We start from the raw sequence: 112,978 nt of genomic DNA, 5'->3' as shown, positions 1-112,978 counted from the left end.
CGAGGACGTGGCCAAGCTCGTCACCAAGCACAAGCCGGGCGAGCCGGTCGAGTTCACGATCGTGCCCGCCGCGGAGGCGGCCGAGGCGGCGAAGGCGAACCACGAGCCCGCCGGTTCCTCGAAGGTGACGATCAACGCGGGCAAGGCGGAGGGCGACGGTCACGCGATCGTCGGCATCCGGGCCGGATCGGACCACACCTTCCCGTTCACGATCGACATCAAGCTCGCGGACGTCGGCGGCCCGAGCGCCGGCCTGATGTTCGCCCTCGGCATCGTCGACAAGCTGACCCCGGAGGACCTGACCGGCGGCAAGTTCATCGCGGGCACCGGCACCATCGACGACGCGGGCAAGGTCGGCCCGATCGGCGGCATCCAGATGAAGACCATCGGCGCCCGCCAGGCCGGCGCCGAGTACTTCCTGACGCCCGCCGAGAACTGCGCCTCCGCGGCCACGAACGTGCCCGACGGCCTGACCCTGGTGAAGGTCTCCATGATCGGCGACGCCACCAAGGCACTGGAGAAGATCAGCAAGGGGGACACGGCCGGGCTGCCGCAGTGCAGCGCCAAGCCCTGACCGGTCCTCCCCCCTCCGGGGTCCTACGAGAAGGTCGCCGCCAGGGCCTCCGCCAGCCCGGGCACCAGGCCCCCGCCGGTGAGCACCTCGGTCGAGGAGTCCTTCTCGCGCAGCCGTACGGCCGACTCGCGCGAGCCGTCGCGCAGCACGGCCACGGTGAGGCGGACCTCCTGCCGCTCCGGGTGACCGGCGACCCACTTCGACAGCTGCTTGTCGCTCAGCCCCTCCGGTACGGAGGCCTCCGCGGACGGCGGCAGCATCAGCCGCTCCACCGTCAGCGCACAGCCGACGACGGCGTCGGGCCAGGCGATGGTGCCCAGGAACTTGTCGAGCGGGGTCCCGGCCGGGACCTCGTCCTGCTCGATCGGGGTGAGGGAGGCCTTGCCGGCGTCGTCCTGGTCGAGGCCGAGCTGGCTCGCGAGCCGCGGCTCCTGCTTCTTGAGCCGGGCGGTGTCGACGAGGGCGAACAGCCGGGCCGGCTGGTCCCAGCCGAGGCCGGCCGCGTACTCGTCGATCTCGAGGCAGGCACGGGTCAGCGGCGAGGCCGCCATGGGGGTGCCGGGGGAAGGCGAAACGTTGGACATGGGCAACATCCTGCCTCCTTTCCACCGGATACCGGGAACTGACCAAAGCCTCAGTAAGTTGCATGAGTGGGCTCTACGATCGGGGGCCCGTTCATCAGCAGACCCAGCGACTTTCGAGGTGCGCACCTTGGCTTTCCAGATGCCGGACCGCGGCGGAGGCCCGTCCGGGCCACGGATGAGAGTCGGCCGCCCCTCCCGGCGGGCCCGCACTCTCCTCATGACCCTGGGCGTGCTGGCCGTCCTGGCCATGCTCTTCATCATGTTCGCGGGCTTCTGGACGGACTGGCTCTGGTTCCGCTCCGTGAAGTACTCCTCCGTCTTCACCACCACGCTGTGGACCAAGATCGGGCTCTTCGCCGTCTTCGGTCTGCTGATGGCCGGTGCCGTCGGGTTCAACATCTGGCTGGCCCACCGGCTGCGGCCGCCGCTCAGCGCGATGTCGATGGAGCAGCAGAGCCTCGACCGTTACCGGATGAGCGTCGCCCCTTACAAGAAGTGGCTGCTGCTGGGCATCGCGGTGCTCGTCGGCCTGATCGCGGGCGCTTCGGCGGCCGGCCAGTGGAAGACCTGGCTCATGTACGTGAACGGGGTGACCTTCGGTACGAAGGACCCGCAGTTCCACATGGACGTGTCCTTCTACACCTTCGACCTGCCCTGGTACCGCTTCCTGCTCGGCTTCGGCTTCGCCGCGGTCGTGCTGTCGGTGATCGCTGCGGCCGTCGTGCACTACCTGTACGGCGGACTGCGCGTGACCAGCCCGGGCGCCCGGGCCACCGCCGCCGCGACCGGGCACCTGTCGGTGCTGCTCGGCCTCTTCGTCACGCTCAAGGCGGTCGCGTACTGGCTCGACCGGTACGGGCTCGCTGTGAAGTCCAGCGACTTCAAGGCCGCGGACAACTGGACGGGCCTGCGGTACGTCGACGCCAACGCCTACCTGCCGGCGAAGACGATCCTCGTCGCCATCGCCGCGATCTGCGCCGTGCTGTTCTTCGCGACGCTGTGGCGCCGCACCTGGCAGCTGCCCGTGATCGGCTTCGGCCTGATGGTGCTCTCGGCGATCCTGATCGGCGGGCTGTACCCGGCGATCGTGCAGAAGTTCCAGGTCCAGCCGAACGAGCAGGCCAAGGAATCCCCGTACGTCCAGAAGAACATCAAGGCCACGCGCGACGCCTACGGGATCGCGGGCTCCGAGGTCACGGACTATCCGGGCTCCCCGCAGACGGCGGACCGGGGCAAGCTGCGGCCGCAGGCCGACACCACGGCCAGCATCCGGATCCTGGACCCGAACATCGTCTCGCCGGCCTTCCAGCAGCTCCAGCAGGTCAAGGGCTACTACGCCTTCCCGTCCACGCTCGCCGTGGACCGGTACAGCGGCCAGGACACGGTCATCGGGCTGCGCGAGCTGAACATCGGCGGCATCCCGAAGAACAACTGGATCAACGACCACTTCAAGTACACGCACGGCTACGGCGTGGTCGCGGCCAAGGGCACCACCGTCGGTGACCAGGGGGCCCCGGACTTCACCCAGTCCGACCTGCCCTCCAAGGGGATGTTCGGCACGGACTTCGAGCAGCGCATCTACTACGGCGAGCAGACGAAGCAGTACTCGATCGTCGGCGGGCCGCAGAAGGAGCTCGACTACTCGGACGACAAGGGCGAGAAGGAGACGAGCTACAAGGGCGGTTCCGGCGTCAGCCTCGACAACCCGGTCAACCGGGCCGCCTACGCGCTCTCCTTCAGCGAGCCGCAGATCCTCTACTCGGGCGCCATCGGCGAGGGCTCGCGGATCCTCTACAACCGCACGCCCAAGCAGCGCGTCGAAGCGGTCGCCCCGTGGCTGACCATCGACGGCGCGCCCTACCCGGCCGTGATCGACGGCCGGATCAAGTGGATCGTCGACGCCTACACGACGACCAACGGGTACCCGTACGCCTCGCGCACCACGCTGGGCCAGAGCACCGCGGACTCGCTGACCAACAGCCAGCGCGCGGTGGTGGCCCAGGAGAACCAGGTCAACTACATCCGCAACTCGGTGAAGGCCACCGTCGACGCGTACGACGGCTCGGTCAACCTGTACCAGTGGGACACCGAGGACCCGGTCCTCAAGACCTGGATGAAGGCGTTCCCCGGCACGGTGAAGCCCAAGAGCGACATCTCCAAGCCGCTCATGGACCACCTCCGGTACCCGCAGGACCTCTTCAAGGTCCAGCGCGAGCTGCTGACCCGGTACCACGTCACGGACCCGCAGACCTTCCTCAGCGGCAGTGAGGCCTGGGCGGTCCCGGACGACCCGACGACCAAGGCCGGCACGGCGGTTCCGCCGTACTACCTGTCGATGAAGATGCCGGGCCAGAAGGAGAAGGACCAGGTCTTCTCGCTCACCACGACGTTCACGCCGAACGAACGGCCCAACCTGAGCGCCTTCATGGCGGTCAACGCCGATCCGGGCACCCCGGACTACGGCAAGATCAGAATCCTGAAGATGCCGACCAGCAAGCCGCCGGACGGCCCCGGTCAGGTGCAGAGCAAGTTCCAGTCCGAGCCGAAGATCGCCGAGTCGATCCGCCTGCTGCGCGGTGGTGACTCGGAAATCGAGTACGGCAACCTGCTCGCGGTGCCGCTCGACGGCGGGATGCTCTACGTGGAGCCGGTGTACGTCCGCAGCTCCGGGCTGAAGTACCCGCTGCTGCGCAAGGTGCTGGTGACCTACGGCGGCCAGACGGCCTTCGAGGACACGCTGGAGAAGGCGCTGAACGTGGTCTTCGGGGCCGAGGCCCCGACCACGCCGGTGCCCCCGGTCCAGCCGCCGGGCGAGGGCACCGTCACGCCCCCGGTCAATCAGGACCCGACGGTCAAGGCCGCCCTCGCCGACGCGCAGAAGGCCGTCGAGGACGCCGAGAAGGCCCGTCAGGCCGGTGACTGGGCGGCCTTCGGCAAGGCCCAGGAGGAGATCAAGGCGGCGCTGAAGCGGGCGATCGACGCGGAGGCGAAGCAGCCGGCGCCCAGTCCGAGCGGCTGATGATCAATGGGTAATGGCTCCGTCCCGCGTCGTGATACTGTGGTTTCACCGACGCGGGGTGGAGCAGCTCGGTAGCTCGCTGGGCTCATAACCCAGAGGTCGCAGGTTCAAATCCTGTCCCCGCTACTGAAGATGAAGGCCCGGATCCATGGGATCCGGGCCTTCGTCGTGCCCGGGGCGGACACGCGTTAGCTGGCGCGGGTGAGTTGGGGTAGGAGCGTGTTTGACTTACCCCACTGTGGGCATGTCGACAAAACGCTGTAGTGACCTCACTGGCTGCGACATACCAGGTGTACGCGGGTAGCAGGTGATGCGACGATGGGATTTATGGGGGAGAGGTCAACTCTGCTGGAGACAGGGCGGTTTGTGAGGGCGGAGACCGAATCGGGCGCAGAGGCCCAGGGGGCGGTTCCGGTAGCCGACGCGCAGACCGCGCTGACCGATGCGGATTTCGCGCAGGAGCTGTTCGCCGAGACCGACGCGGCGAGCGACGCCGAGCTGGAGGCCCGGCACCGGGTGGCCGCCGACAAGGGCGACCCCGGTGCCATGAGCGTGCTCGGCGCGCTGCTGCTGCGCCGTGGTGACCTCGACGGGGCCGAGCCGTACCTCCGGGGCGCCACCGGCGAAGGGGACCGGGCCGCCGCGAACAACCTCGGCGTCCTGCTGCACCAGCGCGGCTACCCCGAAGAGGCGGCCGGCTGGTGGCGGGTCGCCGCCGTGGCCGGATCCGCGCCGGCCGCGCACGCCCTGGGCCGCCACTTCCGCGAGCGCGGCGACGAGCCCGCGGCCGAGTACTGGATGCGGCAGGCGGCGGAATCCGGCCATGCGCTGGGCGCGTACGGGCTGGCCGACCTGCTGGAACACCGCGGCGACAAGGGCGTCGAGCGGTGGTTCCGCGCTGCCGCCGAACAGGGGCACCGCGAAGCCGCGTACCGGCTGGCCAGGCACCTGCGCAAGGGCGACCCCGCCGAGGCCGAGCAGTGGTACCGGCAGGCCGCCGCGCGCGGACACCGGCGCGCGGCCCTGCACCTGGGCGCGCTGCTGGAGGCGCGCGGGGAGCTCAAGGAGGCCGGGCGCTGGTACCTGACCTCCGCCAAGCAGGGGGAGGCCCGCGCCGCGTGCGCGCTCGGCTTCCTGCTGCGCGACGCCGGCGACGAGGAGAGCGCGGCCACCTGGTGGCGCCGGGCCGCCCAGGACGGCGACGGCAACGCCGCGAACGCGCTGGGCGCCCTGCACGCCGCGCGCGGGGAGACCCAGACCGCGGAGCGCTGGTACCGGACCGCCATGGACGCGGGCGACCAGAACGGGGCGTACAACCTCGCCCTGCTGTGCGCCGCGCAGGACCGCACCGCGCAGGCCGAGCAGTGGTACCGGCGGGCGGCCTACGCGGGGCACCGCGAGGCGGCCAACGCGCTGGCCATCATGCTGCTGCAGGTCGGGGACGCGGCGGGCGCGGAGCCGTGGTTCTCGAAGGCGGCCGAGGCGGGCAGCGTCGACGCCGCGTTCAACCTCGGCATCCTCTTCGCCAGCCGCGACGAGGACCGCACGGCGCTGAAGTGGTACGAGCGGGCCGCGTCGGCCGGGCACACCGACGCGGCGCTCCAGGTCGGCATCGCGCTGGTCCGCGACGGGGAGGAGCGCGCCGCCGAGCGGCACCTGCGGTGCGCGGCGGGCGGCGGCAGCGCGGAGGCTGCCTTCCGGCTGGCCGCGCTGCTGGAGTCGCTGGCCCCGCCGCCGGAGCCGGTCGCGCTGGGCGAGCCGGTGGGCGGCGCCCCGAAGACGGAGAGCGAGGAGTGGTACGAGCGGGCCGCCGAGCTGGGGCACCGCCGCGCCCAGGTGCGGGTCGGCATGCTGGCCGCCGCCCGCGGCGACCTGGCCGTCGCCGCGCGCTGGTACCGGGAGGCGGCCGAGGCCGGGTCCCGCAACGGGGCGTTCAACCTGGGGCTGCTGCTCGCCCGCGAGGGGAGCGAGCCGGAGGCCGCGCTGTGGTGGACGCGGGCCGCGGTGGCGGGCCACGGCCGCGCGGCGCTGCGGCTGGGGCTGCTGGCGGCCCGGCACGGGGACCTCGCGGAGGGGCAGAAGTGGTGCGTTCGCGCCATGGAGCTGGGGCCGGCGGAGGTCTCGGAGCGGGCGGCGCGGCTGCGGGACGCGCTCGCGGAGGAGCTGTCCGCCTGAGCGTGGTGCCGCGAGGCCGGAAGTCCCTGAGCGTGGTGCCGCGAGGCCGGGAGTCAAGGCCGGGTCAAGGCAGGAAGTTAAGCGATTTGCATCTGTTGGAAGGCTTCACGTACAGTCGTGTTTACCGACGCGGGGTGGAGCAGCTCGGTAGCTCGCTGGGCTCATAACCCAGAGGTCGCAGGTTCAAATCCTGTCCCCGCTACTGAAGGCCCAGGGCCCGGATCCAATGGATCCGGGCCCTGAGTCGTTTCCGGTGGCGAATCGGAAAGCAGAAGGGCCCGGACCCCCGTGGGGTCCGGGCCCTTCTCGTGGTCCAGGGTCAGGCGGCGGCGCAGTTCGGGCAGACCCCGCGGTAGGTGACCTCGACCGCGGACACGACGAAGCCGAAGCGCTCGGTGTCCGGCAGGTCGGCCAGCGGGTTGCCCGCCGGGTGGACGTCGCGGATCGCGCCGCACTGGGCGCAGACCAGGTGCTGGTGGGGCTTGTGGGCGTTCGGGTCGTACCGCTTGGCGCGCCGGTCCGTGGAGACCTCCAGGACCTCGCCGAGGGTGACGAGCTCGCCCAGCGTGTTGTAGACGGTCGCCCGGGAGATCTCGGGCAGTTTGGCCACAGCGCGCGCGTGCACCTCGTCGGCCGTCAGGTGCACGTGGTCACCGTCGAGCACCTCGGCCACGACACGCCGCTGCGCCGTCATGCGCCAGCCGCGTCCGCGGAGTCGTTCCAGCAGGTCACTCATAGACATCAGCCTAACAGTGAGGGGATTCGGTGTAACTCCCGAACCGGTGCGGACTTGGATACTTACTTGACTTAGACAAAGTCCATTGTAGGATCGGGTACCGCATACGCCAAGGACAGGACATGCAGGAATGACGCAGGAGGCGCACGTGACGCAGGGACCGCTCACCACGGAGGCCGGGGCTCCGGTCGCCGACAACCAGAACAGCGAGACCGCCGGCGTCGGAGGTCCCGTCCTGGTCCAGGACCAGCTGCTGCTGGAGAAGCTCGCGCACTTCAACCGCGAGCGCATCCCGGAGCGCGTGGTGCACGCCCGCGGCGCCGGTGCCTACGGCACCTTCACGCTGACCCGCGACGTCTCCCAGTGGACCCGTGCCAAGTTCCTGTCCGAGGTCGGCAAGGAGACCGAGACCTTCCTGCGCTTCTCCACCGTCGCGGGCAACCTCGGCAGCGCGGACGCGGTGCGCGACCCCCGCGGCTGGGCGCTGAAGTTCTACACCGAAGAGGGCAACTACGACCTCGTCGGCAACAACACCCCGGTGTTCTTCATCAAGGACGCCATCAAGTTCCCCGACTTCATCCACACCCAGAAGCGCGACCCGTACACGGGCTCGCAGGAGGCGGACAACGTCTGGGACTTCTGGGGTCTGTCGCCCGAGTCGACCCATCAGGTGACCTGGCTGTTCGGTGACCGCGGCATCCCGGCGTCCTACCGCCACATGAACGGCTACGGCTCGCACACGTTCCAGTGGAACAACGAGGCCGGCGAGGTCTTCTGGGTCAAGTACCACTTCAAGACCGACCAGGGCATCAAGAACCTCACCCAGGCCGAGGCCAACAAGCTCGCCGGTGAGGACCCCGACTCGCACCAGCGCGACCTGCGCGAGGCCATCGAGCGCGGCGACTTCCCGAGCTGGACCGTGCAGGTCCAGATCATGCCGGCGGCCGAGGCGGCGACCTACCGCTTCAACCCGTTCGACCTCACCAAGGTGTGGCCGCACGCGGACTACCCGCCGATCGAGATCGGCAAGCTGGAGCTCAACCGCAACCCGGAGAACGTCTTCGCCGAGGTCGAGCAGTCGATCTTCTCCCCGGCGCACTTCGTCCCCGGCATCGGTCCCTCCCCGGACAAGATGCTCCAGGGCCGCCTCTTCGGCTACGGCGACGCCCACCGCTACCGCGTCGGCATCAACGCCGACCACCTGCCGGTGAACCGCCCGCACGCCACCGAGGCGCGCACCAACTCCCGAGACGGCTACCTGTACGACGGCCGCCACAAGGGTGCGAAGAACTACGAGCCGAACTCCTTCGGCGGCCCGCACCAGACCGACCGCCCGCTGTGGCAGCCCATCGGCGTGACGGGCGGCACGGGCAACCACGCCGCCGCCGTGCACAGCGAGGACACCGACTTCGTCCAGGCCGGCGACCTCTACCGCCTCTACTCGGAGGACGAGAAGGCCCGTCTGATCGAGAACCTGTCCGGCTTCATCGCCAAGGTCTCGCGCGACGACATCGTCGAGCGCGCGATCGACAACTTCCGCCAGGCGGACGGCGACTTCGGCAAGCGGCTCGAAGCCGCGGTCCAGGCCCTCCGCGCTTGATCCGGGACCGCTTGTCGTAGCAGGACGCCGGGCCGCGGCCCTCTTCGGAGGGCCGTGGCCCGGCGTCGTGCGTGGAGACGCGCCTACGCGGGGACCGTGCGCCGCGCCGGAGCCCAGCAGCGGATGACGTCCCGTACGGACACGATGCCCACCGGGCCGCCGTTCTCCAGCACGATCAGGTGCCGGAAGCCGCCGTGCGCCATCGCCTCGGCGGCCTCCTGCACGGTGGCGTCCGGAGTGCAGAAGACGACGTTGTTGGTGGTGTGCGCACCCACGGACTCCCGGTCGGGATCGTGGCCCGCGCCGATCGAGTTGAGGATGTCGCGCTCGGTCAGGATGCCGATTCCGCTGTGCTCGGGGTCGAGGACGACGGCCGCGCCGACGCGTCGGCCGGACATCAGGCAGGCCGCCTGCCGGAGGGTGTGCGCGGGTCCGAGGGTGAGGATCACGGTGCTCATTGCGTCACGGACGAGCATGAAGAGAGCCACCTCCTGGGGTGAGCCCCCCGCTTGGGTGGGTGTGCCCGTGGAGCCGCCTTTAGAGAAAGGCTTCACAAGCGCACAAGCGTGGGGAGTATCAGATTCCCACGGACCCGGAGGGCCGACAAGAAGGCGCGCGACGGAGCGCGAGCAGCGCGCGCCGACCTCAGCCGCGCGGGCGCAGCAGGCCGAGCATCTCCTCGTGCAGCAGCCCGTTCGAGGCCGCGGCGTTCCCGCCGTGCACGCCGTCCACCCCGTCCAGGCTGGTGAAGCGGCCGCCCGCCTCCTGGACCACGACCGCGATGGCCGCCATGTCCCAGAGGTTCAACTCGGGCTCGGCGCACAGGTCCAGCGAGCCCTCCGCGACCATCATGTACGGCCAGAAGTCGCCGTAGCCGCGGGTACGCCAGCACGCGCGCGTCAGGTCCAGGAACCCGGCGAGCCGGCCCTGCTCCTCCCACCCGCTCAGCGACGAGTACGCGAACGAGGCGTCACCCAGCCCGGCCACCTTCGACACGCCGATCGCGCTGGTCTCGCCGAGCGTGCCGCCCGCGTGCGCCCCCTGCCCCTCGGCCGCCCACCAACGGCGGCCCAGCGCCGGCGCGGACACCACGCCGACCACCGGCCGGAAGACGCCGTCGGCGCCCTCGGCCATCAGGGAGATCAGCGTCGCCCAGACGGGCACGCCGCGCACGTAGTTCTTCGTGCCGTCGATCGGGTCCACGACCCAGCGGCGCGGGCCGCCGCCCTGCAGGCCGTACTCCTCGCCCAGGATCGCGTCGCCGGGCCGCGCGGCCGCGATGCCGGCCCGGACGATCTCCTCGGCGGCCTGGTCGGCCTCGCTCACCGGGGTCATGTCCGGCTTCGTCTCGACCTTCAGGTCGAGGGCGCGGAACCGCTGCATCGTGGCGGCGTCCGCCGCGTCGGCGAGTTCGAGGGCAAGGCGCAGGTCATCGTCATACTCGGGCATGCCCGAACAGTATCGAGACTCCCGGACCCGGGCGAACGACGTCCACAGTGCGGCCCCGACGCGCCCTTGACAGGATCTGTCGACCCGTCAAATCTTGCCGGAGAGCCGATCGGGGAGGCGCGGATGCCGACAGCCCGGGAGTCCTTACTGGAAGCGGCGGGAGCGGCGCTCTCGGCGCGCCCCTGGCCGGCCGTGCGGATGGTCGACGTGGCCGCGGCCGCCGGGGTATCCCGGCAGACCCTCTACAACGAGTTCGGCGGCAAGGCGGGCCTGGGCAGCGCCCTGGTCCGGCGCGAGGCCGACCGCTACCTCGACGGCGTGGACCGGGCCCTGTCCGCCCCGGCCCAGGCCGCCGAACGGCTCGCCTCCGTCGCCGAGTGGACCGTACGGGCGGCCCGCGCCCATCCCCTCGTACGGGCCCTGCTCACCGGCAGCTGGGACGCGGGCCTGCCGGCCGCGGGACGCCGGGCGCCCGGGCCCGGTGAGCTGGCCCGGACCGTCCGCGACAGGGCGGCCGCCGCGCTCATGCCGGGGGAGGGGCCGCAGCGGTGCGAGCTCGCCGTGCGCCTCGCCCTCTCCTACGTGATCGCCCCGGGGGAGGAGCCGGGGGCGGCCGGGCTGCTCGGGCTGCTCCGGCAGCTCAGTGCGCCGACCCGGACAGCTGGAGCCCGATGACGCCCAGGATGACCAGCGAGATCGAGACGAGCTTGAGGGTGGAGACCAGGTCGCCGAGGAAGACCATGCCGTAGATCGCCGTCCCGGCCGCGCCGATGCCCGTCCACACCGCGTACGCCGGTCCCACGTCCAGCTTCTTGAGGGCCAGCGTCAGCAGACCGAAGCTGCCGAGCGCGAAGCACGCGAAGGCGACGGTCGGCCACAGTCGGGTGAATCCGTGGGAGAGCTTGAGGCAGACCGCGAAACCGGTCTCCAGAAGTCCCGCGACCACGACCAGCAGCCACGCCATGTCGAATGCCTCTCCGCGTCACATGACATCACGTCACTTGGTGGGATTATGCATTTGTCCAGACAGGGCCCCCGACAAACCCGGCACGCCCCGCCGGACGGTCAGTCGCCTTCGCGGCGCTCCCGCGTCTCCAGCAGCCGCCGCAGCGAATACAGCCGCGCAGGGTCCGCGTGGCCGTCCTCCACCCACTTGTCGAGCGCGCAGTCCGGCTCGTCGTGGCTGCACGCGCGCGGGCACTCCTCCGTCCCCGGGACCAGCTCCGGGAAGGCCAGGATCACCCGGGACGGGTCCACGTGGTGCAGGCCGAAGGAGCGCACGCCCGGGGTGTCGATGACCCAACCGTCCATCCCGGGCAGCGGCAGCGCCAGGGCCGAGGTGGTGGTGTGCCGACCGCGGCCGGTGACCGCGTTGACCACGCCGGTGGCCCGCTTGCGGTCCGGCGCGACCAGGGAGTTGACCAGGGTGGTCTTGCCGACGCCCGAGTGGCCGACGAAGGCGGTGATCCGGCCTTCCAGGCGCTCGCGCACCTTGTCGGCCGCGTCGCCCGTCGCGAGCTCCTCGCGGTTGGTGACCACGTAGTTCAGGCCGAAGGTCGAGTAGATCTCCAGGATCTTGTCCGCGGAGGTCAGATCGGACTTGGTGAGCACCAGCAGCGGCTCCAGCCCGGCGTCGTACGCCGCGACCAGGCAGCGGTCGATCATCCGGGGCCGCGGCTCCGGATCGGCCAGGGCCGTGACGATGGCCAGCTGGTCGGCATTGGCGACGACCACCCGCTCGTACGGGTCGTCGTCGTCGGCGGTGCGCCGCAGGACGGACTTGCGCTCCTCGATCCGCACGATGCGGGCCAGGGTGTCCTTCTTGCCGGACAGGTCACCGACGATCCAGACCCGGTCCCCGACCACCGCCGCCTTGCGGCCGAGCTCGCGCGCCTTCATCGCGTGCACGGAGCGGCCCTCGACCAGGCAGGTCAGCCGACCGCGGTCGACGGTCAGGACGAAGCCCTCGGCCGCGTCCTCGTGCTTGGGCCGGATGCTCGTCCGCGGCCGGTTGCCCTTGGGGTTGGGGCGCTGGCGGATATCGTCCTCGTCGGTGTGCTTGCCGTACCTGCGCATGACGGGCCCTACGCTCCCGCACCCGCTCCGGGCGTCCCGGAACCACCGGCGTCCCCGGCGAGCATGTCCGTCCACATCTTCGGGAAGTCCGGCAGGGTCTTCGCGGTCGTCGCCACGTTCTCGATCCGTACGCCCTCCACCGCCAGGCCGATCACCGCGCCCGCGGTGGCCATCCGGTGGTCGTCGTACGTGTGGAACACGCCGCCGTGCATCCGGCGCGGCCGGATGCGCAGGCCGTCCGCGGTCTCGGTGACGTCGCCGCCGAGCGCGTTGATCTCCTTGGTCAGCGCCGCCAGCCGGTCCGTCTCGTGCAGCCGCAGGTGCGCGACCCCGCGCAGCACCGACTCGGAGTCGGCCAGGGCCGCCACCGCCGCGATGCCCGGGGTGAGCTCGCCGACCTCGCTCAGGTCCACGTCGATGCCGTGGATCTTGCCGGTGCCGGTGAAGACCAGGCCCGCGTCGGTCAGCTCGCAGGAGCCGCCCATCTCGGTGAAGATCCGGCGCAGCGCGTCACCGGGCTGGGTGGTGCGGCGCGGCCAGTCCGGGACGGTGACCGTGCCGCCGGTGATCAGGGCCGCGGCCAGGAAGGGCTGGGCGTTGGACAGGTCCGGCTCCACGACCATGTCGCGGCCGAGCAGCGCGCCGGGGGAGACCCGCCACACGTTCTTCTCACCGCCGGCCTCGGGGGTGTCGACCTGGGCGCCCGCCGCGCGCAGCATCTCCACGGTCATCCGGATGTGCGGCATCGACGGCAGGGTGGCGCCCACGTGCCGGACCTCGACGCCCTGGTTGAAGCGCGGGGCGGAGAGCAGCAGCGCGGAGACGAACTGCGAGGAGTTGCTGGCGTCGATCTCGACCGTGCCGCCCTCCAGCGCCCCGCCGCCCTGGACGGTCATCGGCAGCGCGCCCCGGCCGTCGTCGTCGATCCGGGCGCCGAGCGTGCGCAGGGCGCTGATGACCTGGCCGAGGGGGCGCTCGTAGGAGCGCGGGTCGCCGTCGAAGCGGATGTCCCCGTCGGCGAGGGTGGCGACGGGCGGCAGGAAGCGCATGACGGTGCCGGCGTTACCGACGTCCACGGTCGTCGGGCCGTGCAGGGCCGCCGGGATGATCCGCCAGGCCTCGCCGCCCACTGCGCCGTTGGTGGAACCGGCGGAGCTGGAGGAGACCGTCTCCTCGATGCCGACGCCCAGCGCGCGCAGGGCGTCGGACATCAGCTGGGAGTCGCGCGAGCGCAGCGGGCGGCGGACCCAGCCGGGTTCGGCGGCGAGCGCGGCGAGCACGAGGGCCCGGTTGGTGACCGATTTGGACCCCGGCACCGTGACGGTGGCGTGGACGGTCCCATCGGCGAGCGGAGCGGGCCAGAGGGCAGGGAGCGCGGGGGTCTCGGTCATGGCCCCCACTTTAGTGGCTTCCTCCGGCACCAGATCTTGATCGCGGTCCGGTCTCAGGGGGTGGTCACAGGGCGAGCAGCCACCGGCCGCCGCCGATCAGCGAGCACAGGGCGACGACGTGGAAGAACAGCAGCCACACCACCGGATGCAGGTGGGTGAGCCGGCCCAGCTGATCGGCATCGGAATCCGGGGCTCCGCCGTTCCTGCGCTTGGCCCCCAGCTCGAAGACCGGACGCACCCCGCCGAGCAGCAGGAACCACACCACCAGATAGGCGAAGCCGGCTTGCACTTCGGCCGGGGTCAGCCAGGACACCAGGAGGAAGGCCCCGCCGGTCAGCACCACGGTCAGCGCCCCGTACGCGTTCCGGATCATCATCAGCATCGCCACCAGCAGGACGGTGGCCGCCCACAGCAGCAGCGTGATCCGGTGCGCGGAGAGGAGTGCCGCCCCGCCGAGCCCGAGCAGCGAGGGTGCCGTGTACCCGCCGGCGGCGGTCAGGATCATTCCGAGCCCGGTCGGCTTGCCCCGGCTGACGGTGACCCCGCTCGTGTCGGAGTGCAGCCGTATCCCGCTCAGGCGCCGCCCGGTCAGCAGCGCCAGCAGACCGTGCCCGCCCTCGTGCGCGATCGTGATGGCGTTGCGCGAGAGCCGCCACAACGGGCGGGGACCGACGGCGGCCAGCGCGACCAGGCCGGTCACGATCACCAGCCACCGGTCGGGCGGGGTCTGTATGCCCGTGAGCCGGTCCCACAGGCCGGCCGTCGTGCTGCTGTCCATGAGGTGGCGGACTCCTTGCGGTGGTGTCTGGGTGACATGGCAGTGTGGCAGCCATGTGCGGACGGTATGCGGCGAGTCGTAAGCCCGAGGACCTCGTGGAGGCCTTCGGCATCGAGAAGTGGGAGCCGGAGGAGGCACTGGCCCCCGACTGGAACGTGGCGCCGACGAAAGAGGTCCACGTCGTCCTCGACCGCCCACTGAAGGACGCTTCGCACCCGCGTCCGGTTCGCCAGCTGCGCACCCTGAAATGGGGCCTGGTCCCCTCCTGGGCGCAGAACCCCGACGGCGCCGCCCGGATGATCAACGCCCGGTCCGAGACCCTGCACGAGAAGCCGTCCTTCCGGCGGCCCTTCGCGCAGCGCCGCTGCATCGTCCCCGCCGACGGCTACTACGAGTGGGTCACGGCCCACGACGAGCGGCAGCTGGAGGTGGAGGGGAAGAAGAAGCGGGCCCGCAAGCAGCCCTACTTCGTGCTCCCCTCCGACGGCTCCGTCTTCGCCATGGCCGGGATATACGAGTTCTGGCGCGACCGGACCCTGCCCGACGAGCACCCGCTCGCCTGGTGGGTCACCTGCTCGGTGATCACCACCGAGGCCGAGACCACCCTCCTGGGCGTGGCCCCGGCCGATGGGCCGCGCTCGCTCTCCGAGATCCACCCGCGGATGCCGCTGATGCTCACCCCGGACCGCTGGGACGCCTGGCTGGACCCCGCGAACACCGACACCGAGGGCTCCCTGCGGGAACTGCTGGCGCCGCCGCCGGGCGGTCTGATGCGGGCCTACCCGGTGTCCACCGCCGTCAGCAACGTCCGCAACAACGGGCCGGAGCTGCTCGACGAGCTGGCCGCCCCCGAAGAGGCAACCCTGTTCTAGGGCCGGGCCCGGGCAGGATGGGTGCATGACCACGCGTACCGAGAGCGTCGACACCCCGGCGGGCGGGGCCCGCATCACCTGGCACCCCGCCCGCGCGGCGAAGCTCGTGCTCGCCGTCAGCCACGGCGCCGGCGGCGGCATCGAGGCCCGCGACCTCCAGGCCCTGGCCGCCGCCCTGCCCGCCCGCGGGATCACGGTCGCGCTGGTCGAACAGCCATGGCGGGTCGCCGGGAAGAAGGTCGCCGCCGCGCCCAAGGTGCTGGACGAGGGGTGGCGCGCGCTGTGGCCCGCGCTCGCGAAGCCCGGGCTGCCGGTGGTCGCGGGCGGGCGCAGCGCCGGGGCCCGGGTGGCCTGCCGGACCGCCGTCGAGCTGGGCGCCGCCGGGGTGCTGGCGCTGGCGTTCCCGCTGCACCCGCCGGGCCGGCCGGAGAAGTCCCGCGCCGAGGAGCTCACCGGGGCCGGCCGGCCGACCCTGGTGGTCCAGGGCGGCCGGGACCCCTTCGGGCGGCCCGAGGAGTTCCCCGCGGGGGAGCACGAGCTGGTGGAGATCCCGTACGGCGATCACGCTTTCGCCGTGCCGAAGAAGGCGGACCTGACCCAGGACGAGGCCCTCGGGAAGATCACCGAGGCGGTCGGGCGATGGCTCCTGGCGCTCCCGGCCGGCGGCTAGCCCGGAGCGGCCCGCGGGAGCGGAAGGCCGAAAACCCTTCCGGTACGCGGGAATGCGCCGCCGGGCCCTTCTGTTGTCTCGGATGTCGGTACGTACGGGAACTTGTCGGAGGAGAGGGAGCGCATGACCCAGGTCATCAGTCAGAACCGTCGGCAGGCCGCTGACCTGGACTGGACGGTTCTTCCTGCCCCCAAGCGCAGTGCGCTTCGGGCGGCGGAGGGCCGGGATGGTCGACTATTCTCCGATTCGAGCGGGTCCGCTTTCGGAGCCGCCACGCAGTCGGAGGAGGTGGGTCCTGTCGCTGGGACCGACGAAGGCCACGCGGAGGAGACGACCCCGGAGCGCAACGCGCGCTTCGAGCGGGACGCCCTCGGCTACCTCGACCAGATGTACTCGGCCGCGCTGCGCATGACGCGCAACCCGGCCGACGCTGAGGACCTGGTCCAGGAGACGTACGCGAAGGCATACGCGTCCTTCCACCAGTTCCGCGAGGGCACCAACCTGAAGGCGTGGCTGTACCGCATCCTGACCAACACGTTCATCAACTCCTACCGCAAGAAGCAGCGCGAGCCCCAGCGCAGCGCCGCGGAGGAGATCGAGGACTGGCAGCTGGCGCGCGCCGAGTCGCACATGTCGACCGGACTGCGCTCCGCCGAGTCGCAGGCGCTCGACCACCTGCCCGACTCGGACGTGAAGGAAGCCCTGCAGGCCATTCCGGAGGAGTTCCGCATCGCGGTCTACCTTGCCGACGTAGAGGGCTTTGCGTACAAGGAGATCGCGGACATCATGGGTACACCCATCGGTACGGTCATGTCGCGACTGCACCGTGGCCGCCGTCAACTCCGCGGAATGCTGGAGGACTATGCCCGTGAGCGCGGGCTGGTTCCCGCGGGCGCGGGGGAGTCGAACGACCGGAAAGGCTCGGGCTCATGAGTTGCGGAGAGCCGCACGAGACAGAGTGCTCTGAGGTCCTGGACCACCTGTACGAGTTCCTTGATCAGGAAATGCCCGACAGTGACTGCACGAAGTTCGAGACCCACTTCGGCGAGTGCAATCCCTGTCTGGAGAAGTACGGCCTGGAACAGGCCGTGAAGAAGCTGGTGAAGCGCTGCTGCGGGTCGGACGACGTGCCGACCGACCTGCGGTCGAAGGTCATGGGCCGGATCGAGCTGATCCGCTCGGGGCAGGCGGTGCCCGATCACGACGTCACCGCCGACAATCCGACTACCGGCTGACCGGATCGGCAGCGCATTGAACAGCCGCCCCCGGAAGGGCACTTCGTTCACCCGAATGTGCTAATCCGGGGGCGTCCGCATGGCGCAATACGAAAATGTGGCCCCCGTCGCTCGGGGCCCCACTTATTCTCCCCATTCGGTACCGGTCCGCATCGGTACCCGGCCGGAACGGCCCAGGGGAGGAGAGCGCCATGCGGGTACTTCCGCCGGCGGCGCGCGGATACATCCTGTGCGTCGTCCTCGCGGCTGCGGCGTGCGTCACCCCGGCCCTCACGGATTCCGGTACGCCCTGGGCGGCCGCCGCCCTCCTCGCCGTGCTCTACCTCGGCTGCGAACTCGTCAAGACCTGCCCGCTGCGGGGCAACCGGGTGCCCGAGGGCATCGGCTCCTTCTTCCCCGTGGTGCTCGCCGCCGTCTTCCTGCTGCCGCCCGCCGCCGCCGCGCTCGTGGCGCTGCCCGGCGGATGCGCGGGGACCGTGACCGAGCGGCCCGCCCTGGTGCGCCGGATGTGGCACGGCGCGCAGCAGGCCATGGCCGCCTGGGCCGCCGGCCGGGCGTACGGGCTGCTGCGCGGTCCGGACTCCCTCGGCGGAGGGCCTTCCGTCGGGTCCGGGCCTCCCGGGTGGGTGGCCGACTTCCCCTACGCGATGCTCCCCGCGGCCGCCGCGGCCGTCGTCTTCTGCCTGGTGCTCACCGCCCTCGACGGCGGCGTCCTGGCCACCGCCGAACGCCGGCCCGCCGCCACCGCCTGGCGCGGACTGCTCACCCTCTCCCTCGCCCCGCACTGCGTCCACGGCCTTGCCGGACTGATGATGGCCGTCATGTGGCGCAGCCCGTACGGGCTCCCGGCCGCCCTCCTCGTCCTGCTGCCGATGTACATCTCCTGCTGGGTCTTCGCCCAGTACCACCGCGAGCGCTCCGCCCACCGGGCCACCATCCGCGCCCTCGTCCAGGCCGTCGACATCAAGGACCGCTACACGCGCGGGCACAGCGAGCGGGTCGGCCAGGCCTCCGCGATGATCGCCCGGGAGCTGGGCATGGCCGACGACAGGATGGAGGTCGTGCGGATCGCCGGGATCCTCCACGACGTCGGCAAACTGGGCGTCCCCACCCGGCTGCTGCGCAAGGACGGGCCGCTCACCCCGGAGGAACGCCGGATCATCGAGCTGCACCCCGAGTACGGGCACGAGATGGTGCGCGGCATCGGCTTCCTCGGCGAGGCCCGGTCCGCGATCCTGCACCACCACGAGCGGGTCGACGGCTCCGGCTACCCGTACGGGCTGACCGGCGAGCAGATCCCGGTACTGGCCCGCGTGGTGGCGGTGGCCGACGCCTTCGACGCGATGACCTCGACCCGCTCCTACAGCCGGGCCCGGCCGGTACCGGTGGCCCTGGCCGAGCTGGACCGGTGCGCGGGCGCCCAGTTCGACCCGGCGATGGTGCGGGCCCTGACGGGCGCCATCGGCCGGCACGGCTGGCACCCCGTGGTCACCTCCGACGATGACCTCCAGGTGATCAGCGGAAACGCTCCCGCCGGGGTTGCGGGTACCGGGGTGCCCGGGCCGGGGCCGTCCGTACCGCCCGGCCAGGGCCCGGGCCCGGCCGGGCCGGCTCCGCCTGCCGACCGGGTCCGGGCGGCGCCGGGCCCGCCCGGCAGGAACGGCGGCCCGCTTCCCGCGGGTGCCCGCACGGCCCGATCGGCCGCGCGGACGGCGCTGCCCGCCCTGCCCGCGCAGGACGCGCCGCTCGCCGGGGCCGACGGCCGGGGGAGCGACGCGCCGCCCACCGGTGGACGGCGCGGCCGCGATGCGGACGGCGCCGGGGCGGGCGGATGAGGACCGCTGCCGCGTGGACGGTGCGGGGGGCCGCGGCCGTGCTCACCGTCGTCGCCCTCGCGCACACCCTGTGGAACGGCGTCGTCGAGCCCGGCGCCGCACTCGCCTTCGGCGCGCTGATCGCCGTCGGCGAGCTCGCCCGCCGGGACCGGCAGGACGGCTCCGTCGACCGCCTGCCCGCGCCGCTCGGCTCCGCCGGCGCCCTCGCCTACGCCCTGCTCGGTGAGAACGCCGGCGAGCCCACCCGGCACGGGGTGCTCCAGATCGTCGCCGTCGTCGTCGCGGCGGCCCTCGCCGGGATCGTCCCGCACATCGCGCGGGGCCGCTGCCCGGCCCTCGACCACCTGTCCCGCCGGGTGCTCACCGTCACCTTCGCCGCCGTGTGTTTCCAGCCGCTCTACAACTCCGGCCGGCTGGAGGAACGGGTCGGCCAAGGCCCGTGGCTCGTCCTCTTCCTGCTCTGCCTGCTCGGCCTCACCGCCCTGTGCGAGGCCGTGCTCGCCGCAGCGCTGGCCGGGGCCCGCACCGGCTGGCCGTACGGTCCCCTGCTGCGCGACGAACTGCGCGCCCAGCTCGGCATCGGCGCGGCGATCTGTGCCGCCGGGGTCGTGATGGCGCTCGGCGCGGCCGTGGCCGGCCTGTGGGCCATACCCGTCTTCAGCGTGCCCCTGCTGCTGACCCAGCTGTCCTTCCACCGGATCACCGCGATCCGCACCACCTACCGCCAGACCATCACCTCCCTGGCCCGCGCCACCGAGATCGCCGGCTACACCCGGCCGGGCCACTCCCGCCGGGTCGCCGCCCTGAGCTGCGCCGTGGGCCGGGAGCTGGGCCTGTCGGAGCGGGAGCTCACGGTGCTGGAGTACGCCGCCCTGATGCACGACATCGGCCAGCTGTCCCTCGTCGACCCGGTTCCGGACGGGGCCACCGCCGAGCTGCCCGCCGCCGAGGCCCGCCGGATCGCCGGGCTGGGCGGGGAGGTGGCCCGGCAGACCGGGGTGCCCGCGGAGGTCGCCGTGGTGGTGGAGCGGCAGGCGGACCCGTACCGGGAGCAGCCCGTCCTGGCCCGCATCGTGCGTACGGTGAACGCGTACGACGACCTGGCCGGCGGGAGGCGTCACCCGGGCGGCTCACTGGCCGCCCTGGAACAGCTCCGGCTGGGCACCGGGCACGATTACCAGCCGGAGGTCGTGGAGTGCTTGGCGAGGGTTCTGGCCAGGGGTGGACGTGACAGAGTTGTTCCCGTCCGACCTGGGTAACCCATGGGTAATGAGCGGCCGTCCGAGCGGGCATGGTTGGATGCCAGTAAGAGTGTCCGCAAGGCTGCACCGTTGACCCCCGGCTACCGCCGGGAGGGTGCCCCCAGGCAGGCGGGAATCGTGAGGATCTTCGGGAAGGTACGGCATCGGCCCTCCGCCTCGTGGCGGCAGGCCACCGACCGCGCGTTCACGCTGATCGGCGACGGGCGGTACGAGGACGCGGGCGCGCTCCTGACCAGAGCGGCGGACCTGGAGCCCTGGCTGTCCGAGTCCTGGTTCAATCTGGCCCTGCTGCACAAGTTCCGGCACGACTGGGAGCAGGCACGGGCCGCGGGACTGCGCGCCGTGGCGCTGCTGGACCGCGAGACCGGCGCCCCGGACTGGTGGAACGTGGGCATCGCCGCGACCGCGCTCCAGGACTGGCCGCTGGCCCGCAGGGCCTGGCAGGCGTACGGGCTGAAGGTGCCCGGCGACGCGCACGGCGCGGGCGCCAAGGGCAGCGGCGAACCGGTCGGCATGGAGCTCGGCAGCGCGGCCGTACGGCTCTCGCCCGAGGGCGAGGCCGAGGTGGTCTGGGGCCGCCGGCTGGACCCGGCCCGGCTGGAGGTCCTGTCGATCCCGCTGCCCTCCTCGGGGCGGCGCTGGGGCGAGGTCGTGCTCCACGACGGGGTCCCGCACGGCGAGCGCGTCACGGCGGCCGGTCCCTCGTACCCCGTCTTCGACGAGATCGAGCTGTGGGCGCCGTCGCCGGTGCCGACGTGGGTGGTGCTGCTGGAGGCGGCCACCGAGGCGGACCGTGACGCGCTGGAGCAGCTGGCCTCGGACGCGGGCTTCGCCGCGGAGGACTGGTCCTCGTCGGTGCGGCTGCTGTGCCGGACCTGCTCGGAGAGCGAGATGCCCAGCGACGAGGGCGACGGCGAGCACCTGGACCCGCACGACCACAGCGAGCCGGGGCATCCCGGACCGCTGGGGCACCGCACCGCCGGCTCCCTGTGGGTGCCCGAGCGCGAATGCGGGATCGCGGCGCCGCCCGGGCTGGTGCGCGGACTGCTCGACGGCTGGGTCGCGGACAGCCCGGGCACCCGCGAGTGGCGGGATCTCGAAGAAGTCTGCTGAGCAGGGCCGTAGGCTGTACGGGCACATCGGTGGCCATTGGCGACCACCGGTGACTTGGACTTACGGAAGGCGTACGGCGGACATGTCGCAGCAGGAGAACGAGGTAGTCGGCGTCGAGGTCGTGAACGACGGGTACGTCGTGGACACGGAGGACTGTGCCGAGCGCGAGCTCGCCCACCGTGAGCGCGGCACCGCCCGCCCGATCACCGTCGTCGGCAACCCGGTCCTGCACCGCGAGTGCAAGGACGTCACCGAGTTCGGCGAAGAGCTGGCGCAGCTGATCGACGACATGTTCGCCAGCCAGAAGGCCGCCGAGGGCGTGGGCCTGGCCGCGAACCAGATCGGTGTGGACGCCAAGGTCTTCGTCTACGACTGCCCGGACGACGACGGTGTGCGGCACACCGGTGTCGTGGTCAACCCGAAGCTCGTCGAGCTGCCCGCCGACACCCGGGTGCTGGACGACTCGAACGAGGGCTGCCTGTCGGTCCCGACCGCCTACGCCTCGCTGGCCCGCCCGGACTACGCCGAGGTGGAGGGCCAGGACGCCCAGGGCAACCCGATCAAGGTGCGCGGCACCGGCTACTTCGCCCGCTGCCTCCAGCACGAGACCGATCACCTGTACGGCTACCTCTACATCGACCGCCTCTCGAAGCGGGACCGCAAGGACGCCCTGCGGCAGATGGAAGAGGGCACCCCGCGCTACGAGACCGTCCCGAACGCGTAGCCCCTACGGCCCGCTAGGCCGCCTGCGGGCCCCGGAAGGCGCGCCGGAAGGAATTCGGCGTGGTGCCCAGGGTCCGCAGGAAGTGGTGGCGCAGCGCGGCCGCGTTGCCGAAGCCGCAGCGGCCGGCGATCGCGTCCACCGTCTCGTCGGTCGCCTCCAGCAGCTCCTGCGCGAGCAGGACCCGCTGGCGAAGCACCCACTTGTACGGGGTGGTGCCGGTCTCCTGGAGGAAGCGGCGGGCGAAGGTGCGCGGTGACATGTGCGCGCGCGCCGCGAGCTGCTCGACGGTGATCTCCTCGTCCAGGTGGCGGGCCATCCACTCGATCACCTCGCCGACGGTGTCGCAGGAGGTGCGCGGCAGCGGCCGCTCGATGTACTGGGCCTGCCCGCCGTCCCGGTGGGGAGGTACGACCATCCGCCGCGCGATGGTGTTGGCCACCTCCGCCCCGTGCTCCTGGCGGACGAGGTGCAGGCAGGCGTCGATGCCGGAGGCGGTGCCGGCGGAGGTGATCACCGGGCCCGCGTCGACGTAGAGCACGTCCGGGTCGACCAGGGCCCGCGGGAAGCGCCGGGCCAGCGTCGCGGCGTGCATCCAGTGCGTGGTGCAGTGCCGGCCGTCCAGCAGCCCCGCCGCCCCGAGCACGTACGCCCCGCTGCACACGCTGAGCACCCGCGCTCCCCGGTCCACCCCGCGGCGCAGCGCCTCCATGAGCGCTTCCGGGTACACGCGGGTGCCCGCGTCCCGGAAGGCGGGCACGCAGATCAGGTCGGCGCTCTCCAGCCGCTCCAGCCCGTGTTCCGGGGAGACCGTGAAACCGGTACCGGACATGGTCAGGGGGCCTTCCTCCGCCGCGCAGACGGCGAAGTCGTACACCGGCAGCCCGTGGTCGCTGCGGTCGATTCCGAAGACTTCGCAGAAGATCCCGAACTCGAAGGCGGCGATCTCGTCGAGGAGGGCCACGGCCACGTTGGTCAGCATGCCTCCAGTGTGGCAGTAATTCGTTCTTTCATGACAGTCCTGCCACTGTGCGAGTTTTCCCAGCGGGAGGAAAGTAGAGACATGAACACGTTCCTGAGCTACCTCACCGTCCTCGCCGTCGCCGCCCTGGTGCTCGCCCCCAGCCTGTACGGGGTCCTGCGCGACCGGCGGATCGACCGCCAGCTACGGGCCGTCGAGAGCCGGCTCGTGTGGCTGCCCCGCCAGAAGGCGGGCGGCATGCCGCCGACCGTCCGCCGGCCCCGCGCCCGGCACGCCGGAATGCACTGGGGCCCCGTCGCCCACTGAGCGGGGGCGACCGCGCACACGGGAAGCCGGACGATCGGGCGCCGGAAACGCGAGAAGCCGGGACGCGGTGGTGAACCGCATCCCGGCTTCGCGGCGTTCACCGCGTCCCGGCCCGTGGGGCCGCAGGACCCTCAGAAGTCCTCTGGAAGTCCTCTAGAAGTCCTCGTCCAGGTCGACCGTGCCCTCGACCGCGACCTGGTAGGCCGACGGACGACGCTCGAAGAAGTTCGTCAGCTCCTGGACACCCTGGAGCTCCATGAAGGAGAACGGGTTCTGCGAGCCGTACACCGGCGCGAAGCCGAGGCGGACCAGACGCTGGTCCGCGACGCACTCCAGGTACTCGCGCATCGACTCGGTGTTCATGCCCGGCAGGCCGTCGCCGCACAGGTCGCGGCCGAACTGCAGCTCCGCCTCCACGGCCTCCTTGAGCATGTCGGTGACCTGCTGCTGGAGGGCGTCGTCGAAAAGCTCCGGCTCCTCCTTGCGGACCGTGTCCACGACCTCGAAGGCGAAGTTCATGTGCATGGTCTCGTCACGGAACACCCAGTTGGTGCCGGTGGCCAGGCCGTGCAGCAGGCCGCGCGAGCGGAACCAGTACACGTACGCGAAGGCGCCGTAGAAGAACAGGCCCTCGATGCACGCGGCGAAGCAGATCAGGTTCAGCAGGAAGCGGCGGCGGTCGGCCTGCGTCTCCAGCCGGTCGATCTTCTCGACCGAGTCCATCCACTTGAAGCAGAACTGCGCCTTCTCGCGGATGGAGGGGATCTCCTCGACCGCGTCGAACGCGGCCGCCCGGTCGTCCGGGTCGGGCAGGTAGGTGTCGAGCAGCGTCAGGTAGAACTGGACGTGCACGGCCTCCTCGAACAGCTGGCGCGACAGGTACAGGCGCGCCTCCGGGGAGTTGATGTGCTTGTAGAGCGTCAGCACCAGGTTGTTCGAGACGATCGAGTCGCCCGTCGCGAAGAACGCGACCAGACGGCCGATCATGTGCTGCTCGGCCGGCGTCAGCTTCGCGAGGTCCGCGACGTCCGAGTGGAGGTCGACCTCCTCCACCGTCCACGTGTTCTTGATCGCGTCCCGGTAGCGCTCGTAGAAGTCGGGGTAGCGCATCGGGCGGAGCGTGAGCTCGAAGCCCGGGTCCAGGAGGTTCTTGTCGTCGTTGGAGCTCATTACTGGCAGGCCTCGCAGGACTCGGGGTTCTCAAGGGAGCAGGCCAGAGCGTCGGCGTCGACGGCCTGCGGGAGCGGGGTGGCGGCCGCCGGGACGGCGGACGCGGACGCGGCACGGGCGATCTTCGTCGCGGGGCGCGAGCGCAGGTAGTAGGTGGTCTTCAGGCCCTGCTTCCAGGCGTACGCGTACATCGAGCTGAGCTTGCCGATGGTGGGCGTCTCCAGGAACAGGTTCAGCGACTGCGACTGGTCCAGGAACGGCGTACGGGCCGCCGCCATGTCGATCAGACCGCGCTGCGGGATCTCCCACGCCGTGCGGTACAGCTCGCGGACCTCCGCCGGGATCCAGCCGAAGCCCTGGACCGAGCCGGAGGACTCGCGCAGCGCCTCGCGGGTCTGGGCGTCCCACACGCCGAGCGCCTTCAGCTCCTCCACCAGGTAGCCGTTCACCTGGAGGAACTCACCGCTGAGCGTCTCGCGCTTGAAGAGGTTGGAGACCTGCGGCTCGATGCACTCGTACACGCCGGCGATCGAGGCGATCGTGGCCGTCGGGGCGATGGCGAGGAGCAGCGAGTTGCGCATGCCGGACTTCGCGACGCGGGCGCGCAGCGCCTCCCAGCGCTCCGGCCAGTTCAGCTCGGTCTCGTAGTGGTCCGGGTGCAGGACGCCGCGCGCGGTGCGGGTCTGCTCCCAGGCCGGCAGCGGGCCACTGCGCTCGGCCAGGTCGCACGAGGCCTCGTACGCCGCGAGCATGATGCGCTCGGAGAGCTTGGTGGAGAGGGCCTTCGCCTCGGGGGAGTCGAAGGGCAGCCTCAGCTTGAAGAAGACGTCCTGGAGGCCCATGGCGCCCAGGCCCACCGGGCGCCAGCGGGCGTTGGAGCGGCCGGCCTGCTCGGTCGGGTAGAAGTTGATGTCCACCACGCGGTCGAGGAAGGTCACGGCGGTGCGGACGGTCTCGTCCAGCCGCTCCCAGTCGATCTCGCCCGTCTCCGTCAGCACGAACGCGCCGAGGTTGACCGAGCCGAGGTTGCAGACGGCCGTCTCGCCGTCGTTGGTGACCTCGATGATCTCGGTGCAGAGGTTGGAGGAGTGGACGACCGTGCCCGGCTCGGCGGTCTGGTTCGCCGTGCGGTTGGAGGCGTCCTTGAACGTCATCCAGCCCTGGCCGGTCTGCGCGAGGGTGCGCATCATCCGGCCGTACAGGTCGCGGGCGGGCATGGTCTTGCGGGCCAGTCCCTCGGCCTCGGCCTTGCGGTAGGCGGCGTCGAACTCGTCGCCCCACAGGTCGACCAGCTCGGGCACGTCGGCCGGGGAGAACAGCGACCACTCGGCGTCCGCGTTCACGCGCCGCATGAACTCGTCCGGGACCCAGTGGGCGAGGTTCAGGTTGTGCGTACGGCGCTGGTCCTCACCGGTGTTGTCGCGGAGCTCCAGGAACTCCTCGATGTCCGCGTGCCAGGTCTCCAGGTAGACGGCGGCGGCGCCCTTGCGCCGGCCGCCCTGGTTCACGGCGGCGACGGAGGCGTCGAGGGTCTTCAGGAACGGCACGATGCCGTTGGAGTGGCCGTTGGTGCCGCGGATCAGGGAACCGCGGGCGCGGATGCGGGAGTACGACAGGCCGATGCCGCCCGCGTGCTTCGACAGGCGCGCCACCTGGTGGTAGCGGTCGTAGATCGAGTCGAGCTCGTCCAGCGGGGAGTCCAGCAGGTAGCAGGAGGACATCTGCGGGTGCCGGGTGCCGGAGTTGAAGAGGGTGGGGGAGGAGGGCAGGTAGTCGAGGCGGCTCATCAGCCGGTACAGCGAGGCCACTTCCTCGACGGCCTGGACGCTCTCGTCCGCGGCGAGGCCACAGGCCACGCGGAGCATGAAGTACTGCGGGGTCTCGATGACCTGACGGGTGATCGGGTGGCGCAGCAGGTAGCGGCTGTGCAGGGTGCGCAGGCCGAAGAAGCCGAAGCGGTCGTCGGCGCCCTCGGCGAGGGTGTGCTCGACCAGCGCGTCCAGGCGGTTGGCGTGGGTCCGCACGAACTCGGCCGTGCGGTCGGCGATGAGGCCCTCGCGGTGGCCGACCTCGACGGAGGCGGAGAAGGAGGTGGAGCCCTGGCCCGCGGCCTCGTCGCGCACGGCCAGCGTCAGCAGCCGGGCGGCGAGCTTCGAGTACGCGGGGTCCTCGGAGATCAGACCGGCGGCGGCCTCGGTGGCGAGCCCCCGCAGTTCGGCCTCATCGGCGGCGGAGCTGCGGCCGCGGAGCGCGGAGGCGGCGACGCGGCCGGGGTCGGTGTCGGGGAGGTCCGCCGTAAGTTCGGTGAGGGTACGCAGCAGCGTGGCCCCCGGGCCCTCGGTGTTGTCGCCAGAAACGGACTCGGCGCGCGGTGCGGAAGGCGCGATGGTCACGGCGGGAGCTCTCCCTCGCTCGGCCCGGTCATCGGCGGAGCGGGGCGCGAGCGGGCGCATGCGGGCGTGGCAGGAACGCGTACACACCGCATGGCGTCCACCGGCCCAACCGCGAGGCCCGGACGTGTCGGCACCCGGATCGGTCGAGCCGGGCGCGCTGTCGGCAGGTCATCGGACTTGGTGTCCGGTGGCCGGACACTTCATACCGTTGCGGGACAGTTCCGGATTCACACCGGATTCCCCTGCGGGACAGCAGCCTTGAGCATACATGTGGGGGCGCCTCTGTGAGGCAACCCCCACATGTAGTGTCGGCGTGGCTACAGCTTGAGCCGATACGCCAGGAGTGTCAGGCCCGGAATGGGCGCCCAGTCCCGCTCCGGAACGCGTACGAAGCCCAGTCGCGCGTAGATCCGGTGGGCGCCGCTCATGCTGCGTTGGGTGGAGAGGACCATGCCGGACACGCCCTCGATCGCCCGCGCCCGCTCGACGCACGCCCGCACCAGAGCCTCGCCGGCGCCCTGGCCGCGCCCCGCGTGGGCCACGGCGAGCATCCGGAACTCCGCCTCGTCCGGGCCGGCGATGTCGGCGAGCGGGCTCCCGGGTGCGGCGAAGGTCACCCCGCCCAGGATCCGCCCCTCGCGCTCGGCGACGAGCACCTCGGCCAGGGCGGCCCGGCCGGCCACGTCGCGCAGCACGTTCAGGTACGCGTCGTCCTCGTTGAAGTCCAGATGCCCGTCGGCGAGATAGGCCTGCGCCGTGATCTCTCCCAGTTCCGTGTACTCGGCGGGCAGCGCCGTTCTGATCACCATGTCCATGCGGTCGAGTGTGCAGGACGGGTCAAGGACTGGGTGCGCTGAACAGGCCCGCAGGCCCCGCCGGAAGCATCCGGCGGGGCCTGCGGCGTGCGGGGCGGCTCAGCAGCAGCCGAAGCCCTCGCGGGGGTCCGCCTCGCGCGCGTCCGTACGGGCGCGTTCGAAGGCACGGCGGGTGAGGACCTCCGCGTCCGGGTCGTGGGAGCGGGCGTGGGCGACGTACCGGTCGTACGCCGCCTCCCCCGAGAACTCCCGTACGTAGAACCGGGCGCGGGCCAGCGCGCTCCGTACGGTGCTCACGCCACCGGCTCCTTGACGTGTCCGCCGCCCGAGTCGAGGCCCGCCGCGGCGAGCTCCGCCCGCTCCTCGACCGTCGGGATCAGCCCGGCCGGGGCGACGATCTTCGACTCGGTCCACGGGACCTCGGTGAGGGTCACCGACTCCGGCGCGCGGACGGCCTTCAGGCAGGTCCGGGCCGCGTCCAGGAGCACGATGACGATCAGCAGTGCGAAGAGGGCCGACAGCACGCCGTCCACCGTGGCGTTGGTGACCACGGTGTGCATCTCGTCCATGTTCTTCGCGGGCTTGAGCACCTTCCCGGCGTCGATGCCCTCCTGGTAGGTGCTGCGCTGCGCGAAGAAGCCGATCTTCGGGTTGTCGGAGAAGATCTTCTGGTAGCTGGCGGTGAGCGTCACGGCCACGTCCCAGACGAGCGGGACGGCCGTCACCCAGGCCCACTTGAGGCGGCCGGACTTGACCAGCAGGGTGGTGCAGACGGCCAGGGCGACCGCGGCGAGCAGCTGGTTCGCGATGCCGAACAGCGGGAACAGCTGGTTGATGCCGCCCAGCGGGTCCTTGATGCCCACCCACAGGAAGTAGCCCCAGGCGCCGACGACGATGGCGCTCGCCAGCCAGACGCCGGGCTTCCAGCTGACGTTCTTGAAGGGCTTGTGCAGGTTGCCGAGGGTGTCCTGGAGCATGAACCGGCCGACGCGGGTGCCCGCGTCGAGGGTGGTGAGGATGAACAGCGCCTCGAACATGATGGCGAAGTGATACCAGAAGGCCTTCATGCCGGCCCCGCCGATCACCGACGAGAAGATCTCCGACATTCCGAGTGCGAAGGTCGGAGCGCCACCCGTACGGGACAGCAGGCTGGCCTCCTCCACGTCCTTGGCGGCCTGGGTCAGGGCCTCGGGGGAGATGGCGAAGCCGAGGTTGGTGACCGCCTGCGAGGCCGACTCGACGGTGGTGCCGATGACCCCGCCGGGGGAGTTGACCGCGAAGAACAGGCCGGGCTCGATGATGCACGCCGCGATGATCGCCATGACGGCGACGAAGGACTCGGTCAGCATCGCGCCGTAGCCGATGACCCGGACCTGGGTCTCCTTCTGGATCATCTTCGGGGTGGTGCCCGAGGCGACCAGCGAGTGGAAGCCGGACAGGGCGCCGCACGCGATGGTGATGAAGACGAAGGGGAACATCGAGCCGGCGAAGACCGGGCCGTCGCCGCGCGAGGCGAAGTCCGTGACCGAGGGCATCTTCAGCATCGGCATCGCGATGACCACGCCCAGCGCGAGCAGCGCGATCGTGCCGATCTTCATGAAGGTGGAGAGGTAGTCGCGGGGTGCGAGCAGCATCCACACCGGCAGCACCGACGCGATGAAGCCGTACGCGACCATCCAGATGACCAGCGTCTCCTTCTCCAGCGTGAAGGTGTCCGCGAAGGAGGACTCGGCGACCCAGCCGCCCGCGATGATGGCGACCAGGAGCAGGGCGACACCGATGGTGGAGACCTCGGTGACCCGGCCCGGCCGCAGCACGCGCAGGTAGAAGCCCATGAAGAGGGCGATCGGGATGGTCATGCCGATGGAGAACACGCCCCAGGGGGAGTGCGCCAGGGCGTTGACGATGACCAGCGCGAGCACCGCCAGCAGAATGATCATGATGGCGAACACGGCGACCAGGGCGGCGGCTCCGCCGACGGGGCCGATCTCGTCCCGGGCCATCTGGCCGAGCGAGCGGCCGTCGCGCCGGGTGGAGAAGAACAGCGTGATCATGTCCTGCACGGCGCCGGCGAAGATGACGCCCGCGACGATCCAGATGGTGCCGGGCAGGTACCCCATCTGCGCGGCGAGCACCGGTCCGACGAGCGGGCCGGCGCCGGCGACGGCGGCGAAGTGGTGGCCGAAGAGCACCCGGCGGTCGGTGGGATGGAAGTCGACACCGTTGTCAAGGCGTTCGGCAGGGGTGGCCCGCGTCTTGTCCACCTTGAGCACGCGTTCCGCGATGAAGCGCGCGTAGAAGCGGTAGCCGATGGCGTACGAGCCCAGCGCGGCGGCGAGCAGCCACGCGGCCGAGATCTCCTCGCCGCGCGAGAGCGCCAGCACGCCCCAGCCGAGGGCGCCGACGAGTCCGACGAGCACCCACACGGCGATGGACTTCGGAGAGGGCGAGCCCGGTGTGGTGTCCGGACTCGCCGTGTTCCGTTCTGTCCCTGTTGCTTCCGGTTCAGGCATGACCCTCGTCCCCTCGTCGATCATCTGCGTAAGCGCAGGGAATCTACGGGGGATTACCCGGTGAACGTAAGACCCCGTCCGTATTCCGGTATTCGGGATGCCGGTGTGCGGGGACGGACGCCGGGGCGGGCGTCGGGCGGGCGCCGGAAGGAGGCTCCGGCCCTCAGACGGCGGGGCGCTTGAGCCGGGCGACGAACTTGTACCGGTCCCCGCGGTACACCGACCGCACCCACTCCACCGGTTCGCCGTCGGCGTCCAGGGAGTGCCGCGACAGCATCAGCATCGGCAGGCCGACGTCGGTGCCGAGCAGTCCGGCCTCGCGCGGGGTGGCCAGCGAGGTCTCGATCGTCTCCTCGGCCTCGGCCAGGTGGACGTCGTACACCTCGGCGAGGGCGGTGTAGAGGGAGGTGTACTTGGCGAGCGAGCGGCGCAGCGCGGGGAAGCGCTTGGCCGACAGGTGCGTGGTCTCGATGGCCATCGGCTCGCCGCTGGCCAGGCGCAGCCGCTCGATGCGCAGCACCCGTCCGCCGGTGGTGATCTTGAGCAGCCCGGCGAGGGTGTCGTCGGCCGTCACGTAGCCGATGTCGAGGAGCTGGGAGGTCGGTTCGAGACCCTGGGCCCGCATGTCCTCCGTGTACGAGGTGAGTTGCAGCGCCTGGGAGACCTTGGGCTTGGCGACGAAGGTGCCTTTGCCCTGGATCCGCTCCAGTCGTCCCTCTACGACCAGTTCCTGGAGGGCCTGCCGCACGGTGGTCCGCGAGGTGTCGAATTCGGCCGCGAGCGTGCGCTCCGGCGGGACCGGGGTGCCGGGTGGCAGGGTCTCGGTCATGTCGAGCAAGTGCCGCTTGAGTCGGTAGTACTTGGGAACACGCGCCGTGCGGGTGGCTGCCCCGCCGTCCGGCTCCGTGGTCGCCCCTTCGGTGGCCATCGCCGCCCGCCTTCCCGACTCCAGTTTCGCTGCCGTCACCGGCTCCTCCGATATGTGCGGTCACATGGTGACACGTAAGGGGGGACAGGCCTTCTCTCTGCCCAGGTGTCGGTCCGATAACGGACCCGGCACCCGCTCATTAGACCCTTGACACCCCTAAAGGTCTAGGCCAAGCTCCAGCTGCTGGTCTAAACCAATATGGATCAGATCCCGGCCCCACGGCAGTACTTCGCGTATGTCACCGCGGCGGGCGAGGGAAGTGCAGGCAGGCATCCCTGAGGAGGGTGGCGTGAAGCGCAAGCTCATCGCGGCGGTCAGTGTCGCGGGCATGATGGTCGGAGTCGCGGCGTGCGGCGACGGCGGCGACGACAAGGCGAAGACCGACGCGGGCGGCGCCAAGGAGATCACCGTCTGGGTGATGGACGGCTCCGCGCCCAAGGCCTGGATCGACGAGGTCAACAAGGAGTTCTCGGCCAAGCACCCCGGTGTCACGGTCAAGGTCGAAGAGCAGAAGTGGACCGGCATCCAGGAGAAGGTCACCACGGCCCTCTCCGAGAACAACCCGCCGGACGTCCTGGAGCTCGGCAACACCCAGACCGCCGGCTACGCGGTCACGGGCGGCCTCGCCGACCTGACGAAGGACAAGGCCAAGCTCGGCGCCGACGCCTGGCAGAAGAGCATGCTCGCCTCGGCCGAGATCGACGGCAAGCTCTACTCCGCCCCGTGGTACGCCGCCAACCGCGTCGTCATCTACGACAAGAAGGCCTACGAGAAGGCCGGCGTCACCCCGCCGAAGACCCGCGACGAGTGGATCGCCGGTCTGGAGAAGCTGAAGGCGGCCGACCCGGCCTCGCAGCCGATCTACCTGCCCGGCCAGAGCTGGTACGTCCTCGCGGGCTTCGTCTGGGACGAGGGCGGCGACCTCGCCGTCAAGGACGGCGCCAAGTGGAAGGGCGGACTCGGCACGCCGCAAGCCGCTTCCGCCGTGGAGTTCTACAAGAAGCTCCAGTCCTTCTCCACCGCCCCCAAGGACAAGGACGAGGCCAACCCGCAGCAGTCCACCGACATCGTTCCCAAGGGTGGCGTCGCCTCCTGGATCGGTCTCGGCTGGGAGGCCGGCGGCGCCGAGAAGGCCCTGAAGGACGCGGGCAAGGAGGCCGACTTCGGCTACTTCCCGATCCCGGGCAAGACCGCGGACAAGACCAGCACCGTCTTCCTCGGCGGCTCGAACCTCGCGATCGCCGAGCGCTCCAAGAACAAGGAGCTCGCCAAGGAGTGGCTGGCCCTCGCCGCAGGCAAGGACCAGATGACCAAGTACGCCGCCGAGACCAAGGGCGCGCTGCTGCCGAACCAGGCCGGGGCGAACTTCACCCCGGCCGCCGGCTCCTTCGCCGAGGCCATGGGCAAGGCCGGCGTCAACGGCAAGATCACTCCGGTCACCGCGGGCTGGGCGAACGTCGAGACCGAGCCGAACCCCATCAAGGAGTTCATGACCAAGGTCCTGAACGGTGAGGACGCCGCCAAGGCGGGCGCGGACGCGGACAAGGAAATCGCGAACCGCATCAACAAGTAGTCCCACCCCGCAGTTCACGCACCACCCAGCAGTGTGAGCGCACTGGGGGCACGGCAGGCGCCAGGCCGCCGCCGTGCCCCCCGTCGCGCATTTGACTCCACAGTCAACCGCGAGGAAGCCACGCCATGACCGTGCACTCCCAGGGAGCGATGACCGACGCTCCACAGGACGCACCACAGAAGTCCGCCGGACGGCCCGAGAAGTCCGCGTCCCCGACCGGTCCCGGTCCCAAGTCTCCTCGCGGGGGCAGAAAGTCGCTCCCCTCGGGGTGGCTGCCCTACCTGCTGGTCGGGCCCGCGGTGCTCGCCCTCGCGACACTGCTGCTGTACCCGCTGATCAAGAACGTGATCCTGTCCTTCCAGGACATCAACAAGATCGAGTTCATCCAGCGGAAGTACCCCTTCGCGGGATTCTCCAACTACACCGAGCTGATCGGCGACGCGGACTTCTGGACCGTCGTCGTCCGCAGCTTCGCCTTCACCGCCGCCAACGTCGTGCTGATCATGGTGCTCGGCAGCCTCATCGGCATCCTGCTGAACCGGCTCGGCAAGAAGATGCGCCTGGTCCTCTCGATGGCGCTGGTGATGGCCTGGGCCATGCCCATCGTGGCCTCCGTGCAGGTCTTCAAGTGGCTCTTCGACGAGCAGTTCGGCGTCATGAACTGGGTGATGCGCACCGCCGGCTTCGCCGGCTACGAGCAGCACAACTGGATGCAGACCGGCCTCTCGACCCTGACGATCGTCACCGTCCTGGTGGTCTGGGGCTCCATCCCCTTCGTCGCCCTCAACATGTACGCCGGACTGACCACGGTCGGGGCCGAGCTGTACGAGGCCGCCCGGATGGACGGCGCCAACGGCTGGCAGACCTTCTGGAAGATCGTCTTCCCGAACCTCAAGCCGTTCTTCCTCATCACCACGTTCCTTGAGGTGATCTGGGTGTTCAAGGCCTTCACCCAGGTCTACGCCATGAACAAGGGCGGCCCCGACCGCGGCTCCGAGATCCTCCCAGTCTTCGCCTACGTCGAGGGCCAGAGCCAGGCCCACTACGGCCTCGCCGCCGCGATCTCCGTCCTGACGATCCTGATCCTCGTGGTCGTCATGTCCTTCTACTTCCGCCTGATCCTGAAGCAGGAGGAGGAGCAGTGAGCAGCCCCACCACCACCGCGCCGAAGCCCGCGCAGCAGCTCCGCAAGCGCCGGCCGGTCCGCCCCGCCGCCGTGGCCAAGAACCTCGGCGCGCTCCTCCTCGCCCTGGTCTTCGTCTTCCCCGTGTACTGGATGTTCTCCTCGGCCCTCAAGCCGTCGAGCCAGATGCTCACCAAGGACCCGGTCTTCGTCTTCACCCCGACGCTCGACAACTTCAGCAAGGCCACCGGGGTCTCCAACTTCTGGACGTACGTCACCAACAGCGTCCTGGTCACCGTCGGCGCCGTCGCGCTGGCCCTGCTCGTCGCCCTCGCCGCGAGCTTCGCCATCGCCCGCATGAGGTTCAAGGGCCGCAAGGGCCTCGTCCTCACCGTGATGATGGCCCAGATGGCCCCCTGGGAGGTCATGGTCATCGCGATGTACATGATCGCCCGCGACGGCGAGATGCTGAACAGCCTCCCGCTGCTCACCGCGATCTACTTCGTGATGATCCTCCCCTTCACCATCTGGACCCTGCGCGGCTTCATCGCCGCCGTCCCGGTGACCCTGGAGGAGGCCGCCCAGATCGACGGCTGCACCCGCGGCCAGGCCTTCCGCAAGGTGATCTTCCCGCTGCTGGCCCCCGGCCTGATGTCCACCTCGCTCTTCGGCTTCATCACGGCCTGGAACGAGTTCGCCATGGTCCTGATCCTGAACAAGGACAAGAGCGCGCAGACCCTGCCGCTGTGGCTGACCGAGTTCATGTCGGCGTTCGGCAACGACTGGGGCGCCACCATGGCCGCGTCCTCGCTCTTCGCGGTCCCGGTCCTGCTCATCTTCATCTTCCTCCAGCGCAAGGCAGTCGGCGGGATGACCGCCGGCGCCGTGAAGGGATAACGGCCGCCATGACTGTCCTTGCGCACCAGACCGACACGCTCACCCGGGACGCCCTCGCGGTCCTCCAGCCCGGCTTCGAGGGCACCACCGCCCCCGCCTGGCTGCTCCGCCGGGTCGGCGAAGGCCTCACCGCCGTCGGCCTGTTCGGCCGCAACATCGCCTCGCCCGAGCAGCTCGCCGCGCTGACCGCACAGCTGCGCGCCGAACGGGACGACGTCCTGGTCGCCATCGACGAGGAGGGCGGCGACGTCACCCGCCTGGAGGTCCGCGGCGGCTCGTCCTTCCCCGGCAACCTGGCCCTCGGCGCCGTCGACGACACCGGCCTCACCCGGGACGTCGCCCGCGAGCTGGGCCGCCGCCTCGCCGAGTGCGGGGTCAACCTCAACTGGGCCCCGTCCGCGGACGTCAACTCCAACCCGGACAACCCCGTCATCGGCGTACGGTCCTTCGGCGCCGACACCCACCTCGCCGCCCGGCACACCGCCGCCTACGTCGAGGGCCTCCAGGCCTCCGGCGTCGCCGCGTGCACCAAGCACTTCCCGGGCCACGGCGACACCAGCGTCGACTCGCACCACGCCCTGCCGCGCATCGACGTGGACCTGGACACCCTCCAGGCCCGCGAGCTGATCCCCTTCAAGGCGGCCATCGAGGCCGGCACCAAGGCCGTGATGAGCGCGCACATCCTGGTGCCCGCCCTCGACCCGACCCGCCCGGCCACGCTCAGCCCACAGATCCTGACCGGCCTGCTGCGCAAGGAGCTCGGCTACGAGGGCCTCATCGTCACCGACGGCATGGAGATGAACGCCATCGCCGGGACGTACGGGATCGAGCGCGGCTCGGTCCTCGCCATCGCGGCGGGCGCCGACGCCATCTGTGTCGGCGGCGGACTCGCCGACGAGGCCACGGTCCTGCGGCTGCGCGACGCGCTGGTCGCGGCCGTACGCGAGGGCACGCTCCCCGAGGAGCGCCTCGCCGACGCCGCCGCCCGCGTCCGCGAGCTCGCCGCGTGGACCTGCCGGGCCCGGCCGGACGCGCGGCCGGAGGGGAGCCGCGCGTCCGGCATCGGGCTGACGGCGGCCCGCCGCGCCCTCGCCGTCACCGGCGCGCCGCGGCCGCTCTCCGCCCCGTACGTGGCGACGCTGACCCCGGTCGCGAACATCGCGGTGGGCGACGAGACGCCGTGGGGCGTGGCCGAGGAGCTGGCCGCGCTGGTCCCCGCGACAGCCTCGGGCCGCTACCCGGAGGGAGCCCCGGCGGAGGCCATCCTGGCGGCGGCGGGGGACCGCACGGTGGTCGTGGTGGTCCGGGACGCGCACCGGCACCCGTGGATGGAGCGGGCCGTGGAAGCGCTGGTCGCCGCGCGGCCGGACACGGTGGTGGTGGAGATGGGCCTCCCGATGGCCGCGCCGCGGGGCTCGGTGTACATCGCCACGCATGGCGCGTCCCGCGTCTGCGGCCGAGCCGCGGCGGAAGTCATCGCGGGGGCGTAGCGGCCCCCCCCCCCCCTCAAAACCCGGCGCGGCTCAAATCCAGCCCCGCCGGCGGTTGAGGCGCGGGTGCGGGCAGCGCCCGGAAGGCCCCGCGCAGCGGCTCCGCACCCGCACACGTCGAAGGGCCTGGCCCCCAGGGGAGGTCCAGACCCTTCGGCGTGCCGGTGCGGCTACAGGCCCTGCCAGGCAGGCTTGTTGGCGTACGTGTGCCGGAAGTAGTCCGCCAGCTTCAGCTTCGACGCGGCGGCCTCGTCCACGACGACGGTCGCGTGCCGGTGCAACTGCAGCGCGGACGCCGGGACCAGCGCGGACAGCGGGCCCTCGACGGTCTGCGCGACCGCCTCGGCCTTGCCCTCGCCCGTGGCCAGGAGCACCAGGTGGCGGGCGTCGAGGATGGTGCCGATGCCCTGGGTGATGACGTGGTGCGGCACCTGGTCCAGGTCGTCGTCGAAGAAGCGCGCGTTGTCCACGCGGGTCTGCTCCGTCAGCGTCTTGATGCGGGTGCGGGAGGCGAGCGAGGAGCACGGTTCGTTGAAGCCGATGTGGCCGTCCGTGCCGATGCCGAGCAGCTGGAGGTCGACGCCGCCGGCCTCGGCGAGGGCCCGGTCGTACGCCTCGCACGCGCCGACTATGTCCTGCGCCGAGCCGTCGGGCCCCATGAAGGAGGCCTCGGACAGGCCGAGCGGCTCGACGACCTCGCGGAGTACGACGGCGCGGTAGGACTCGGGATGCCCGGCCGGCAGGCCGACGTACTCGTCGAGCTGGCAGATGCGGGCCCGGGAGGCGTCGACCTGACCGGCCTTGACCTTGGCGGCGAGGGCTTCGTAGATGGGCAGCGGGGTAGAGCCGGTCGCCACGCCGAGCAGGGCGTCGGGCTTGCGCCGCACCAGGGCGGCCATGGCCTCCGCGATGAGCTCGCCGCCTGCCTTGGCGTCCGGGACGATGACAACTTCCACGCGGGGCCTGCCGATCTGGAGTGGGTGGTGTGGTATAGACCAATCTAGCAGAGGCCGGCGCCCGTGGCGGGGGTCTCGTCGTTATCCATCGTGATCCGGATCCCGGTCCCGGGCCCGTCGACGAGACGCCTCCTAGACCAGCGAGAGCTGGAGCCCGCCCGTCGCGTCCAGGTGCTGGCCCGTGACCCAGCGGGAGTCCGCCGAGGCCAGGAACGCCACCACGTCCGCGACCTCCTCCGCCGTGCCCACCCGGTGGAAGACCGAGCGGGCGGCCAGGTGGGCCCGGGTCCCCGCGTCCGCGAGCAGGCCCGCGTTCAGGTCCGTCTCGATGATTCCGGGGCCCACCGAGTTCACGGTGATCCCGCGCGGGGCCAGCTCGGCGGCGAGGGAGCGGGTCATCGCGTTCGCCGCGCCCTTCGCCATGACCGTCGCCAGGATCGCCGGCAGGGCGATCTCCGGCGTACCGGTCACGTTCACGATCCGGCCCCCGTCCCGCAGCCGCGCCAGCCCGTGCTTGATCACGAAGAAGGGCGCCTTCGCGTTGAGGGCGTGCGCCCGGTCGTACGTGTCCTCGTCCGTCCCCTCGATCCCCGCGAAGGTCGCCCCGCCCGCGTTGTTGACCAGGATGTCCACGCCCGCGGTGTGCGCGGGATGGGCCTCGTACGCCGCCCAGAGCGCCAGGGCGTCCCCGGGGACCCCGAGCTCGGCCCCGATCGCGAAGGCGCGCCCGGCGGCCGCCTCGATGCCCGCCACCGTCTCCATCGCCGCCGCCTCGTTGTGCCCGTAGTGCACCGCGACCAGCGCCCCGTCCCTGGCCAGCCGCTCGGCCACGGCCCGTCCGATGCCCCGGCTGCCGCCCGTGACCAGTGCCGTCTTCCCCTTGAGCACGCCCATGACGCGCCCCCCTCCGTAATCGCTAGTGATCGCTACAGAAAGGGACCGTACCAGATTCCTTAGCGCCCGCTATAGAATGTGGGCATGGTGACCGGACAGCGCGGCAGACCCCGTTCCTTCGACCGCGACGCCGCCCTCGACAAGGCGATGACCGCCTTCTGGGAGCGCGGCTACGAGGCGACCTCCATCTCCGACCTGACCGCCCTGCTCGGCATCAGCGCGCCCAGCCTCTACGCGGCCTTCGGTGACAAGCGCAGGCTCTTCGACGAGGTCGTGACCGTGTACGGCGGCCGGTACGGGGACTTCGCGAGCGTGGCGCTGGCCGAGGAGCCCACTGCCCGGGCAGCCGTCGAGCGCATCCTGCGCGAGGCGGCGGAGGTGTACACCGACCCGGCCCACCCGCGCGGCTGCCTGGTGATCAGCGCCGCGATCAACACCACCTCGGACGAGGTGGCGGCGGCCCTGCGCGAGCGGCGCAATGCCAACCTGGAGATGTTCGAGAGCCGGATCCGGGCCGACATGGCCACCGGCGCGCTGCCCGCGGACACGGACGCGCGGGCGCTGGCCCGGTTCGCCGGGGCGGTGCTTCAGGGGATGTCCCAGCAGTCGCGCGACGGGGCGGGGCGGGAGGAGCTGGAGGCGGTCGCGGCGCGGGCCCTGCTGGCCTGGCCGCCGGCGTAGTCGCCGATCGGGCGTCCGACCCGGAAACAGGCCCGGAGAACGGGCCCGAAAATTCCTCTGGGCCACGGTGCAGGACGGGACCCTCAACCCGTCCGGCACCGTAGCCCGGAGTACTTACGGCCGACAGGTGTGCGGTTCCCGACGGCCGGTGGGAGGTGCCTGCGCGGTCAGGGCAGAGCGCGCGGCTTACCTCGATCCGTCCTCCTGTGCGGGGAGGGCGGAAGCTTAGTCAATTGTGGACTAGACCATTCTGTTCTGTCCATCCAATGACGGGACGTGGAAACCCGTCGCTTCCTCCAACAGTACGCGGCCCGCGGCCTTCCTGGATACTCCTGAGTACCGTCGTGGGGAAAGTCATCACGCGTACCCGGGGTACGCTCGCAACGTGCCCTCCATGAACGACCTCGTACGCCAGCACACCGCTCTCAGTGAAACCGACCTGGAGTGGCTCCACCTGCTGGTCTCGGAGTGGCAACTGCTCTCCGACCTGTCCTTCGCCGACCTCGTGCTGTGGGTGCCCACCCTCGACGGCACGCGGTACGTATCGGTCGCCCAGATGCGCCCCAACACCGGCCCCACCTCGTACCAGGACGACATGGTCGGCCACCTCGTCCCGCGCGGCCGCCGCCCGCTCCTGGACGCCGCGCTCGACGAGGGCCGGATCGTGCGCGAGGGCGACCCGGAGTGGCGCGAGGAGGTGCCGGTCCGCGTCGAGTCGATCCCCGTCCGCCGCGAGGGACGGGTACTGGGAGTGATCGCCCGCAACACCAACCTGCTCACCGTGCGTACACCGAGCCGGCTGGAGCTGACCTACCTCCAGTCCGCCTCCGACCTGGCCCAGATGATCGCCGCGGGCTCCTTCCCGTTCCCGGGCCAGCAGGTCGACATGGACGCCTCCCCGCGCGTCGGGGACGGCCTGATCCGGCTCGACGCCGACGGCGTGGTCACCTACGCGTCCCCGAACGCGCTCTCCGCCTACCACCGGCTCGGCCTCGCCTCCGACCTGGTCGGGCAGCACCTTGGCAACACCACCGCCGAACTCGCCCCCTCCCGCGGTCCGGTGGACGAGGCCCTGGTCAAACTCGCCAGCGGCTGGGCCCCCAGGGAGACCGAGATCGAGGGGAACGGCGGGGTCATCCAGCTGCGCGCGATCCCGCTCAAGCCGAAGGGGACGCGGATCGGCTCCCTGGTGCTCTGCCGCGACGTCACCGAACTGCGCCGTCGCGAACGTGAACTCATCACCAAGGACGCGACCATCCGGGAGATCCACCACCGGGTGAAGAACAACCTCCAGACGGTTGCCGCCCTCCTGCGGCTCCAAGCCCGCCGAATGGATTCTCCGCAGGGCCGCGAGGCGCTCAACGAGGCCGTGCGCCGCGTCGGTTCGATCGCGATCGTGCACGAGACGCTGTCTCAGAACCTTGACGAGCGGGTCGAGTTCGACGAGATCGCCGACCGCGTGATCGCGATGGTCTCGGAGATCTCGCCGGGCAAGGTCGACTGCCGACGCACCGGCCGGTTCGGGATCCTGGACGCGGAGGTCGCTACTCCGCTGTCGATGGTGCTGACCGAGATCCTGCAGAACGCCCTGGAGCACGCCTTCACCCAGGGCGAGCGGGGGACCGTGGAGGTGGCCGCGACGCGCACCGGGAGCGGCCGCACCGACGGGCGGCTGCTGATCACCGTGCTCGACGACGGCAGCGGTCTGCCCGAGGGATTCGATCCCCAGCGGGCCGGCAACCTCGGGCTGCAGATCGTACGGACCCTCGTGGAGGGGGAGCTCGGCGGAACGTTCGACATGGTCCGGTCGCAGCCGCGCGGGACCAAGGTCGTCCTCGACCTGCCGTCGAGCCCGCAAAAGTAGCCGTAGCGGTAACGCTGCGTCACACCGGGTGACGTGCGGCCAACGGCAGGAACATCACTCGGTGTGACCGGAAAAGCACTGAGCCCCGGACCTGGGGCCCCTCCCGGCGGTAGCTGGGGGAGGTGATCGGTCCGGGGCTCGAGAGCACGTTGCTGAGCGCTTGTTCGGGTACTACGCGCTGCGCGTCGAGGCTCGAAAGTCGTTGTCAGGCGCTGGCGTTGCGCGCCCGGTTGCGAGCGGCGCGGCGCTTCATCGCGCGGCGCTCGTCCTCGCTGAGACCGCCCCAGACGCCGGAGTCCTGACCGGACTCGAGCGCCCACTGCAGGCACTGCTCCATGACGGGGCAACGGCGGCAGACGGCCTTGGCTTCCTCGATCTGCAGCAGCGCAGGACCGGTGTTGCCGATGGGGAAGAAGAGTTCCGGGTCTTCCTCGCGGCAAACGGCGTTGTGACGCCAGTCCATGGCTGCTCCATCTCCTTGTATTGCGGGCACTTTGCTTGTGAATGTGAACGCTTTCACGAATCCCCCCGTGAGGGAAGGGCGACCGCCCGGTTTCACGCGGGTGATCAGTCAGAGATTCGTGGAGGGGTTCTGGCGATCTGTGTGGGTGCCGGGTTGTGCGGGCTGTCCCGATCGCCATGAAGAGATTCGCAAACCTCGGACGGGGATACAACCCCTTCCGGAAAGTTTTTTTTGATTCGTCGGTGTCTACTAGGTCACAGCCCTACATCGTGAGGGTGGACCGGCGTGTAAACGTTCGAGTGAAAGGCCTTCTGGCCCTTCCGCTCACACAATCACACGCAGTGCACGGCGTACGCCTGTGAACCGAACGCTGGTCCGCAGTCCGAGGTGGTCTCCGTCCATCTGGAACGGAAGGGGAACCTTCGAATGCAAGGTGAAGTCGGTCAGATCGTGCAGAGACACCGCGTGCTTGCCGTGCGGACCCCGCTCAGGAGTGGAGGTCAGGAGCTGTGTCGCGTAGCGCGCGACGGCCGGAGTTGACAAACGGTCGAGCGCCAATACGTCAAGTGCGGTATCGAACGACGCCTCCGGAGAGGCATAAAGCGGACGATTGCCCAGATACGTCCAAGGTGACGTGTTGCACACTATCGACAGCACCAGATCCGTCACCGGATCCGCGCCCGGGCGCTCCAGCGTCACCGTGCCGTGCCGCCGGTTCGGCTCCTCCCAGAACTGGCGCATCAGCTGTCGTACATACAGGGCGTGCGTCGAACGCTTGCCGCGCTCCCGCTGCTGCTCGACCCGCCCCACCACTCCCGCGTCGAAGCCGAAGCCCGCGCAGAAGGTGAACCAGCGCGCCGGGACCGACTCGTCCTCCGTGCCCGGGGTGCCGGCCGCGAGACCCAGGCCGACAATCCGCTCCCGCTGCTCGCGCAGCGCGTCCAGCAGGGCGCCGGTCGCCTCGACCGCGTCGTTGGGCAGCCCCAGGGCGCGCGCGAAGACATTGGTGGATCCGCCGGGCACCACGGCCAGCCGGGGCAGCCGGTCCGGATCGGGCCCGTCGTGCAGGAGTCCGTTGACCACTTCGTTGACCGTGCCGTCGCCGCCGAGCGCGACGACGAGGTCGAGCCCCTGGTGCGCGGCCTTGCGTCCCAGGTCCCGGGCGTGCCCGCGGTACTCGGTGGTCACCGCCTCCAGCTTCATCTCGCTGGCCAGGGCATGGGTCAGGACGTCACGCGTGCGCGCACTGGTGGTCGTCGCTGCTGGGTTGGCCACGAGAAGTGCACGCATGAGCGCCAGACTACCCACCCCTTCTCGTGCCGACCCTACTGCCCGTCCCCTCCGGGGTCCGGGGCCCGCCGCTACCCTGCTGGAGTGAGTAAGAAGCAGCCTGCGCAGGCCCCCGCCCCCACCGTCGCACCGCCCGCCGGGCTGCCCGGCCGGCTGACCGCCGCCGCCGCGCTCACCGCGCTGGAGGGTCTGGCACTGGCCGGCCTCGGCGTCTACATGCTGTTCGTCGGCATCGCCGGCGACCCCGACTCCCCGCAGCAGGCCGAGACGGGCGGGATCACCCTGCTCGCCCTCGCCGCGCTGCCGCTGATCGCGGCCCGCGGGCTGCGCCTGGGCCGCCGCTGGAGCCGCGGCCCGGCGCTGATCACCCAGCTGATGGCGCTGCCGGTGGCCTGGACCCTCTACAGCACCGGCGGCGCGATGATCGCCGCCGCGGTGGCCCTGGCCGTGGCCGCGGTGGCCGTCGTCGCACTCCTGGTGAACCCGACGGCGACCGAGGCACTCGGTATCGGGCCCGGCGAGCAGGCCCGATAACCGGACGTCCGGCGCCTGGTCCTACTCCTCCACCAGCAGCTTGTCGCGGAGCTGGGCCAGGGTGCGGGCCAGCAGCCGGGAGACGTGCATCTGGGAGATGCCGACCTCCTGGGCGATCTGCGACTGGGTCATGTTGCCGAAGAAGCGAAGCAGCAGGATCCGCTTCTCCCGCGGAGGCAGCCCCTCCAGCAGCGGCTTGAGGGACTCGCGGTACTCGACGCCCTCCAGCGCCTCGTCCTCCGCGCCCAGGGTGTCCGCGACCGCCGGCGACTCGTCGTCGGTGTCCGGGACGTCCAGCGAGAGCGTGCTGTAGGCATTGGCCGATTCCAGCCCCTCCAGCACCTCCTCCTCGGAGATCCCCAGCCGTTCGGCCAGTTCGTGCACCGTGGGGGAGCGGCCGTGCTGCTGGGAGAGCTCGGCCGTGGCCGTCGTCAGCGAGAGCCGCAGCTCCTGCAGCCGCCGGGGCACCCGAACCGCCCAGCCCTTGTCACGGAAGTGGCGCTTGATCTCGCCGACCACCGTGGGGGTGGCGTACGTGGAGAACTCGACCCCGCGGTCGGGGTCGAACCGGTCCACCGATTTGATGAGGCCGATCGTGGCGACCTGGGTCAGGTCGTCCAGCGGCTCACCGCGGTTGCGGAAGCGCCTGGCCAGGTGTTCGACCAGCGGCAGGTGCATTCGTACGAGCCGGTTGCGCAGCTCCGCCTTCTCCGTCGAGCCGTCGGGCAGCGCCCGCAGCTCGATGAAGAGGGCCCGCGCGCCGCTGCGGTCGCGCGGATCCGGCAGCGCCGGGGTCACCGGGAACACCGGAGCCGCCGGCGCCACGGGGGCCGCGGCCGCCGGTGGCTGTGGTTGGTCGTGCTGGTTCTCGCTCATAGGGCCCGCCCGTCGCTCCGCCGAGTCCAAAAAGCCGTCTTCCGCATCCGCGTCAGCCGGGTGCGGCCGGGCGTGCTGCTGCTCCGGGATGCCGCCGTCGACCTCGTGCCGTACCCGGGGCCGATCCCCGCCCCGCACCGGGATCTCCCCGCCGCTCACGCCGGGCCTGGCCCCGCGCCGCGCTGTTTGTAGAGGCTGATGCTCACCGTCCGGTTCTCCTCGACCGTGGCCTCGACCTTGCCGGCCAGTGCCGACAGGACCGTCCACGCGAACGTGTCACGCTCCGGTGCGCGTCCGTCGGTGGTGGGCGCCGAGACGGTCACCTCCAGCGAATCGTCGATCAGCCGGAACACGCAACTGAGGACGGAGCCGGGCACGGCCTGCTGGAGCAGGATCGCGCAGGCCTCGTCCACCGCGATGCGGAGGTCCTCGATCTCGTCGAGGGTGAAGTCCAAACGTGCTGCGAGACCGGCCGTGGCCGTGCGCAACACCGACAGGTAGGCACCCGCAGCGGGCAGCCGGACTTCCACGAAGTCCTGAGTCCCGGGCTCGCCTGCGATCTGGGACACCCTCACCTCCAAGGTGGTACGAGCTCTGTTCGCCGGTGACGCTATCGCGATCCGGGTGATCGTGTCGCGGCACCCCTCGTGGCGCCGCCTGGACACCCGCCTGCGGCCAGTGACTGATGGTAAGCCCATGGGTACGCACAGTGGCTAGGGGTCTGCGGGGCTCAAATCGGGGGAACCGGCGGAGGGTTGACCTACCCCGCCTCAGACGATCGAACCGTCGACAAAACACCATCGCCAGGTCTCGCCCGGTTCGAAGCTCCGCATGACCGGATGACCGGTCTCCTGGTGGTGTGCGGTGGCGTGCCGGTAGGGGGAAGAGTCGCAGCAGGCCACGTACCCGCACCCCAGGCACATCCGCAGCTGCACGGGATGGCTGCCGAGGGTCAGACATTCGGTACAGGTCTGCGCAGACGGGACCGGCTCGGGGCGCGGCAGTTCGGCAACGTGGGTGCACTCGCTCATGATGACCAGCGTAGGGCCGCGGTGCGGACACGCGACGGATGAGGGTGGATCTTCGATGGAGGTATTGCCGCTGGTGGGGCTTGTCGCGGGAAGCGCGGCCGTCGCGGGGCTGGCCCGCCGCACGCCCGTGCCCGCGCCCCTGCTGCTCGTCGCCGTGGGCCTGCTGGCCGGGTACCTCCCGGGCGTGCCCCCGTACACGCTCGACCCGCACATCGTACTGCCGCTGCTGCTGCCGCCCCTGCTCTACACGGCCGCCGTGGACAGCTCGTACCTGGACCTGCGGGCCAACATCCGGCCGATCGCGCTGCTGTCGGTGGGCTACGTGCTCTTCGCCACGCTCCTCGTCGGGTACGCGGCGTACCTGCTGGTGCCGGGGCTGTCCGTGCCGGTGGCCCTGGTGCTGGGCGCGGTGATCGCGCCGCCCGACGCGGTCGCCGCCACCGCGATCGCCCGCAAGCTCGGGCTGCCGAACCGGATGACGACCATCCTGCAGGGCGAGTCCCTGGTGAACGACGCCACCGCGATCACCGCCTACAAGGTGGCGCTGGCCGCCGCGGTCGGGGTGAGCGCCGGCTGGGCGGGCGGGATCGCGGAGTTCCTGCTGGCCTCGGTGGGCGGCGTGGGCGTCGGCCTGGTGCTGATGGTGCCGATCCACCACCTGCGCAAGCGGCTCAAGGAGCCGCTGCTCCAGAACACGCTCTCGCTGCTGATCCCCTTCGTGGCGTACGCGGCGGCCGAGCGCGTGCACGCCTCCGGAGTGCTGGCGGTGGTCGTGGTCGCGTTGTACCTCGGACACCGGAACTGGCAGGTCGACTTCGCCACCCGGCTCCAGGAGGAGGCGGTGTGGAAGGTGGTCGCCTTCGTGCTGGAGTCGGTGGTCTTCGCGCTGATCGGGCTCCAGCTGCCGGTGGTCCTGAAGGGGCTGGACGAGTACGAGGGCCTGCACGCGGCCTGGTACGCGGTCGCCGTGTTCCTCGTGGTGGTGGTGGCCCGGTTCCTGTGGGTGTTCCCGGCGACCTTCGTGCCGCGCTGGGCCTCCCAGCGGATCCGGTCGAGGGAGACGGACACCGACTGGAAGGCCCCGGTGATCGTGGGCTGGGCCGGGATGCGCGGAGTGGTCTCGCTGGCCATCGCCTTCTCGGTGCCGATCTCGGTGCCGCACCGGAACCTGATCCTCTTCCTGACCTTCACGACGGTCATCGGGACGCTGGTGGTGCAGGGGCTGACGCTGCCGCCGCTGATCAGGGCGCTGAAGCTGCCGCCGAAGGACGTGCAGGCCGAGACGCTCGCGGAGGCGCAGGCACAGAGCGAGGCCTCGCGGGCCGCGGACGAGCGGCTGGCGGAGCTGCTGGAGGAACCGGAGAACAGCACCCTGCCGCCGCCGCTGGCGGAGCGGCTGCGGACGGTGCTGGAACGGCGGCGCAACGCGGTGTGGGAACGGCTGGGGGAGGTCAACCCGCTGACGGGGGAGTCCGCGGACGACATCTACCGGCGGCTCGCGCGCGAGATGATCGCGGCGGAGCGGGAGGTCTTCGTCACGCTGCGGGACCGGCGGCGGATCGACGACGAGATGCTGCGGGTCCTGCTGCGCCGGCTGGACCTGGAGGAGGCGGCGGCGTACCGCGAGTCGACGTGACGACGTGACGACGTGACGGGGCGCGAGCGGGTGCCGGCCTGCCTCGGCTGAGCCGGAGCCCCAGGCTACGGGCGGCCGGTGATCACCGCGGCCAGGGTGGTGCCGCGGGGGAAGGCGCCGGAGGCCGTGAGGTCGGCCAGGGCCCAGAGCAGCTTGGCCACGTAGATCCGCTCCACCGCGAGGCCGTGACGGGACTCGAAGTCGGCGGCGAAGGCCTCCAGGGCGGCCGGGACGCGGGCGTAGCCGCCGTGGTGGAAGTCCTCGGCCAGGGACCAGTCGCCGGCCGGGCCACCGAAGGCGGCCCGCTGGAGGGAACGTATCTCCCCGTCGAGGAATCCGCCCGCCAGGACCGGTACGCCGAGCGCCCGCTGCCCCGGGGCCAGGCCGGCCGCCAGGCCCGCCAGGGTCCCGCCGGTGCCGCAGGCCACGGCCACCACGTCGGCCGCGCCCCACAGCTCGCGGCCGAGCCCGGCGCAGCCGTGCAGGGCGAGGGCGTTGCTGCCGCCCTCGGGGACCACGTACGCACCGCCCGCACCCGCCCCGTCCACCAGCCGCGCCAGTGCCCGCCGCTCCGCCTTGCCGCGGTACTCCGCACGGGAGACGAAGTGCAGCCGCATGCCGTCGGCCGCGCAGCGGGCGAGGGAGTCGTTCAGCGGCCGCCCGGCGAGCTCGTCGCCGCGCACGATGCCGACGGTCCGCAGGCCCAGCAGCCGCCCGGCGGCCGCGGTGGCCCGCAGGTGGTTCGAGTACGCCCCGCCGAAGGTGACCAGCGTGTCGTGCCCCGCCTCCACCGCGGCCCGCAGGTTCGGCGCGAGCTTGCGCCACTTGTTGCCCGGCAGCTCCGGATGGACGAGGTCGTCCCGCTTCAGCACCAGCCGTACGCCGTGCGCGGCGAACCGCTCGTCCGCCGCCTCGACGAGCGGGGACGGCGGTCGCGGCTCCAGGAGCACATCACGGTTCGCGGACTGGTTCACCCGTCCATTGTGGGGCGGCCGGCTCCGTGGTGCGGGAGGAGAGGGGTCCGGCGGGGGGTGAGAGGCTCTTCACGGGTCGCAGGGCATCGGTGATGATGGGGCGTCATATCCGGTGGCGGTGGGGGATTCATGGGTAGCAGCGATGCGATTCCGTTCGGCGTGGTGGGGCTCTTGGTCATCGCCCTCGCCTATTTCATTCCGACTGCCGTCGCATTCGGCCGCGGGGTGCCCAACAAGGGTTCCGTGCTGGTGGTCAACCTGTTCTTGGGCTGGTCCGTGGTGGGATGGGTGATCGCGCTCGCCATGGCCGCGCGCAGCAGGTAGCGGGGCTCCGCCGTCGTCCCCGGCGTGGCGCCGGGGACGACGGGCCGGCTACTTCAGGCGCTCGCCGATGCGTTCGCGCAGCGAGGCCATCGTGAAGCCCCGGGGGTCGACCTTGCCCGGCTGCCATTCGAGGTGGCCGATCACCGAGCGGGCGGTCCAGGCGTGTACCCGGCACAAGGCCGCCGCCGCGCGGGTGATGGCGTCGAGCTGGACCGCCGGCCAGGGGTCCTCGCCGTCGCCGAGGTTCTCGCACTCGAAGCCGTAGAAGTGGCGGTTGCCGTCGGTGTCGGCCTGGTTGTCCGGAGGGAGCCGCTTCTCCGCGATCACCGCCGCCAGGACGTCGGAGTCGCCGAGGCCGGCGTGGTTGGCGCGGCCGTAGCCGACCAGGTGGACCCGGCCGTCCTTGGCGATCACGCCGTGGCAGAGCGGGCCCGGCAGGGCGCTGTGGCCCTCCCGGCAGAGCTGGACGGTGTACGGGGTGCCGCGGGTGACCGTGTGGTGGATCATCACCCCGTGCACCGGGCCCCACGGCCCCTTGTGGTTGCGGTTGTGGGTGCGCCAGGCGCCGACCTCGACGACGGTCAGACCCTCGCGCCGGAGCGCGTCGATGAACCGGTCCGCGGACATGGGTGCGGCCATGGCCGCCTCCTTCGTTGCGGTGCGGGACGGACACCCTGTGTGTTCGTCTCATCACGCTACGGTTTAGTGGAGGCGACCCTTCCGCGGCTAGTGTTTTCGTACGGCGAGCGAGCCGATCCGGACACGGCTCATGCGGAAGCGAGCCAGAGGTCCGGGCCGAACACCTCGTAGTGGATGTCGCGGGCCGGCACGCCCTTGGCGATCAGCTGCTCGCGCACGGCCCGCATGAAGGGCAGCGGCCCGCACAGGTAGGCGTGGGTGCCGGGGGCGACGGGGACGGCCGAGAGGTCCATGCGGCCCTCGCCGTCGCCGGGCTCCGCCGCCTCCTCGTACCAGAACCGGGCGGAGGCCTCGGCCAGCTTGTGGGTCAGGGCCCGGTGGTCGCCGCGCAGCGGGTGGTCGGCGGGGGAGCGGTCGGCGTGCAGCACCGTCACCGGGGCGCCGTACCCGGTGTCGGCCAGGTGCTCCAGCATCGAGAGCATCGGGGTGCAGCCGATCCCGGCCGAGGCGAGCAGGACCGGGGCCGTGGAGTCCCGCAGGACCAGGTCGCCGTACGGGGCCGAGATGCGCAGGGTGTCACCGGTACGGACGCGGGCGTGCAGGTGGTGGGAGACCTCGCCGTCGGGGCCCGCGGCGGCCGGGCCGTGGACCCGCTTGACGGTGATCGCGCGCACCGGGGAGCCGGGCGAGGAGGACAGGCTGTACTGGCGGATCTGGCGGGCGCCGTCCGGGAGTTCGACCTGGACCGAGACGTACTGGCCGGGCTTGAACGCGGGCGCGGGGGCGCCGTCCGCGGGGGCCAGCCGGAAGGTGGCGCAGTCGGCGGTCTCCTCCGTCCGGCCGGTGACGGTCCACTCGCGCCACACGTCCCCGGCGGCGATCCGCCGCTCGGCGTACAGGCGCTCCTCGATGGCGACGAGGGCGCCCGCCATCAGCCAGTAGACCTCGTCCCAGGCCTCGGCGACCTCGGGGGTGACCGCCTCGCCGAGGATCTCCGCGATGGCCGCGAAGAGGTGCTCGTGGACGACCGCGTACTGCTCCCGGGTGACGCCAAGGCTGGCGTGCTTGTGGGCGATGCGGCCGAGCATCACGTCCGGGCGGGTGTCCGGGTGCTCCACGAGGTGGACCGCGAAGGCGGCGATGGATCCGGCGAGCGCCTGCTTCTGGAGGCCGGCGTTCTGGTTGCCCCGGTTGAAGAGGTCCCGGATCAGCTCGGGGTGCGCCGCGAAGAGCTTCGTGTAGAAGAGCTCGGTGATCTCGCCGATCGCCGCCCCCACGGCGGGCAGGGTGGCTCGTACGGTCGCGGTCGACTTCTCGGAAAGCATCGTGGCTCCTCGCGCGCTTGCGTTGATGAATTGGTATCTGCGATGCGTATTTATGGTCGCGGAAAGGTGTGGCTGGTGGGGGTGTGGGCCCGTGCGGACTTCTGTTCGAGATCCTGGCGGGGCCGGTCCTCGCGCGTCACCGGGCGGCGGGAACCGGCCATCCGGCCGGGGCGGTCAGGGCCCTTCGGCCACCGTCGGCGCCCGGCCGGAAATGCCCAGCAGGAGCGGTCCCGTGGGGGCCGCCACCAGGTCGCTCACCGTCAGTGGGTCCAGTGCGGCGAAGAAGGCCTCCTGGGCCCTGCGCAGGGCCCCGCGCAGCAGGCAGGCGCCGCGCAGCGGGCAGGGGGAGGTGCCGTCGCAGTCCACGACGTCGCCCGCGCCCTCCAGCTCGCGCACCACCCCGCCCACCGAGGCGGCCCGGCCGGCGGAGGTCAGGGTCAGCCCGCCGCCGCGGCCGCGACGCGCCTCCACCAGCCCGAGGTGCTGCAGCCTGGCGACCACCTTGGCCGTGTGGGTGTACGGGACCTCCATGGCCGCCGCCACGTCGCGGGTGGTCGGGAGTTCGCTCTCCTCGATCGCCAGGCGCATCAGGACGCGCAGGGCCAGGTCGGTGAATCGGGTCAGCCGCATGGGGTCACCGTAGAAAACTTGCATCTCGTATGCAAAATACGCGGCCTAGCAAGGGCGAGGGCGGCCTGGCTGAAAACGATGGGGTGCGAGGGGCTCGCGAGACTCCTGGGGGAGAAGGGGAGCCCGAAAGGGTGCCCTGCACCCGGACGGAGTAGTCCCACCCTTTTGTGTAATGGTCCCATCACGTTCTGTGCTGAAAGGCTGACCCCGCAGATCCATGGAGTGATCGAAAGGGAAATACATGTCGGTCCAGGCAGGTTCCGAACCCGAGGCCCAGGCACCACAGCGCAGTCTCGGGACGACGGCCGCGCGGAACTTGGCAACCACGACCAAGTCCGCACCGCAGATGCAGGAGATCACCTCCCGGTGGCTCCTGAAGATGCTGCCGTGGGTCTCGGTACAGGGCGGCACGTACCGCGTGAACCGCCGGCTGAGCTACTCGGTCGGCAACGGCGTCGTCGAGTTCATCAAGACCGGCACCCAGGTCCAGGTGATCCCCGCCGAGCTCGGCGAGCTCCCGCTGCTGCGCGACTACGAGGACCTCGACGTCCTCGAAGAACTGGCCCAGCGCTGCCGGCAGATCGACTTCGAGCCCGGCCAGGAACTGACCGCCTTCGGCAGCCCCGCCGACCAGGTGTTCCTGCTCGCCCACGGCCGTGTCGACCAGATCGGCCCGGGCCCGTACGGGGACGACGCCGTCCTGCGGACCGTGGCCGACGGCGCGTACTTCGGCGAGGGCTCCCTGGTCGATGAAGAATCGATTTGGGAGTACACGGCCCGCGCCGCCACCGCCGGCACCGCGCTGGTCCTGACCCGCCAGGACTTCCAGCTGCTCGCCGACCGCGTCGACTCGCTGCGCGCGCACCTGGACAACGTACGGACGCTGCCCGCCCAGCGCACCAACAAGTACGGCGAGGCCGCGATCGAACTCTCCGCCGGCCACCAGGGCGAGGCCGTCCTCCCCGGCACCTTCGTGGACTACGAGGCGCGCCCGCGCGAGTACGAACTCTCCATTGCACAAACGGTCCTGCGGGTGCACAGCCGCGTCGCGGACCTCTACAACCACCCGATGAACCAGACCGAGCAGCAGTTGCGGCTCACGGTCGAGGCGCTGCGCGAGCGCCAGGAGCACGAGATGCTCAACAACCGCGACTTCGGCCTGCTCCACAACGCCGACTACGACCAGCGCATCCAGCCGCACGACGGCGCGCCCAGCCCGGACGACATGGACCAGCTGCTCAGCATGCGGCGCGGCTCCAAGCTCTTCCTGGCCCACCCCAAGGCGATCGCCGCGTTCGGCCGCGAGTGCAACAAGCGCGGGCTCTACCCGGAGTCGGTGGAGATCGGCGGCAACCGGGTGCCGTCCTGGCGCGGCGTGCCGATCTTCCCCAGCAACAAGATCCCGATCAGCGACGCCCGGACCACGTCCATCCTCTGCATGCGCACCGGCGAGGACGAGCAGGGCGTCATCGGCCTGCACCAGCCCGGCATCCCGGACGAGATCGAGCCGAGCCTGTCGGTCCGCTTCATGGGGATCAGCGAGCAGGCGATCATCTCGTACCTGGTCACCGCCTACTTCTCCGCCGCCGTGCTGGTGCCGGACGCCCTCGGCGTGCTGGAGAACGTCGAGATCGGCCGCTGGCGCTGAGTACGGTGAACGCCACCGCGACCGGTGAGGGCCAGGAGGCCGCCGCCCTCCTGGAACGGACGAGGCACACCGTCAACCCGGAGCTGCGCCGGACCGTCGAGAGCCTGCCCGGCGGGATGCGCCGCGTGGCGATGTACCACTTCGGCTGGGAGCGCGAGGACGGCACCCCGGCCGCGGGCAACGCCGGCAAGGCCATCCGGCCGGCCCTGGTCCTGGCCGCGGCCCAGGCGCTCGCGGGGCCGGGGGCGGGCCGGGCCGACGAGGCCGTACGGGCCGCGGTGGCCGTGGAGCTGGCGCACAACTTCACGCTGCTGCACGACGACGTCATCGACAAGGACGTCCGGCGGCGCGGCCGCGCCACCGCCTGGACCGTCTTCGGGACACCGGACGCGATCATCACGGGCGACGCCATGATGGCGCTCGCGCTGCGGCTGCTCGCGGAGGATCCGCATCCGGCCTCGGCGGCGGCCTCGTCCCGGCTCGCCGCGTGCGTCATCGAGCTGTGCGCCGGCCAGCAGGCGGACTGTGCCTTCGAGCAGCGCCCGAACGTCTCCCTCGACGAGTGCCTGACCATGGCGACGGCCAAGACCGGGGCCCTGCTGGGCTGCGCGTGCGCGCTCGGCGCGCTGTACGCCGGGGCCGGGCCGGACGAGGTCGACGCCATGGACGCCTTCGGGCGGGAGGCCGGGCTGGCCTTCCAGCTGATCGACGACCTGATCGGCATCTGGGGGGATCCGGGGCACACCGGCAAGCCCGCTGGAGCCGACCTGATCGCCCGCAAGAAATCCCTCCCGGTCGTGGCCGCCCTCACCTCCGGCACCGCGGCGGGGGAGGAACTGGCCGCGCTGTACGCGGGCCCCATGACCGGGGACGACGTGCGCGACGCGGCGGACGCGGTGGACCGGGCGGGCGGGCGCGACTGGGCCCAGGCCCATGCCGCGGACCGGATGGGGCGGGCGGTCCAGCAGCTGTCGCGCGCCGTGCCGGACCTCGCGGCAGCGGGTGGCCTGCTGGCGCTCGCGGAGTTCGTGACGCGCCGCACGCGGTGAGGGCACGACCGAGGCCTGTTCCGGCACGGCACGGTGCCGGAACGGGCCTTACCCCGCGTCCGCGCCAACCCTAGGATCACTCACGGTTGTTGACGCGTGAGCGAAGGGTGTGACCAGTGGTGCTGGAGATACGTCAGGCGGATCAGTCGGACCGGGACGCGGTCGCGCGGCTGCTCGACGAGGCCTTCCGCACGGACCCGGTGAGCAGCTGGGTCTTCCCCGACCCGGAGCACCGGGCCGCGGTGCACGGGAAGTTCCTCGGCGTCTTCGTGGACGTGGCGCTGGCCGAGGGTCGGATCGACTACGCGGTGGACGGCTCGGCGGCCGCGCTGTGGCTGCGGATCCCGGCGGGCGAGCCCGAGGGGGAGGACGAGATCCCGGCACGGATGCGCGCGGTGGCCGATCCGGACAACGAGCGGTGCGAGCTGGTCGGCCGGCTGACGGGCGCGGTGCACCCGACCGCGGAGGAGCACGAGTACCTGCTGATGATCGCGGTCGCCCCGGACCGGCAGGGGCAGGGGCTGGGGAGCGAGCTGATCCGGCCGGTGCTGGAGCGCTGCGACCGCGAGGGCGTGCCGGCGTACCTGGAGGCGAGCAGCGAGCGCAGCAAGGGGCTGTACGAGCGGCTGGGGTGGGAGTTCACGGGTGAGGCGGTGCGCCTGCCGGAGGGGCCGCTGATGTGGCCGATGTGGCGCAAGCCGCGCGGGTAGGTAGGTAGGCGGGCCGGGGCCGAGGGGGTGGGCGGGCTAAGGGGCTTGCGAATGAGGCTCGATTCAGGCTCGCGAATGGGGCTTGCGTAAGCACTTCACCTGAAGTACTTTCTCTGGCGTGCCTTCGGTGCGGGGGTGCGGTCGAACGGAAGAGAATCGCTTGCGCAAGCTCACGTACTTCATCGCCACGTCAGTCGACGGCTTCATCGGGGCCCCGGACGGCGACGGCGATTTCTTCTACTCCCACCTCGACGCCGAGTTCGTCGAACACCTCAAGGCCGAGTACCCGGAGACCATCGCGGCCCAGGGGCGCGCCGCCCTCGGGATCGCCGACGCCGAGCCGAAGCGCTTCGACGCGGTGCTCATGGGCCGGAACACGTATGAGCCGGGCCTCAAGGAGGGCGCGACCAGCCCTTACGGCCACCTGCCCGGGCAGTACGTCGTCTCGCGCTCCCTCACCACCTCGCCGGACCCCGAGGTCGAGCTGATCTCCGGAGACGTCGCGGCCAAGGTCCGCGAGCTCAAGGCCCGGGACGGGCTCGGCATCTGGCTCTGCGGCGGCGCCGACCTCGCCGCGCAGCTGATCGACGAGATCGACGAGTTCATCGTCAAGACCTACCCCGTCTTCCTGGGGACCGGCATGCCGATGTCGCGGGCCGGATTCGGGGTGCGCCCCCTGGAGCTGACCGGGGCCAAGATCCTCGGCGGCGGCCAGACGGTCACCTCGTACGCCGTCAAGCGCTGAGCCGGCCGGCCCCGGGTCCGGCCGGCCTGCCGGCCCCCGGTCCGCAGGCCCACTGCGACCCCCGGAACGCGCCGAACCGGCCTACCGTGGAGGTATGGCCGGTGAACAGCAGCAGCGCGCACACGAGACGGTCGCCCCGCAGGCCGGGCACGAACAGCAGACGTGCCCGGCGTGCGGGCGCCTCGTCGACACGGTGGTCAGACGGCGCAAGTCCCTCGGGATCTTCATTCCGGTGTGGGGCCGGGGCCCCTGCCGGAATCCGGGATGCCCCGCTTACGCGGACCCCGAGGAGCGGTGACTCAGCCCTTGGCCGCGAGTTCCTTCGCGCCCAGGCCGGAGGCGAAGCCGTTGGCCCAGAGCTGGTTGACGCGTGTCCGCTCGGCGGAGTTCGGGGTGGCGTTCTGGCACGAGGTGCCCGGTCCGCCGCCCGACATCAGCTCGGAGCACGGACCCGAGTAGTGGTCCGGGAGGCCCAGCACGTGGCCGGTCTCGTGCGCGGTCACGCGGGTGGAGTTGTACTGCTGGTTCTGCTGGTAGTCCAGGAAGATGTAGCCGCGGCCGTGCCCGTCCGTGCTCGCGTACGAGCCGCGTGAGTCGTTGCCCTCGCGGTACGAGAAGTTCCCGCCGGAGGACACCTCCTGGAGCTTGACGTTGCTCACCGAGCTGTTCCAGATCTGCGTGGAGCGGGCTATCTGGCTGCGGAAGCTGGGCGCGCTGCGGGTGTTGTACGTGACGGTCACGGCCAGGATGCCGGGGTTCGCGGCGCGCTGCTCGGCGACCGAGCGCTGCACGGCCTCGAAGAAGGCGCGGTTGGCCGCCTCGTTCTCCTGCGAGCCCGCGTACGCGGCGTAGCTGGCGGCATTGCCGACGGGGGCGGGAGCGGCGCTGGCGGTGGGGGTGACGCCGAGGGCGGCGGCGAGGCCGAGGCCGACGGTCGTGGCCAGAACGGCCTTACGGGAGTGGCGCATGTGGGGGAGCTCCTACTCGTCCGGTGCGGTGGGGGGTGGGTCGTTCGGTACCGGAGTCTGCGGGAGTGCCGTGGTCCGGCGGATGATGTCACTGCCCGATAGCGCCGGCCTATCGGGAAGATTTCGACAGCCCAACTAGCGTGAGAATGGCGGGATTCGGGGGGCTATCAGTGGCTGGTGCGGTCCGCTGGGCTCGGCCTACTCTCGGCTCATGGAGCTTGAGGTCAGGCACCTGCGCGCGCTGTGCGCCATCGCCGACGCCGGCAGCCTGCACAAGGCCGCCCGGCAACTCGGCGTGAGCCAGCCTTCCTTGACGACCCAGCTGCGCCGCATCGAACGGGCCCTGGACGGCGAGCTGTTCCTGCGCGAGCGGACCGGCTGCCGGCCCACCCCCTTCGGCCGGACCGTACTGGGCCGGGCGCGGCCGCTGCTCGCCGAGATGGCCGCGCTGGTGGCCGAGGCCCGGGCGCAGGCCCGCGGCCCGCGCCTGAGCATCGGCTCCACGGCCAGCCGGGCGCTGCCGGGGTGGCTGCGGCGGCTGCACCGGCGGATGCCGGACACCGAGACCTCGCTGGTGGTGGACGTCTCCGCCAACGCGCTGCTGCGGATGGTGGCCTCGGGGCAGCTGGACGTGGCGTTCGTGCACGAGGTGGAGGGCAGCCCGCTGCGGGTGCCGGCCGGGCTGCAGCTGCACGTGTTGATGGAGCGGGAGCCGCAGTTCGTGTCGATGTCCCGGGACCATCCGGCCGCCGCGCAGGCGGTGGTCTCCTTACACGACCTGGCGGCCGACCGCTGGATGGTCGACCCCTCGGTCGACGGCGAGTGGGACGGGCTGCGGCGGGTCTTCGCGGGGGCCGGGCTCGATCCGCCGGTGCTGCACGCCGACTACCACACGGCGACCTCGCTGATCATCTCCGGCGAGGCGGTCGCGCCCTGCCAGCCGACGTCCGGGCCGCGCGACGACATGGCGATCCGGCCGCTGTCGGGGGACCCCCTCGCCGTACGCCTGCTGCTGGCGACCCGGCCCGGCGCGCACGCGGAGGTCTACGAGGACCTCCGCGCCGCCTATCGCGAGGCGGCCCTGCGCACGCCCCCGTACCGCGCCTGGCTCCATCACCACGCGAGCCCCCTGCTGGCGGCCTGACGGCCCCCCGGGGCCCGCGCCCCTGACCCGCGGCGAACGCCGACGAGGCCGGATCTCCCGGCCCCGTCGGCGTTTTCGGCATGTCCGCGCACAGGCTTGACTTCCCCTGACCGCGATATATCGTGTTACTCAGAAGACGCGATATGTTGCGTGCGTCGAGCCCGGTCCGTGAACGCACGAGGAGGATCAGCACCATGGCAGAGCAGTCGTCCCGGCCGTCGCCTTCGCAGTCGACCTGGCACGTCGCCGAACCGCAGAAAGTCACCTTCGAGGCGCCGGTGACCGAGCTCCGCGTACGCGTCGTGAGCGGCACGGTGAACGTGGTCGCCGCCGAGGAGGGCCCGGCCCGCCTGGAGGTGACCGAGGTCGACGGGCCGCCGCTGTACGTGGTGCAGGACGGCGGTACCCTCACCGTCTCCTACGAGGACGTGCCCTGGAACGGCTCCCAGGGCTTCAAGCAGTGGTTCGAGTCCAAGCCCTGGAAGGCGTGGTCCGGTTCCGCCGCCGGCCGCAAGGCATGGGAGCGCAGCGCCGCGATCACCCTCACCGTCCCCGCCGCGACCCGGGTGCAGGTGGCCGCGGTCGACGCCACCGCCTTCGTCTCCGGCATCTCCGGCGGCACCGAGGTCAACGAGGTCTCCGGCGACGCCACGCTGGTCGGGCTCTCCGGCCGGGTCAAGGCGCACAGCGTCTCCGGCAGCGTCGAGGCCCAGTCGGTCACCGGCGACCTCCGCTTCCACTCGGTTTCCGGCGGCCTGACGGTCGTCGACGGCGAGGGCGTGAGCGTACGGGCCGACTCGGTCAGCGGCGACATGCTCCTCGACCTGGACCTCGACCCGGCGGCCGCGCGCCCCGTGGACATCGCGCTGAACTCGGTCTCCGGCCAGGTCGCGATCCGTCTCCCGCACCCCGCCGACGCCCGCGTGGAGGCCAACACCGCCACCGGCGGCGTCTCCAACGCCTTCGAGGACCTGCGGGTCTCCGGCCAGCTGGGCGCCAAGCGGATCACCGGCACGCTCGGCTCCGGCACCGGCACCCTGCGGGCCACCACCGTCTCCGGCGGCATCGCGCTGCTGCGCCGTCCGCCGTCCGACGTCGATGCCGACGCCCCCGCGCCCGCCGCCGCTCCCCCCGCGCTCGACAAGAAGGTGCTCTGACATGCCGCCCGTCTTCGCCCACGGCCGCCTCCGCCTCTACCTCCTCAAGCTGCTGGACGAGGCCCCGCGCCACGGGTACGAGGTGATCCGCCTGCTGGAGGAGCGCTTCCAGGGCCTGTACGCCCCCTCCGCGGGCACCGTGTACCCGCGGCTGGCCAAGCTGGAGGCCGAGGGCCTCGTCACGTACGCCACCGAGGGCGGGCGCAAGGTGTACTCCATCACCGAGGCGGGGCGCGCCGAGTTGGCCGACCGCGGCGGGGAACTCGCCGACCTGGAGCTGGAGATCCGCGACTCGGTCACCGAACTGGCCGCGGAGATCCGCAACGACGTCCGCGGCGCGGCGGGTGACCTGCGGCGCGAGCTGCGGGAGGCGGCCTCCGCGTCCGCGACCCCGGTCGAGGACGAGTCCTGGAAGGCGGCCAAGGAGGAGCTGCGCAAGGCGAGGCAGGAGTGGAAGGAACAGGCGCGCCGGGCGAAGGACGAGAGCCGCCGGGCGCGCGAGGAGGCGCAGCAGGCCCGCCGCCAGGCCAAGGAGGCGCAGGAGCGGGCCCGCGAGGAGGTCCAGCGCATAGCGGTGCAGCTGCAGGAACAGTTCGCCAAGTCCGGTGGGGTGCTCGGCAGTCTGGCGGGGGCGTGGCTGGGTGGCGGGGCGGGGCCGGCCGGGCCGGCGGCCGCGCCGACGGCTCCTGCGGCGGAGGCCGAGGCCGACGCCGATGCCCATGCGGGCTGGGCCGAGGATCTGGTACCCAGCGGTGACCCGGCGCGGGATCTGGACCGGCTGCTGGACCGCTTCCGCGACGAGGTGCGGGATGCCGCGCGGGACCACGGGGTGAGTGCGGCACAGGTGGCCGAGGCGCGGGTGGCGCTGGCGGCGGCCGCTGCCCGGCTGAGGGCGACGCTGCGGGCCGGGTAGGGAGCTCGGCCGCGGCGCCGGTGCGGGGGCTCCACCCCCGAGCTCCCGAGCCCCCGAGCCCCCGCGCCTCAATCGCCGGCGGGGCTGAAAGATCGGGGCTCCGCCCCGGACCCCGCGCCTCAATCGCCGGCGGGGCTGGAGCGGTGCGGCGGGGCCGGAGGGGTGCGGCGGGGCTGGATGTGCCCGGCTGGACTGGTCAGGCGGCGAGGGTTGTTTCGGCTGTTGTGTAGGTGATGCCGTGGTCCGTCAGGACCTCGGACACCGTGCCGGGGCGGGAGAGCAGGGCCAGCAGCAGGTGCAGGGTGCCGATGTGGTTGTCCTTGCGGCCCAGGGCGATGCGGAGGGACTGTTCCAGAACCTTCTTCGAGCCCGCGGTGAAGGGGACGCGGTAGCTGCCGGCGCGGTCGTCCGGCTCGGCGCGGCCCAGGGCCGAGCGGAGCGAGGCGCGCAGGGTCCGCCTGCGCGGCGCGGGGGCCGCGAGCGCGCCCTCGCCGTGGGTCTCCTCGATGCGGGAGACGATCTCGGTGAGGTCGATGCCGAGTCCGGCCAGCGCCTCCTCGTCCGCCCGGGACATGCCGCCCCGGCGGCGGGCCGCCGTCAGGTCGGCGGCCACCAGCGCGCGGTCCACGCCCAGCCGGTCCAGGGCCCCCAGCTCCAGCAGGGAGAGCAGCAGGTGCTCCTCGGTGACGGTGGCGGCCCCGGCCCGCCGGGCCTCGGTCACCGCCCCCGTCACCGTGTTCCGGGCGTCGGTCGTGAAGCGTTCGAACATCAAAGCCTCCCGTACTTCTTGTGCACGGCCTGCCGGCTGACGCCCAGCTCGGCCGCGATCTCCTGCCAGGACCACCCCTGCGCGCGGGCACTGCGTACCTGTACGGCCTCCAGCTGCTCCAGCAGCCTGCGGAGGGCGGCCACGGCACGCAGGCCCACACGCGGATCGCGGTCACCGGCCCGCTCGGCGAGATCGGTTGCTTCCGTCATGATGTCAATTTAGGTTGACGAGGGAGGTGTTGTCAACCTTCATTGACATGCCGTGCCTACGGGTTGAGGACGATCTTCCCGAAGAGGTCACCCGCCGCGAGCTTCTCGAAGCCCTCGCGCGCCCGGTCCAGCGGCAGCACCTCGTCGATGACCGGCCGGAGCCCGGTCGTCGCGCAGAACGACAGCAGGTCCTCCAGCTCGTCCTTCGAGCCCATCGTCGAGCCGACCACCTTCAGTTCCAGGAAGAAGATCCGGGTCAGCTCGGCGTGTGCCGGGCGGTCGCCGCTCGTGGCACCGGAGATCACCAGGGTGCCGCCGGGGCGCAGGGACTTCACCGAGTGGGACCAGGTGGCCGCGCCCACCGTCTCGATCACCGCGTCCACCCGCTGCGGCAGCCGCGCGCCCGGCTCGTACGCCTCCACCGCGCCCAGCTCCACGGCCCGCTTGCGCTTGGCCTCGTCCCGGCTGGTGGCGAAGACCCGCAGGCCCGCCGCCTTGCCGAGGGCGATGGCGGCGGTCGCGACCCCGCCGCCGGCGCCCTGGACGAGCACGGAGTCCCCGGGGCGGACCCCGGCGTTGGTGAACAGCATCCGGTACGCCGTCAGCCAGGCCGTCGGCAGGCAGGCGGCCTCCTCGAAGGTCAGCTCGGCGGGCTTGCGCAGGACGTTCCACGCGGGGACGGTCACCTGCTCGGCGAAGGTCCCCTGGTAGCGCTCGGTCAGGATCGAACGGGGCTCGTCGGGGCCGACCCCGTGGCCGCTCTGGCCGATCACGGAGTGCAGGACGACCTCGTTGCCGTCCTGGTCGATCCCGGCGGCGTCGCAGCCGAGGATCATCGGGAGTCTTTCCTCGCCGAGACCCACCCCGCGCAGCGACCACAGGTCGTGGTGGTTGAGGGAGGCGGCCTTGACGTTCACGGTCACCCAGCCGGGCCGGGCCTGCGGTGCCGGGCGTTCGCCCAGCACGAGGCCGTTCAGCGGCTGGTCACGGTCGATTCGGGCGGCGTAGGCAGCGAACATGCCGCGACGCTACCGCTCGGTAGGGCCGTGTTCCAGCCCCTCGGGAAGCACCCGCCTGAGGCCTTCGTCTCAGCCGCCCCGCCGCCGCCGGCCGCTCGGCGGACATTCGGCCACCTGGTGCGCCATCCCGGCCGGGAGGTGCACTGCGCGGAGCTGGAGCATGGTGGACAGGCGCCCGCGGGCGGTGTGAGGGGCCGCGTACGCCGTCAGGCCCCCCGTGGCCGCGATCTTCCTGGTGGCCCTCGACCGCTGAGGCGGGTGGGGGGGGGCGCCCCGGCCGGACCGGGCCGACGGGCGGAGTCCGGCGCGGCGGTGCGAAGCCGGTGAGGCCCCGGGGCCGCACCGCGCCAGCGGCGCGTCAAAGGACGAGGGCCCGGCCGGAGGGATCCGGCCGGGCCCTTGCCCGTACAACTGCTCGCTCGGCGGTCAGGCCAGGCGGGCCACGCCGTCGGCCTTCGCGGCGGCGGCGACGGCCGCGGCGACGGCCTCCGCGACGCGCTCGTCGAACGGCGACGGGATCACGTAGTCGGCGGCGAGCTCGTCACCCACGACACCGGCGATGGCGTCGGCGGCGGCGATCTTCATGCCCTCGGTGATCCGGGTGGCGCGGACCTTGAGGGCGCCCGCGAAGATGCCCGGGAACGCCAGCACGTTGTTGATCTGGTTCGGGAAGTCCGAGCGGCCCGTGGCCACGACCGCCGCGTACTTGTGCGCGACGTCCGGGTGGACCTCCGGGTTCGGGTTGGCCATGGCGAAGACGAAGGCGTCCTTCGCCATCGAGGCCACCGCCTCCTCCGGGACCGTACCGCCGGAGACGCCGATGAAGACGTCCGCGCCGGCGAGGGCCTGCTCCAGCGAACCGGTCTGGCCGGTCTTGTTGGTCAGGCCCGCGATCTCCGCCTTGACGTCCGTCAGGTCGGAGCGGTCCGCCGAGACGACGCCCTTGCGGTCGGTGACGCAGACGTCGCCGATGCCCGCGTCCACCAGGATCTTGGCGATGGCGATGCCCGCCGCGCCCGCGCCCGAGATGACGGCGCGCAGGTCGCCGAGGGTGCGACCCGTGAGCTTCGCGGCGTTGCGCAGCGCGGCCAGCGTCACGATGGCGGTGCCGTGCTGGTCGTCGTGGAAGATCGGGATGTCCAGCGCCTCCTGGAGGCGCCGCTCGATCTCGAAGCAGCGGGGGGCCGAGATGTCCTCCAGGTTGACCCCGCCGAAGGACGGGGCGAGGCGGATGACCGTCTCGATGATCTCGTCCGTGTCCTTGGTGGCGAGCGCGATCGGAACCGCGTCCACACCACCGAACTGCTTGAAGAGAATGGCCTTGCCCTCCATGACGGGGAGGGAGGCCTCGGGGCCGATGTCACCGAGTCCGAGCACGGCCGTGCCGTCGGTGACGACGGCGACCACGTTGGACTTCCAGGTGTACTCGTTCACCAGCTCCGGCTGCTCGGCGATGGCGCTGCACACTTTCGCCACGCCGGGCGTGTACGCGAGGGACAGGTCGTCCTTGTTGGTGACCGGCACGGTGGCCTGGATGGCCATCTTGCCGCCCCGGTGCAGCGCGAACACCGCGTCCGGGTTGTTGTCCGTGACGCTGTCACTGCGAGGGTTGATGATCTCCGCTGCCACTGTGTGTGACCCCTTAAGTCCTTTGAATCGTTGAGGGTGGCCACTCCTGGTTAAGGGGTGGGCGGGCACCGCGTCCGTACTCCGCATCGACGGTTGGCCCGTCTCCGCGGAGGGGAGGTTCGTACGCGCGGGCGCGCCGCACGCGCGCCCTGAGCCCCGGATGAGGGGTGTAAGGATCTGTTCTACCCGAAGAACGCTCGCCCAGACGAGTCGATTCCCGCTCAATCGTAGGTCGGTTGCCCCGCTTTTGGCGAAAAGTCCAAACCTTGTTGTCCGGCAGGCGAGACGCTCCGTAGAAACTGCGGTGAAAAGGCCAGGTCACGGCAGGTTCTGCGGTCTCGAACCCCCATGTCCGCAGTCCTGTTGGGCTACCCCCACCGCCCGTTATGCGATTTTGACCTGACGGGCACCCTGAATGTCTCAGTCCGAATGGCAAGATGCCGTAATCACACGAGGTCGCGACACTCGATGGTGCGTGCCCGACCGTTTTTCGATGCTTTTCCACCACTGCCGGAGGAACCAAGCCATGACCGCTAGCACCACCCGTCGTACGACCGCCGCACGGTCCCGGATCGCCGCGGTCGGCGCGATCGCGGTCGCCGGCGCCCTGATCCTCACCGGTTGTGGTGACCAGACCGACAAGGCCTCCACCAGCCCGTCCGGTGCGGCGAACAGCAGCGCGCCGCTCTTCTCGAAGCTCCCGAAGAAGATCCAGGACGCCGGTGTCATCAAGGTCGGCACGGACGCGACCTACGCGCCCATGGAGTTCACCGAGGGCGGCAAGATCGTCGGCGTCGACCCCGATGTCGCGGCGGCCCTGAGCAAGCAGCTCGGTGTGCAGTTCAAGTTCGAGTCCGGCACCTTCGACACCCTCATCGGCAGCATGCAGACGGGTCGCAGCGACCTGGTCATGTCCTCGCTGACCGACACCAAGGCCCGTCAGGAGGGCCTGGACGACAAGGGCGCCAAGACCGGTGCCGGTGTCGACTTCGTCGACTACTTCTCCGCCTCGACCGGCATCCTGGTCAAGAAGGGCAACCCCGAGGGCATCAAGACCCTCGACGACCTGTGCGGCAAGACGGTCGCCGTGCAGCGGGGCACCACGTACGAGGAGTCCGCCAAGACCCAGGCCGAGAAGTGCAAGACGGACGGCAAGGGCGAGCTCAAGATCGAGTCCTTCCCGAGCGACGCCGAGGCCCAGACCCGAGTGAAGGCCGGCGGCGCCTCCGCGGACCTGAACGACTCCCCGGTCGCCGCGTACATCGCGCAGACCGCCGGCGGCGGCAACGACTTCGAGGCCATCGCCAACCCGACCGACGCCGGCCTCTTCGGCATCGCGGTGGACAAGAAGAACACCGAGCTGCGCGACGCGCTCAAGGAAGCCCTCGACGCGGTCGTCAAGGACGGCACCTACAAGGCCGCCCTCGACAAGTGGAACGCGGGCTCCGGCGCCGTGACCGAGGCCAAGATCAACGCCGGTTCCTGACCTCCGCGTACCACCGCAGCACACTGAAGGGCAGTCACTGTGACTGACAAGCTCGACAAGGTCCCGGGCCCGGCGGACACCCCGCCGGCCGGGACCGTACCCCCCGAGGCGATCCGCGCCATTCCGGTCCGCCACTACGGCCGCTGGGTCAGCGCCGTGGTCGTCATCGGCCTGGTCGTGGCGCTCGCGATGGCCTTCTCGCAGGGCAACGTGCGCTGGGCGACCGTGCCGGAGAAGCTGTTCGACCCCACCATCCTCCGTGGCGTCGGCAACACGATCTGGATCAGCGTCGCCTCGATGGCCCTGGGCCTGGTGCTCGGTGTCCTCTTCGCGGTCATGCGGCTCTCGAAGAACCCGGTCACCAGCACCATCGCCTGGTTCTACATCTGGCTGTTCCGCGGCACCCCGGTGTACGTGCAGCTCCTCATCTGGTTCAACCTCGCCCTGATCTTCCCGATCCTGAACCTCGGGTTCTACAAGGACGAGATGACCCAGGTCATGACCCCGTTCCTGGCCGCCCTGCTGGGTCTCGGCCTCAACGAGGGCGCGTACATGGCGGAGATCGTCCGGGCCGGCATCCAGTCGGTCGACGAGGGCCAGACCGAGGCCTCGCACGCGCTCGGCATGACCCGCCTGCAGACGATGCGCCGAGTCGTCCTGCCGCAGGCCATGCGGGTGATCGTGCCGCCGTCGGGCAACGAGTTCATCAACATGCTCAAGACCTCGTCGCTCGTCGTCGCCGTGCAGTACTTCGACCTGCTGCGCGCGGCCCAGGACATCGCGTCCACCTCGTTCGCGGTGATGGAGATGTTCTTCGTCGCCTCGATCTGGTACCTCGCCCTGACCAGCGTGTTCAGCGTCGGCCAGTACTACCTGGAGCGCCGCTACGCCCGCGGTGCGCTCCGCTCCCTGCCGCCCACGCCGCTGCAGAAGATCAAGGCGAAACTCTCCAGCTTCTCGAACCGCAAGGCGGTGGCCTGATGACGACTGCCATGGTGAAGGCCGAGGGCGTCCACAAGTCCTACGGTGCGGCGCACATCCTCAAGGGCATCGACCTGGAGGTCGCCCCGCGTGAGGTGTTCTGCCTGGTCGGCCCGTCCGGTTCCGGCAAGTCGACCTTCCTGCGGTGCATCAACCACCTGGAGCAGGTCAACGCCGGACGGCTGTACGTCGACGGGCAGCTCGTCGGCTACCGCGAGAAGGGCGACAAGCTCTACGAGCTGAAGGACAGCGAGGTCGCGGCCCAGCGCCGGGACATCGGCATGGTCTTCCAGCGCTTCAACCTCTTCCCGCACATGACCGCCATAGAGAACGTCATGGAAGCCCCGGTCATGGTCAAGGGCGAGTCCAAGGCGGTGGCGCGCGAGCGCGCCATCAAGCTGCTGGACCGCGTGGGCCTCGGCGACAAGGGCGGGAACTACCCCAGCCAGCTCTCCGGCGGCCAGCAGCAGCGCGTGGCGATCGCCCGCGCGCTCGCCATGGAGCCGAAGCTGATGCTCTTCGACGAGCCCACCTCGGCGCTCGACCCGGAGCTCGTGGGTGACGTCCTGGACGTCATGCGCGACCTGGCCGAATCGGGCATGACCATGATCGTGGTCACGCACGAGATGGGCTTCGCCCGCGAGGTCGGCGACAACCTCGTCTTCATGGACGGCGGCGTGGTCGTCGAGTCGGGCAACCCGCGCGACGTGCTGGGCAACCCGCAGCACGAGCGCACGAAGGCGTTCCTGTCCAAGGTGCTCTAGGGCTCCGGCGCCCCGGCGCGCTCCGGCGCGCTGGTCGCACCGGCGGACAGGTGAGGGGCGGTACGGGATTCCCGTACCGCCCCTCACACGTGCTCACGTTCCTACTTCAGACCTAGGACCAGCGCGTCCGAGGGGGAGCGCCAGACGGTACGGGCCTCCGCGAAGCCCGCTCGGAGCAGGGCGGCGGTGTGCCAGGCCTCGGGCGGGGTGTCGCCGTCCGCGTGCTCCCCGTAGATCGCGAAGCGCTGCCTGACCGGCTCCGCGAGGAGCGGGTCGGCGGCGGCGAGCTCCCACCACTCGCGCCAGTCCACCGCGCCGGCCGTCCTGGCCCGGTCCATGCCGGCGTGCCGGTGGGCGTGCTCGGCGGCGTCGATGCGCGGGGTGGCCGGGTCGGGCATGTGGTCGGCGTTCATGAACACCCCGCCGGGGGCGACGAGCGGCGCGAGCTGGCCGTACAGGACGGACAGGTCGTCGCTGTGCAGCCAGTGCAGGGCGGTGGCGGTCAGGACCGCGTCGTACGAGTCGTGGGGGAGGGCGTCGCGCCAGTGCGGGTCCTTGAGGTCGGCGGTCACGAAGGTGACCCGCGCGTCCCCGGCGAAGTGGCCCTCGGCGATCGTCAGCAGCGCGGGATCGAGATCGACGCCCGTACTGGTGGCTCCCGGGAACCTCTTGAGGACGCGGTCCGTGATACTTCCCGTACCGCACGCGAGATCCAGCACCCGGGGGGTGGTTCCGACCAGGGCCTCGACCATGTCCAGCATGACCCGGAACCGCTCCTCGCGGTCGGGCATGTACCACTCCTGCTGCCGGTCCCAGCTGTCCTGCCAGGCCTGCCAGTACCCCGTGCCGGTAGCGGCATCTGCCGTATGAGCCGTATCAGCCGTATTCGCCATCACGAATCCCCTCCATACGTAATACCCTCGAAGACGTCTCAGCCGTTACCAGAGACACTAATCCGCAGCCGTAAGGACTACAAGTGGAACTGGCCCATTACTCGGACTTCGCCGTGCGCCTGGTCAACACCGAGGAGCCGGCCCGCAACAAGGACGCGCTCACCTCCGTGGACGCCGTCCGTGCCCTGTTCGGCGCAAGCGTGCAGATGGCCCGCCGCGTCACCGACACCGACGTCACCCGCTTCCGCAACGTACGGGCCCGGCTGCGCGCCGTCTTCGAGGCCGCCGACAGCGGTGACGACGTCCTCGCGGTCGACCTGCTGAACTCGCTGCTCATGGAGTTCCCGGTCAGCCCCCAGGTCTCCGGGCACAAGACCATCGGCGAGGACGGCCGCCCCGACTGGCACATCCATCTCGCCGAGCACCCCTCGAACGCATCGGCGGGCTACGCCGCCATGGCGGCCATGGGTCTGGCCTTCGCCCTCACCGAGCACGGCCCCGACCGCCTCGGCCTCTGCCAGGCCGCGCCCTGCCGCAACGCCTACCTCGACACCTCCACCAACCGCTCCCGGCGCTACTGCTCCGACCGCTGCGCGACGCGGGCCAACGTGGCCGCCTATCGCGCCCGCAAGCGGCTGGAGGCCGAGGCGTCCGCCAGCAGCGGCCGCAGCGCCGAGGCCGCCCAGGACAGCCGGGCCCTCAGCGAGCGCTGATCCTCCTCGCGCGGCCGGAAGCGTAGCACCGCCGTCGCCAGCACCAGCTCTGCGGGCACAGGCCCGTAGACGGTGCTGTCGCCGGTCTTGTTGTACGGGTTGTCGCCCAGCACCCACCAGCCGCCCGGCCGCCGCTCCACCGCCCGCTTGATCACCAGCAGGTCCTGCTGGAACGGATGGCGCAGCACCACCACGTCACCCGGGCGGACGGCCGCCCCGTAGCGGACCAGCACCTGGTCCCCGTTGGTCAACGTGGGCACCATCGACGCCCCCGTCACCTCCACCACCCCGAACCGCTTCCGCGGGCGCCCGTTCTCCACCATGCGTGTCCTCCTCGTCACCCCCGCATGCTGCCGCACGGGTCCGTACATTCGCTCACCGGTCCGGCCGCGCCCCTGGACTTTTGTCCTAAGCCCATGGGGGCGCCCGCGAAATCCGGTTGTTCAGCGAGTAATCTCCCCCTTGAGAAGACGATCACGAGGAGGACAAACTCCATGCTTTCCCGCCTCTTCGCCCCCAAGGCGAAGGTCTCCGCCCACTGCGATCTTCCGTGCGGCGTGTACGACCCTGCCCAGGCCCGCATCGAGGCCGAGTCCGTCAAGGCCGTGCAGGAGAAGTACCAGGCCAACGACGACGCCGACTTCCGCGCGCGCGCCATCACCATCAAGGAGCAGCGCGCCGAGCTCGCCAAGCACCACGTCTCGGTGCTGTGGAGCGACTACTTCAAGCCGCCGCACTTCGAGAAGTACCCCCAGCTGCACACCCTGGTCAACGACACCCTGAAGGCCCTCTCGGCCGCCAAGGCGTCCAACGACCCGGCGACCGGCGCGAAGGCCCTCGAGCTCATCGCCGAGATCGACCGCATCTTCTGGGAGACCAAGGCCGCCTGATCCGGCGCCCCACCCCCGGCTCGCGCCCGCCCCAGCGGCGACGCGAACACGAGAACGGCCCGACTGCCACGCGGCGGTCGGGCCGTTCTCGTTCTCCGCCTCCCGGCCACGCGTACCGGCACGCGTCCTGCCGCAGTGCGCGCCGTGCTCACTCGTCGGCGTCGTCGTCCTCGTCGTCCAGGCGGGCCAGCCAGGTGGCCAGGCGTTCCACCGGGACCTCGAAGTCCGGGTTCAGGTCGACGAAGGTGCGCAGCTGCTCGGCGAGCCACTCGAAGGTGACCTCCTCCTCGCCGCGCCGCTTCTCCAGCTCCTCGATGCCGCGATCGGTGAAGTACAAGTCGGGCTCCGTGCCGTGATGGGGGTGTGCAGGGGGTGTTTCCCGCCAGGATAATCCGCGCGGGCGAAGAGGCCCCCCGCCCGTGGTGCCCCCGGGGCTAGCCTGGATGCCCAACGAGCGGGGGGTGCGGATGACGGACGGGCGCACGACAGGCTCGGCGCGCGCCTTCGAGCTCCTCGAGCCCCTCGTCCAGGCCGCGACCGTACGCGTTCACGCCCCGCCGGGCGGGTATGACAACCCCGGCAGCCATCGGACCGGTCCCACGTGGGGGAGCGGTTTCTTCATCGCCCCCGGCTGGGTCCTGACGTGCGCGCACGTGGTCGGCGAAGGGGGTGCTGCGGTGCGTCTGACGGGACGCGAGGTCGGCATCACCTTCTCCTCCGGGACCCACGGGGCGACCGGAACGGTCACCGGGCGCGTGGAGTGCGTACTGCCCGAGCGGCTGGAGGAGCGGCGTCCGCGCCGGGGCGCCTTGTGGGACCTGCCCGACCTGGCGCTGCTCAGGGTCCTGGCCCCCGTGTCCCACGCCTGCGTCTGGCTGACGGACCGGTCCAGACCCCGTTTCGACGAGGTCGCCTACTTCGGCTGCACCGAGGACCTCGGCACGCCCGAGATCACCGGCCGCACCACCCGGCTGCGCGGCAGCGCCGGGAACGGCGCGGCCGTCCGGCTCGGCGGCGACGACGAGATCGACCCCGGCATGTCCGGCGGCCCCGTGGTGGACCTGGCTCGCGGGGAGGTCGTCGGGGTGGTCAAGGCCCGGCGGCACGGGGCGGGCGGCGGGCTCGCCGTCTCCGTCGTGCAGCTGCGCACGCTGCCGATGCCCGCGCGCGGCCAGGTCGGGCTCTACCGCCGCGTCATGCAGGCCCACGACCTGCACCACTACGACCACCACCTCAGCGACCTCGACAACCGCCGGACCTGGACGGACGTGCACGGCGAGCTCCCGGCGGAGGAGGCCGACCCGTACGGCGGCCGCGGCCGGCTCACCCCCGGCGAGCGCACCACCCTGTGCGGGCTGCTGGCCGAACTGCCCCCGCCGGGCTCCTCCGAGGTCGTACGGGCCCTCGTCGAGGCGGCCCGCGGGGAGGAGCCGGACCCGCAGCCGCCGGCCCCGCTCAGCTGGCGCGACGGGCTGGGCCTGCTGCACGACCCGCCCGGCGGGGCGGGGGAGGCCGCGGCGATGCTCCGGTACGCGACCGACGTGAGCGTGGCCGACTACCGGGAGCCGCCGACGCCGGGCGCGGACGAGGAGCTCTGGGACTGGATCCGGGCCACGGCCGAGCGGTTGTGGCGCCCGCTGCGGCGCGAGCTCGGCGAACGCCACGAGCGGGGCCTCGCGGAGCGGGAACGGCGGCGGCGGGCCTCGGCCGGGCGGGCGGTGAACGGCCCGGCCCGGCGGGCCGGCGGGCTGCCGCCCGGGGCCTCGGCGCTGCTGGAGGTGTGGGCGCACGGCTGGGAGGACGTCTACGACTGGCGGGTCTCCGTCCTGGCGGGCCCGGCGCAGCCCGGGCGGGTGACCCCCGTGGACTCGGGCGTACGGGCCACCCCGGCGGGCCTGCGGGAGCTGTTGCGGGCCCCGCTCGCCGAGGCCTTCCGGCGCTGCGACACCCACGAGGCGGCGGCCCTGCTCGAAGTGGCCGTGGCCCCGGAGCTGTTCGGGCTGGCCGTGGACGAGTGGGTGGTGACCGGCGGCGTACCGCTCGGGGTGCAGCGGCCGGTGGTGCTGCGCCACGCCGCCGGACGGGCCGGGGCCGGGCACCCGGCGGACGCCGGCCATCCCGCGGACCCGGCGGGCCGCGCGCACCCCGCCGATCCGGGGGACCCCGCGGGCCGCGGGCACCCCGAGGCGGCCGCCCGGTGGGCGCGGGTCCAGGCGGGACCCCTGCAGGACGAACGGGCCGACTGCGTACGGGGACGCCCGCGCAGCCCGGCGGCCGAGTGGCTTTCGGGACTGCCGGACAACACCGTGCCGGTCCACTGCCGGGCCGCGGATTCGGAACCCACGCTGGGGTCGTTGCACGCGGTGCGCGACGCCGGGTACGGGGTGGTGGTGACCCGGCGGCCGCCGCCGGACCCGAGGGAGTCGTGCGCGCCGTTCCACCGCGGTCTGCGGGAGGAACTGGCCGACGCCGGGCGGGCGGAGGTGCTGCCGGTGCGCCTGCAGACGCTGCGGGGGAGGGCGTACGGGGCGGACCCCGACGCGTACTGGGCGGCCGGGACCGGGCTCGTGTGGGAGGACCCGGCGCGGCCGCTGCCGGACGACGAACCGCTCCAGGGCGACCTGTGACGGCGCCGGGCCCGGCGGATTCGAGTGAGGGAGGGGCAATGAACGACGAGTGGCTCATATACCGGGGGATCGGTGAGCCCCATGACGGGATCGACGCCCTGCCCGATCCGCCGCCCTGGCGGGACTTCGACGGCGGGCCGGTGGCGGAGCCGGGCGGCCCGGCCGCGGCCGCCGACGGCAACGTGGCCCGGCGGCTCGGGGCGCACCGGCAGGCCGCCGAGCTGCACCGGCCGGAGCCCGAGGAGCTGGAGGCCGTCAACGCGGCGCTGTACCTGCGACGGCCGCTGCTCGTGACCGGCTTCCCCGGAACGGGAAAGTCCACCCTCGCACACGCGGTGGCCCACGAGCTGAAGCTCGGACGGGTGCTGCGCTGGCCGGTGGTCTCGCGGACGGTGCTGCAGGACGGGCTGTACCGGTACGACGCGCTCGCCCGGCTGCAGGACGTACAGCTTGCGGCGAGCGGAGGCGGAGGCGGGGGCGGAGGCGGAGGCGGAGGCGGGGGCGGAGGTGGAGGTGGAGGCGGTGGCGGCCGAGGCGGGGCGCACGGCACCGGAACGGCCCCCGGCATCGGGAAGTACATCCGGCTCGGGCCGCTGGGCACCGCCCTGCTGCCCACCGCCCAACCCCGGGTGCTCCTCATCGACGAGCTCGACAAGAGCGACATCGACCTGCCCAACGACCTGCTGAACGTGCTGGAGGAAGGCGAGTTCGCGCTCCCCGAGCTGGAGCGGGTCGCCGACACCGAGCCCGAGGTGCAGGTGCTCACCGACGACGGGACCAAGGTGACCGTCCGCGGCGGCCGGGTCCGCTGCCGGGAGTTCCCCTTCATCATCCTGACCAGCAACGGCGAGCGGGACTTCCCGGCCGCCCTGCTGCGCCGCTGCATCCAGCTCAAGCTCGGGCAGCCCGGCGAGAAGCGGCTCGCCACCATGGTCCGCGCCCACCTCGGCGAGGAGGCCGCCCGGCTCGGAGCGGACCTGATCCGGGAGTTCCTCAGCCGCTCCCAGACCGAACTGGTCGCCGCCGACCAGCTGCTCAACGCCGTGTACCTCACCCACTACGCCGCCCCGCCCACCCGGGAGGACCTCGCCGACCTGCTCATCCAGCGCCTCGACCGCCCGAGGTGACGGGCCGTGCCGCCGACTCCCGCCGTGCCCCCCGCCGCTCCCGAGCCCCGGCAGGGCGTCCGCGAGCTGGCCGCGCTGCTGCGCGCCGCCGGGCTCGACCCGAGCGCCGAGGAACTCGCCGACGCCCTCTGGCTCGCCGGGCACATCCGCGGGCCGGGGCCGTACGCGCCGGGCGCGCCCGGCCCGGACCCCGGGGAGGACGCCGAGGACCCGGCCGGCAAGCCCGTCGAGCCCGCACGGGCACGGACGGATGCCGATGATCCGGTCAGGCTCTACGCACCCGGCGCGCGCCGCGCCGGCGGGGCGGAAGGGGAACGGCCGGAGGAGTCGCCCGAGGAACACGGAGTGCCCGTACGGGTGCCCCGGGCCGCCGCGCTGCCGCGCATCCTGGACGTCCAGCGGGCCCTGCGCGCCCTCCAGCGGCACCGGCCGCCCGTCCCGCCCACCCGGCTGGTCATCGACGAACCGGCCACCGCCGAGGCCAGCGCCCGGGCCCTCGGGCTGGTCATCCCGGTGCTCCGGCCGGAGAGCCGGCGCGAGGCGACCGTACGGCTGGTGATGGACGCCTCGCCCTCGATGGCCGTCTGGCAGGACATGTTCGACGAACTGCGTTCGGTGTGCGAGCGGTTGGGCGCCTTCCGGGACGTCCAGGTGCACTACCTGCACCGCCTCGCGGACGGTACGGCGGTCCTCGGCCGCAGCCCCGTACCCGGCTCCGGGCTGCGCTCCGGCGACCAGTTGCGGGACCCCACCGGCCGGGCCCTGACCATGGTGATCTCCGACTGCGCCGGGCCGCTGTGGCGCGAGGGCGCCGCGCAGCGGCTGCTGTACCGGTGGGCCGAGTGCACCCCCTGCATGGTGGTCCAGCCGCTGCCGCAGCGGCTGTGGGGCCGCAGCTGGCTGCCGACCGAACGGGGCACCCTCACCCGGCTGGAGGGCGGCGGGCACCAGCTGAGGTTCCGCCCGGACCGGCCGCCGCTGCCCGGCCGGCCCGCGGGCGGGCTGACCGTGCCCGTGCTGCCGCCGAGCCCGACCGCCCTCGGGGCCTGGGCCCGGCTCGTCGCCGGACTCGGCACCGGGCCGGTACCGGCCGAGGTCGGCCGGGTGCGGGCCGACCATCCGGCCGTGCCCGTGCCGCCGCCGCGCGCCGTACGGCCGCCGCGCGAGCTGGTGGCCCGGTTCCGGTCCTCGGCCGCGCCCCGGGCCGTACAGCTGGCCGTGTACCTGTCGGCGGCGCCGCTGACGCTGCCCGTGATGCGGCTGGTGCAGCGCACGATGCTCCCGGACTCGGAGCCGTCCGACCTGGCGGAGGTGCTGCTGAGCGGGCTGCTGCGGCGCAGCGGGCCCGGGCCGGGGAACTGGTACGAGTTCGTCCCCGGCGTGCAGGACGTACTGCTGGGCCCGCTGGGGCGGGACGAGGCCGCCCTGGTGCTCAAGCACTGCTCGGAGTACGTGCTCGCGCACTTCGGACAAGGCGTGCGGAACTTCCCCGCGCTCGCGGTCTCGCAGCTCACCGGAGTGCCGCCGGCGGCGGCGGTCGCCCCCGGGCCGCAGGACGCCGAGCGGGTGCCCGAGGGGCGGCTCCCGCAGGCCTTCGCGCAGGTTTCGGCCAAGGTCGTACGGCGCTACGTGCCCGGCATGCCGGAGGAGGGCCCGGCCCGCCGGGAGCCCCCCGCGGTCCCCCCGCTCGGGCGGGCCGGAGCGGTGCGCGCCGCCCGGGCCCGGCTCGCGGACGCGGCCGCGGACGGCGGCGCGCGGGCCCTGCACGAGGCCGTGGCGGTACTGCGGCGGGCGGTGACGGCCCCGGTGGCGCCCGGCGACCCGCCGGAGGAGGCCGAGACCGAACTGGCGGGGGCGCTGCTGCGGCTGTGGGTGGTCCAGCGGGACCCGGAACTCCTCGCCGAGGCCGAACGGGCCGTGGCCGGGCTGCGGACTCCGCCGGCGCGGGCCGTCCTCGGCCGGGTGCTGTACGAGCGGGCGCTGGCCCACGGCTCCGACGCGGAGCTGCTGGCCGAGGCGGACCGGGCGTTCGCGGCGGCGGGCGCCGCGGCCGACCCGGAGCTGCGGCGGGACTGCGCGGTGCGGCGGGCCGAGACCCTGATCCGGCTGAGCGGGCTGCGCCCGGACGCGGGCGCGCTCCGCGAGGCCCGCGCCGCCCTGGAACCCCTGGCGGGACCCCCGGCCACCCCCAGCCGGTCCCTCGACGGTCCCCGCGACGCAGACCCGGACGCGGAGCCCGACGCGCACCCCGACGCGGAGCCCGAGCCGGACCCCGTGCTGCAACGGGCCCTGGGCCGGGTGCTCCTGGCCCTCCTGCCCCGCACCCCGGACCCGGCCGAGCGCACGGCCCTGGCCGAGCAGGCCGCCGCCCGGCTGGCCGTACCGGGCGCGGGCGCGGCCCGGGCCACGGCCGCCGAGGCCCGGGTGCGGGTGGACCTGGCCGCCGCGCTGCGCTACCTGCCGGCGCGGCTGGAGGAGGCGGCCGGCCAGCTCACCACGGCCCTGGAGGAGGCCGGCGGGGACCCGGAGCTGCGGGTGGCCGCCCTCGTGTGCCTGGCCCGGGTGCACCGGGAGCGGTACGCGCGCGACGCCGACCCGGCGGCGCTGGAGGACGCGGCCGAGGCGTACGGCCGGGCCCGGCGGCTGATCCCCCGCGACGGGGAGGCCTTCGGGGAGCTGCTGCCCGAGTGGGGCGAGGTGCTCCTGGAGCGGGCCCGGGCCGCCGGCGGACGGCGGTTCACCGGCGCCGCCGTACGCGTCCTGCGCGACAGCCGGGCGGCGGTCCCGCAGTCGGACCCGGGAGCCGCGCACCGGCTGATGCGGCTGGCCACCGGGCTACGGCTGCGGCACGCGTACGAGGGCGACCCCGTGGACCTGCGGGAGGCGGAGTACCTGCTGGAACTGGCCGTCCGGCACAGCCGCAGCCCGCTGGAGCGGGCCCGGGCCTGGCGCGACCACGGCGACGTGCAGCAGGAGATCCACGGTCACACCCGGGCGGTGGAGCGCCTGGACCGGGCGGCGGACTCCTACCGGCGGGCCTGGCGGGCCGCCCTGGAGGCCGCCCGCGAAGGCGACGAAGGCCGCGAAGTCGACGGGGGCCGCGAAGTCGACGAGGGCCGCGGGGTCCGCCCCGGCCGCGCCGGCCACGCCGGGCCGGACGGTTACGCGGGACCGGCAATCGGCCCGGACCCCGCACGCCGCGAAGGCCACGAGCCCCCTGCCGGCAGCGCGGGCTCCGCGGGGTCCGCGGGCACCGCCGTCCGACTGGCCGCCCGCGTACAGGAGGCGCGCGGGGAGGTGCTGGAACGCCTCGCCCGCCCCCGGGCCGCCCTGGACGCGTACCGTGCCGCGCTGGAGCTGTGGACGCGCCCCGACGCGGGCACCGACGCCGAAGCCGAAGGCCGGACGGAGGCCCTCCGCGCCCGGGTCCGCGCCCTGGAAGCGGGGCTCTGAAGGCGTAGCGGCGAGCGGAGCGCGCTGTTTCCGTGGACCGGCCGGAGGGAAAGGGCAGTGGACCGTCCGGTCCGCGACGCGACAGGGGGAGCAGCGGCACATGGTGACGAAGCGGCAGGAAGTGGAGGCGGTGACCCCGGCGTGCCCCGGGCGCCTGCCGGATCTCTCCGGGCTGGACCTGGCCGCACTGCGCGGGATCGACCATCCCGTGCTGGCCCAGGTGATCGAGGGCATGGTCGAGCGGGTGACGCATCCGGCCGAGATCCTCAACGCCTTCGACTCCGGGGTGGCCTGACCGGCGCGTGCCTGATCCGCCCCATCTTGGAAGCGAGTTGACCACTTTCCGCCGTTAGCCGGGTCCGTCCGAAGGGCAGGGATGGACCGTCCGCCGGGGGTCGCCCCCCGGAGGTCGGGGGGAGGGAGGTGGGGCGATGAGGCGAGCGGTCACGAGCGACTCCGTGCTGCCCGCGCCCGGCGGCGCGGGCTCCGCCCCGCACCAGGACCCGGCCCGGCCCGAGCAGGACCCCGCCGCGGGGCAGCGGCTGCGCCACGCCCGGCACGCGCCCTGGCCCTACGCCCGGCTCGACGTGGCCGCCGCGCGGGCCGCCGGGCACCGGCCGCACCCGATACGGCAGTTCGTCCTCAAGACGCGCAGCCGCTGCAACCTCGCCTGCACCTACTGCTACGTCTACGAGATGGCCGACCAGGGCTGGCGCGGCCAGCCGCCCGCGATGACCCCGGCCACCGCCGCCCGCGCCGCCGAGCGGATCGCCGAGCACGCCGCCGCCCACCGCCTGCCCCGCGTCGACCTGGTGCTGCACGGCGGCGAACCGCTGCTCACCGCCCCCGCCGCACTGGCCGGGCCGGTCGACGCCGTCCGGGCCGCCGTGGCCCGGACCGCCCCGCGCACCAAGGTCACCGCCACCGTCCAGACCAACGGCACCCTGCTGACCCGCGGCCGCCTCGCCGCGCTCGCCGCCGCCGGGATCCGCGTCGGCGTCAGCCTCGACGGCGGCCTGCCCGCGCACAACGCCCGGCGCGTGGACCACGCCGGTCGCCCCGGCTTCGGCGCGGCCGCCCGGGGCCTGCGGCTGCTGGCCCGGCACCCGGACAGCTACGCCGGGGTGCTGTGCGTCGTCGACCTCGACCAGGACCCGGTGGAGACGTACGAGTCCCTGCTCGCCTTCGCCCCGCCCAGCGTCGGGCTGCTGCTGCCGCTCGCCAACTGGAGCGCCCCGCCCCCCGGCCACCACCCGGGCCTGGCCCCGTACGCCGACTGGCTGCTCGCCGTCTTCGAGCGCTGGTGGCACGACGGGGTACGGCGCACCCGGATCCGGCTCTTCGAGGAGATCATCGCCCTGCTGCTCGGCCTGCCCGCCGCCACCGAGACCCTCGGGCTCGCGCCCGCCGCCACCGCCGTGATCGAGACCGACGGCTCCATCGAACAGGCCGATTCACTGAAATCCGCGTACGAGGGCGCCGCCGCGACCGGCATGAGCGTCGACACCCACAGCTTCGACCAGCTCCTCGACCACCCCGGCCTCGCCGCCCGCCAGCTCGGACGGGACGCGCTCGCCGCGGGCTGCCGCGCCTGCGAGCTGGTCGAGGTGTGCGGTGGCGGGCACTACCCGCACCGCTACCGCGCCGGCGAGGGCTTCCGGCAGCCTTCCGTGTACTGCGCCGACCTCCAGGTGCTCATCCGGCACATCGCCAACGCCGTCCTCCGGGCCGCTCAGTCCCCGGCGACGGCCGCCCGGCGTACCGCCCAGGCCGTGCAGGCCGGCCAGACCCTCCCCCCGCGAGCCGCGCGTGCCACCGTCGCCCACCCGCCGGCGGTCGCCTCATGACCACGGCGCTCACCGCCTTCACCGTCTCCTCCCGCACCCTGCGCGCCCTCGCCTCCACCGAACCCTCCCCGGAAGGCACCCGCCTGGTCCGCGACGTGCGCCGCTCCAAACGCCTGGTCCTGCTCCGCGCGGTCCTCGACGCCGCCCCCGGCGGCCCGTCCGGGGAGGCCGCCGACCACTGGGCCCTGCTGGAGGAGGCCGAGCGCCACGACGCGGGCGCCGTGCGCGACGTACTGCACTACCCGGCCACCGGGGTCTGGGCCGAGGAGACCCTGCGCCGGCTGCACGCCTCCTACGGACCCCCGCCCGACCTCGGCCACCTCGGGGCGCTCGCCGTCGCCGCCGCCCTGCGCGCCGGGATCGCCTTCACCCACACCCTGCGGCCCCAGCAGGGCCGGCTCGTCCTGCCCACCCTCGGACTGCTGCGCCCGGACCGCCCCGGCCCCGTCGCACTCACCGAACGCTCCTGGGACCCCGGCGACCCCGCGACCCTGCCCCTGCACGCCCTGCCCGGCGGCCGGACCGCCCTGGACGACCTCGACCCCTACCGGGCGCCCGGGCCCGCGCAGCCCGCGCCCGTCCGCCCCGCCCGCCGGCTCACACCGAAGGGGCACAAGCGCTGGGACACCCAGTGGTCCGGCGCGCTCACCCTGCTCCTGCGCTACGACACCGTCCGCGCCGAGGAGACCGGGCACTTGCTGCGTTCCGTCGTACCGCTGTCCGGCGGCTCCCGCTCCAACGGCGCCACCCTGCCCGCCGCCGCCGGTTCCGTCCTCGCCCGCGCACAGGCGCCGCCCGCCCTGGCCGCGACCCTCGTCCACGAGGTCCAGCACGGCAAACTCGCCGCCCTCGCCGACGTCCTGACCCTGCACACCGCCGACCGAACCCCCCGCCACTGGGCCCCCTGGCGCTGCGACCCACGCCCGCTGGAGGGACTCCTGCACGGCGCCTACGCCCACCTGGCCCTGGCCGGGTACTGGCAGCGGGCCGCCCTCTACGGGGCCCGCGGCGCCTGGGCCCAGCACGCCCGGATCCGCGCCCAGGTGGCCGCCGTCCTGCCCGCCCTGCAGGCCCACGACCGACTGACCGCCGCGGGGCGGGAGTTCACCGAGGCGATGGCCGCCGCCGAACGGGCCATGGACGAGCTGCCGCCACCCGGCGACCAGCACACCGCGGCCCGCCGGGCCGTCGACCGGGAGCGCCGCGCCTGGTGCGAGGCGCACCCCGAACTCGCCCCGTTCGCCCGCGGTTGATGGGCCACACCCCACGGCACCGCTGCGGTACCTTTTCAGTCCGTCCACTGCCCGGAGCCCAGGGAGACGGCGCATGACCACCGGTAGTCGGCAGGACCAGGGCAACACCGCGCACCCGTACCCGCACGCCCAGCCGCAGCGCTTCGTCATCAGCTTCGCGGGGTTCAACCGCCCCTGGGCCGTGTGGATCGGCCACCGCCTGGAGGAACACGGCCACCGCGTCGCCCTCCAGCGCTGGGACCCGCAGAACAGCCCCGGCATCGCCCAGGCCCTCGACGACCTCGCCCGCTCCGGCAGCCGGGTCCTCCTCGTCCTCAGCGAGCGCTACTTCTCCGCCGGCACCCACGCCGACGAGGAGTGGAACACCGCCCTGCGTGCCGTCACCGACCGCCACCCCGACCGGTTCGCGGCCGTCTGCCTCACCGACGCCCCGCTGCCCAGCGCCGTCGCCGTACTGGAGAAGACCGACCTGTGGGGCCTGGACGCGTACGAGGCGGAGTACCGCGTGCTGCGCCGGCTGGAGCTGCCCACCGACCGGATCGGCACCGAGACCGGCCGGCGCGGACCCCGCTTCCCCAACGACCCGCCCGAGATCTGGGGCCGGGTCCCGCGCCGCAACCCGCGCTTCACCGGCCGCAACGACGTCATCGGCACCCTGCGCGAAGCCCTGGCCGAGGCGCCGGCCGGCGCGTCCACCGTCACCCTGCTCGGCCTGTCCGGCGTCGGCAAGACCCAGGTGGCCACCGAGTACGCCTACCGCTTCGCCTCCGAGTACGACGTGGTGTGGTGGGTCCCCGCCGAGGACCGGCCCACCCTGCGCGAACGCCTCGCCGACCTGGCCCCCGCCCTCGGCCTGCCCCGTGGCGCGGGCAGCTACGGCGAGCAGATCCGGGCCGTCCTCGAAGCGCTGCGGCGCGGATCCCCGTACGGCCGCTGGCTGATGGTCTTCGACGGCTGCGACAACCCCGACGACCTCATCGACCTGCTCCCCTCCGGCGCGGGCGACGTGATCATCACCTCCCGCAACCGCGAATGGGCCACCCGGCACACCAGCCTCGTCGAGGTCCCGCTCTACGCCCGCCCCGAGTCGATCACCTTCATCCGCCGCCGGGCCCTGCGCCTCACCGCCGAGGAGGCCGACCAGCTCGCCGAGGCCCTGGAGGACTACCCGCTCGCCCTCGACCAGACGGCCGGCTGGCTCGCCGACTCCCCGCTCGCGGTCGGCGACTACCTCGCCCTGCTCCAGCGCCGGATGGACTCGCACGAAGCCGTCACCGTCTCCGACGACTACCCGCTGCCCTTCCCCACCGCCCTCGCCATACTCCTCAACAACGTCCGGGAGAACTTCCCCGACGCCCTCGCCCTGCTGCGCCTGTTCGTCTTCTTCGCCCCCGGACCGGTACCGCTGCGGCTGCTGCGCGAGTTCCCCGCCGACGACGTGCCCGAAGAGCTCGCCGGGCTGATCAACGACCAGATCCGGTGGAACGCCGCCCTCAACAAGCTCGTCCAGTTCTCCGTCGTCCGGCTGGAGTACTCCGACCTGCCCCTGGAAGAGGGCGGCGGCGGGCTGGAGACCGTACAACTGCACCGCATGGTCCACGGCATCGTCCGTGAGGACCTCTCCGAGGAGGAGGCCAAACCGCTCGCCCGAGCCGTACGGCAGGTCCTCGCCGCCGCCGACCCCGGCGGGCCCTCCGACTCCCGGCTGTGGCCCCGCTACGCCGAACTCGTCCCGCACCTGGCCCCCTCCGGGGTGCTCACCAGCGGCAACCCGCGCATCCAGAACTTCCTGCTGCGCTGCCTGCGCTACCTGATCCTCGCCGGGGAGTACCGCACCTGCCTGCGGCTCTCCGAGGAGACCGACCTGATCTGGCGGGCCGTGCTCGGCGAGGACCACCCCAAGGTGCGCGAGCTCAGCTACCAGTACGGCAACGCCCTGCGCAACCTCGGCCTGTTCCGGCGCGCCGAGACCCTCACCAAGGCAGTGTCCGCCCGGCTCACCGCGGAGCGCGGCGACCGGGACCTGGAAAGCCTGCGCGCCACCAGTGCGTACGGCGGCGTCCTGCTGTGCATCGCGAAGTTCGAACCGGCCCGGGAGATCTTCGAGCACTGCCTGAGCACCTACCGGGAGCTGCTCGGCGAGGACGACTCCGTCACCCTGGACGCCCAGAACAACCTCGCCGCCACCTACCGGCTGCTCGGCCGCTACCAGGACGCCTACGACCTCGACCTGGACACCCTGCGCCGCCGCGAGCGGGTCCTGAAGCCCCTGCACATCTCCACCCTCGCCTCCGGCATCGCCTGCGCCATGGGCCTGCGGCTGATGGGCCGCTACCGGGAGGCGCAGACCCGGCAGGAACAGGGGGTCAAGCTGAACACGCAGGTGCTGGGGCTCGGCCACCCGCAGACCCTGCGCGCCGAGCACAACCTCGGGATGTGCCTGCGCCGCTCCGGGGACATCCCCGGCGCGGGCCTGCGGCTGCGGACCGTGTGGGAGCGGGCGACGCGGGTCTTCGGGGTCGACTACCCGTGGACCCTGATGGTCGCCTCCGACTACGCCACCTACCTCAGGGAGTACGGGGACATCGGCGAGGCCCGCCGGATCTCCGAGGACGTGGTCCGCGGCTACCAGTCGCAGCTCGGCCTCGCCCACCCGTACAGCATCGGCACGGTCGGCAACCTCGGACTGGTGCTCCGCGCCCAGGGCGAGCGCGCGGAGGCCCTCTCCCTGGCGGAGCAGGCCCTCGTCGGCATGCGGGGCGCGCTCGGCGACCGCCACCCGTGGACCCTGGGCTGCGCCCTCAACGCCACCGGCCACCGCAACATCACCGGCCGGCTGGAGGACGCGCTGGACCTGAGCCGGGACACCCTGCGCACCGCCGAACAGGTGCTGGGCCCGGACCACCCGATGTCCCTGAGCGCCCAGATCGCACTGGCGGCGGACCTCCGGTCGGTACGGGAGCACGAGGAGGCGGCGAAACACGAGGACGCGGGCATCAAGGGCCTCACCCGCACCCTGGGCGCGCAGCACGTCCACACCGTATCGGCGAAGCAACAGACCAGGCCGTACTGGGATTTCGAGCCGCAGCCGTAGCGGGTCCGGTAACGCCTCCGGGGCCCACTAGTCCGGCACCGGGATGAGGTTGGGGCCGTTGTCGAACACCTGGTCCTTGAACCTGGCGCGTTCCTCCGGCGTGACGCACTTGACGTCGCCGTCCCACATCTCCCGCCATACGTAGCCGGGCATGCAGGTGGACGGCCCGTAGGCGCCGCCGCCGGGCTGGCGGTGGGGGTTCTGCGCGTGGGCCCGGTCGCGGATCTGCGGCGTGACGCAGAGGGAGTCCCCGTCGAAGCTGTCACGCCAGACGTAGCCGGGCAGACAGGTGTACGGCCCGTAGGCGCCGCCGTCGGGCTCCTGGTGGGGGTTCGGAAAGACGTCGGAGCGGACGCCGGCCGCCGACTGCGACGGCTGGGCGACCGCCGCCGACGCCGGCAGCGCGACGGCTCCGCAGATGACGGCGGCCGAGGCGACGGGCATCACGAAGCGGGCGATCCGCCGCTGGGGCCGGACAGCGGCCGGGGTGGGGACGACGTGGGACATGGCGGGCTCCTCGAAGACGTGGGCCGGCGGCGGCGCCGCCGCCGGATCTGCCTCCAGTACGCGCGACGGCGCCGGTCCCGGTCATGTCCCGGAAGGACGTGACTTGACGGGACGGCCGGAATCCGGTCCCGGCATGCCGGAAGGCCCGGCCCCCGTGAGGGGAGCCGGGCCTTCCACTGCTGAGCCGCGCGGCGACTACGCCTCGAAGACCTCGTTCAGCAGGAGCTGCTGCTCCGCCTGGTGGCGCTTCGCGGAACCGACCGCCGGCGACGAGCCGTGCGGGCGGGAGATGCGGCGCAGGCGCTCGCCGGCCGGGACGTCCGCGCCGACCGCCAGGTCGAGGTGGTCGATCAGGTTCAGCGCGATGAACGGCCACGCACCCTGGTTCGCCGGCTCTTCCTGGGCCCAGATGTACTTCGCCGCGTTCGGGAACTTGGCGATCTCCGCCTGGAGCTCCGCACCCGGCAGCGGGTACAGCCGCTCGATGCGGATGATGGCGGTGTCGGTGATGCCGCGCTTCTCGCGCTCGGCCTCCAGGTCGTAGTAGACCTTGCCGGCGCAGAAGACGACCTTGCGGACCGCGTTCGCGTCCACCGTGCTGTCACCGATGACCGGACGGAACGAGCCGGTCGTGAACTCCTCCGCCTTCGACGCCGCCGCCTTCAGACGCAGCATCGACTTCGGGGTGAAGACGATGAGCGGCTTGTGGTGCGGGTTGTGGACCTGCCAGCGCAGCAGGTGGAAGTAGTTCGACGGCAGGGTCGGCATGGCCACCGTCATGTTGTCCTGCGCGCACATCTGGAGGAAGCGCTCGGGACGCGCGGACGAGTGGTCCGGGCCCTGGCCCTCGTAGCCGTGCGGGAGGAGCAGGGTGACGCCGGAGGTCTGGCCCCACTTCTGCTCGGCCGAGGAGATGAACTCGTCGACGACGGTCTGCGCGCCGTTGACGAAGTCACCGAACTGGGCCTCCCAGAGGACCAGCGCGTCCGGGCGGGCCAGCGAGTAGCCGTACTCGAAGCCCATGGCCGCGTACTCGGAGAGCAGCGAGTCGTAGACGTTGTAGCGGGCCTGGTCGTCCGACAGGTAGAGCAGCGGGGTGTAGTCCTCGCCCGTCTCCCGGTCGATGAGGACCGCGTGGCGCTGGCCGAAGGTGCCGCGGCGGGAGTCCTGACCGGACAGCCGGACCGGGGTGCCCTCCATCAGCAGCGAACCGAAGGCCAGGGTCTCGCCCATGCCCCAGTCGATGGTGCCCTCGTCGATCATCGCCGCGCGGCGCTGCAGCTGCGGCAGCAGACGCGGGTGGACGGTGACGCCCTCGGGGATGGTGACCTGGGACTCGGCGATCCGCTTGACGACGTCCTGCGAGATCGCGGTGTTCACGGCGACCGGGAACTCCTGCGCGGTCTGCGCGGGCGTCACCGGGGCGCCGGCGGCCGGAGCCGTCGAGGCCTCGCGGACTTCCGCGAAGACCTTCTCCAGCTGGCCCTGGAAGTCCTGGAGCGCCTGCTCGGCCTCTTCCAGGGTGATGTCGCCGCGACCGATGAGGGACTCGGTGTACAGCTTGCGCACCGAGCGCTTCTTGTCGATCAGGTCGTACATCAGCGGCTGGGTGAAGGCCGGGTTGTCGGACTCGTTGTGGCCGCGACGGCGGTAGCAGATGAGGTCGATGACCACGTCCTTGTTGAACGCCTGGCGGAACTCGAACGCCAGCCGCGCGACGCGGACGACGGCCTCGGGGTCGTCGCCGTTCACGTGGAAGATCGGCGCCTCGATCATGCGGGCCACGTCGGTCGCGTACATGGACGAACGCGAGGACTCAGGGGCGGCGGTGAAGCCGACCTGGTTGTTGATGACCACGTGCACGGTGCCACCGGTGCGGTAACCGCGCAGCTGCGACATGTTCAGCGTCTCGGCGACGACGCCCTGGCCCGCGAAGGCCGCGTCGCCGTGGAGCGCGAGCGGGAGGACCGTGAAGTCCGTGCCGCCCTTGTTGATGACGTCCTGCTTGGCGCGGGCGACACCCTCCAGGACCGGGTCGACCGCCTCCAAGTGGGAGGGGTTCGCGACGAGCGAGACCTTGATCTGCTCGCCGTCCAGGCCGGTGAAGGTGCCCTCGGCGCCCAGGTGGTACTTGACGTCGCCGGAGCCGTGCATGGACTTCGGGTCGAGGTTGCCCTCGAACTCACGGAAGATCTGCGCGTACGACTTGCCGACGATGTTCGCGAGGACGTTCAGGCGGCCGCGGTGGGCCATGCCGATGACGACCTCTTCGAGGCGGGCCTCGGCGGCCGAGTCGATGACGGCGTCGAGCAGCGGGATGACGGACTCGCCGCCCTCCAGGGAGAAGCGCTTCTGGCCGACGTACTTCGTCTGCAGGAAGGTCTCGAAGGCCTCCGCCGCGTTCAGGCGGCGCAGGATGCGCAGCTGCTCCTCGCGCTCCGGCTTGGTGTGCGGGCGCTCGATGCGGTCCTGGATCCAGCGGCGCTGCTTCGGGTCCTGGATGTGCATGAACTCGACGCCGGTGGTGCGGCAGTACGAGTCGCGCAGCACGCCGAGGATGTCGCGCAGCTTCATCATCGACTTGCCGGAGAAGCCGCCGACCGCGAACTCGCGCTCCAGGTCCCACAGGGTGAGGCCGTGCTCGGTGATGTCGAGGTCGGGGTGCTTGCGCTGCTTGTACTCCAGCGGGTCGGTGTCGGCCATGACGTGGCCGCGGACCCGGTAGGAGTGGATCAGCTCGAAGACGCGGGCGGCCTTCGTGACGTCGTCGTCGTGCGAGGCGTCGATGTCCCGGTTCCAGCGGACGGGCTCGTACGGGATGCGCAGCGACTCGAAGACGGCGTCGTAGAAGCCGTCCTCGCCGAGCAGCAGGTTCGCGACGATGCGCAGGAACTCGCCGGAGGCCGCGCCCTGGATGACCCGGTGGTCGTAGGTCGAGGTCAGGGTCATGACCTTGGAGATGCCCAGCTTGTTCAGGGTGTCCTGCGAGGTGCCCTGGAACTCGGCGGGGTAGTCCATGGAGCCGACGCCCATGATGACCGACTGTCCGGGCATCAGGCGGGGCACGGAGTGCACGGTGCCCAGGCCGCCGGGGTTGGTGAGGGAGACCGTCACACCGGTGAAGTCGTCCATCGTCAGCTTGCCGACGCGGGCGCGGCGGACGATGTCCTCGTAGGCCTGCCAGAACTCGAAGAAGTTGAGGGTCTCGGCCTTCTTGATGCCGGCGACGACGAGCTGGCGGTCGCCGTTGGGCTTCACCAGGTCGATCGCGAGGCCGAAGTTGATGTGCTCCGGCTTGACCAGGGTCGGCTTGCCGTCCTTCTCCGCGAAGGAGTAGTTCATGGCCGGCATGGCCTTGATCGCCTGCACCATCGCGTAGCCGATCAGGTGCGTGAAGGAGATCTTCCCGCCCCGGGCGCGCTTGAGGTGGTTGTTGATGACGATGCGGTTGTCGAACAGCAGCTTCACCGGGACGGCGCGGACGGACGTGGCCGTCGGCACCTCGAGGGAGGCGTTCATGTTCTTGGCAACGGCAGCCGCCGGGCCGCGGAGCGTCACCAGCTCGGGGCCCGCGGGGGCCTCCGTGGCGGGCGCGGCCTTCTGGGGGGCTACGGCGGAGGGGGCGGGCGCGGCCGGTGCGGCGGCCGGGGCCTGGGAGGTGACAGTCACAGCAGGGGCACCAGAGGGGGTGGCAGGAGCAGGGGCAGGAGCTGACACAGGCGTGGGCGCGGGAGCCGGGGCGGCAGTCGCGGGCGCGGCGCTCGCCACCCCCGTGGCGGCGTCGGCGACCTGCGGGGCCTGGGCGACGGCGGTGGCGGCCTGTGCGGAGGCGCCGTCCGTCGTCGTCGTGGGCTTCTCCGCACCGTCGGACTTCACCGGAGCGGCGACGCCCCCCGGCTTGTAGTCGGCGAAGAAGTCCCACCAGGCCCGGTCGACCGAATTCGGGTCCTGGAGGTACTGCTGATAGATCTCGTCGACGAGCCACTCATTCGCGCCGAAGCCTGAGGCAGGGTTCTTCCCGCCCTCTGCTGCTTCGGTCGTGGTGCTCGAGTTATTGGGGGACTGTGGCGACACGGCGGCAACCGCCCTCTTCCGCTTCACAAGGTATGGACAGCGGGAATAAAGGCTACGCCTCCTGGGCCGTGAGATGCAGACCGGGCGGGACATCCGTCGCGCAGGTCACATCGAACGGCGGGTTTCACCGCCTGGAATGGCGGGAAACAAGTGTGGTTCGGGTAGGGGGCACCGAGGTTGCGGCCCCCATGGCTTCGCACCCCTGACGGACCCCGGGTACGTGTGGCCGAGATCATGTCCTTCCCACTCGAACCCTACGTCAACACGGAGCCTTCGAGCTGCCCGGAAGCGTGACGAGGATGCGGCAGCCCCGTGACGATTCGGCCACTCCGATCCGCCCGCCGTGCAGTTCGACGGCCCAGCGGGCGATCGCCAGCCCCAGTCCGGTGCCGCCGTCGCCCCCGCGGGCGCTGCCCCGGTTGAACCGCTCGAAGACCCGGTGGCGCTCCGCCTCCGGGATGCCGGGACCCTCGTCCCGTACCTCCAGCACCAGGGCGCCGGGCGCGTCGCCGGCCCGGGCGCGGACCGTGACCCGGCCGTGCGGGGGGCTGTGCTTGACCGCGTTGTCGATCAGGTTGGCGACGACCTGGTGCAGCCGCTCGTTGTCCGCGTACGCCCACAGCTCGGGCGGGAAGACGTCCAGGTGCAGGTGCACGTCGTTGCGGGCGTGCCCGCCCGAACCGGAGAGCAGCCCCGGCCGGCCGGCGGCCGCCAGTTGCGACTCCTTCAGCACCCCCGACAGGTACGGCCACACCTCGAAGCGGCGGGCGCGCAGCGGGACCACGCCGTTGTCCACCCGCGACAGGTCCAGCAGGGTCTCCACGAGCCCGCCGAGGCGCTCGGTCTGCTTCAGCATCGTGCGCATGGTCTCGGGATCGGCGGCCGAGACCCCGTCCACCACGTTCTCCAGCACCGCCCGCAGCGCGGCGATCGGCGTGCGCAGCTCGTGGGAGACGTTGGCGACCAGCTCCTTGCGGTGCCGGTCCACGGCCTCCAGGTCGTCGGCCATCAGGTTGATGGTGGAGGCCAGGTCGCCCAGCTCGTCGCGGCGCCCGGCGCCGCGCACCCGCCGGGTGTAGTCGCCGTGGGATATCGCCCGGGCCACCGTCGTCATGTCGTCGAGCGGAGCCGTCAGGCTGTGCGCCACGAACTGGGTGATCAGCATGGAGGCGATCACGGAGAAGACCGTGATGAAGCGCAGCTCGGTGTCGGTGCGCAGGGCCACCAGGAGCAGGCCGGTCGTGATGAAGACCGAGACCACCACGAGCGTGCCCAGCTTGGTCTTGATCGAGAACGGCGAGAAGGGCCGCAGGCCCCCGGAGAGCCGCTGCCTCGGCCGTTGCCACTGTCCGCTCGGCGGGCCGCTCATGCCTGGGCCGGGGTCTCCAGGGCGTACCCGACGCCGTGGACCGTACGGATCCGCTCCGCGCCGATCTTGCGCCGCAGGGCCTTGATGTGGCTGTCGACCGTACGGGTCCCGGACGCGTCGGCCCAGTCCCACACCTCGGCCAGCAGCTGCTCGCGCGAGAGCACCGCCCGCGGGGTCCCGGCCAGGCACACCAGCAGGTCGAACTCGGTCGGCGTCAGGTGCACGTCCTCGGTGTGGACCCGGACCCGGCGCTGCGCGTGGTCGATCTCCAGATCGCCCAGGCGCAGGGTGGCCCCGCGCGGGGTGTGCGCGGCGATGGTGGCCCGCTCCACGCGCCGCAGCAGCACGTGGACCCGTGCGGCCAGCTCGCGCATCGAGAACGGCTTCGTCATGTAGTCGTCCGCGCCGACCCCGAGCCCCACCAGCAGGTCGGTCTCGTCGTCCCGCGCGGTGAGCATCAGCACCGGGACCGGCCGCTGCGCCTGGACCCGGCGGCAGACCTCCAGCCCGTCGAAGCCGGGCAGCATGACGTCCAGGACCAGCAGCTCCGGCAGCCAGCTCTCCGCCGCGGCGACGGCGGCGGGGCCGTCCGCCGCCGTCTGCACCTGGAAGCCCTCGGCGCGCAGGCGGGCCGCGATGGCCTCGGCGATGGTGTGGTCGTCCTCGACGACGAGCACACGCCGCTGGGCGCCGGGTGTCGCCGCGGCGCCGTTGTGTGTGGTGTGTGTCTGTTCCATGTCCGCCCCTGAAGATCCCGCGTGAATGGGGTGCAGCGTAGAGGAGGCACCGGCCTGCGGCTACGTGGGGTTCGGACATGGCATATGTGCTGGAGCGGCGTAAGCGGAATGATATGTACCGGGTGCCGGACCCCCCACGGGACCGGCACCCGGCGGGCGGGACCGGTCAGGTGCCCCGCCGTCTGCGGCCCTCTACAGGGTCAGTCCGTGCCCGTGCGGGAAGACCGGGTCGAGGGTGTCGTTCGGCACATCGGGACGGGAGGCCGCGACCGCTTCCATCGAGCGCGGGAGCTCGAAGGGGAGGCGGCCCCCGGGTACCGCGCGGCCGAAGGCCACGTCCAGCAGGGCGGCGTCCGAGGCGCCGTAGTCGGCGATCAGGGCGGCCGCGCGTTCGGCGATCTCCGGGATGACGGCGGCCCGCTCCAGGTTGATGCAGACCAGGGTCGGGACCCGGTCCAGGAGGTCCAGGATCTCGGCCAGTTCCGGCTCGGGGAAGGCCAGCGAGCCCGAGTGGAAGAACGACTCGAAGATGTTCTCCCGGGGCTCGTACGGGGTCCGCAGCCGCAGGACGGCCAGGTCCGCCTCGGCCGGTCCGGCGACCACCTCGCCGTACCCGGCGGCGACCGCCTCGTCCACGCCCCGCACGTACAGCCTCGGCCGCCCGCCCAGCGGCAGCAGGCCGTCCGGATTGGTCAGGACGGTGAGGGAGCGGCGCTGGGCCGCGGCGCCCAGGGCCGTGAAGTCGGTCCGGCCCACGGTCTCGGCCGCCACGTCCGGGTCCACGTACGGGTTCTCGAACAGGCCGAGCGTGAACTTCTCGCGCAGCAGCCGGCGTACGGACGCGTCGATCCGGGACTCGGCGACGCGGCCCGAGCGGACCAGCTCCACGACGACCTCGGGGCACTGCTCGCCGCCGAACTGGTCGCAGCCGGCGTCCAGGGCGCGGGCCGCCCGCTCGGCCACGCTCAGGTGCTCCAGGCCCCAGGCGCGGGCCGGATGCACCTGTCCGAAGATCGTCGCGTCGTTGAGCAGGCCCCAGTCGGTGCAGACGATCCCGTCGAAGCCGAGCTCCTCCCGGAGCAGGCCGGTGACCACGCCCTTGCTGAAGCCGAAGCCGACCTCCTCCCAGTCCGTGCCCGTCGGCTGGCCGTAGTACGGCATCATCTGCGCGCACCCGGCGGCTATCGCGGCCTTGAACGGCTCCAGGTGGTGCTCGCGCATGCCGCCCGGGTAGACCTGCTCCTTGCCGTGCGCGAAGTGCGGGTCCTCGCCGTCCTTCTGCGGGCCGCCGCCGGGGAAGTGCTTGACCATGGCGGACACCGATCCGGGGCCGAGGGCCGGGCCCTGGAGACCGCGTACGTACGCCTGCACGAGCCGGCCGGTCAGGTCGGCATCGGAGCCGAAGGTTCCGGTCTGGCGGGCCCAGCGCGGCTCGGTGGCCAGGTCGATCTGCGGGTGCAGGGCGACGCGGAAGCCGACGGCGAGGTACTCGCGGCGGACGGTGTCGGCGAACCGGTGGACGAGCTCGGGATCGCCGATCGCGGCCAGGCCCAGGGCCTCCGGCCAGGCGGAGAAGGCGCCGGCGTTGAAGGAGGCGCCGACGTTGTCGGTGAAGGCGTGGCGCGGGTCGGTCGAGAGGGTGACCGGAATGCCGAGGCGGGTGGCCGCGGCCATTTCCTGGACGGTGTTCTGCCACCGGGCCATCTCGCGGGCCCCGTAGGTGCCGAGCAGGTTGAAGTGCGACAGGAAGCGGTCCTCGACCAGCTCGGGGGTGGTGAAGGGGAGCATCGAGCCGTCGGTCTCGGTGACCGGGCTGCCGTCCGCGTTCATCATCAGCATCGAGTGGAAGAGCTGGCCGGCCTTCTCCTCCAGCGTCATCCGGGAGAGCAGGTCGGCCACGCGCCGCTCGACGGGGAGGGAGGCGTCCTGGTACTCGGGGATTGCGTTCACGGCGGGGCTCCTGGACTGCGTGACCGGGGGGATCGGCGGCGTGGGCGTCACGGTAGGGGCGAAAACCTTGTACCCGCTAGGTTTTTGAAAAGTGACCTGGGTCACCCCGGATGAAGGGCGGGCGGGAGACCCGGTGAAGGCGGGCGGGAGACCCCCTAGGGTGGTGCTCATGGCACGGGACACGGGGCGGGCGGGCTCGACGGGCGCCGGGCGCGGGACCTACGCGGTGGGCGACGCCCGCCGGCAGAAGATCCTCGACACCGCCGTCGAACACTTCGCGCAGTGGGGCTTCCACGCCTCCTCGCTGGCCCGGATCTCGGCCGGCTGCGGAATCACCCAGGGCGGGCTGCTGCACCACTTCCGCGGCAAGGAGGACCTGCTGCTGTCGGTGCTCGCCCAGAGCGAGCGGCACGACGTGCAACGGCGGTTCGGCGAACCCGCCGCATCGGTCGCCGCGTACTTCACCACCCTCGTGGACCTCGCCGCCGACAACGAGCGGCGCCCCGGGATCGTCCGGATGTTCAACACCCTGGTCGGCGAGGCCGCCGACCCCGGGCATCCCGCACACGAGTACTTCGAGCAGCGCTACGCCCGGGTGCTCGGCCACACCCTCGACGTGCTGGAGGCGGGCGTCGCGGGCGGCGAACTGCGCCCGGACGCCGACTGCGAGGCCGCCGGGCGGGAGATCCTCGCCGTCATGGACGGCCTGCAGATCCAGTGGGTGCTGGCACCCGGGAAAGTGGACATGCCGGCCCGGCTGCGCGGCTTCCTGGACCGGCTGCTGCGAGAGCTCTCGGCCCCGGGCCCGGCCCCGGCCCCGGTCCCGGGTCCCGGCCCCGGCCCCGGGGCCCGGGTGTCCTAGCCCGCCGTGAACGAGGGCAGCGCGTCCACCACCTTGGTCAGGGCCGGCGGCAGGGAGCCCTGGTCGCCCGCCACCTCGTAGCCGCCGTGCACGAAGGTGTAGAAGTACCCGTCGTAGATCGTGGGGCCGCCCGTGGCGATCCTGGGCAGGTGGGCGAAGTCCGCCTCCTGGAGGGCGGTGCGCAGCGCGGCGAGCCCGGCCGACGGCATCGTGCCGGTGCCCTCCGTCTTCGCCTTGGCGTCCAGCCGGGTCCAGGAGCCGTCGCCCTTGACGATGAGGGTGTGGGTCTGCCCGGCGAAGCCGCCGGTGCGGGTGACGCGGACCAGGGTCTCGCCGGGCGCGGGGACGCGGCTCGCCGTGGGGCTCGCGGTGGGGCTCGCGGTGGGGCCCGTACCGGAGCCGGAGGCACTCCCGGCCGGGCTCGGGGCCGACCCGGTGGAGGTCTTCGGGGGCGTGTCGTCGCCGCCCGCGGAGGCCGCCGGTCCGCACCCCGCCAGCAAGGCCGCGCCCAGCACCAGGCCCGCCACCGCTCGGAACGCGCGCACACCCACCTCCGCAGTCACTCCGGTCCAACCCCGAGTATGGAGTCCGCACACCCGTTCCGACAGCTCCCGGAGGCCGACATCAGCCGGATCGCCCCCTGGCGACTGCTGCCGCCGCTGCTCGCCGTGGTCCTCGGCCTCTGGGGCCTGGAGCGGGGCGCCAGCATGTGGCGCGACGAGTCCGTCACCTGGCAGGTGGCCCACCGGCCGCTCGGCGGGATCTGGGAGCTGCTGCACGGTGTCGACGCCGTGCACGGCCTGTACTACCTGCTCATGCACGGGGTGTTCCAGCTCTGGGACGGCGGCCTGTGGGCGCTGCGGCTGCCCTCCGTCGCCGCCACCGCGCTCGCGGCCGCCGGGGTGGCAGCCGTCGCACACCGGCTCGCGGGGAAGCGGGCCGCGCTGATCGCCGGCTGCGTGTACGCCGTCCTGCCGCCCGTGCAGATGTACGCCCAGGAGGGGCGCTCGTACGCCTTGGTCGCGGCGGCCGTGGTCTGGGCGACGTACCTGATGCTGCGCGAGCGGTGGGCCGCGTACACGGTGGTGCTGCTGCTCGGCTGCTGGCTGCACGAGTTCGCCGTGCTGGCCCTGCTCGCGCACGCCTTCACCGCGTGGCGTGCGCGCGGCTGGCGGTGGAGCGCCGGGATCGTGGCCGCCCTGCTGCTGCCGCTGGCCCTGGTGAGCGCGCGCCAGGCCGAACAGCAGCTCGGCTGGCTCGGCCGGCCGAGCTGGCAGGACTGGGCGGCGTACGGGGTGGTGGGCGGCGCGGCCCTGCTGCTCGCGCGGGGGGCCCCGAAGGACCTCGTACGGGTGGCGCTCCCGCTCACCCTGCTGCCGCCCGGGCTGCTGATGGTGATCTCCCTCGTGCACCCCTGGTACGTCGACCGGTACGTGCTCTACGCGCTGGCCGGACCCGCCCTGCTGGCCGGGGCCCGGCTGGCGGAGGCCCGCGGGTGGTGGCCGTGGCTGCTCGCCGGACTGCTGCTCGTGCCGCTCGGCGTCTGGTCGGTGTGGCTCCGTACGCCGGAGAGCCGCAAGGACGACGTCCTCGCGGTGGCCGCCGCGGTCCGGGAGCGGGCCCGGCCGGGGGACGCGGTGGTGTTCATGCCCTCGCGGCGGCGCGAGTGGCTGCTCTCCTCGCCCGAGGTCTACGCCTCGCTGCGCGACGTGGCGCTGGACCGGACCCCGGCGGCCTCGCACAGCCTCCAGGGCACCGAGCTGTCCCCGGACCGGATCCGTGCGGCGCTGCTCGCCTCGCCGCGGGTGATCGCCCTGCTGGACCCGGCCGGGCAGCCGCTGGACCCGTACCCGCGGGAGGCGGCCAAGCGGGACGCGCTGGCCGCCCGCTTCGAACTGTGCTCGCTGACGGGCGTCCGCGGTGCCCGGATCGCGGTGTACGCCCACCCGGGCACCTGCCCCTGACCCGCCGGGCGCGCGCTGTCCGCCGCCTGGGGGCGGGCCGCCCCGCGACTGGGCTGCCGAGTGGCTGCCCTGGCTGCGCCGGGCGCCCTGCGTTACGCCGGCTGCGCGAGCCGGCTGCGCGGGCTGGCCGGGGGTGCCGGTTCCCGACCGTGCGGGAGTGCGCTGGGCGTGGCGGGGTGCACCGGCTGTGCGGGCCGGGCGGGGGTGCCGTCTGACGCCCCGGCGGGTGGGCGGGATGCGTTGGGTGGGTCGGGGTGCACCGTGTGTGGGCCGCCGGGGGCGGGGGCTGGCGACGGTTCGGGGGTGCCCGGGCCGGCTGAGGGTGCCGGTTCCCGGCCGTGCGGGGGTGCGCGGGCCGGACGGGGGTGCGGGCTGGCGACGGTTCGGGGGTGCCCGGGTCGGCAGGGGGTGCCGGTTCCCGACCGTGCGGGGGTGCGCGGGCCGGACGGGGTGCGGGCTGGCGACGGTTCGGGGGTGCCCGGGCCGGCCGGGGGTGCCGGTTCCCGACCGTCCGGCGGTGCGCGGGCCGGCTGGAGGGTGGGGCTGGCGGACCGTTCGGGGGTGCGCGGGCCGGACGGGGGTGCGGGCTGCCGACCGTTCGGGGGTGCACCGGCCGGCTGAGGTGCCGTCTGAGGCCCCCGGCGGGTGCGCGGGATGCGCTGGGCGTGCCGGGTGCCCCGGTGGTGCCGGCCGGACGGGGCGCCGTCTGCCGATCCTTCGGTGGGTGCGCCGGCCCGTTGGGGGTCCGTTTGCCGTCCCTTCCGTGGGTGCGCGAGCCCGCGCTGCCGTCGACGTTCCGTGGGTGCGCGAGCCCGCGCTGCCGTCGACGTTCCGTGGGTGCGCGAGCGTCGGCGGTTGCTCTGACTGGCGGACGCCCTGTCCGCGTTCGGCCCGCGCGAGCCCGGCGCCGCCGCTGACCCGCCCGGCCGCCGACCCGCCCGGTCGGCGGCTCGGGTGGCAGAGGAGGATGGGGCGACCCGCGTCGCACAGCCGGAGGTGCCGAATGACCACGCCCCAGAACGCCGCGCCCCAGGAGCCCGTGCCCGGCGCGCTACCCGGGGCGCTCGTCGGGGCGCAGTGGCTGGGCGGGCGGCTGGGGACGGGCGGGCTCGTGGTCCTCGACGCTTCCGTCGGCGCCCACCGGGGGGCGGAGCGCCGGATTCCGGGGGCTCGTCCCTTCGACCTCGACGGCGCCCTGTCCGACCACGACGCGCCCGCCCCGCACACGATGCCGGGCCCCGAGGCGTTCACCGAGGCCGTGCGGGCGCTCGGCGTGGACGACTCGGACTTTGTCGTCGTCTACGACGGCGCCGGGATCTACTCCAGCGCCCGCGCCTGGTGGATGCTGCGCGCCATGGGCTTCGACCGGGTGGCCGTCCTCGACGGGGGACTGCCCGCCTGGACGGCCGCCGGCCTGCCCGTCGAGGCCACCGGCCCGGCGTACGACGGCCCGCGCGGCTCCTTCACCGCCCGGCCCCGCCCCGGACTGCTGGTCGGCAGCGGGACCGTCGCCGCGGCCCTGGCCGACCCGGCCGCGGCCGTCGTCGACGCCCGCACCCGCGGCCGCTTCGCCGGTACCGACCCCGAGCCCCGCCCGGGCCTGCGCGGCGGGCACATGCCGGGCGCGGTCAACCTTCCGTTCGGCGAACTCCAGGACCCCGACGGCCTGATGCGCCCGGCCGGGGAGCTCCGTACGGCCTTCGAGGAGGTGGCGGGCGGCCGCGAACGCCTCTACTTCAGCTGCGGCTCGGGGGTGACCGCGTGCGTACTGGCCCTCGCCGCCGAGCTCGCCGGGTACGAGGACTTGGCCGTGTACGACGGCTCCTGGAGCGAGTGGGGCGTGCCGTCGCCCCTGCGCCCGGTCGCCACCGGCCCGGGACAACACACCTAGGCCCTGGCCGGGATCCGAGCAGGCCGGGCGGGGGGCCGGTTGGGCCGGGGCCGGGCGAGGTTGACCGGGCCGGGTCGGGCCGGGGCGGGCCGGGCCACGGCCGGGGCCGGGCGCGCGCCGGGGCGTCTCCTCGGACGCCGAACGTGACGACGGGTCGGAGAGCTGGGCGGAAGTGCGTTCGGCGCCCTGCGGGGATCGCCCCGACACACACCCGACCCCGGCCCAACCGGCCGGTTCGGACTGATCCCGGGCCGGGGGTTAACCCCACCCGGGGTCCGGGTACCGGCACCATCGGCGGGGCGGCCGCACCGCGCGAGGATCGGTCCATGACTCCTCACGCCACGTCACGACGTCTCGTCCGCACCGCGGTTGCCGTGCTCGGGACCGGGTTCCTGCTGGCCGGCTGCTCCTTCTCGGACGGACCGAAGAGGACGGCGACCGCCGACACCACGGTCACCGAGGCGGTCACGGCGGTCGAGGTGACGGACGCCCGGGCCGGCTCGATCGAGGTCACCGCGGGGACGGGTCCCGGCGTCACGGTTCGCCGCACCGTCCACTACCGGGGCGACACCGCCCCCACTCCCGGCCAGCGGGTCAGCGCGGGCGTGCTCACCTTCTCCGGCGGCTGCTCCGGGAGCTGCTACGTCGACTACCGCCTGGAGGTCCCGGCCTCCGCCACGGTCAAGCTGGAGAGCAGCAGCGGCCGCATCACCGTCGCGGGCGTGGCCGCCGCCGAGGTGGAGGCCGACTCCGGCGACGTCCGCGCCGAGCGCATCGCGGGCCCGCTGAGGATCCGTACCTCCTCGGGCGACATCACCGCGGCCGGCCTGTCCGGCCCGAGCGCGGACGTCCACTCGGACTCGGGCGACGCCAGCATGGACTTCACCGCGGCCCCCTCCTCGGTGCTCGCCGAGACCTCCTCGGGCGACGTCACGCTGAAGGTCCCGCGGGCCCCCTACCGATTCGCGGTCTCCACCACCTCCGGCGCCCGCGACATCGGCCTGGCCGAGGACCCCGCCGCCACCTCCCGCCTCTCCGCGAAGACCACCTCGGGCGACGTCCGCATCTCCACCGTGTGATCCCCGCCCCGTCATCGGCCGCAACCGTCACGGCCCGGTGTCTCCCGGGCGGAGCACAGGCCGCCCCGGCAGCCGCTGCCGTACCACGCGCCGGTGGCGCCGGCGTCCAGGCTGGTTCGCCCGGGTCCGACGCCGCGGTGGTAGTTGGACCGGGGCCACCGCTTGACCTGGATCCACACGTTGGCGTTGGTGGCGCAGTGCTCGTAGAAGTCCCGTTCGCCGCCCCTGCCTTCCCCCCTGGAACGGAGGATCGCGTTTCGGCCGTGCCTTTCGGCGCCGCCGCCACGCCGACGGTCGGCAGGTCGTCCGGCTCGCATGCGCCCGCCCCCTGTTCGCCCCCGGCGAACGCAGGTTGGGGAACAAAGGGAGGCGCACATGCATTGAGTCGGCATAGCTCAACTTCACTGCCGGAGGGAAGATCATGGCTTCGACGTCCGTCACACTCACTCTGCCCGTACTGCCGCTCGACGACGAGGTCGTGCTGCCCGGAATGGTCGTGCCGCTGGACCTGTCCGACGCCGAGGTGCGCGGTGCCGTGGAGGCGGCCCAGGCCGCGGCGGGCAGCGGGAAGCCGCGGGTACTGCTCGTGCCGAGGATCGACGGGAAGTACGCCGCGACGGGTGTGCTCGGGACCGTCGAGCAGGTCGGCCGGCTCTCCGGCGGCGACCCGGGCGCACTCATCCGAGGCCTCGGCCGGGTCCGTATCGGCGCCGGGACCACCGGGCCCGGGGCCGCGCTCTGGGTCGAGGGCGAGACCGTGGACGAGAACGTGCCGGACCCGCTGCCGGGAGCCGTGGCCGAGCTCGTCAAGGAGTACAAGGCGCTCGCCACCAGCTGGCTCAAGAAGCGCGGCGCCTGGCAGGTCGTGGACCGGGTCCAGCAGATCGAGGGCGTGTCCGCGCTCGCGGACAACTCCGGGTACTCGCCGTTCCTGACGGTCGAGCAGAAGGTCGAACTGCTGGAGACCGCCGACCCCGTCGCCCGCCTCAAGCTCGCGATCAAGGCCCTCAGCGAGCACCTCGCCGAGCAGGACGTGGCCGAGTCCATCGCCAAGGACGTCCAGGACGGCGTCGACAAGCAGCAGCGGGAGTTCCTGCTCCGGCGGCAGCTGGAGGCCGTGCGCAAGGAACTGCGCGAGCTGAACGGCGAGAAGGACGGCGAGGAGTCCGACGACTACCGGGCCCGCGTCGAGGCCGCCGACCTGCCCGAGAAGGTACGGGAGGCCGCCCTCAAGGAGGTCGAGAAGCTGGAGCGGGCCAGCGACCAGAGCCCCGAGGGCTCCTGGATCCGCACCTGGCTGGACACCGTGCTGGAACTGCCCTGGAACGAGCGCACCGAGGACCAGTACGACATCCGGGGAGCCCGGGCGGTGCTGGACGCCGAGCACGCCGGCCTGAGCGACGTGAAGGACCGCATCACCGAGTACCTCGCCGTGCGCAAGCGGCGTTCCGAGCGCGGCATGGGCGTCATCGGCGGCCGCCGCGGCGGGGCCGTGCTCGCGCTCGTCGGGCCGCCCGGTGTCGGCAAGACCTCCCTCGGGGAGTCCGTGGCGCACGCCATGGGCCGCAAGTTCGTGCGCGTCGCCCTCGGCGGCGTACGGGACGAGGCCGAGGTCCGCGGCCACCGCCGGACCTACGTCGGCGCCCTGCCGGGCCGTATCGTCCGGGCCATCAAGGAGGCCGGTTCGATGAACCCGGTGGTCCTCCTCGACGAGATCGACAAGGTGGGTTCCGACTTCCGCGGCGACCCGGCGGCCGCCCTCCTGGAGGTCCTGGACCCGGCGCAGAACCACACCTTCCGGGACCACTACCTGGAGGTGGAGCTCGACCTGAGCGACGTCGTCTTCCTGGCCACCGCCAACGTCCTGGAGGCCATCCCGGAGGCGCTGGCCGACCGGATGGAGCTCGTCCGCCTCGACGGCTACACCGAGGACGAGAAGGTCGTCATCGCCCGCGACCACCTGCTGCCGCGCCAGCTGGAGCGCGCCGGCCTCGGCGCCGACGAGGTGGTCCTGGAGGAGGACGCCCTGCGCAAGCTCGCCGGGGAGTACACCCGCGAGGCGGGCGTCCGCACCCTGGAGCGCTCCCTCGCCCGCCTGCTGCGCAAGGTGGCCTCCCAGCACGAGCTGGGGGAGCGGGAGCTGCCGCTGCGCGTCGGGGCGGACGACCTGCGCGCCCTGATCGGACGCCCGCACCACGTACCGGAGTCCGCCCAGGACCCGGCCGAGCGGCGCACCGCGGTCCCCGGCGTGGCCACCGGCCTCGCGGTGACCGGCGCGGGCGGCGACGTGCTGTTCGTCGAGGCCTCGCTGGCCGACCCGGAGACGGGCGCGGCCGGCCTGACCCTCACCGGCCAGCTCGGCGACGTCATGAAGGAGTCGGCGCAGATCGCGCTGAGCTTCCTGCGCTCGCACGGCGCGGAACTGGAGCTCCCGGTCGCCGACCTGAAGGACCGGGGCGTGCACATCCACTTCCCGGCGGGCGCCGTGCCCAAGGACGGCCCGAGCGCCGGCATCACGATGACGACCGCACTCGCCTCGCTGCTCTCCGGACGGCAGGTGCGCACCGACGTGGCCATGACCGGCGAGGTCTCCCTGACCGGGCGGGTCCTGCCGATCGGCGGGGTCAAGCAGAAGCTGCTGGCCGCGCACCGGGCCGGGCTGACCACCGTGATCATCCCGAAGCGGAACGAGGCCGACCTGGACGACGTCCCGGCGGAGGTGCTGGAGGGGCTGGAGGTCCACCCGGTGACGGACGTGCGCCAGGTGCTGGAGCTCGCTCTGGCGCAGGCGCAGGCGCAGGCGGAGGTGGAGGTCACCGCCGCGGCGTGACCGAGGGGCCGCACGGCCCACCGGATGCCCCGGCGCGCGCCGGGCGCACGCCCTCCGCACGGCCCGGCTCCCCGCTCCGGCGGGGTCCCGGGCCGTCGGCACACCCGCTGCGAAATACTGGCCCCTCACCCACCGGGGTGCGACACACCATTGAAGGAGCGGGACGTGCACGGGAGCGAAGACCAGGAGTTCCTTGCCCTGGAGCGGGAGCTGTCCGTCTTCCTCCGGCGCGCCCGCGCCTCCTCCGGCGAGATGGCCCGCGAGCTCCACCCCGAGCTGGAGCCCGCCGCATACGGACTCCTCGTACGCCTGGAGGCGGCCGGCCGGCAGCGGGCCACCGAGCTCGCCGCCTACTTCGGGGTCGGCAAGGCCACCATGAGCCGGCAGCTGCGGGCCCTGGAGGTCCTGGGCCTGGTGGCCCGCGAGCCGGACCCCGCCGACGGCCGCGCCTTCCTGGTCGGGCTCACCGAGGAGGGCCGCGAGCGGTTCCTGCGGGTACGGGGCGCACGGCGCGAGCAGTACATGCGCAAGCTCGCCGACTGGGACCGCGGCGAGGTGGCGGAACTGGCCCGGCTGCTCAACCAGTTGAACGCGGGGGCCGAGTAGGGGCACCCGCGCGGCCCAGGCCCGCGGCCTAGAGCTCCGCGTAGACCGCCGAGGCGTCGTCGTGCCGCTTGTACCCTGCCGGCGGCCGCGACGGGTCGGACTCGATGGCGCGGACCCGGCCGATCAGGCCCTCCGCGCCCTCCTTGCGCAGCACCGCCAGGCACTCGGCCCAGTCGCCCTCCCGGAACGTGTCCGTCCACCGGCTCGCCCCGTCCGTGAGCGCGGCCACCGCCCGCACCTGCCCGCGCGGGGTGCGCCCGGTCACCGCCCGGGATGCCACCGCCGGGTCCGCGGCGGCCGTGAAGAAGCCGCCCTCCGCGTTGCGCAGCGCGTCCGTCGCCGCCACCGAGCGCAGCACCTCCCGCGGCACCCGGTCCAGCCGGTCGTCGAGCACCGCCGTCACCCCGCCCTCGGGCGCCTGGAGGAGCAGCACGGAGTCCGAGAGCACGAGGTGTTCCACGTAAGCCTCGTCCCAGCGGACCACGACGACCGTCGCCTGCGGCGTCCGCACGTGAGAAAGGTCACACGTGTCGCGGTGGGCGTCGGCCGTGGCGCGGACGGACTCGGCCAGGATCCGGTCCAGCGGCATGTCCCGCCGCGATCCGGACAGTTCGGTCAATCGACCGCCCAGCCGGGCCGCGAACCACGGAACCCCGTGCGCGCAACCGTCCTCTCCGCTCGGCGGGGTGACCCCGTCCAGCGCGACCAGGACACCGCCGCCCGAGGCGGGGATCGCGGCCGACACCCAGTCCTCATTGGGGCGTTCTTCGCTGCCGGGGGCCGAGGCGAGGTCGATGTGCATGCCACCATTCTGCCGGGCGGCGGCCCCCGCGCACGCTCAGGTCCGTACCAAGCGGAAGGGGGCGGGCCGGCCCGTACGCGGAGCTCCGGCGGCGGGCCGGAAGGGGCCCGGGCCGGGCGTCGGCACGCGGGCGGACATGTGGGCGGGCATCCTGCCAAAGCCCGTATCGATCTTTCAACCACCTGTCCACGGAGGCGCTCTGGGGCAGGGTGTCCGAGTTGGTTGCCAACTCATCCGTGATGTTCACTCGTTCGAGTGGCCGGGTGGGCGATGTGCGGCTCTCTCCCCAACACGCTGCAAAGGTCTGAGGCGGTACGAGGGGGCAGGGAGCGTTTACTTGTTGACCGGCCGTTACCTCGGCCACACGAGTAGACGAGCACAAGCACACGTACAGGATTGCGAGCACCGGTGCAGAAGAAGCGGTCTCGGAAGAACGGCACCGCCGCCGACGGCCCGGCCCCCGCAGGACGCCGCGTCCGCGTGCGCCGCAGGCTGGTCGTCGGCGTCGCCGTCGCCGGCCTCACCGTCCTCGCGGCAGGCACACCCGCCGTCGTCACCGCCGCGAGGGAGCTGAACGACTCCCAGCGGCTGGTCACCCTCGCGGAGCAGACCGGGCAGATCCTCACCGTCGCGCACGTCCTCGCCGACGAGCGCGACGCCGTGGTCGAGTACGCCGCCAAGGGCCGCCCCGGCGCCGCCAGGGGCGCCCTCCAGGAACGCATCCTGCGCACCGACCGGCAGATCGCCGAGGCCGCGACCGAGGTCGACGAACCCCTCGGCACGGCCCTCGCCCGCGTCGCGGCCGTCCGCACCGAGGCCATCGACGGCAAGGGCACCGCCCTCGCCGCCCACCAGGCCTACAGCGGCGTCCTCACCGAACTCCTCGCCCCCGGGGACCGGCTCGCCGAGCAGACGCCGCCGCGCGCCGAGGCCGCCCTCACCACCACCCGCCCGCTCGCCCCGCTGGGCCAGGCCGTGGAGCAGGCCTCGGCCACCCGCGGACTGCTGCTCGCCGCGCTGGCCGTCCCCCGCGGCGAGCAGCCCCCGGGCTCGGCCGCGGTCGACGAACTCACCGCCGCCGCCCAGCGTTCGCGCGTACGGGAAATGGCCGCACTGGACGACTTCGCGCGGGCCGCGCGGCCCGACGTGCGCCAGACCCTCACCGCCACCGTCACCGGCCCCGAGGTCAAGACGGCCGACGACTTCCTCAAGCGGCTCACCGACCGGCCCACCCTGACCCCGGCCGACCGCAAGACCGACGGCGCCGCCGTCGGCAGCGCGCTCACCGCCCGCATCGACCGGATGCGGACCGTCGAGGCCACCCTCGCGGGCCAGCGGGCCTCCGCCCTGGCCTCCCTGCGCGACGACGACGTGACCCGGCTCGAAACCCTCGTCGCCCTGCTGGGCCTGCTGTTCCTGGTCGCCGTCGGCGTCTCGACCGGCGTCGCGCGCTCGCTGACCCGGCCCCTGTCGGTGCTGCGGCGCGGCGCGGCACGGCTGGCGACGCCCGAGGGCTCGGTGGAACCGGTCCGGTTCACCGGCCGCAACGACGAGTTCGCCGAGGTCGTGCGGCACCTGAACGCGGTCCGCGACCAGACGGTCTCGCTGCACACCCGGATCGCCGGGCTCGACGCCGACCGCCGCCGGATCATCGGCCGCAACGAGGCGCTGACCGCCGGCCGGGACGTGCTGGAGGAGGAGCTGAACAAGCTGCGGGCGGGGCTCGAGGAGCACCGCCGCGTCATGTCGACGACCTCCGTCTCGCTGTCGCTGCGGACCCTGGGCCTGGTCGAGCGCCAGCTCACGGTCATCGAGGAGCTGGAGTCCAAGGAGCAGGACCCGGACCGGCTCGCGACCCTCTTCAAGCTCGACCACCTGGCGACCGTGATGCGCCGCCACAACGAGAACCTGCTGGTCCTGGCCGGGCAGGAACACGGCCACGGGCAGGTGATGCCGGTACCGCTGGTCGACGTGATGCGGGCCGCCGTCAGCGAGATCGAGCGCTACGAGCGCGTCGACCTCGCGGCGCTGCCCTCGTACACCCAGGTCGCGGGGCACGCGGCCGACGACCTCTCGCACGTGCTGGCCGAGCTGCTGGAGAACGCGACGACGTTCTCGCCGCCGGACGTCAAGGTGAAGGTGTCCGGCTGGACGTTGGACTCCGGCGACGTCGTGCTGTCCGTCGTGGACGAGGGCATCGGGGTCACCGGGGACCGGCTGGAATCGCTGAACTCCCGGCTGTCCACGCCCGAGGCGTACGACGAGGAGCCCGAGGCCGAACACGGCCTGGGCCTCGGCCTGTACGTGGCCGGACGCCTCGCGGCGCGGCACGGGGTCACCGCGGAGCTGCGCGCCGGGCGGCACGGCGGGACCGAGGCCCTCGTGGTCGTCCCGGCCGCGCTGCTGCCCGCCACCCCGCCGGTCTCCCCGGTCCACACCCTGGCCACGCCGGGCGCACCCGCGCTGCAGCTCCCGGGCGTGATCGCGGAGGCCAACGAGAACACCCTCCCGCCGCGCCGCCGAGGCACCCACGCCGCCCCGGACCCCACGGCCGAGGCTGCGCCCGACGCCGCCGACGCGCTCGTGGAGCCTGCTGCTCCGGCTGCGCCCGACGCCGCCGACGCGCTCGTGGAGCCTGCCGCTCCGGCTGCGCCCGACGCCGCCGACGCGCTCGTGGAGCCTGCCGCTACAGCTGCGCCCGACGCCGCGTTCGCGGAGCCCACCGCCCCGGCTCCGGCCGCCGACGACGCTGCCGCGGAGCCCGCCGTGCCCGCTTCCGCGGGTGCTGCGGAGCCCGACGCCCCGGCCACGCCCGAGGCCGAGGCTTCCGACACCACCGAGGCTCCGGCCGACACGGAGCCGGAGTCGGAGTCGGCCTTCCGGGTGCCCGGCACCACGGTGGCTCCGGTGACCCTGGCCGAGGCCCTCGCGGGCCCCGCCCTCCCTGCCGACGCGGAGGCCCCCGCCGAGACGGCACTGCCCCCCGCCGACCAGATCTTCACGGCCGCGCCCCTGTCAGGAGACGCCCCCGCAGACCAGGTCTTCATCGCCGAGCACCCGGCAGAGGACGCTTCCGCAGGGCCGGACTTCACCGCCGAGCCCCCCGCAGGGGCCCCGGCAGGGGACCCCGCCGGGGCCCCGGCCCGGGACGCGGTCCCCGAGCCCCACTCCCACGCCCCCGCCGAAGGCAACTGGCTGCCCCGGCAGGGCAGTCACCCCGCCGACCCCGCCGACTCCGTCACCGACAAGGGCCTGCCGAAGCGGACCCCGCGCACCGTCACCGCCGGGCGCGCGGACGACGTACGGCCGCCCGAGCCACCGCGCCGGATCGACGCCGACGAACTCCGGCGCCGGCTCGGCGGTTTCTACCAGGGAGCCCAGGACGGGCGACGCGTCGTCGCCGCCGAGCTCGCCCAGGAGCACGCGCAGGACCAGGGGCAGGGGCACAGCAAGACCGACCACGGGGGCACCGCACAGGAGGCACGCACATGACCGCGCCCAGTACGTACGGACTGAGCACCCAGGCCCGCAACCTGCAATGGCTGCTGACCGACCTGGTCGAGGAGGTACCCGGCGTCAACTCCGTCGCCGTCGTCTCCTCGGACGGGCTGCTGCTCCTGTCCTCCGACCCCGCAACGGGCGGCGCGGGCGATCCACAGACCAAAGCCAGGCCGAAGGGCCCGCGCGGCGCGTCCGCCGACCTCGCCACCATCGTGTCGGGCCTCGGCAGCCTCACCACCGGCGCCGCGGCCCTCATGGAGAGCGGCTCCGTCAAGCAGACCATGGTGGCGATGGAGCACGGCTCCGTCTTCGTCATGGCCATCAGCGACGGCTCACTGCTGGGCGTGCACGCCACCCCCGACTGCGACATGAGCGTCGTCGCCTACCACATGGCCCTGTTCGTCGGCCGCGCCGGCCACGTCCTGACCCCCGAAGTCCGCAGTGAGCTGCGCCAGTCGATGGAGAACACCCCGTGAGGAGTACGGCCTCCGACCGGCTGCCGATACGCGGCGCCGACCGCCGCCCCGCCCGCGTCCGCCCGTACTCGCTCACGGGCGGCCGCACCCGCTTCACGCAGGTCCTGCACGTCGAGACCTTCGTCGCCGCCCTGGAAACGAAGGCCTCGGAGCCGCAGAAGCCCGACCGCATGCCCGAGATGCCCGCCATCGTCGAGGTCTGCCGCCGCATGCGCACGATCGCCGAGATAGCAGCGCTGCTGAAACTGCCGCTCGGCGTGGTCCGCGTGCTCGTCAGCGACCTCGCCGACCAGGGCCGGATCCGGGTCTACGGCACGGGCCACGGCACGGGCCGTCCCGAACGCGCGCTGCTCGAAAGGGTGCTCAGTGGTCTCCGCCGTCTCTGATCAGCCGGTACCGCCGGCCGTGGACGACGAGCCCGTCCAGCCCTGGCAGTACGACCGTTCCCGTGCCCCCGTCGCCGTCAAGGTGCTGGTCGCGGGCGGCTTCGGCGTCGGCAAGACCACCTTCGTCTCCTCCGTCTCCGAGATCACCCCGCTGCGCACCGAGGCGGTGATGACCCAGGCCAGCGTCCCCACCGACGACCTGTCCGGCACCCCGGACAAGAACACCACCACCGTCGCGATGGACTTCGGGCGCGTCACCCTCGACGACGACCTCGTCCTCTACGTGTACGGGACCCCGGGCCAGGAGCGGTTCTGGTTCATGTGGGACGACCTGGTGCGCGGGGCCATCGGCGGGCTCGTGCTGGCCGACACCCGCCGGCTGCGCGACTGCTTCCCGGCCCTCGACTACTTCGAGAGCTGCGGGCTCCCGTACGCCGTCGCCGTCAACCACTTCGAGGGCTCGCAGTCGTACGAGCCCGAGGACGTGCGCGAGGCGCTCAGCGTCCCGCCGCACGTACCCGTCGTGATCATGGATGCGCGACGTCGGCACACCGTGGTCGAGTCCCTGCTGGCCCTGGTGGGCCACGCCCTCGACACCACCCCCGAATAGGCCCGCGGGCCCGTATCCCGTACGCCCGTAGCCCCGTACCCCCGAATCGAGAACGTGAGATGCGCAAGATACTCGTCGTCGGAGCCGGTCAGTCCGGTCTCCAGCTCGCCCTCGGCCTCCAGTCGAAGGGGTACGAGGTCACCCTCATGTCCAACCGGACGGCGGACGAGGTCCGCACCGGCCGGGTGATGTCGACGCAGTGCATGTTCGACACGGCGCTCCAGCACGAGCGCGACCTCCAGATCAACTTCTGGGAGCAGCAGGCCCCGAAGATCGAGGGCCTCGGCGTCTCCGTCGCCGCCCCCGACGCCGGCCGCGCCGTCGACTGGCTGGGCCGCCTCAAGGGGTACGCGCAGTCCGTCGACCAGCGCGTGAAGATGGCGGGCTGGCTGGACACCTTCGCGCAGCGCGGCGGGCAGCTGGTCATCCACGGCGCGTCCGTCGCCGACCTCGACTACTTCTCCCGTACGTACGACCTGGTGCTGGTCGCCGCCGGCAAGGGCGAGCTGGTGTCGATGTTCGGGCGGGACGCCGCGCGCTCCCCGTACGACGCGCCGCAGCGCGCGCTGGCCGTCTCGTACGTGCACGGGCTCGGGCCGCGCGCCGAGCACCCGGAAACGGAGGCCGTGCGCTGCAACCTCGTCCCGGGCGTGGGCGAGCTGTTCGTGATGCCGACCCTGACCACCTCGGGCCGGGCGGACATCCTGTTCTGGGAGGGCATCCCGGGCGGTCCGGTGGACGTGTTCAACGGGATCAAGGACCCGGCGGAGCACCTGGCGCTCACGCTGGACCTGATGGAGAAGTTCACGCCGTGGGAGTACGCGCGGGCGACGAAGGTGGAGCTGACGGACGCGGGCGGGACGCTGGCGGGGCGCTACGCGCCGGTGGTCCGCAACCCGATCGGGCGGCTGCCCGGCGGCGGGCTGGTGCTCGGCGTCGCCGACGTGGTCGTCGCCAACGACCCGATCACCGGGCAGGGCTCGAACTCCGCCGCCAAGTGCGCGGCCTCGTACCTCTCCTCGATCCTGATGCACGGGGACAACCCGTTCGACGAGGCGTGGATGAAGGCGACCTTCGACAAGTTCTGGTTCACCACGGGCAAGCCGGTGACCCAGTGGACCAACGCCATGCTGGGCGTCCCGCCGGAGCACGTGCTCAACCTGATCGGCGCGGCCGGGCAGCTGCAGCCGGTGGCGGATCGATTCGCCAACGGCTTCGACAACCCGGCCGACTTCGACGCGTACTTCTACGACCCCGAGGACGCGGCGGACTACCTGGCGGAGGTCGCCTCGTCGGTGGCCGCCTCCCCGGCGGCCCCGCCGGCGGGTGCCTCCTCCGACGAGTAGCCGGTGTCGGCGTCCCCCGCCGTGCCCGTCGCGCCCGCCCCGGGCAGGGGCGGGGGAGCGAACTCCGCGAGCGGGGTGCCGCCGGGGTCCGGGCGTACGGCGCCGAGCAGCGGATTCGCGGCGAGGGGCGAGACCTTCACCTTCGCCCCCGGCCGCGGCGCCTGGATCACCTTGCCCTCGCCCACGTACAGGGCCACGTGCGTGGCCTTGGGGAAGTAGACCACCAGGTCCCCCGGACGGAGCTGGTCCAGCGGCACCTTCGGCAGCTGCGCCCACTGCTCCTGGCTGGTCCGCGGGATGGTGCGCCCGGCGTGCGCCCAGGCCTGCGAGGTGAGCCCGGAACAGTCGAAGGACCCCGGGCCCTCGGCGCCCCAGACGTACGGTTTGCCGATCTGGGCCGCCGCGTAGGTGAGGGCGGCTCCGCCCGCGGCCGTGGGGGTGCCCGTGCGCGTGGGGAGCCGGCCCGAGCCCAGCAGATCGCGCTGCGCGGCCGCGGTGTTCTTGTCCTCCTGCGCCTCGAGCCGGGTCAACTGCTCGGGGGTCAGCGAGGCGAGCACCCGCTCGACCTCCTTGAGCTGCGCCGCGACCTCGTCCTTGTGGAGCTTCTGCCGCGCCGCCAGGGCCTGCCGGGTGTCCAGCGCCTTGCGGGCCCGTACGGCGAGCTCGTCGGCCTTCTTCTCGCCCCGCGCGAGCCGGTTCAGTACGCCGGCCCGCCGCGCGCCCTCGCGGGCGGTGAGCAGGCGCTGGTCCAGGGCGGCCTGGGGGGTGCCGGCGAGCAGCATCCGGACGTAGGGGGAGAGGCCCCGGGTGCCCTGGTACTGCTCCCGGGCCAGTTTTCCGACGAGGGCCCTCTCGGAGTCGAGGGCGGTACGGGCCCGGCCGAGGTCGGCGGTGCGCTGCCGCTCCTCCTCCTGGCCGGCCTTGAGGGCGACCTCGGTGGCGTTGTACGCCTCGGCGGCCTCCTCGGCCTTCTGGTAGAGCCCCTGCAGGCGGGTGAGCAGGACCCCGACGGACTCCGCCTCGGGTCGGGCGGGCTCGGCGCCGGCCCGCGGGACGGGACCGGCGACGAGGAGCACTGCGGCGATGCAGGCGGCGCGAAGCGGCCGATGTGACATGGGATCACCTCCGAGGCGCCCGATGCTGCCACGCCCGGTATGACAAATCCCCCAACGGAGCGGCCGGTCGCGGGCCGGCCACCCGGTTGGGGGAGTGGGGCGCGGTCGCCCGGACGGGACCTCCCGTCCGGGCGACCGCGCCCGGGGGTCAACGGCGGAGCGCCTCGGCCGGCTGGATGCTCGCGGCGCGCCACGCCGGGTAGAGGCCGGCGAGGAGACCCGTGACCAGGCCGATCGCCGGGGCCGCGGCGACCGTTCCCACGTGGATGACCGGCGTCCAGTCGCGGGCGACGGCGACACCCACGACGGTCATCGTCCCCAGGGAGGTGCCGACCAGGCCGCCGAGGGTGCCCAGGGCGCCGGACTCGGCGAGGAACTGGAGCGTGACGTGCCGGCCCCGCGCGCCGAGGGCACGGCGCAGACCGATCTCGCCCGTGCGCTCCAGGACGGCGACCAGCGTGGTGTTGGCGATGCCGACCGCTCCGATCACCAGACAGATGGTGGCCAGCAGCAGGAACAGCTGATTGAGGTCGGAGGTGACGCTGCCGCGCAGTGCCTTGGGGTCGGGCGGCGGGATGACCTTCAGGTACTCGGGATGGTCGGGGCGCAGGGCGAGAGCCGCTTCTCCGGCGACCTGGGTGGCCGCGCCCAGCTCGGTGGAGACGAGCATCTTGGCGCGGTTGGCGGAGCCGGGCCCTCCCCAGATCTTCTCCGCCGCCTTGGAGGGGACGACCACGGAGAGCAGGAGGTCGGCCTTGCGGTCCACGTCGTCGACGATGCCGATGACGGTGAAGGGCTGCCCCTCGATGAAGACGGCGGGGCCGGTCTCCAGGGTGGTGATGCCGAGCCGGGAGGCCATGCCGGAGCCGATCACGGCGACCTGTTCACCCCGGTCACCGGCGAAGCGGTCGAAGGTGCGGCCGGTCTTCAGCCGGGGCCCCGCCGCCTCCAGGACGCCGGGGGAGGCGGCCACCACCTGCAGGCGGGAACTACCAGCGCTGGAACCAGTTCCAACGCGGCGGGTCATCTCTCCGCCGTCGGCCTGACGGTTGCCGACGGGCGGGAACGGGTACGGCCGTTCCCGCCCGCCGATCGGGCGCCGCGCTGCGTCAGCCGCGCAGGAGGCGGGCCTTGGCCTTCGTGAACTCCTCCGGGGTCAGCAGGCCCTCGCGGGTCAGGTCGGCCAGTTGCCGCAGCTCCGCCACCAGGGGAGTCGGCGTGGTCGGCGGGCTCGTCGGCGAGGCCGTCAGGATGTCTTCCTCTTCTTCCGCCACGCCCTGCGCCAGGCCCTGCGCCACGCCCTGCGACACCTCCACCGGCTCCGGCGCCTCTTCCGTTTCGGCCGGCGGTTCGGCCGGGGCCTCCGCGGCCCGGACCGCCCGCGCCGGCAGGTCCCAGCGCGCCGCTTCGCCCGGGCCGACCGCGCCCGTCGTGTCCTCCACCGCCCCCGCCGCCCGGGCCAGCAGGCCCCGTAGCAGCGGGTGCCCCGCCGGCCGCTGCGCCGGCCGGACCGTCGGTCCCATCGGCCGGATGAACATCAGGCCACCCCCGCCCGGGTGTCCGCCGGGACCCGGTCCGGCGGGATGCGGACCGAGCCGACGATCCGCCCGCCCGCCGCCCGTACGGCGACCGCCGCGTCCTCGGCCCACACGTGCTCGACCACCAACAGCAGCGCGCAGCTCCCGCGCTCCAGCAGACCCACCGCCTCCTGCACGTCCTCCGGTCCGATCAGACGGGCAACGTCCCGCCCCGTCAGCAGCCCGTGCAGTTCCACGAACTCGTCGAACTCCGCCGCGAGCACCTCGCCCGAGGCGGTCCTCGTCGCCACGAGACCGTCGATCAGCCGGACCACCCCGGTCTTGCGCAGCCCCATCACGGCCTCGATCGCCGGGACCCGCAGCTGCTCCTCCGGGAAGGCGAGGACGATGAATTCCACGGGTCCCATACGCCTCGGCTCCTCACGTGTGACCGTTTTTGACGACTCTTCGGCACACTATGGCATAAGCGGACATACCATCCGTCCGCTTGCTACGTTTCGCGTATGACCGCTCTGACGGCGAAGGTGACGGAGCCCGCGCCCCCGCCACCCGACGCCCGCGCCCCCAAGCGCCGCGGCATCGAGCTGACGCTCCTCGCCGGCGCCGTCCTGGTCTCCGTCCTCGGCCACCTCTACGTCGGCCTCGCCACCACCGGCCACACCCCCCGCCTCGCCGCCCGGTACGCCGGCGGGCTCGCCGCCACCGCGCTCCTCGCCCACCTCGCCGTCCGCTTCAGGGCCCCGTACGCCGATCCGCTCGTCCTGCCGATCGCCGTCCTGCTCAACGGGCTCGGGCTCGTCCTCATCCAGCGTCTCGACGCGACCACCCCCGGCCACCTCACCGCCGGGGACCAGCTCCGCTGGTCCGCCCTCGGCCTCGCGCTGTTCGTCCTCGTCGTCGTGCTGCTGCGCGACCACCGCGTGCTCCAGCGCTACGCGTACCTGTCGGTCGCCGGCGCCCTCGTCCTGATGCTGATCCCCGTCTTCTTCCCGGCGGTCAACGGCGCGCACATCTGGATCCGGTTCGCCGGACTCTCCTTCCAGCCCGGGGAGTTCGCCAAGATCCTGCTCGCCGTGTTCTTCGCCGCCTACCTCGCCGCGAACCGCACCGCCCTCGCCCTCACCGGCCGCCGGCTCTTCTGGAAGCTGCGCCTGCTCCCCGGCCGCGTCCTCGGCCCGATCCTCGCGATCTGGCTGCTCAGCGTCGGCCTGCTCGTCCTGGAGCGGGACCTGGGGACCTCGCTGCTGTTCTTCGGACTGTTCGTGATCATGCTGTTCACCGCCACCGGACGGATCGGCTGGATCGCGATCGGACTGCTGCTCGCCGCACTCGGTGCGTACGCCGTCGGGACCTTCGAACCGCACGTGCACAGCCGCGTGGACGACTGGCTGAATCCTTTCGCCTCCATCGAGCGCGGCGAAGGTCCCGGCCAGCTCGCCCAGTCCCTCTTCGCCTTCGGCGCCGGCGGCCTGCTCGGCGCCGGGCTCGGCCACGGCCACTCCTTCCTCATCGGCTTCGCCGCCAAGTCGGACTTCATCCTCGCCACCGCCGGCGAGGAACTCGGCCTCGTCGGCCTCGCCGCGATCCTGCTCCTCTACGGACTCCTCGTGGCCCGCGGCTTCCGCGCCGGGCTCGCCCTGCGCGACCCCTTCGGCCGGCTGCTCGCCACCGGACTCGCCTCGATCGTCGCGCTCCAGGTGTTCGTCATCGCGGGCGGAGTCACCGGACTGATCCCCCTCACCGGCATGGCCATGCCCTTCCTCGCCCAGGGCGGCTCCTCCGTCGTCACCAACTGGATCATCGTCGCGCTGCTGGTCCGGCTGAGCGACAGCGCCCGCAGGCCGCGCCCCACCGAGGAGGGGGCCCCGTGATCCGCTACATCCGCTGGTGCGCGTACTTCTGCGCGCTGCTCCTCGTCGCCCTGCTGGTCAACATCGCCCGCGTGCAGGTCTGGGAGTCCGCCGCCTACGGCGCGAACCCGGCCAACAAACGCCCCGCCATCGAGCGCTACGCGAAGCCGCGCGGGGACATCCTCGTCGACGACCGCCCCGTGACCGGCTCCCGCGACAGCGGCCAGCTGCTGCGCTACGAGCGGACCTACACGAACGGCCCGCTCTACGCCCCCGTCACCGGCTTCTCCTCCCAGACGTACGGGACCAGCTTCGTGGAGCGCGCCGAGGACGCGGTCCTGTCCGGCACGGACCCCGGCCTCTCGGCCTTCCCGCTCTGGTACGACCTGGCCCGCGGCCACCCGGCCGGCGGGAACGCCGCCACGACCATCCGCTCCGGCATGCAACTGGCCGCGTACGCCGGGCTCGCGGGCAAGCGCGGGGCGGTCGCCGCCGTCGAACCGGCCACCGGGAGGATCCTCGCGCTGGTCAGCAGCCCCTCGTACGATCCGGCGGAGCTGTCCGGGACGGGCGCGCGGGTGAAGGACGCCTGGGCACGCCTGAACGCCGACCCGGCCAAGCCGATGCTGAACCGGGCGCTGCGCGAGACGTACCCGCCCGGCTCGACCTTCAAGATCGTGACCGCGGCGGCCGCCCTCGACGCGGGCGTCGTCACGGACGTGGACGCCCCGACCCGGACCCCCGATCCCTACCCGCTGCCCGGGACCAGCACCGTGCTGCCGAACGCGGCCACGGGCTGCGAGGACGCCTCGATGGCGGACGCGGTGCAGTGGTCCTGCAACACGGTGATGGCGAAGATCGGCGTACAGGTCGGGCTGCGCGCGATGGTGGAGGCGGCCGGTCGCTTCGGCTTCAACGCGGAGGGACTGCGGGTGCCCTCCTGGGTGTCCCGCTCGAACTTCGACACCGACATGAGCCAGGACCAGCTGGCCCTCTCCGCCATCGGGCAGTTCAACACCAAGGCCACGCCGCTGCAGATGGCGATGGTGGCGGCGGCGGTCGCCAACGGCGGCGAGCTCAAGTCGCCCTACCTGGTGGAACGCACCACCCAGGACGACGGCTCCCCGGTCCGGTACGGGGAGCAGCGCAGCCTGGGCCGGGCGATGAACCCGGCCACCGCGCTGCGGATGCAGGAACTGATGGTGAAGGTGGTGGAGAACGGGACGGGCCGGAACGCGGCGATCCCGGGCGCGGTCGTCGGCGGCAAGACGGGCACCGCACAGCACGGCGTCGGCAACGCGGGGACACCGTACGCCTGGTTCATCTCCTGGGCCAAGGCGGAGGGCTCGCCGGTGCCGGCGGTCGCGGTGGCGGTGGTGGTCGAGGACGCGGCGGCGGACCGGGGCGACATCAGCGGCAACAGCGCGGCCGCGCCGATCGCCCGGGCGGTGATGGAAGCGGCCCTGACCCCGCCCCCATAGCCTCGCGGCACCCTTCGCCCCCCGGGCCTCGGCCCCGCACCCCACCGAACTCCACCCGCCCCCGCGCCTCAATCGCCGGCGAGGCTGGAGGGGTGCGGCGAGGCTAGACGGTGCGGCTCAAAGCCCGGGGCTCCGCCCCGCACCCCGCGCCTCAATCGCCGGCGAGGCTGGAAGTGGTGCGGCGGAGGCTGGAGTGGTGCGGCTCAAAGCCTGGGGCTCCGCCCCGCACCCCGCGCCTCAAACGCCGGCGGGGCTGAATTTGTGCGGCGGGGCGGATGGCGGGGCAAGGCTGGAGGGTGCGGCGGGGCTGGAGGGCGCGGTGGGGTTGGGTGGTGCGGCTCAAAGATCGGGGCTCCGCCCCGGACCCCGCGCCTCAAACGCCGGCGAGGCTGAATGTGCGCGGCGAGGCTGGATGGTGGGGCGGGGCCGAGGGATCGGGGCAGCCGGGCCGGTTGGGGCGGGGGTGGGTGTGTGTCGGGGTGATCCCCGCAGGGCGTCGAACGCACTTCCGCTCAGCTC

100 protein-coding genes, 2 tRNA genes, 2 pseudogenes and 1 riboswitch (1 of these 105 cut by a window edge) are annotated in these 112,978 nt (G+C 72.5%); of the genes and pseudogenes, 58 read left to right on the top strand and 46 right to left on the bottom strand.

Going from position 1 to position 112,978, the window contains the following annotated elements:
• On the top strand, positions 1–574 hold the 3' portion of the coding sequence (locus IF88_RS0111400) for a PDZ domain-containing protein (protein ID WP_030709933.1). It extends 518 nt beyond the left edge of the window; the window shows 574 of its 1,092 coding nt (coding positions 519–1,092); the start codon falls outside the window, past its left edge; it ends in the stop codon at positions 572–574.
• Positions 575–597: 23 nt separating this feature from the next.
• Here IF88_RS0111400 and IF88_RS0111395 read toward each other — a convergent pair whose 3' ends face one another.
• Entirely contained in the window at positions 598–1,167 is a 570-nt protein-coding gene (locus IF88_RS0111395; RefSeq protein ID WP_199808059.1) for a PPA1309 family protein, read from the bottom strand.
• A 130-nt stretch (positions 1,168–1,297) separates the two neighbouring features.
• Between IF88_RS0111395 and IF88_RS0111390 the strand changes: the two genes are divergently transcribed.
• The 4 genes from IF88_RS0111390 (at position 1,298) to IF88_RS0111375 (ending at position 6,554) form a co-directional block, all read left to right on the top strand.
• The gene (locus tag IF88_RS0111390; protein ID WP_051836730.1) at positions 1,298–4,177 is read left to right on the top strand and encodes a UPF0182 family protein; all 2,880 of its coding nucleotides are present in this window, start codon (positions 1,298–1,300) and stop codon (positions 4,175–4,177) included.
• Positions 4,178–4,229: 52 nt separating this feature from the next.
• Positions 4,230–4,303 (top strand) — tRNA-Met (locus IF88_RS0111385).
• Positions 4,304–4,495: 192 nt separating this feature from the next.
• Positions 4,496–6,352 (top strand): tetratricopeptide repeat protein, encoded by a 1,857-nt coding sequence (locus IF88_RS0111380; RefSeq protein WP_063754783.1) that lies wholly within the window; start codon positions 4,496–4,498, stop codon positions 6,350–6,352.
• A gap of 128 nt (positions 6,353–6,480) precedes the next feature.
• Positions 6,481–6,554, top strand: a tRNA-Met gene (locus IF88_RS0111375).
• Between the two features lie 117 nt (positions 6,555–6,671).
• On the opposite strand, the gene IF88_RS0111370 is transcribed toward IF88_RS0111375, so the two are convergent.
• Entirely contained in the window at positions 6,672–7,088 is a 417-nt protein-coding gene (locus IF88_RS0111370) for a Fur family transcriptional regulator (protein ID WP_030709927.1), read from the bottom strand.
• Between the two features lie 130 nt (positions 7,089–7,218).
• On the opposite strand from IF88_RS0111370, the gene IF88_RS0111365 reads away from it, so the two are divergent.
• Positions 7,219–8,688, top strand: coding sequence for a catalase (locus tag IF88_RS0111365; protein WP_030709925.1), 1,470 nt, complete (start codon positions 7,219–7,221; stop codon positions 8,686–8,688).
• 83 nt (positions 8,689–8,771) lie between these two features.
• On the opposite strand, the gene IF88_RS0111360 is transcribed toward IF88_RS0111365, so the two are convergent.
• Both IF88_RS0111360 and hisN read right to left on the bottom strand, forming a co-directional pair.
• Positions 8,772–9,164, bottom strand: a complete 393-nt coding sequence (locus IF88_RS0111360; RefSeq protein WP_030709924.1) for a cyclic nucleotide-binding/CBS domain-containing protein — start codon at positions 9,162–9,164, stop codon at positions 8,772–8,774.
• Between the two features lie 169 nt (positions 9,165–9,333).
• A complete protein-coding gene (gene hisN, locus IF88_RS0111355; protein WP_030709923.1) occupies positions 9,334–10,137 on the bottom strand; it encodes a histidinol-phosphatase in 804 nt (267 codons plus the stop codon).
• Between the two features lie 123 nt (positions 10,138–10,260).
• Between hisN and IF88_RS0111350 the strand changes: the two genes are divergently transcribed.
• A complete protein-coding gene (locus IF88_RS0111350; protein ID WP_030709919.1) occupies positions 10,261–10,812 on the top strand; it encodes a TetR/AcrR family transcriptional regulator in 552 nt (183 codons plus the stop codon).
• Here IF88_RS0111350 and IF88_RS0111345 read toward each other — a convergent pair.
• From IF88_RS0111345 to IF88_RS0111330, 4 genes are all read right to left on the bottom strand, one after another.
• Entirely contained in the window at positions 10,778–11,101 is a 324-nt protein-coding gene (locus tag IF88_RS0111345) for a DMT family transporter (protein ID WP_030011402.1), read from the bottom strand. The two genes, IF88_RS0111350 and IF88_RS0111345, sit on opposite strands and share 35 nt — an antisense overlap.
• Positions 11,102–11,202: 101 nt before the next feature.
• Positions 11,203–12,213: a ribosome small subunit-dependent GTPase A gene (rsgA, locus tag IF88_RS0111340; RefSeq protein ID WP_030709917.1), complete on the bottom strand. Its 1,011-nt coding sequence runs from the start codon at positions 12,211–12,213 to the stop codon at positions 11,203–11,205.
• Positions 12,214–12,221: 8 nt separating this feature from the next.
• Entirely contained in the window at positions 12,222–13,604 is a 1,383-nt protein-coding gene (aroA, locus tag IF88_RS0111335; protein WP_037805706.1) for a 3-phosphoshikimate 1-carboxyvinyltransferase, read from the bottom strand.
• A 64-nt stretch (positions 13,605–13,668) separates the two neighbouring features.
• Positions 13,669–14,382 (bottom strand): M50 family metallopeptidase, encoded by a 714-nt coding sequence (locus tag IF88_RS0111330; protein ID WP_030709914.1) that lies wholly within the window; start codon positions 14,380–14,382, stop codon positions 13,669–13,671.
• Positions 14,383–14,435: 53 nt separating this feature from the next.
• On the opposite strand from IF88_RS0111330, the gene IF88_RS0111325 reads away from it, so the two are divergent.
• The 8 genes and pseudogenes from IF88_RS0111325 to def all read left to right on the top strand — a co-directional run bounded on the left by IF88_RS0111325 (position 14,436) and on the right by def (position 22,093).
• Entirely contained in the window at positions 14,436–15,254 is an 819-nt protein-coding gene (locus IF88_RS0111325; protein ID WP_030709913.1) for an SOS response-associated peptidase, read from the top strand.
• Between the two features lie 25 nt (positions 15,255–15,279).
• Positions 15,280–15,924, top strand: coding sequence for an alpha/beta family hydrolase (locus tag IF88_RS0111320; RefSeq protein WP_030709912.1), 645 nt, complete (start codon positions 15,280–15,282; stop codon positions 15,922–15,924).
• Between the two features lie 288 nt (positions 15,925–16,212).
• A complete protein-coding gene (locus IF88_RS0111315; protein ID WP_030709911.1) occupies positions 16,213–16,857 on the top strand; it encodes a sigma-70 family RNA polymerase sigma factor in 645 nt (214 codons plus the stop codon).
• Complete coding sequence (rsrA, locus tag IF88_RS0111310) at positions 16,854–17,159, top strand: mycothiol system anti-sigma-R factor (RefSeq protein WP_030709910.1); 306 nt, start codon at positions 16,854–16,856, stop codon at positions 17,157–17,159. The genes IF88_RS0111315 and rsrA overlap by 4 nt, the downstream gene beginning before the upstream one ends.
• Before the next feature lie 191 nt (positions 17,160–17,350).
• Positions 17,351–18,763 (top strand): annotated as a pseudogene (locus IF88_RS0111305) (HD-GYP domain-containing protein); the annotation flags it as partial.
• Positions 18,764–18,990: 227 nt separating this feature from the next.
• Positions 18,991–20,253 (top strand): HD-GYP domain-containing protein, encoded by a 1,263-nt coding sequence (locus tag IF88_RS0111300; protein WP_030709906.1) that lies wholly within the window; start codon positions 18,991–18,993, stop codon positions 20,251–20,253.
• A 120-nt stretch (positions 20,254–20,373) separates the two neighbouring features.
• Positions 20,374–21,369: a tetratricopeptide repeat protein gene (locus IF88_RS0111295; protein ID WP_030709904.1), complete on the top strand. Its 996-nt coding sequence runs from the start codon at positions 20,374–20,376 to the stop codon at positions 21,367–21,369.
• Between the two features lie 82 nt (positions 21,370–21,451).
• Complete coding sequence (gene def / locus IF88_RS0111290) at positions 21,452–22,093, top strand: peptide deformylase (protein ID WP_030709902.1); 642 nt, start codon at positions 21,452–21,454, stop codon at positions 22,091–22,093.
• Positions 22,094–22,106: 13 nt separating this feature from the next.
• On the opposite strand, the gene IF88_RS0111285 is transcribed toward def, so the two are convergent.
• Positions 22,107–23,072 carry a helix-turn-helix domain-containing protein gene (locus IF88_RS0111285; protein WP_030709900.1) on the bottom strand — a complete coding sequence of 322 codons (966 nt, stop codon included), beginning with the start codon at positions 23,070–23,072 and terminating at the stop codon, positions 22,107–22,109.
• Positions 23,073–23,153: 81 nt separating this feature from the next.
• Between IF88_RS0111285 and IF88_RS40200 the strand changes: the two genes are divergently transcribed.
• Entirely contained in the window at positions 23,154–23,378 is a 225-nt protein-coding gene (locus IF88_RS40200) for a hypothetical protein (protein ID WP_037805704.1), read from the top strand.
• A 153-nt stretch (positions 23,379–23,531) separates the two neighbouring features.
• On the opposite strand, the gene IF88_RS0111275 is transcribed toward IF88_RS40200, so the two are convergent.
• The 6 genes from IF88_RS0111275 to IF88_RS0111250 form a co-directional block, all read right to left on the bottom strand.
• The gene (locus IF88_RS0111275; protein WP_030709898.1) at positions 23,532–24,548 is read right to left on the bottom strand and encodes a ribonucleotide-diphosphate reductase subunit beta; all 1,017 of its coding nucleotides are present in this window, start codon (positions 24,546–24,548) and stop codon (positions 23,532–23,534) included.
• Positions 24,548–26,941 carry a ribonucleoside-diphosphate reductase subunit alpha gene (locus IF88_RS0111270; protein WP_030709896.1) on the bottom strand — a complete coding sequence of 798 codons (2,394 nt, stop codon included), beginning with the start codon at positions 26,939–26,941 and terminating at the stop codon, positions 24,548–24,550. The genes IF88_RS0111275 and IF88_RS0111270 overlap by 1 nt, the downstream gene beginning before the upstream one ends.
• A 144-nt stretch (positions 26,942–27,085) precedes the next feature.
• A riboswitch (cobalamin riboswitch) is annotated at positions 27,086–27,217 on the bottom strand.
• A gap of 41 nt (positions 27,218–27,258) precedes the next feature.
• Positions 27,259–27,756, bottom strand: coding sequence for a GNAT family N-acetyltransferase (locus tag IF88_RS0111265; protein ID WP_030709894.1), 498 nt, complete (start codon positions 27,754–27,756; stop codon positions 27,259–27,261).
• Between the two features lie 99 nt (positions 27,757–27,855).
• On the bottom strand, positions 27,856–28,053 hold the full coding sequence (locus IF88_RS0111260; RefSeq protein WP_030709892.1) for a YbdD/YjiX family protein: 198 nt from the start codon (positions 28,051–28,053) through the stop codon (positions 27,856–27,858).
• On the bottom strand, positions 28,050–30,293 hold the full coding sequence (locus IF88_RS0111255; RefSeq protein WP_420710936.1) for a carbon starvation CstA family protein: 2,244 nt from the start codon (positions 30,291–30,293) through the stop codon (positions 28,050–28,052). The genes IF88_RS0111260 and IF88_RS0111255 overlap by 4 nt, the downstream gene beginning before the upstream one ends.
• 139 nt (positions 30,294–30,432) lie before the next feature.
• The gene (locus tag IF88_RS0111250) at positions 30,433–31,197 is read right to left on the bottom strand and encodes a GntR family transcriptional regulator (RefSeq protein ID WP_030709888.1); all 765 of its coding nucleotides are present in this window, start codon (positions 31,195–31,197) and stop codon (positions 30,433–30,435) included.
• 289 nt (positions 31,198–31,486) lie between these two features.
• Here IF88_RS0111250 and IF88_RS0111245 point away from each other — a divergent pair, with 289 nt between their 5' ends.
• From IF88_RS0111245 to IF88_RS0111230, 4 genes are all read left to right on the top strand, one after another.
• Positions 31,487–32,770, top strand: coding sequence for an extracellular solute-binding protein (locus tag IF88_RS0111245; protein WP_030709886.1), 1,284 nt, complete (start codon positions 31,487–31,489; stop codon positions 32,768–32,770).
• Positions 32,771–32,895: 125 nt separating this feature from the next.
• Complete coding sequence (locus IF88_RS0111240; RefSeq protein WP_030709884.1) at positions 32,896–33,915, top strand: carbohydrate ABC transporter permease; 1,020 nt, start codon at positions 32,896–32,898, stop codon at positions 33,913–33,915.
• Positions 33,912–34,790, top strand: a complete 879-nt coding sequence (locus IF88_RS0111235) for a carbohydrate ABC transporter permease (protein WP_078892838.1) — start codon at positions 33,912–33,914, stop codon at positions 34,788–34,790. The genes IF88_RS0111240 and IF88_RS0111235 overlap by 4 nt, the downstream gene beginning before the upstream one ends.
• An 8-nt stretch (positions 34,791–34,798) precedes the next feature.
• Complete coding sequence (locus tag IF88_RS0111230) at positions 34,799–36,280, top strand: glycoside hydrolase family 3 protein (RefSeq protein ID WP_030709880.1); 1,482 nt, start codon at positions 34,799–34,801, stop codon at positions 36,278–36,280.
• A gap of 170 nt (positions 36,281–36,450) precedes the next feature.
• Here the strand turns inward: IF88_RS0111230 and nagB are convergent, their stop codons facing one another.
• Together nagB and IF88_RS0111220 are read right to left on the bottom strand one after the other, a co-directional pair.
• The gene (gene nagB / locus IF88_RS0111225; protein WP_030709878.1) at positions 36,451–37,236 is read right to left on the bottom strand and encodes a glucosamine-6-phosphate deaminase; all 786 of its coding nucleotides are present in this window, start codon (positions 37,234–37,236) and stop codon (positions 36,451–36,453) included.
• A gap of 132 nt (positions 37,237–37,368) precedes the next feature.
• The gene (locus tag IF88_RS0111220) at positions 37,369–38,130 is read right to left on the bottom strand and encodes an SDR family oxidoreductase (RefSeq protein WP_030709876.1); all 762 of its coding nucleotides are present in this window, start codon (positions 38,128–38,130) and stop codon (positions 37,369–37,371) included.
• A gap of 84 nt (positions 38,131–38,214) precedes the next feature.
• Between IF88_RS0111220 and IF88_RS0111215 the strand changes: the two genes are divergently transcribed.
• Together IF88_RS0111215 and IF88_RS0111210 are read left to right on the top strand one after the other, a co-directional pair.
• The gene (locus IF88_RS0111215) at positions 38,215–38,811 is read left to right on the top strand and encodes a TetR/AcrR family transcriptional regulator (protein ID WP_030709874.1); all 597 of its coding nucleotides are present in this window, start codon (positions 38,215–38,217) and stop codon (positions 38,809–38,811) included.
• 394 nt (positions 38,812–39,205) lie between these two features.
• Positions 39,206–40,675: a sensor histidine kinase gene (locus IF88_RS0111210; protein ID WP_030709869.1), complete on the top strand. Its 1,470-nt coding sequence runs from the start codon at positions 39,206–39,208 to the stop codon at positions 40,673–40,675.
• Positions 40,676–40,880: 205 nt separating this feature from the next.
• On the opposite strand, the gene IF88_RS0111205 is transcribed toward IF88_RS0111210, so the two are convergent.
• Together IF88_RS0111205 and IF88_RS0111200 are read right to left on the bottom strand one after the other, a co-directional pair.
• Entirely contained in the window at positions 40,881–41,138 is a 258-nt protein-coding gene (locus IF88_RS0111205) for a WhiB family transcriptional regulator (RefSeq protein ID WP_003953983.1), read from the bottom strand.
• Between the two features lie 324 nt (positions 41,139–41,462).
• Positions 41,463–42,428, bottom strand: coding sequence for a diacylglycerol/lipid kinase family protein (locus tag IF88_RS0111200; RefSeq protein ID WP_030709867.1), 966 nt, complete (start codon positions 42,426–42,428; stop codon positions 41,463–41,465).
• Positions 42,429–42,512: 84 nt separating this feature from the next.
• Here IF88_RS0111200 and IF88_RS0111195 point away from each other — a divergent pair, with 84 nt between their 5' ends.
• Entirely contained in the window at positions 42,513–42,962 is a 450-nt protein-coding gene (locus tag IF88_RS0111195) for a hypothetical protein (RefSeq protein ID WP_030709865.1), read from the top strand.
• A gap of 21 nt (positions 42,963–42,983) precedes the next feature.
• Here the strand turns inward: IF88_RS0111195 and IF88_RS0111190 are convergent, their stop codons facing one another.
• The 3 genes from IF88_RS0111190 to IF88_RS43375 all read right to left on the bottom strand — a co-directional run bounded on the left by IF88_RS0111190 (position 42,984) and on the right by IF88_RS43375 (position 44,869).
• Positions 42,984–43,982: an RNA polymerase sigma factor SigF gene (locus IF88_RS0111190; RefSeq protein WP_420710938.1), complete on the bottom strand. Its 999-nt coding sequence runs from the start codon at positions 43,980–43,982 to the stop codon at positions 42,984–42,986.
• Between the two features lie 11 nt (positions 43,983–43,993).
• Positions 43,994–44,407: an anti-sigma regulatory factor gene (locus IF88_RS0111185; protein ID WP_030012703.1), complete on the bottom strand. Its 414-nt coding sequence runs from the start codon at positions 44,405–44,407 to the stop codon at positions 43,994–43,996.
• Positions 44,408–44,608: 201 nt separating this feature from the next.
• Complete coding sequence (locus IF88_RS43375; RefSeq protein ID WP_078892836.1) at positions 44,609–44,869, bottom strand: UBP-type zinc finger domain-containing protein; 261 nt, start codon at positions 44,867–44,869, stop codon at positions 44,609–44,611.
• Positions 44,870–44,924: 55 nt separating this feature from the next.
• Here IF88_RS43375 and IF88_RS0111180 point away from each other — a divergent pair, with 55 nt between their 5' ends.
• On the top strand, positions 44,925–46,505 hold the full coding sequence (locus IF88_RS0111180; RefSeq protein ID WP_030709861.1) for a Na+/H+ antiporter: 1,581 nt from the start codon (positions 44,925–44,927) through the stop codon (positions 46,503–46,505).
• Positions 46,506–46,570: 65 nt separating this feature from the next.
• Here the strand turns inward: IF88_RS0111180 and IF88_RS0111175 are convergent, their stop codons facing one another.
• A complete protein-coding gene (locus tag IF88_RS0111175; protein WP_030709859.1) occupies positions 46,571–47,479 on the bottom strand; it encodes a 1-aminocyclopropane-1-carboxylate deaminase/D-cysteine desulfhydrase in 909 nt (302 codons plus the stop codon).
• 129 nt (positions 47,480–47,608) lie between these two features.
• On the opposite strand from IF88_RS0111175, the gene IF88_RS0111170 reads away from it, so the two are divergent.
• Positions 47,609–47,803, top strand: a complete 195-nt coding sequence (locus tag IF88_RS0111170; RefSeq protein ID WP_030709857.1) for a superinfection immunity protein — start codon at positions 47,609–47,611, stop codon at positions 47,801–47,803.
• A gap of 48 nt (positions 47,804–47,851) precedes the next feature.
• Here IF88_RS0111170 and IF88_RS0111165 read toward each other — a convergent pair whose 3' ends face one another.
• From IF88_RS0111165 to IF88_RS0111155, 3 genes are all read right to left on the bottom strand, one after another.
• The gene (locus IF88_RS0111165; RefSeq protein WP_030709854.1) at positions 47,852–48,442 is read right to left on the bottom strand and encodes an N-acetylmuramoyl-L-alanine amidase; all 591 of its coding nucleotides are present in this window, start codon (positions 48,440–48,442) and stop codon (positions 47,852–47,854) included.
• 128 nt (positions 48,443–48,570) lie between these two features.
• On the bottom strand, positions 48,571–49,767 hold the full coding sequence (locus IF88_RS0111160; protein WP_030709852.1) for a globin domain-containing protein: 1,197 nt from the start codon (positions 49,765–49,767) through the stop codon (positions 48,571–48,573).
• 174 nt (positions 49,768–49,941) lie between these two features.
• Entirely contained in the window at positions 49,942–50,397 is a 456-nt protein-coding gene (locus IF88_RS0111155; protein WP_030709850.1) for an RrF2 family transcriptional regulator, read from the bottom strand.
• A 241-nt stretch (positions 50,398–50,638) separates the two neighbouring features.
• Between IF88_RS0111155 and IF88_RS0111150 the strand changes: the two genes are divergently transcribed.
• The 5 genes from IF88_RS0111150 to IF88_RS40195 all read left to right on the top strand — a co-directional run bounded on the left by IF88_RS0111150 (position 50,639) and on the right by IF88_RS40195 (position 54,847).
• Positions 50,639–52,045, top strand: coding sequence for a family 2B encapsulin nanocompartment shell protein (locus IF88_RS0111150; protein ID WP_030709848.1), 1,407 nt, complete (start codon positions 50,639–50,641; stop codon positions 52,043–52,045).
• Complete coding sequence (locus tag IF88_RS0111145; RefSeq protein WP_030709847.1) at positions 52,042–53,094, top strand: family 2 encapsulin nanocompartment cargo protein polyprenyl transferase; 1,053 nt, start codon at positions 52,042–52,044, stop codon at positions 53,092–53,094. The genes IF88_RS0111150 and IF88_RS0111145 overlap by 4 nt, the downstream gene beginning before the upstream one ends.
• A 116-nt stretch (positions 53,095–53,210) precedes the next feature.
• Positions 53,211–53,804 (top strand): GNAT family N-acetyltransferase, encoded by a 594-nt coding sequence (locus tag IF88_RS0111140; RefSeq protein ID WP_030709845.1) that lies wholly within the window; start codon positions 53,211–53,213, stop codon positions 53,802–53,804.
• 160 nt (positions 53,805–53,964) lie between these two features.
• Positions 53,965–54,549 (top strand): dihydrofolate reductase family protein, encoded by a 585-nt coding sequence (locus IF88_RS0111135; protein ID WP_030709843.1) that lies wholly within the window; start codon positions 53,965–53,967, stop codon positions 54,547–54,549.
• Positions 54,550–54,643: 94 nt separating this feature from the next.
• Positions 54,644–54,847 carry a hypothetical protein gene (locus tag IF88_RS40195; protein ID WP_037805701.1) on the top strand — a complete coding sequence of 68 codons (204 nt, stop codon included), beginning with the start codon at positions 54,644–54,646 and terminating at the stop codon, positions 54,845–54,847.
• A gap of 1 nt (position 54,848) precedes the next feature.
• Here the strand turns inward: IF88_RS40195 and snpA are convergent, their stop codons facing one another.
• Complete coding sequence (gene snpA / locus IF88_RS0111125) at positions 54,849–55,517, bottom strand: snapalysin (protein ID WP_030709841.1); 669 nt, start codon at positions 55,515–55,517, stop codon at positions 54,849–54,851.
• A gap of 211 nt (positions 55,518–55,728) precedes the next feature.
• Between snpA and IF88_RS0111120 the strand changes: the two genes are divergently transcribed.
• From IF88_RS0111120 to IF88_RS0111110, 3 genes are all read left to right on the top strand, one after another.
• Positions 55,729–56,661, top strand: coding sequence for a LysR family transcriptional regulator (locus tag IF88_RS0111120; protein ID WP_030709835.1), 933 nt, complete (start codon positions 55,729–55,731; stop codon positions 56,659–56,661).
• Positions 56,662–56,855: 194 nt separating this feature from the next.
• Positions 56,856–57,818 (top strand): DUF4097 family beta strand repeat-containing protein, encoded by a 963-nt coding sequence (locus tag IF88_RS0111115; protein WP_030709833.1) that lies wholly within the window; start codon positions 56,856–56,858, stop codon positions 57,816–57,818.
• 1 nt (position 57,819) lies between these two features.
• A complete protein-coding gene (locus IF88_RS0111110) occupies positions 57,820–58,731 on the top strand; it encodes a PadR family transcriptional regulator (protein ID WP_030709827.1) in 912 nt (303 codons plus the stop codon).
• A gap of 196 nt (positions 58,732–58,927) precedes the next feature.
• Here IF88_RS0111110 and IF88_RS0111105 read toward each other — a convergent pair whose 3' ends face one another.
• The 4 genes from IF88_RS0111105 to IF88_RS0111090 form a co-directional block, all read right to left on the bottom strand.
• On the bottom strand, positions 58,928–59,500 hold the full coding sequence (locus tag IF88_RS0111105) for a Clp protease N-terminal domain-containing protein (protein WP_030709825.1): 573 nt from the start codon (positions 59,498–59,500) through the stop codon (positions 58,928–58,930).
• On the bottom strand, positions 59,500–59,709 hold the full coding sequence (locus IF88_RS0111100) for a helix-turn-helix domain-containing protein (RefSeq protein WP_030013034.1): 210 nt from the start codon (positions 59,707–59,709) through the stop codon (positions 59,500–59,502). The genes IF88_RS0111105 and IF88_RS0111100 overlap by 1 nt, the downstream gene beginning before the upstream one ends.
• A 56-nt stretch (positions 59,710–59,765) precedes the next feature.
• Positions 59,766–60,728, bottom strand: coding sequence for a zinc-binding dehydrogenase (locus IF88_RS0111095; RefSeq protein ID WP_030709823.1), 963 nt, complete (start codon positions 60,726–60,728; stop codon positions 59,766–59,768).
• A gap of 426 nt (positions 60,729–61,154) precedes the next feature.
• Complete coding sequence (locus tag IF88_RS0111090) at positions 61,155–62,357, bottom strand: NAD(P)-dependent malic enzyme (protein ID WP_030709818.1); 1,203 nt, start codon at positions 62,355–62,357, stop codon at positions 61,155–61,157.
• Between the two features lie 526 nt (positions 62,358–62,883).
• Here IF88_RS0111090 and IF88_RS0111085 point away from each other — a divergent pair.
• The 3 genes from IF88_RS0111085 to IF88_RS0111075 are packed head-to-tail and all read left to right on the top strand — an operon-like array spanning position 62,884 to position 65,588.
• Positions 62,884–63,843, top strand: coding sequence for an ABC transporter substrate-binding protein (locus tag IF88_RS0111085; RefSeq protein WP_030709816.1), 960 nt, complete (start codon positions 62,884–62,886; stop codon positions 63,841–63,843).
• A gap of 39 nt (positions 63,844–63,882) precedes the next feature.
• Positions 63,883–64,824, top strand: coding sequence for an amino acid ABC transporter permease (locus IF88_RS0111080; protein WP_030709814.1), 942 nt, complete (start codon positions 63,883–63,885; stop codon positions 64,822–64,824).
• The gene (locus IF88_RS0111075) at positions 64,824–65,588 is read left to right on the top strand and encodes an amino acid ABC transporter ATP-binding protein (RefSeq protein ID WP_030709812.1); all 765 of its coding nucleotides are present in this window, start codon (positions 64,824–64,826) and stop codon (positions 65,586–65,588) included. Before IF88_RS0111080 ends, IF88_RS0111075 begins: the two co-directional genes overlap by 1 nt.
• Positions 65,589–65,689: 101 nt before the next feature.
• On the opposite strand, the gene IF88_RS0111070 is transcribed toward IF88_RS0111075, so the two are convergent.
• Positions 65,690–66,481 (bottom strand): class I SAM-dependent methyltransferase, encoded by a 792-nt coding sequence (locus IF88_RS0111070; protein WP_030709810.1) that lies wholly within the window; start codon positions 66,479–66,481, stop codon positions 65,690–65,692.
• 83 nt (positions 66,482–66,564) lie between these two features.
• Here IF88_RS0111070 and IF88_RS0111065 point away from each other — a divergent pair, with 83 nt between their 5' ends.
• Entirely contained in the window at positions 66,565–67,194 is a 630-nt protein-coding gene (locus IF88_RS0111065; RefSeq protein ID WP_030709807.1) for a CGNR zinc finger domain-containing protein, read from the top strand.
• Here IF88_RS0111065 and sodX read toward each other — a convergent pair.
• Positions 67,098–67,517: a nickel-type superoxide dismutase maturation protease gene (gene sodX, locus IF88_RS0111060; protein WP_030709805.1), complete on the bottom strand. Its 420-nt coding sequence runs from the start codon at positions 67,515–67,517 to the stop codon at positions 67,098–67,100. The genes IF88_RS0111065 and sodX overlap by 97 nt on opposite strands.
• 171 nt (positions 67,518–67,688) lie before the next feature.
• On the opposite strand from sodX, the gene sodN reads away from it, so the two are divergent.
• Positions 67,689–68,084, top strand: coding sequence for a superoxide dismutase, Ni (gene sodN / locus IF88_RS0111055; protein ID WP_030709803.1), 396 nt, complete (start codon positions 67,689–67,691; stop codon positions 68,082–68,084).
• 148 nt (positions 68,085–68,232) lie between these two features.
• Here the strand turns inward: sodN and IF88_RS0111050 are convergent, their stop codons facing one another.
• Positions 68,233–68,421, bottom strand: coding sequence for a DUF6104 family protein (locus IF88_RS0111050; RefSeq protein ID WP_030709801.1), 189 nt, complete (start codon positions 68,419–68,421; stop codon positions 68,233–68,235).
• Between the two features lie 106 nt (positions 68,422–68,527).
• On the opposite strand from IF88_RS0111050, the gene IF88_RS0111045 reads away from it, so the two are divergent.
• The 7 genes from IF88_RS0111045 to fxsT all read left to right on the top strand — a co-directional run bounded on the left by IF88_RS0111045 (position 68,528) and on the right by fxsT (position 81,485).
• Positions 68,528–70,711, top strand: coding sequence for a trypsin-like peptidase domain-containing protein (locus tag IF88_RS0111045; RefSeq protein ID WP_078892834.1), 2,184 nt, complete (start codon positions 68,528–68,530; stop codon positions 70,709–70,711).
• 38 nt (positions 70,712–70,749) lie between these two features.
• Positions 70,750–71,838 (top strand): AAA family ATPase, encoded by a 1,089-nt coding sequence (locus IF88_RS0111040; RefSeq protein WP_030709796.1) that lies wholly within the window; start codon positions 70,750–70,752, stop codon positions 71,836–71,838.
• A gap of 6 nt (positions 71,839–71,844) precedes the next feature.
• Positions 71,845–75,291 carry an SAV_2336 N-terminal domain-related protein gene (locus IF88_RS0111035; protein ID WP_051836728.1) on the top strand — a complete coding sequence of 1,149 codons (3,447 nt, stop codon included), beginning with the start codon at positions 71,845–71,847 and terminating at the stop codon, positions 75,289–75,291.
• Between the two features lie 100 nt (positions 75,292–75,391).
• A complete protein-coding gene (fxsA, locus tag IF88_RS0111030) occupies positions 75,392–75,586 on the top strand; it encodes an FxSxx-COOH cyclophane-containing RiPP peptide (RefSeq protein WP_030709793.1) in 195 nt (64 codons plus the stop codon).
• A gap of 136 nt (positions 75,587–75,722) precedes the next feature.
• Positions 75,723–77,138 (top strand): FxsB family cyclophane-forming radical SAM/SPASM peptide maturase, encoded by a 1,416-nt coding sequence (locus IF88_RS0111025; protein WP_078892833.1) that lies wholly within the window; start codon positions 75,723–75,725, stop codon positions 77,136–77,138.
• A complete protein-coding gene (locus IF88_RS0111020; RefSeq protein ID WP_051836726.1) occupies positions 77,135–78,391 on the top strand; it encodes an HEXXH motif domain-containing protein in 1,257 nt (418 codons plus the stop codon). The genes IF88_RS0111025 and IF88_RS0111020 overlap by 4 nt, the downstream gene beginning before the upstream one ends.
• Positions 78,392–78,464: 73 nt before the next feature.
• Entirely contained in the window at positions 78,465–81,485 is a 3,021-nt protein-coding gene (fxsT, locus tag IF88_RS0111015) for an FxSxx-COOH system tetratricopeptide repeat protein (RefSeq protein ID WP_030709788.1), read from the top strand.
• A 27-nt stretch (positions 81,486–81,512) separates the two neighbouring features.
• Here fxsT and IF88_RS42030 read toward each other — a convergent pair whose 3' ends face one another.
• The 5 genes from IF88_RS42030 to IF88_RS0110990 form a co-directional block, all read right to left on the bottom strand.
• On the bottom strand, positions 81,513–81,992 hold the full coding sequence (locus tag IF88_RS42030) for a hypothetical protein (protein ID WP_051836724.1): 480 nt from the start codon (positions 81,990–81,992) through the stop codon (positions 81,513–81,515).
• A gap of 195 nt (positions 81,993–82,187) precedes the next feature.
• The gene (locus IF88_RS0111005) at positions 82,188–86,066 is read right to left on the bottom strand and encodes a multifunctional oxoglutarate decarboxylase/oxoglutarate dehydrogenase thiamine pyrophosphate-binding subunit/dihydrolipoyllysine-residue succinyltransferase subunit (RefSeq protein ID WP_030709784.1); all 3,879 of its coding nucleotides are present in this window, start codon (positions 86,064–86,066) and stop codon (positions 82,188–82,190) included.
• Between the two features lie 259 nt (positions 86,067–86,325).
• The gene (locus IF88_RS0111000) at positions 86,326–87,435 is read right to left on the bottom strand and encodes a HAMP domain-containing sensor histidine kinase (RefSeq protein ID WP_051836723.1); all 1,110 of its coding nucleotides are present in this window, start codon (positions 87,433–87,435) and stop codon (positions 86,326–86,328) included.
• A complete protein-coding gene (locus IF88_RS0110995; protein WP_030709782.1) occupies positions 87,432–88,172 on the bottom strand; it encodes a response regulator transcription factor in 741 nt (246 codons plus the stop codon). Before IF88_RS0110995 ends, IF88_RS0111000 begins: the two co-directional genes overlap by 4 nt.
• A 192-nt stretch (positions 88,173–88,364) precedes the next feature.
• Complete coding sequence (locus IF88_RS0110990) at positions 88,365–90,050, bottom strand: glycoside hydrolase family 3 protein (protein ID WP_078892849.1); 1,686 nt, start codon at positions 90,048–90,050, stop codon at positions 88,365–88,367.
• A gap of 241 nt (positions 90,051–90,291) precedes the next feature.
• On the opposite strand from IF88_RS0110990, the gene IF88_RS0110980 reads away from it, so the two are divergent.
• On the top strand, positions 90,292–90,984 hold the full coding sequence (locus IF88_RS0110980; protein WP_051836738.1) for a TetR/AcrR family transcriptional regulator: 693 nt from the start codon (positions 90,292–90,294) through the stop codon (positions 90,982–90,984).
• Here IF88_RS0110980 and IF88_RS0110975 read toward each other — a convergent pair.
• A complete protein-coding gene (locus tag IF88_RS0110975; RefSeq protein ID WP_030709780.1) occupies positions 90,981–91,529 on the bottom strand; it encodes a hypothetical protein in 549 nt (182 codons plus the stop codon). The genes IF88_RS0110980 and IF88_RS0110975 overlap by 4 nt on opposite strands.
• Before the next feature lie 36 nt (positions 91,530–91,565).
• Between IF88_RS0110975 and IF88_RS0110970 the strand changes: the two genes are divergently transcribed.
• The 3 genes from IF88_RS0110970 (at position 91,566) to IF88_RS0110960 (ending at position 95,918) form a co-directional block, all read left to right on the top strand.
• Positions 91,566–92,948, top strand: coding sequence for a glycosyltransferase family 39 protein (locus IF88_RS0110970; RefSeq protein ID WP_078892832.1), 1,383 nt, complete (start codon positions 91,566–91,568; stop codon positions 92,946–92,948).
• A gap of 1,003 nt (positions 92,949–93,951) precedes the next feature.
• Positions 93,952–94,839, top strand: coding sequence for a sulfurtransferase (locus IF88_RS0110965; protein WP_030709778.1), 888 nt, complete (start codon positions 93,952–93,954; stop codon positions 94,837–94,839).
• Between the two features lie 326 nt (positions 94,840–95,165).
• The gene (locus IF88_RS0110960) at positions 95,166–95,918 is read left to right on the top strand and encodes a DUF4097 family beta strand repeat-containing protein (RefSeq protein WP_030709777.1); all 753 of its coding nucleotides are present in this window, start codon (positions 95,166–95,168) and stop codon (positions 95,916–95,918) included.
• An 11-nt stretch (positions 95,919–95,929) separates the two neighbouring features.
• On the opposite strand, the gene IF88_RS47735 is transcribed toward IF88_RS0110960, so the two are convergent.
• Positions 95,930–96,235 carry a DUF6355 family natural product biosynthesis protein gene (locus tag IF88_RS47735; RefSeq protein WP_234323487.1) on the bottom strand — a complete coding sequence of 102 codons (306 nt, stop codon included), beginning with the start codon at positions 96,233–96,235 and terminating at the stop codon, positions 95,930–95,932.
• Positions 96,236–96,339: 104 nt separating this feature from the next.
• On the opposite strand from IF88_RS47735, the gene lon reads away from it, so the two are divergent.
• Together lon and IF88_RS0110950 are read left to right on the top strand one after the other, a co-directional pair.
• Positions 96,340–98,748: an endopeptidase La gene (gene lon, locus IF88_RS0110955; RefSeq protein WP_030709776.1), complete on the top strand. Its 2,409-nt coding sequence runs from the start codon at positions 96,340–96,342 to the stop codon at positions 98,746–98,748.
• A 165-nt stretch (positions 98,749–98,913) separates the two neighbouring features.
• The gene (locus IF88_RS0110950) at positions 98,914–99,354 is read left to right on the top strand and encodes a MarR family winged helix-turn-helix transcriptional regulator (protein ID WP_234323486.1); all 441 of its coding nucleotides are present in this window, start codon (positions 98,914–98,916) and stop codon (positions 99,352–99,354) included.
• A gap of 28 nt (positions 99,355–99,382) precedes the next feature.
• Here the strand turns inward: IF88_RS0110950 and IF88_RS0110945 are convergent, their stop codons facing one another.
• Positions 99,383–100,156, bottom strand: a complete 774-nt coding sequence (locus IF88_RS0110945; RefSeq protein WP_030709774.1) for a protein phosphatase 2C domain-containing protein — start codon at positions 100,154–100,156, stop codon at positions 99,383–99,385.
• 408 nt (positions 100,157–100,564) lie between these two features.
• On the opposite strand from IF88_RS0110945, the gene IF88_RS0110940 reads away from it, so the two are divergent.
• The 5 genes from IF88_RS0110940 to IF88_RS0110920 are packed head-to-tail and all read left to right on the top strand — an operon-like array spanning position 100,565 to position 106,475.
• A complete protein-coding gene (locus tag IF88_RS0110940) occupies positions 100,565–103,648 on the top strand; it encodes a nitrate- and nitrite sensing domain-containing protein (protein WP_037805696.1) in 3,084 nt (1,027 codons plus the stop codon).
• On the top strand, positions 103,645–104,133 hold the full coding sequence (locus IF88_RS0110935) for a roadblock/LC7 domain-containing protein (RefSeq protein WP_030709772.1): 489 nt from the start codon (positions 103,645–103,647) through the stop codon (positions 104,131–104,133). The genes IF88_RS0110940 and IF88_RS0110935 overlap by 4 nt, the downstream gene beginning before the upstream one ends.
• Positions 104,130–104,519: a DUF742 domain-containing protein gene (locus tag IF88_RS0110930; protein WP_030709771.1), complete on the top strand. Its 390-nt coding sequence runs from the start codon at positions 104,130–104,132 to the stop codon at positions 104,517–104,519. The genes IF88_RS0110935 and IF88_RS0110930 overlap by 4 nt, the downstream gene beginning before the upstream one ends.
• Complete coding sequence (locus IF88_RS0110925; protein WP_030709770.1) at positions 104,500–105,129, top strand: GTP-binding protein; 630 nt, start codon at positions 104,500–104,502, stop codon at positions 105,127–105,129. Before IF88_RS0110930 ends, IF88_RS0110925 begins: the two co-directional genes overlap by 20 nt.
• A gap of 59 nt (positions 105,130–105,188) precedes the next feature.
• Positions 105,189–106,475 carry a styrene monooxygenase/indole monooxygenase family protein gene (locus IF88_RS0110920; RefSeq protein WP_030709769.1) on the top strand — a complete coding sequence of 429 codons (1,287 nt, stop codon included), beginning with the start codon at positions 105,189–105,191 and terminating at the stop codon, positions 106,473–106,475.
• On the opposite strand, the gene IF88_RS0110915 is transcribed toward IF88_RS0110920, so the two are convergent.
• The 4 genes and pseudogenes from IF88_RS0110915 to IF88_RS0110900 all read right to left on the bottom strand — a co-directional run bounded on the left by IF88_RS0110915 (position 106,400) and on the right by IF88_RS0110900 (position 109,535).
• The gene (locus tag IF88_RS0110915) at positions 106,400–107,590 is read right to left on the bottom strand and encodes a C40 family peptidase (RefSeq protein ID WP_051836719.1); all 1,191 of its coding nucleotides are present in this window, start codon (positions 107,588–107,590) and stop codon (positions 106,400–106,402) included. The two genes, IF88_RS0110920 and IF88_RS0110915, sit on opposite strands and share 76 nt — an antisense overlap.
• Before the next feature lie 148 nt (positions 107,591–107,738).
• A pseudogene (locus IF88_RS0110910) lies at positions 107,739–108,581 on the bottom strand (ABC transporter permease); the annotation flags it as partial.
• Between the two features lie 118 nt (positions 108,582–108,699).
• Complete coding sequence (locus tag IF88_RS0110905) at positions 108,700–109,128, bottom strand: SHOCT domain-containing protein (protein WP_030709766.1); 429 nt, start codon at positions 109,126–109,128, stop codon at positions 108,700–108,702.
• Positions 109,128–109,535, bottom strand: coding sequence for a DUF6325 family protein (locus IF88_RS0110900; protein WP_037805694.1), 408 nt, complete (start codon positions 109,533–109,535; stop codon positions 109,128–109,130). The genes IF88_RS0110905 and IF88_RS0110900 overlap by 1 nt, the downstream gene beginning before the upstream one ends.
• A gap of 96 nt (positions 109,536–109,631) precedes the next feature.
• Here IF88_RS0110900 and IF88_RS0110895 point away from each other — a divergent pair, with 96 nt between their 5' ends.
• Positions 109,632–110,999 carry an FtsW/RodA/SpoVE family cell cycle protein gene (locus IF88_RS0110895; protein WP_030709764.1) on the top strand — a complete coding sequence of 456 codons (1,368 nt, stop codon included), beginning with the start codon at positions 109,632–109,634 and terminating at the stop codon, positions 110,997–110,999.
• Positions 110,996–112,459 (top strand): penicillin-binding transpeptidase domain-containing protein, encoded by a 1,464-nt coding sequence (locus tag IF88_RS0110890; RefSeq protein ID WP_030709763.1) that lies wholly within the window; start codon positions 110,996–110,998, stop codon positions 112,457–112,459. Before IF88_RS0110895 ends, IF88_RS0110890 begins: the two co-directional genes overlap by 4 nt.
• The last annotated feature ends 519 nt before the right edge of the window (positions 112,460–112,978 follow it).

This window comes from Streptomyces sp. NRRL F-2580 (genome assembly GCF_000720115.1).
GTDB lineage: Bacteria > Actinomycetota > Actinomycetes > Streptomycetales > Streptomycetaceae > Streptomyces.
Note: the sequence above shows the minus strand (reverse complement) of the source record. Positions and strands in the feature narration are given on the sequence as shown.

Bases quoted from the DNA above. Each gene is read 5' to 3' on its own strand.
- IF88_RS0111395 (WP_199808059.1), bottom strand. From the start codon at position 1,167: ATGTTGCCCATGTCCAACGTTTCGCCTTCCCCCGGCACCCCCATGGCG.
- IF88_RS0111390 (WP_051836730.1), top strand. From the start codon at position 1,298: ATGCCGGACCGCGGCGGAGGCCCGTCCGGGCCACGGATGAGAGTCGGC.
- IF88_RS0111380 (WP_063754783.1), top strand. From the start codon at position 4,496: ATGGGATTTATGGGGGAGAGGTCAACTCTGCTGGAGACAGGGCGGTTT.
- IF88_RS0111370 (WP_030709927.1), bottom strand. From the start codon at position 7,088: ATGAGTGACCTGCTGGAACGACTCCGCGGACGCGGCTGGCGCATGACG.
- IF88_RS0111365 (WP_030709925.1), top strand. From the start codon at position 7,219: ATGACGCAGGAGGCGCACGTGACGCAGGGACCGCTCACCACGGAGGCC.
- IF88_RS0111360 (WP_030709924.1), bottom strand. From the start codon at position 9,164: ATGCTCGTCCGTGACGCAATGAGCACCGTGATCCTCACCCTCGGACCC.
- hisN (WP_030709923.1), bottom strand. From the start codon at position 10,137: ATGCCCGAGTATGACGATGACCTGCGCCTTGCCCTCGAACTCGCCGAC.
- IF88_RS0111350 (WP_030709919.1), top strand. From the start codon at position 10,261: ATGCCGACAGCCCGGGAGTCCTTACTGGAAGCGGCGGGAGCGGCGCTC.
- IF88_RS0111345 (WP_030011402.1), bottom strand. From the start codon at position 11,101: ATGGCGTGGCTGCTGGTCGTGGTCGCGGGACTTCTGGAGACCGGTTTC.
- rsgA (WP_030709917.1), bottom strand. From the start codon at position 12,213: ATGCGCAGGTACGGCAAGCACACCGACGAGGACGATATCCGCCAGCGC.
- aroA (WP_037805706.1), bottom strand. From the start codon at position 13,604: ATGACCGAGACCCCCGCGCTCCCTGCCCTCTGGCCCGCTCCGCTCGCC.
- IF88_RS0111330 (WP_030709914.1), bottom strand. From the start codon at position 14,382: ATGGACAGCAGCACGACGGCCGGCCTGTGGGACCGGCTCACGGGCATA.
- IF88_RS0111325 (WP_030709913.1), top strand. From the start codon at position 14,436: ATGTGCGGACGGTATGCGGCGAGTCGTAAGCCCGAGGACCTCGTGGAG.
- IF88_RS0111320 (WP_030709912.1), top strand. From the start codon at position 15,280: ATGACCACGCGTACCGAGAGCGTCGACACCCCGGCGGGCGGGGCCCGC.
- rsrA (WP_030709910.1), top strand. From the start codon at position 16,854: ATGAGTTGCGGAGAGCCGCACGAGACAGAGTGCTCTGAGGTCCTGGAC.
- IF88_RS0111300 (WP_030709906.1), top strand. From the start codon at position 18,991: ATGAGGACCGCTGCCGCGTGGACGGTGCGGGGGGCCGCGGCCGTGCTC.
- def (WP_030709902.1), top strand. From the start codon at position 21,452: ATGTCGCAGCAGGAGAACGAGGTAGTCGGCGTCGAGGTCGTGAACGAC.
- IF88_RS0111285 (WP_030709900.1), bottom strand. From the start codon at position 23,072: ATGCTGACCAACGTGGCCGTGGCCCTCCTCGACGAGATCGCCGCCTTC.
- IF88_RS40200 (WP_037805704.1), top strand. From the start codon at position 23,154: ATGAACACGTTCCTGAGCTACCTCACCGTCCTCGCCGTCGCCGCCCTG.
- IF88_RS0111275 (WP_030709898.1), bottom strand. From the start codon at position 24,548: ATGAGCTCCAACGACGACAAGAACCTCCTGGACCCGGGCTTCGAGCTC.
- IF88_RS0111265 (WP_030709894.1), bottom strand. From the start codon at position 27,756: ATGGACATGGTGATCAGAACGGCGCTGCCCGCCGAGTACACGGAACTG.
- IF88_RS0111255 (WP_420710936.1), bottom strand. From the start codon at position 30,293: ATGATCGACGAGGGGACGAGGGTCATGCCTGAACCGGAAGCAACAGGG.
- IF88_RS0111250 (WP_030709888.1), bottom strand. From the start codon at position 31,197: ATGGCCACCGAAGGGGCGACCACGGAGCCGGACGGCGGGGCAGCCACC.
- IF88_RS0111240 (WP_030709884.1), top strand. From the start codon at position 32,896: ATGACCGTGCACTCCCAGGGAGCGATGACCGACGCTCCACAGGACGCA.
- IF88_RS0111230 (WP_030709880.1), top strand. From the start codon at position 34,799: ATGACTGTCCTTGCGCACCAGACCGACACGCTCACCCGGGACGCCCTC.
- IF88_RS0111220 (WP_030709876.1), bottom strand. From the start codon at position 38,130: ATGGGCGTGCTCAAGGGGAAGACGGCACTGGTCACGGGCGGCAGCCGG.
- IF88_RS0111215 (WP_030709874.1), top strand. From the start codon at position 38,215: ATGGTGACCGGACAGCGCGGCAGACCCCGTTCCTTCGACCGCGACGCC.
- IF88_RS0111210 (WP_030709869.1), top strand. From the start codon at position 39,206: ATGAACGACCTCGTACGCCAGCACACCGCTCTCAGTGAAACCGACCTG.
- IF88_RS0111205 (WP_003953983.1), bottom strand. From the start codon at position 41,138: ATGGACTGGCGTCACAACGCCGTTTGCCGCGAGGAAGACCCGGAACTC.
- IF88_RS0111200 (WP_030709867.1), bottom strand. From the start codon at position 42,428: ATGCGTGCACTTCTCGTGGCCAACCCAGCAGCGACGACCACCAGTGCG.
- IF88_RS43375 (WP_078892836.1), bottom strand. From the start codon at position 44,869: ATGAGCGAGTGCACCCACGTTGCCGAACTGCCGCGCCCCGAGCCGGTC.
- IF88_RS0111180 (WP_030709861.1), top strand. From the start codon at position 44,925: ATGGAGGTATTGCCGCTGGTGGGGCTTGTCGCGGGAAGCGCGGCCGTC.
- IF88_RS0111170 (WP_030709857.1), top strand. From the start codon at position 47,609: ATGGGTAGCAGCGATGCGATTCCGTTCGGCGTGGTGGGGCTCTTGGTC.
- IF88_RS0111165 (WP_030709854.1), bottom strand. From the start codon at position 48,442: ATGGCCGCACCCATGTCCGCGGACCGGTTCATCGACGCGCTCCGGCGC.
- IF88_RS0111160 (WP_030709852.1), bottom strand. From the start codon at position 49,767: ATGCTTTCCGAGAAGTCGACCGCGACCGTACGAGCCACCCTGCCCGCC.
- IF88_RS0111155 (WP_030709850.1), bottom strand. From the start codon at position 50,397: ATGCGGCTGACCCGATTCACCGACCTGGCCCTGCGCGTCCTGATGCGC.
- IF88_RS0111150 (WP_030709848.1), top strand. From the start codon at position 50,639: ATGTCGGTCCAGGCAGGTTCCGAACCCGAGGCCCAGGCACCACAGCGC.
- IF88_RS40195 (WP_037805701.1), top strand. From the start codon at position 54,644: ATGGCCGGTGAACAGCAGCAGCGCGCACACGAGACGGTCGCCCCGCAG.
- snpA (WP_030709841.1), bottom strand. From the start codon at position 55,517: ATGCGCCACTCCCGTAAGGCCGTTCTGGCCACGACCGTCGGCCTCGGC.
- IF88_RS0111120 (WP_030709835.1), top strand. From the start codon at position 55,729: ATGGAGCTTGAGGTCAGGCACCTGCGCGCGCTGTGCGCCATCGCCGAC.
- IF88_RS0111115 (WP_030709833.1), top strand. From the start codon at position 56,856: ATGGCAGAGCAGTCGTCCCGGCCGTCGCCTTCGCAGTCGACCTGGCAC.
- IF88_RS0111110 (WP_030709827.1), top strand. From the start codon at position 57,820: ATGCCGCCCGTCTTCGCCCACGGCCGCCTCCGCCTCTACCTCCTCAAG.
- IF88_RS0111105 (WP_030709825.1), bottom strand. From the start codon at position 59,500: ATGTTCGAACGCTTCACGACCGACGCCCGGAACACGGTGACGGGGGCG.
- IF88_RS0111100 (WP_030013034.1), bottom strand. From the start codon at position 59,709: ATGACGGAAGCAACCGATCTCGCCGAGCGGGCCGGTGACCGCGATCCG.
- IF88_RS0111095 (WP_030709823.1), bottom strand. From the start codon at position 60,728: ATGTTCGCTGCCTACGCCGCCCGAATCGACCGTGACCAGCCGCTGAAC.
- IF88_RS0111085 (WP_030709816.1), top strand. From the start codon at position 62,884: ATGACCGCTAGCACCACCCGTCGTACGACCGCCGCACGGTCCCGGATC.
- IF88_RS0111075 (WP_030709812.1), top strand. From the start codon at position 64,824: ATGACGACTGCCATGGTGAAGGCCGAGGGCGTCCACAAGTCCTACGGT.
- IF88_RS0111070 (WP_030709810.1), bottom strand. From the start codon at position 66,481: ATGGCGAATACGGCTGATACGGCTCATACGGCAGATGCCGCTACCGGC.
- sodX (WP_030709805.1), bottom strand. From the start codon at position 67,517: ATGGTGGAGAACGGGCGCCCGCGGAAGCGGTTCGGGGTGGTGGAGGTG.
- sodN (WP_030709803.1), top strand. From the start codon at position 67,689: ATGCTTTCCCGCCTCTTCGCCCCCAAGGCGAAGGTCTCCGCCCACTGC.
- IF88_RS0111045 (WP_078892834.1), top strand. From the start codon at position 68,528: ATGCCCAACGAGCGGGGGGTGCGGATGACGGACGGGCGCACGACAGGC.
- IF88_RS0111040 (WP_030709796.1), top strand. From the start codon at position 70,750: ATGAACGACGAGTGGCTCATATACCGGGGGATCGGTGAGCCCCATGAC.
- fxsA (WP_030709793.1), top strand. From the start codon at position 75,392: ATGGTGACGAAGCGGCAGGAAGTGGAGGCGGTGACCCCGGCGTGCCCC.
- IF88_RS0111025 (WP_078892833.1), top strand. From the start codon at position 75,723: ATGAGGCGAGCGGTCACGAGCGACTCCGTGCTGCCCGCGCCCGGCGGC.
- IF88_RS0111020 (WP_051836726.1), top strand. From the start codon at position 77,135: ATGACCACGGCGCTCACCGCCTTCACCGTCTCCTCCCGCACCCTGCGC.
- fxsT (WP_030709788.1), top strand. From the start codon at position 78,465: ATGACCACCGGTAGTCGGCAGGACCAGGGCAACACCGCGCACCCGTAC.
- IF88_RS42030 (WP_051836724.1), bottom strand. From the start codon at position 81,992: ATGTCCCACGTCGTCCCCACCCCGGCCGCTGTCCGGCCCCAGCGGCGG.
- IF88_RS0111000 (WP_051836723.1), bottom strand. From the start codon at position 87,435: ATGAGCGGCCCGCCGAGCGGACAGTGGCAACGGCCGAGGCAGCGGCTC.
- IF88_RS0110995 (WP_030709782.1), bottom strand. From the start codon at position 88,172: ATGGAACAGACACACACCACACACAACGGCGCCGCGGCGACACCCGGC.
- IF88_RS0110990 (WP_078892849.1), bottom strand. From the start codon at position 90,050: ATGACGCTGGAGGAGAAGGCCGGCCAGCTCTTCCACTCGATGCTGATG.
- IF88_RS0110980 (WP_051836738.1), top strand. From the start codon at position 90,292: ATGGCACGGGACACGGGGCGGGCGGGCTCGACGGGCGCCGGGCGCGGG.
- IF88_RS0110970 (WP_078892832.1), top strand. From the start codon at position 91,566: ATGGAGTCCGCACACCCGTTCCGACAGCTCCCGGAGGCCGACATCAGC.
- IF88_RS0110965 (WP_030709778.1), top strand. From the start codon at position 93,952: ATGACCACGCCCCAGAACGCCGCGCCCCAGGAGCCCGTGCCCGGCGCG.
- IF88_RS0110960 (WP_030709777.1), top strand. From the start codon at position 95,166: ATGACTCCTCACGCCACGTCACGACGTCTCGTCCGCACCGCGGTTGCC.
- IF88_RS47735 (WP_234323487.1), bottom strand. From the start codon at position 96,235: ATGCGAGCCGGACGACCTGCCGACCGTCGGCGTGGCGGCGGCGCCGAA.
- lon (WP_030709776.1), top strand. From the start codon at position 96,340: ATGGCTTCGACGTCCGTCACACTCACTCTGCCCGTACTGCCGCTCGAC.
- IF88_RS0110945 (WP_030709774.1), bottom strand. From the start codon at position 100,156: ATGCACATCGACCTCGCCTCGGCCCCCGGCAGCGAAGAACGCCCCAAT.
- IF88_RS0110935 (WP_030709772.1), top strand. From the start codon at position 103,645: ATGACCGCGCCCAGTACGTACGGACTGAGCACCCAGGCCCGCAACCTG.
- IF88_RS0110920 (WP_030709769.1), top strand. From the start codon at position 105,189: ATGCGCAAGATACTCGTCGTCGGAGCCGGTCAGTCCGGTCTCCAGCTC.
- IF88_RS0110915 (WP_051836719.1), bottom strand. From the start codon at position 107,590: ATGTCACATCGGCCGCTTCGCGCCGCCTGCATCGCCGCAGTGCTCCTC.
- IF88_RS0110905 (WP_030709766.1), bottom strand. From the start codon at position 109,128: ATGTTCATCCGGCCGATGGGACCGACGGTCCGGCCGGCGCAGCGGCCG.
- IF88_RS0110900 (WP_037805694.1), bottom strand. From the start codon at position 109,535: ATGGGACCCGTGGAATTCATCGTCCTCGCCTTCCCGGAGGAGCAGCTG.
- IF88_RS0110895 (WP_030709764.1), top strand. From the start codon at position 109,632: ATGACCGCTCTGACGGCGAAGGTGACGGAGCCCGCGCCCCCGCCACCC.